The organism is Stenotrophomonas sp. Bg11-02 (assembly GCF_002836635.1).
In the GTDB taxonomy this organism is placed as follows: domain Bacteria; phylum Pseudomonadota; class Gammaproteobacteria; order Xanthomonadales; family Xanthomonadaceae; genus Stenotrophomonas; species Stenotrophomonas lacuserhaii.
Genome location: NZ_PJAY01000068.1, coordinates 54,556 through 150,740 on the forward strand (window position 1 = coordinate 54,556; position 96,185 = coordinate 150,740).

General features: G+C 66.3%; 81 protein-coding genes and 1 tRNA gene (1 of these 82 running past the window's edge). 25 read left to right on the top strand and 57 right to left on the bottom strand.

Annotation, left to right across the window (positions count from 1 at the left end):
* The 4 genes from mgtE to CXG43_RS16145 all read right to left on the bottom strand — a co-directional run.
* Positions 1-461, bottom strand: the start of a protein-coding gene (mgtE, locus tag CXG43_RS16130; RefSeq protein WP_042614633.1) for a magnesium transporter. 901 nt of this gene lie to the left of the window's left edge; the window shows 461 of its 1,362 coding nt (coding positions 1-461); its start codon is at positions 459-461; the stop codon falls past the left edge of the window.
* Positions 462-643: 182 nt separating this feature from the next.
* Positions 644-1,594 carry an aspartate carbamoyltransferase catalytic subunit gene (locus tag CXG43_RS16135; protein ID WP_101100831.1) on the bottom strand — a complete coding sequence of 317 codons (951 nt, stop codon included), beginning with the start codon at positions 1,592-1,594 and terminating at the stop codon, positions 644-646.
* An 18-nt stretch (positions 1,595-1,612) separates the two neighbouring features.
* Positions 1,613-2,080: a Holliday junction resolvase RuvX gene (ruvX, locus tag CXG43_RS16140; protein WP_042614628.1), complete on the bottom strand. Its 468-nt coding sequence runs from the start codon at positions 2,078-2,080 to the stop codon at positions 1,613-1,615.
* Positions 2,073-2,639 (bottom strand): YqgE/AlgH family protein, encoded by a 567-nt coding sequence (locus CXG43_RS16145; RefSeq protein ID WP_101100832.1) that lies wholly within the window; start codon positions 2,637-2,639, stop codon positions 2,073-2,075. Before CXG43_RS16145 ends, ruvX begins: the two co-directional genes overlap by 8 nt.
* Positions 2,640-2,715: 76 nt before the next feature.
* Between CXG43_RS16145 and CXG43_RS16150 the strand changes: the two genes are divergently transcribed.
* Together CXG43_RS16150 and CXG43_RS16155 are read left to right on the top strand one after the other, a co-directional pair.
* The gene (locus CXG43_RS16150; RefSeq protein WP_101100833.1) at positions 2,716-4,509 is read left to right on the top strand and encodes a DUF4153 domain-containing protein; all 1,794 of its coding nucleotides are present in this window, start codon (positions 2,716-2,718) and stop codon (positions 4,507-4,509) included.
* A complete protein-coding gene (locus CXG43_RS16155) occupies positions 4,506-5,039 on the top strand; it encodes a DNA-3-methyladenine glycosylase I (RefSeq protein ID WP_101100834.1) in 534 nt (177 codons plus the stop codon). The genes CXG43_RS16150 and CXG43_RS16155 overlap by 4 nt, the downstream gene beginning before the upstream one ends.
* 147 nt (positions 5,040-5,186) lie before the next feature.
* On the opposite strand, the gene CXG43_RS16160 is transcribed toward CXG43_RS16155, so the two are convergent.
* From CXG43_RS16160 to CXG43_RS16175, 4 genes are all read right to left on the bottom strand, one after another.
* Positions 5,187-5,894, bottom strand: coding sequence for a YitT family protein (locus CXG43_RS16160; RefSeq protein WP_101100835.1), 708 nt, complete (start codon positions 5,892-5,894; stop codon positions 5,187-5,189).
* A gap of 301 nt (positions 5,895-6,195) precedes the next feature.
* Positions 6,196-7,920: a type IV-A pilus assembly ATPase PilB gene (gene pilB / locus CXG43_RS16165; RefSeq protein WP_101100949.1), complete on the bottom strand. Its 1,725-nt coding sequence runs from the start codon at positions 7,918-7,920 to the stop codon at positions 6,196-6,198.
* Positions 7,921-8,099: 179 nt separating this feature from the next.
* Entirely contained in the window at positions 8,100-8,417 is a 318-nt protein-coding gene (locus CXG43_RS16170; protein WP_101100836.1) for a CcdB family protein, read from the bottom strand.
* A complete protein-coding gene (locus CXG43_RS16175) occupies positions 8,414-8,665 on the bottom strand; it encodes a type II toxin-antitoxin system CcdA family antitoxin (RefSeq protein ID WP_101100951.1) in 252 nt (83 codons plus the stop codon). The genes CXG43_RS16170 and CXG43_RS16175 overlap by 4 nt, the downstream gene beginning before the upstream one ends.
* 310 nt (positions 8,666-8,975) lie before the next feature.
* Here CXG43_RS16175 and CXG43_RS16180 point away from each other — a divergent pair, with 310 nt between their 5' ends.
* Together CXG43_RS16180 and CXG43_RS16185 are read left to right on the top strand one after the other, a co-directional pair.
* Positions 8,976-9,317 (top strand): hypothetical protein, encoded by a 342-nt coding sequence (locus tag CXG43_RS16180; RefSeq protein WP_101100837.1) that lies wholly within the window; start codon positions 8,976-8,978, stop codon positions 9,315-9,317.
* Positions 9,314-11,761 (top strand): zeta toxin family protein, encoded by a 2,448-nt coding sequence (locus tag CXG43_RS16185; RefSeq protein ID WP_101100838.1) that lies wholly within the window; start codon positions 9,314-9,316, stop codon positions 11,759-11,761. The genes CXG43_RS16180 and CXG43_RS16185 overlap by 4 nt, the downstream gene beginning before the upstream one ends.
* A 43-nt stretch (positions 11,762-11,804) precedes the next feature.
* On the opposite strand, the gene CXG43_RS16190 is transcribed toward CXG43_RS16185, so the two are convergent.
* From CXG43_RS16190 to CXG43_RS16210, 5 genes are all read right to left on the bottom strand, one after another.
* Positions 11,805-12,092: a transcriptional regulator gene (locus CXG43_RS16190; protein ID WP_101100839.1), complete on the bottom strand. Its 288-nt coding sequence runs from the start codon at positions 12,090-12,092 to the stop codon at positions 11,805-11,807.
* Positions 12,089-12,460: a hypothetical protein gene (locus CXG43_RS16195; protein WP_157825194.1), complete on the bottom strand. Its 372-nt coding sequence runs from the start codon at positions 12,458-12,460 to the stop codon at positions 12,089-12,091. The genes CXG43_RS16190 and CXG43_RS16195 overlap by 4 nt, the downstream gene beginning before the upstream one ends.
* Positions 12,461-13,018: 558 nt before the next feature.
* Positions 13,019-16,126, bottom strand: coding sequence for a fused MFS/spermidine synthase (locus CXG43_RS16200; protein ID WP_101100841.1), 3,108 nt, complete (start codon positions 16,124-16,126; stop codon positions 13,019-13,021).
* A 95-nt stretch (positions 16,127-16,221) separates the two neighbouring features.
* A protein-coding gene (locus CXG43_RS16205; RefSeq protein WP_232767841.1) for an IS3 family transposase occupies positions 16,222-17,456 on the bottom strand; the annotation gives its coding sequence in 2 pieces (ribosomal slippage) (positions 16,222-17,105 and positions 17,105-17,456; 1,236 coding nt in all).
* A 132-nt stretch (positions 17,457-17,588) separates the two neighbouring features.
* Positions 17,589-18,002, bottom strand: a complete 414-nt coding sequence (locus tag CXG43_RS16210) for a pilin (RefSeq protein ID WP_101100843.1) — start codon at positions 18,000-18,002, stop codon at positions 17,589-17,591.
* A gap of 354 nt (positions 18,003-18,356) precedes the next feature.
* Between CXG43_RS16210 and CXG43_RS16215 the strand changes: the two genes are divergently transcribed.
* The 5 genes from CXG43_RS16215 (at position 18,357) to CXG43_RS16235 (ending at position 22,146) form a co-directional block, all read left to right on the top strand.
* Positions 18,357-19,616 carry a type II secretion system F family protein gene (locus CXG43_RS16215; RefSeq protein ID WP_101100845.1) on the top strand — a complete coding sequence of 420 codons (1,260 nt, stop codon included), beginning with the start codon at positions 18,357-18,359 and terminating at the stop codon, positions 19,614-19,616.
* Between the two features lie 3 nt (positions 19,617-19,619).
* Complete coding sequence (locus tag CXG43_RS16220; RefSeq protein ID WP_057687384.1) at positions 19,620-20,483, top strand: A24 family peptidase; 864 nt, start codon at positions 19,620-19,622, stop codon at positions 20,481-20,483.
* Entirely contained in the window at positions 20,480-21,097 is a 618-nt protein-coding gene (gene coaE / locus CXG43_RS16225) for a dephospho-CoA kinase (RefSeq protein WP_101100847.1), read from the top strand. Before CXG43_RS16220 ends, coaE begins: the two co-directional genes overlap by 4 nt.
* A 379-nt stretch (positions 21,098-21,476) precedes the next feature.
* On the top strand, positions 21,477-21,848 hold the full coding sequence (locus tag CXG43_RS16230; RefSeq protein ID WP_101100849.1) for a type II toxin-antitoxin system RelE/ParE family toxin: 372 nt from the start codon (positions 21,477-21,479) through the stop codon (positions 21,846-21,848).
* A 28-nt stretch (positions 21,849-21,876) separates the two neighbouring features.
* Positions 21,877-22,146 carry a helix-turn-helix domain-containing protein gene (locus tag CXG43_RS16235; RefSeq protein WP_101100851.1) on the top strand — a complete coding sequence of 90 codons (270 nt, stop codon included), beginning with the start codon at positions 21,877-21,879 and terminating at the stop codon, positions 22,144-22,146.
* Between the two features lie 128 nt (positions 22,147-22,274).
* Here CXG43_RS16235 and CXG43_RS16240 read toward each other — a convergent pair whose 3' ends face one another.
* The 7 genes from CXG43_RS16240 to CXG43_RS16270 form a co-directional block, all read right to left on the bottom strand.
* Entirely contained in the window at positions 22,275-23,618 is a 1,344-nt protein-coding gene (locus tag CXG43_RS16240; protein WP_101100953.1) for a HAMP domain-containing sensor histidine kinase, read from the bottom strand.
* On the bottom strand, positions 23,611-24,288 hold the full coding sequence (locus CXG43_RS16245) for a response regulator transcription factor (RefSeq protein ID WP_057687381.1): 678 nt from the start codon (positions 24,286-24,288) through the stop codon (positions 23,611-23,613). The genes CXG43_RS16240 and CXG43_RS16245 overlap by 8 nt, the downstream gene beginning before the upstream one ends.
* A gap of 146 nt (positions 24,289-24,434) precedes the next feature.
* Positions 24,435-24,923, bottom strand: a complete 489-nt coding sequence (locus CXG43_RS16250; RefSeq protein ID WP_101100853.1) for a hypothetical protein — start codon at positions 24,921-24,923, stop codon at positions 24,435-24,437.
* Between the two features lie 149 nt (positions 24,924-25,072).
* A complete protein-coding gene (locus CXG43_RS16255; protein WP_101100855.1) occupies positions 25,073-25,567 on the bottom strand; it encodes a hypothetical protein in 495 nt (164 codons plus the stop codon).
* 249 nt (positions 25,568-25,816) lie between these two features.
* Complete coding sequence (gene rimK / locus CXG43_RS16260; RefSeq protein WP_101100857.1) at positions 25,817-26,695, bottom strand: 30S ribosomal protein S6--L-glutamate ligase; 879 nt, start codon at positions 26,693-26,695, stop codon at positions 25,817-25,819.
* Positions 26,696-26,822: 127 nt separating this feature from the next.
* Positions 26,823-26,896, bottom strand: a tRNA-Gly gene (locus tag CXG43_RS16265).
* Positions 26,897-27,020: 124 nt separating this feature from the next.
* Positions 27,021-28,835 carry an autotransporter domain-containing protein gene (locus tag CXG43_RS16270; RefSeq protein ID WP_101100955.1) on the bottom strand — a complete coding sequence of 605 codons (1,815 nt, stop codon included), beginning with the start codon at positions 28,833-28,835 and terminating at the stop codon, positions 27,021-27,023.
* 186 nt (positions 28,836-29,021) lie between these two features.
* Here CXG43_RS16270 and thiS point away from each other — a divergent pair, with 186 nt between their 5' ends.
* The 4 genes from thiS (at position 29,022) to CXG43_RS16290 (ending at position 32,805) form a co-directional block, all read left to right on the top strand.
* Positions 29,022-29,222, top strand: coding sequence for a sulfur carrier protein ThiS (gene thiS / locus CXG43_RS16275; RefSeq protein WP_101100859.1), 201 nt, complete (start codon positions 29,022-29,024; stop codon positions 29,220-29,222).
* Between the two features lie 176 nt (positions 29,223-29,398).
* Positions 29,399-30,193 (top strand): thiazole synthase, encoded by a 795-nt coding sequence (locus CXG43_RS16280; protein WP_101100860.1) that lies wholly within the window; start codon positions 29,399-29,401, stop codon positions 30,191-30,193.
* Complete coding sequence (gene trmB / locus CXG43_RS16285; protein ID WP_101100862.1) at positions 30,193-30,927, top strand: tRNA (guanosine(46)-N7)-methyltransferase TrmB; 735 nt, start codon at positions 30,193-30,195, stop codon at positions 30,925-30,927. Before CXG43_RS16280 ends, trmB begins: the two co-directional genes overlap by 1 nt.
* A 30-nt stretch (positions 30,928-30,957) precedes the next feature.
* On the top strand, positions 30,958-32,805 hold the full coding sequence (locus CXG43_RS16290; protein WP_101100864.1) for an SLC13 family permease: 1,848 nt from the start codon (positions 30,958-30,960) through the stop codon (positions 32,803-32,805).
* Positions 32,806-32,903: 98 nt separating this feature from the next.
* On the opposite strand, the gene CXG43_RS16295 is transcribed toward CXG43_RS16290, so the two are convergent.
* Positions 32,904-33,239, bottom strand: a complete 336-nt coding sequence (locus CXG43_RS16295) for a Rieske (2Fe-2S) protein (protein ID WP_101100866.1) — start codon at positions 33,237-33,239, stop codon at positions 32,904-32,906.
* Between the two features lie 181 nt (positions 33,240-33,420).
* Between CXG43_RS16295 and CXG43_RS16300 the strand changes: the two genes are divergently transcribed.
* The 4 genes from CXG43_RS16300 (at position 33,421) to CXG43_RS16315 (ending at position 36,597) form a co-directional block, all read left to right on the top strand.
* Positions 33,421-33,696: a hypothetical protein gene (locus CXG43_RS16300; protein WP_101100868.1), complete on the top strand. Its 276-nt coding sequence runs from the start codon at positions 33,421-33,423 to the stop codon at positions 33,694-33,696.
* A gap of 116 nt (positions 33,697-33,812) precedes the next feature.
* The gene (locus tag CXG43_RS16305; RefSeq protein WP_101100870.1) at positions 33,813-34,520 is read left to right on the top strand and encodes a fumarylacetoacetate hydrolase family protein; all 708 of its coding nucleotides are present in this window, start codon (positions 33,813-33,815) and stop codon (positions 34,518-34,520) included.
* Between the two features lie 54 nt (positions 34,521-34,574).
* A complete protein-coding gene (gene mscL / locus CXG43_RS16310; RefSeq protein ID WP_101100872.1) occupies positions 34,575-34,988 on the top strand; it encodes a large-conductance mechanosensitive channel protein MscL in 414 nt (137 codons plus the stop codon).
* A 187-nt stretch (positions 34,989-35,175) separates the two neighbouring features.
* Positions 35,176-36,597, top strand: coding sequence for a M28 family peptidase (locus CXG43_RS16315; protein ID WP_101100874.1), 1,422 nt, complete (start codon positions 35,176-35,178; stop codon positions 36,595-36,597).
* A gap of 53 nt (positions 36,598-36,650) precedes the next feature.
* Here the strand turns inward: CXG43_RS16315 and CXG43_RS16320 are convergent, their stop codons facing one another.
* The 7 genes from CXG43_RS16320 to CXG43_RS16350 all read right to left on the bottom strand — a co-directional run bounded on the left by CXG43_RS16320 (position 36,651) and on the right by CXG43_RS16350 (position 48,850).
* On the bottom strand, positions 36,651-38,120 hold the full coding sequence (locus tag CXG43_RS16320; RefSeq protein WP_101100876.1) for an alanine/glycine:cation symporter family protein: 1,470 nt from the start codon (positions 38,118-38,120) through the stop codon (positions 36,651-36,653).
* A gap of 395 nt (positions 38,121-38,515) precedes the next feature.
* Entirely contained in the window at positions 38,516-39,292 is a 777-nt protein-coding gene (locus tag CXG43_RS16325) for a TrmH family RNA methyltransferase (protein ID WP_232767843.1), read from the bottom strand.
* A 57-nt stretch (positions 39,293-39,349) separates the two neighbouring features.
* Positions 39,350-40,855 carry an alanine/glycine:cation symporter family protein gene (locus CXG43_RS16330; protein ID WP_101100880.1) on the bottom strand — a complete coding sequence of 502 codons (1,506 nt, stop codon included), beginning with the start codon at positions 40,853-40,855 and terminating at the stop codon, positions 39,350-39,352.
* A 253-nt stretch (positions 40,856-41,108) separates the two neighbouring features.
* The gene (locus CXG43_RS16335; RefSeq protein ID WP_101100881.1) at positions 41,109-44,234 is read right to left on the bottom strand and encodes an efflux RND transporter permease subunit; all 3,126 of its coding nucleotides are present in this window, start codon (positions 44,232-44,234) and stop codon (positions 41,109-41,111) included.
* Entirely contained in the window at positions 44,231-45,361 is a 1,131-nt protein-coding gene (locus CXG43_RS16340) for an efflux RND transporter periplasmic adaptor subunit (protein ID WP_101100883.1), read from the bottom strand. The genes CXG43_RS16335 and CXG43_RS16340 overlap by 4 nt, the downstream gene beginning before the upstream one ends.
* Positions 45,362-45,565: 204 nt before the next feature.
* On the bottom strand, positions 45,566-47,653 hold the full coding sequence (locus CXG43_RS16345) for a TonB-dependent copper receptor (protein ID WP_332870925.1): 2,088 nt from the start codon (positions 47,651-47,653) through the stop codon (positions 45,566-45,568).
* A gap of 213 nt (positions 47,654-47,866) precedes the next feature.
* The gene (locus CXG43_RS16350) at positions 47,867-48,850 is read right to left on the bottom strand and encodes a LysR family transcriptional regulator (RefSeq protein ID WP_057687362.1); all 984 of its coding nucleotides are present in this window, start codon (positions 48,848-48,850) and stop codon (positions 47,867-47,869) included.
* A 199-nt stretch (positions 48,851-49,049) separates the two neighbouring features.
* Between CXG43_RS16350 and cysK the strand changes: the two genes are divergently transcribed.
* Together cysK and CXG43_RS16360 are read left to right on the top strand one after the other, a co-directional pair.
* Complete coding sequence (cysK, locus tag CXG43_RS16355) at positions 49,050-50,009, top strand: cysteine synthase A (protein WP_101100885.1); 960 nt, start codon at positions 49,050-49,052, stop codon at positions 50,007-50,009.
* 147 nt (positions 50,010-50,156) lie between these two features.
* A complete protein-coding gene (locus CXG43_RS16360) occupies positions 50,157-50,762 on the top strand; it encodes an O-acetyl-ADP-ribose deacetylase (protein WP_101100887.1) in 606 nt (201 codons plus the stop codon).
* A gap of 40 nt (positions 50,763-50,802) precedes the next feature.
* On the opposite strand, the gene CXG43_RS16365 is transcribed toward CXG43_RS16360, so the two are convergent.
* The 8 genes from CXG43_RS16365 to gap all read right to left on the bottom strand — a co-directional run bounded on the left by CXG43_RS16365 (position 50,803) and on the right by gap (position 62,302).
* Positions 50,803-51,930 carry an ABC transporter substrate-binding protein gene (locus tag CXG43_RS16365; RefSeq protein ID WP_157825142.1) on the bottom strand — a complete coding sequence of 376 codons (1,128 nt, stop codon included), beginning with the start codon at positions 51,928-51,930 and terminating at the stop codon, positions 50,803-50,805.
* A 125-nt stretch (positions 51,931-52,055) separates the two neighbouring features.
* Positions 52,056-53,060: a class I fructose-bisphosphate aldolase gene (locus CXG43_RS16370; protein WP_042614593.1), complete on the bottom strand. Its 1,005-nt coding sequence runs from the start codon at positions 53,058-53,060 to the stop codon at positions 52,056-52,058.
* A gap of 138 nt (positions 53,061-53,198) precedes the next feature.
* Positions 53,199-54,665, bottom strand: a complete 1,467-nt coding sequence (gene pyk, locus CXG43_RS16375; RefSeq protein WP_101100891.1) for a pyruvate kinase — start codon at positions 54,663-54,665, stop codon at positions 53,199-53,201.
* Positions 54,666-54,914: 249 nt separating this feature from the next.
* The gene (locus CXG43_RS16380) at positions 54,915-55,601 is read right to left on the bottom strand and encodes an HAD hydrolase-like protein (RefSeq protein WP_101100893.1); all 687 of its coding nucleotides are present in this window, start codon (positions 55,599-55,601) and stop codon (positions 54,915-54,917) included.
* Positions 55,601-56,776 carry a phosphoglycerate kinase gene (locus CXG43_RS16385; RefSeq protein ID WP_101100895.1) on the bottom strand — a complete coding sequence of 392 codons (1,176 nt, stop codon included), beginning with the start codon at positions 56,774-56,776 and terminating at the stop codon, positions 55,601-55,603. Before CXG43_RS16385 ends, CXG43_RS16380 begins: the two co-directional genes overlap by 1 nt.
* A 306-nt stretch (positions 56,777-57,082) precedes the next feature.
* On the bottom strand, positions 57,083-58,450 hold the full coding sequence (locus tag CXG43_RS16390) for a DUF3999 domain-containing protein (RefSeq protein ID WP_101100897.1): 1,368 nt from the start codon (positions 58,448-58,450) through the stop codon (positions 57,083-57,085).
* The gene (locus tag CXG43_RS16395; RefSeq protein ID WP_101100899.1) at positions 58,447-61,137 is read right to left on the bottom strand and encodes a DUF2339 domain-containing protein; all 2,691 of its coding nucleotides are present in this window, start codon (positions 61,135-61,137) and stop codon (positions 58,447-58,449) included. The genes CXG43_RS16390 and CXG43_RS16395 overlap by 4 nt, the downstream gene beginning before the upstream one ends.
* A 160-nt stretch (positions 61,138-61,297) precedes the next feature.
* Entirely contained in the window at positions 61,298-62,302 is a 1,005-nt protein-coding gene (gene gap / locus CXG43_RS16400) for a type I glyceraldehyde-3-phosphate dehydrogenase (RefSeq protein WP_101100901.1), read from the bottom strand.
* Positions 62,303-62,492: 190 nt separating this feature from the next.
* Here gap and CXG43_RS16405 point away from each other — a divergent pair, with 190 nt between their 5' ends.
* The 3 genes from CXG43_RS16405 (at position 62,493) to CXG43_RS16415 (ending at position 64,879) form a co-directional block, all read left to right on the top strand.
* Positions 62,493-63,119 (top strand): OmpW family outer membrane protein, encoded by a 627-nt coding sequence (locus CXG43_RS16405; RefSeq protein ID WP_101100903.1) that lies wholly within the window; start codon positions 62,493-62,495, stop codon positions 63,117-63,119.
* A 132-nt stretch (positions 63,120-63,251) separates the two neighbouring features.
* Entirely contained in the window at positions 63,252-64,067 is an 816-nt protein-coding gene (locus CXG43_RS16410; RefSeq protein ID WP_101100959.1) for a S1/P1 nuclease, read from the top strand.
* An 11-nt stretch (positions 64,068-64,078) separates the two neighbouring features.
* The gene (locus CXG43_RS16415) at positions 64,079-64,879 is read left to right on the top strand and encodes an MBL fold metallo-hydrolase (RefSeq protein ID WP_101100905.1); all 801 of its coding nucleotides are present in this window, start codon (positions 64,079-64,081) and stop codon (positions 64,877-64,879) included.
* Positions 64,880-64,883: 4 nt separating this feature from the next.
* On the opposite strand, the gene CXG43_RS16420 is transcribed toward CXG43_RS16415, so the two are convergent.
* Positions 64,884-65,456 (bottom strand): hypothetical protein, encoded by a 573-nt coding sequence (locus tag CXG43_RS16420; RefSeq protein ID WP_101100907.1) that lies wholly within the window; start codon positions 65,454-65,456, stop codon positions 64,884-64,886.
* 310 nt (positions 65,457-65,766) lie between these two features.
* Between CXG43_RS16420 and CXG43_RS16425 the strand changes: the two genes are divergently transcribed.
* Positions 65,767-67,719 (top strand): acetyl-CoA hydrolase/transferase C-terminal domain-containing protein, encoded by a 1,953-nt coding sequence (locus CXG43_RS16425; RefSeq protein WP_101100961.1) that lies wholly within the window; start codon positions 65,767-65,769, stop codon positions 67,717-67,719.
* Positions 67,720-67,967: 248 nt separating this feature from the next.
* On the opposite strand, the gene tkt is transcribed toward CXG43_RS16425, so the two are convergent.
* The 13 genes from tkt to CXG43_RS16490 all read right to left on the bottom strand — a co-directional run bounded on the left by tkt (position 67,968) and on the right by CXG43_RS16490 (position 84,227).
* Entirely contained in the window at positions 67,968-69,968 is a 2,001-nt protein-coding gene (gene tkt / locus CXG43_RS16430) for a transketolase (protein ID WP_101100909.1), read from the bottom strand.
* 255 nt (positions 69,969-70,223) lie between these two features.
* Positions 70,224-71,561 carry a dicarboxylate/amino acid:cation symporter gene (locus CXG43_RS16435; protein WP_101100911.1) on the bottom strand — a complete coding sequence of 446 codons (1,338 nt, stop codon included), beginning with the start codon at positions 71,559-71,561 and terminating at the stop codon, positions 70,224-70,226.
* A gap of 64 nt (positions 71,562-71,625) precedes the next feature.
* Positions 71,626-73,332 (bottom strand): BatD family protein, encoded by a 1,707-nt coding sequence (locus CXG43_RS16440; RefSeq protein WP_101100913.1) that lies wholly within the window; start codon positions 73,330-73,332, stop codon positions 71,626-71,628.
* Positions 73,329-75,128: a VWA domain-containing protein gene (locus tag CXG43_RS16445; RefSeq protein ID WP_101100915.1), complete on the bottom strand. Its 1,800-nt coding sequence runs from the start codon at positions 75,126-75,128 to the stop codon at positions 73,329-73,331. Before CXG43_RS16445 ends, CXG43_RS16440 begins: the two co-directional genes overlap by 4 nt.
* Entirely contained in the window at positions 75,125-76,126 is a 1,002-nt protein-coding gene (locus CXG43_RS16450) for a VWA domain-containing protein (RefSeq protein WP_101100916.1), read from the bottom strand. Before CXG43_RS16450 ends, CXG43_RS16445 begins: the two co-directional genes overlap by 4 nt.
* Positions 76,123-76,572, bottom strand: a complete 450-nt coding sequence (locus CXG43_RS16455) for a DUF4381 domain-containing protein (protein WP_101100918.1) — start codon at positions 76,570-76,572, stop codon at positions 76,123-76,125. The genes CXG43_RS16450 and CXG43_RS16455 overlap by 4 nt, the downstream gene beginning before the upstream one ends.
* Positions 76,569-77,486, bottom strand: coding sequence for a DUF58 domain-containing protein (locus CXG43_RS16460; RefSeq protein ID WP_101100920.1), 918 nt, complete (start codon positions 77,484-77,486; stop codon positions 76,569-76,571). The genes CXG43_RS16455 and CXG43_RS16460 overlap by 4 nt, the downstream gene beginning before the upstream one ends.
* Positions 77,487-77,491: 5 nt before the next feature.
* Positions 77,492-78,511, bottom strand: a complete 1,020-nt coding sequence (locus CXG43_RS16465) for a MoxR family ATPase (protein ID WP_101100963.1) — start codon at positions 78,509-78,511, stop codon at positions 77,492-77,494.
* Positions 78,512-79,139: 628 nt separating this feature from the next.
* Positions 79,140-81,110, bottom strand: coding sequence for a type IV pilus secretin PilQ family protein (locus tag CXG43_RS16470; RefSeq protein WP_101100922.1), 1,971 nt, complete (start codon positions 81,108-81,110; stop codon positions 79,140-79,142).
* A 21-nt stretch (positions 81,111-81,131) separates the two neighbouring features.
* Entirely contained in the window at positions 81,132-81,665 is a 534-nt protein-coding gene (locus CXG43_RS16475; RefSeq protein ID WP_101100924.1) for a pilus assembly protein PilP, read from the bottom strand.
* Positions 81,662-82,348, bottom strand: a complete 687-nt coding sequence (gene pilO, locus CXG43_RS16480) for a type 4a pilus biogenesis protein PilO (RefSeq protein ID WP_042614424.1) — start codon at positions 82,346-82,348, stop codon at positions 81,662-81,664. Before pilO ends, CXG43_RS16475 begins: the two co-directional genes overlap by 4 nt.
* Positions 82,345-83,169 (bottom strand): PilN domain-containing protein, encoded by an 825-nt coding sequence (locus tag CXG43_RS16485; RefSeq protein WP_101100926.1) that lies wholly within the window; start codon positions 83,167-83,169, stop codon positions 82,345-82,347. The genes pilO and CXG43_RS16485 overlap by 4 nt, the downstream gene beginning before the upstream one ends.
* Positions 83,169-84,227: a pilus assembly protein PilM gene (locus tag CXG43_RS16490; protein ID WP_101100965.1), complete on the bottom strand. Its 1,059-nt coding sequence runs from the start codon at positions 84,225-84,227 to the stop codon at positions 83,169-83,171. The genes CXG43_RS16485 and CXG43_RS16490 overlap by 1 nt, the downstream gene beginning before the upstream one ends.
* Before the next feature lie 219 nt (positions 84,228-84,446).
* On the opposite strand from CXG43_RS16490, the gene CXG43_RS16495 reads away from it, so the two are divergent.
* Together CXG43_RS16495 and CXG43_RS16500 are read left to right on the top strand one after the other, a co-directional pair.
* Positions 84,447-86,870, top strand: coding sequence for a penicillin-binding protein 1A (locus tag CXG43_RS16495; protein ID WP_101100928.1), 2,424 nt, complete (start codon positions 84,447-84,449; stop codon positions 86,868-86,870).
* 105 nt (positions 86,871-86,975) lie between these two features.
* Positions 86,976-87,623, top strand: coding sequence for a hypothetical protein (locus tag CXG43_RS16500; protein ID WP_101100930.1), 648 nt, complete (start codon positions 86,976-86,978; stop codon positions 87,621-87,623).
* Positions 87,624-87,652: 29 nt separating this feature from the next.
* Here CXG43_RS16500 and CXG43_RS16505 read toward each other — a convergent pair whose 3' ends face one another.
* The 7 genes from CXG43_RS16505 to CXG43_RS16535 all read right to left on the bottom strand — a co-directional run bounded on the left by CXG43_RS16505 (position 87,653) and on the right by CXG43_RS16535 (position 95,931).
* Positions 87,653-88,375, bottom strand: a complete 723-nt coding sequence (locus CXG43_RS16505; protein ID WP_101100932.1) for a pilus assembly protein — start codon at positions 88,373-88,375, stop codon at positions 87,653-87,655.
* A gap of 5 nt (positions 88,376-88,380) precedes the next feature.
* Entirely contained in the window at positions 88,381-89,499 is a 1,119-nt protein-coding gene (locus CXG43_RS16510) for a CfaE/CblD family pilus tip adhesin (RefSeq protein ID WP_101100934.1), read from the bottom strand.
* The gene (locus CXG43_RS16515) at positions 89,499-92,210 is read right to left on the bottom strand and encodes a TcfC E-set like domain-containing protein (RefSeq protein ID WP_101100936.1); all 2,712 of its coding nucleotides are present in this window, start codon (positions 92,208-92,210) and stop codon (positions 89,499-89,501) included. Before CXG43_RS16515 ends, CXG43_RS16510 begins: the two co-directional genes overlap by 1 nt.
* Positions 92,211-92,256: 46 nt before the next feature.
* Positions 92,257-92,769 carry a CS1 type fimbrial major subunit gene (locus CXG43_RS16520; RefSeq protein ID WP_042614416.1) on the bottom strand — a complete coding sequence of 171 codons (513 nt, stop codon included), beginning with the start codon at positions 92,767-92,769 and terminating at the stop codon, positions 92,257-92,259.
* Positions 92,770-93,060: 291 nt separating this feature from the next.
* The gene (locus tag CXG43_RS16525) at positions 93,061-94,338 is read right to left on the bottom strand and encodes a citrate synthase (protein ID WP_101100938.1); all 1,278 of its coding nucleotides are present in this window, start codon (positions 94,336-94,338) and stop codon (positions 93,061-93,063) included.
* Between the two features lie 301 nt (positions 94,339-94,639).
* A complete protein-coding gene (locus CXG43_RS16530) occupies positions 94,640-94,882 on the bottom strand; it encodes a type B 50S ribosomal protein L31 (protein ID WP_042614414.1) in 243 nt (80 codons plus the stop codon).
* A gap of 113 nt (positions 94,883-94,995) precedes the next feature.
* Complete coding sequence (locus tag CXG43_RS16535; RefSeq protein WP_101100940.1) at positions 94,996-95,931, bottom strand: nucleoside hydrolase; 936 nt, start codon at positions 95,929-95,931, stop codon at positions 94,996-94,998.
* Positions 95,932-96,185: the final 254 nt, after the last annotated feature.

The following is a 96,185-nucleotide window of genomic DNA, read 5'->3' on the forward strand; positions in this document are numbered from 1 at the left end:
ACGTCGGCGCGCACGGTCACCACGTCCGGGTTCATCAGGCGGCCGGCGCTGTCCTCGGGATAGGACAGCACCTGTTCCAGCCGCTCGCGGTTTTCGCGGTCCATCGACTTGAGGACTTCGTCGATGACGGTGTCCGGCAGGTCTTCGACCAGGTCGGCAAGGTCATCGATGTCCAGGTCTTCGACCGCGGCGATGATCTCGTCCGGGTCCATGTCCGCCAGCAGGCTTTCGCGCACTTCATCGCCGACGTGGACCAGCACCTCGCCGTCGTCTTCCGGGTCCACCAGGCCCCAAACCACTTCGCGCTTGCCGGGCGGCAGCGATTCAAGCAGGTTGCCGATTTCGGCCGGGGCCAGCGTGTTGACCAGGCGACGCACCGGGCCCAGTCGACCACTGTCCAGCGCATCGGAAAGCAGGCGCAGCTGGCGCGCGGTCTTGTCGTGGCGTACGGCCTCGGCCATCGGAACTCCCGCAGGAAAGAAGAGGCTGCGATCCTGGAGAGGATGCGGCATGAGGGGTGGTCAGCGCGTCATTATCGCCTGCGTGTGTGAAAAGCAGAAGCTGATCGCGGGTTGGACCGAGCGGGGAGAGCGTGACGACCAACGGTCGTCACCCACCAAGGGCACCGCGGTCGTCACTACCTTCAGCCGAGCAACGTTTCCAGTACGGCCATGCGTACGGCGACGCCGTTGGCGACCTGGCGCAGCACCCAGGATTGCGGGCCGTCGGCTACTTCATCGGTGACTTCCACGCCGCGGTTGATCGGGCCCGGATGCAGCACGGCGGCGTCCTTGCCGGCGCGGGCCAAGCGGGCGGCGTGCAGGCCGTATTGCTGGTGGTACTGCTCCAGCGATGGCACCAGGCCTTCTTCCATGCGCTCGCGCTGCAGGCGCAGCATCATCAGCGCATCGACGCCCTCCAGCATTTCGTCGAAGTCCTGGCCGACCACGCAGCCTTTCAGCGTGTCATCGTCGGGCAGCAGCGACTGCGGGCCGCACACGCGGATCTCGCCCACGCCCAGCGTGCGCAGCGCGTGCAGGTCAGTGCGGGCCACGCGCGAATGCTTTACGTCGCCGACGATCACCACCTTCATCTTCGAAAAATCACTGCCCTTGGCCATGCGCAGGGTCAGCATGTCCAGCAGGCCCTGGGTGGGGTGCGAACTGCGGCCGTCGCCGGCGTTGATCAGCGCGGTGCCCTCGCCTGCCGCCGCGGCCAGCGCAGCCACCGCGCCGTCGTCCGGATGGCGCACCACGAAGCCACGTACGCCCATCGCTTCCAGGTTGCGCAGCGTGTCGGTCGCGGTTTCACCCTTGCGGGTGGACGAGGTGGACGCATCGAAGTTCAGCACGTCCGCGCCCAGCCGCTGCGCGGCCAGCTGGAACGAGCTGCGGGTGCGCGTGGACGGCTCGAAGAACAGCGTGCACACCGCCGAACCGGCCAGTACCGCGCGCTTGTTGCCGACCCGTCCGACTGCCGCATCGCGGATCTGGCCGGCGCGGTCCAGCAACTGCAGCAGGGTTTCGCGTGGCAGGCCCTGCAGGGTGAGCAGGTGGCGCAGGCGTCCGGATGAATCGAGTTGCGAGGCAGTCATGGGCAGGCGGTCGGCAGGTCAGGGAATGGGGGTGGCGTCGTCCGGTGAAGACAGCCAGCGGTCGATGATCACCGCAGCGGCCACCGCATCCAGGGCAGCGGCATCACGGCGGCGCTTGCGCCCTTCGGCGCGTTCGACGGCAAACCGGCGCGCGGCTTCGACCGAACTGGAGCGCTCGTCGATCATCGCCACCGGCAGTTTGAAACGTTCCCGCAGCTGGCGGGCAAAGCCCTGCGCGCGCTTGCGGTTGGGCTGGTCCTGGCCGTCCAGGGTGAGCGGATCGCCCACCACCAGGCCGTCCGGGCTCCACTCCTTGATCAGGCGTTCCACCGCGCCCCAGTCCGGGCCGCTGCCGTGCACGTCGATCACCGCCACCGCGCGCCCATGCGCGGCGAAGGCACTGCCGATGGCCACGCCGATCCGGCGCGAGCCCACGTCGAAGCCGAGCACGGTGCCGTCGCGGCGGATGGCCGCCGGCTCAGACATGGCCGCTGTAATCGGTGAGCCGGAACAGGTCCACGCCGATGCGCGTGGCCGCTCCCTGCCAGCGCTGCTCGTACGGGGTGCGGAACAGCAGGTCGGCGTCGGCCGGCACGGTCAGCCAGCTGTTGTCGGCCAGTTCGCCTTCCAGCTGGCCTTCGCCCCAGCCGGCGCAGCCCAGGGTGACCAGGGCATTGGCCGGACCCTCGCCGCGCGCCATCGCTTCCAGGATGTCGCGCGAGGTGGTCAGGTACACGCCTTCGCCGACCAGCAGGCTGGACTCCCACGCACGCGCATCGTCATGGATGACGAAGCCACGTTCGGGGTGCACCGGGCCGCCGTTCAGCACGGGCCGCTGGCGCAGTTCGTCGTTGTCGGTGGTGATGTCCATCTGCGCCAGGACTTCACCGATGGTGTAGTCCGAGGGCTGGTTGACCAGCACGCCCATGGAACCGTTCTGGTCGTGCTGGCAGATCAGCGCGACGCTGCGGGCGAAGGGCTCGTCGGCCAGGGAGGGCAGCGCGACCAGCAGGTGATGGGCAAGGGAAGTCGAAATCTCGGACATGGCTTCATTCTAACCGCTGGGCCGTGTGCAGGCGCGTGAGACGGTAGGATGGCGGCCACCGAGCAAGGAGCCTGCGATGTCCCCCAGCACGACGCTGCCCCCATCCACCCGAAGTGCCATCGTGTTGATCGCCCTGCTGCAGGGTCTGTTGTTGTATCTGGCACAGCAGCTCGACGGCAGCTGGCCGCTGCAGGATGTCGGATCGCGCTACCGCTGGTATGCGTGGGTGCTCAGCGTGCCCAGCGCCATCGCGCTGACCGTGGTGGACCTGCGTGACCGCCGGATGTGGCTGCACGCGCTGCTGGCGTCGGTGGTGGTACTCGGGCTGGCCAGCTGGATCGGCTGGAACCTGGAAGGAGAACCCGGCCTGCGATCAGAACCGCTGCGCATGCCGTTCTCGCTGGCGATGGCGATCGCCACCTTCATCAGCCTGCCGTGGTGGCAGCACCGCCTGCAGCACGGCCACTGGCGCGCCAGCTACGATGCGCTGTTCGAACGCGCCTGGCAGAACGGCCTGACCCTGGCGCTGGCGCTGCTGTTCACCGGCCTGACCTGGTTGCTGCTGTGGTTGTGGGCGTCCCTTTTCGGCCTGCTGAAGATCACCTTCTTCACCGAATTGTTCCGCCAGGATGCCTTCATCGCGTTGGCCACCGGCACCCTGGCCGGCTTCGGCATCCTGATCGGGCGCACCCAGCAACGCGCCATCCAGATAACGCGCCAGGTGCTGTTCGCGGTCTGCCGGGGGCTGCTGCCGCTGCTGTCCTTCATCACCGTCATCTTCACCCTGAGCCTGCCGTTCACTGGATTGCAGCCGCTGTGGGAAACCCGTTCGGCCGCCTCGCTGCTGCTGGTGCTGGCGCTGCTGCTGGTCACCTTCACCAACGCGGTGTACCAGCATGACAACGACCAGCCGCCCTACCCGCGCTGGCTGCGTCGGTTGGTGGAAGCCAGCCTGCTGGCGCTGCCGGTGCTGTCGGCGCTGGCGCTGTACGCGGTGTGGCTGCGCATCGGCCAGTACGGCTGGACCCTGGAGCGTTTCTGGGCGTTGCTGATCGCGGTGCTGGTGACCGGCTATGCGCTCGGCTATGCACTGGCCCCGTTCGGCCGCGGGCGTTGGCTGCAGCGGTTGGAGCCGGCCAACCGGATCATGTGCTGGGGGGTGCTGGGCGCGGCGCTGCTGGCCAGTTCGCCGCTGTTGGACCCGGTACGGATCACCGTCGCCAGCCAGCAGGCGCGGCTGTTGGCCAACCCTGATGGCATCACCACGGCGGACGCGATGATGCTGCGCTTCGACCTGGGCCGGCGCGGCGTGGCGACACTGCGCGACCTGCAGCAGGATCCCCGTTTCACTGCCGATGCGCGGGCGGCCAGCGTGGCCACCCAGGCCCTGGCGCGCACCGCGTACTGGGGCGGCGGGGAGCAGGTGATCGACGACGGCATCCGCGACCTGGCCGCGCTGCGCAAGCGGCTGGTGCTGGCCGAAGGCTCCGCCACGCCCCCGGACAGCTGGTGGGACGCGATGGTGGCGCGCAAGGTGGAGACTGGAAGCTGCCTGGACATCGAATCACGCTGCGTCGCCACTACCCGCGATTTCGACGGGGACGGACACCCGGACGTGCTGCTGTGCGCCTTGATGGAAGGATCCGGGGCGTACTGCCAGCTGCATGCGCAGGGTGCGCACGGCTGGTGGACAGTGGGATCGTACGGCTTCCCGCGCGGTGATTCGGCCTCTGAAACCGCACGTATCCACGACGCCGTGCGCACTGGAAGGTTGACCCTGAAACCGCCGCGCTGGCCGGAAATCTCGCTGGACGACGGCACCCCTTCCAGCATCGGCAACCTGTCCAGGGAACCCACGGAAACCCCATGAGCGGATACTGCAGCATCGCCCCGGGCCACCCGGTGCACGGGCATTACCACGACCACGAATACGGCTTCCCGCAGCGCGCAGAAGCCGAGCTGTTCGAACGCCTGTTGCTGGAAATCAACCAAGCCGGGCTGAGCTGGGAAACCATCCTGAAGAAGCGCGAAGGCTTCCGCCGCGCCTACGATGGCTTCGACGTGGACACCGTGGCCGCCTACGCACAGCCGGATATCGACCGCCTGCTGGGCGACGCCGGCATCATCCGCAACCGGCTGAAAGTGCTGGCCGCCATCCACAATGCGCAGGTCATTCAGGGCCTGCGCGCCAGCCACGGCGGCTTCGTGGAATGGCTGGACGCGCACCACCCGCTGGACAAGGCCGGCTGGGTGAAACTGTTCAAGAAGACCTTCCGGTTTACCGGCGGGGAGATCACCGGCGAATTCCTGATGAGCCTGGGCTACTTGAAAGGCGCCCACGCCGACGACTGCCCGGTGCAGCAGCGGATCCTGGAACTGAAACCGGCCTGGTCCCGGTAACGACGTTGACGGCCAGCGGCCGTCACTACCCCGGCACCGCGACCCACCCGGTAGCGCCGAGCCATGCTCGGCGGCCTTTCGCCCCGGCACCGCGACCCACCGGTAGTGACGGCCGCTGGCCGTCAGATTTGCCGCGCGATCGTTGCCTCAGACGCCCATGTACCGGCCCGGGCGGTGGTTGAACATCAGCACCAGGCTCAGCACCACCGCGCCGATGGCCGAATACATCACCTGGATCGGCGACAGCACGCTGAACGCCACCAGCATCAGCATCGCATCGAAGCTCATCTGCACCTTGCCGGCGCTCCAGCCCCGCGTGCGCTGCAGGTACACCGCCAGGATGCCGATGCCGCCCAGGCTGGCACGGTGGCGGATGAAGAACAGGATGCCCAGGCCGGCCAGCGCGCCGCCCACCAGCGCCGAATACAGCGGCGCGATATGCGCAAAATCCGCCCAGCGCGGCAGCAGGTCGGTCAGGATGCCGCAGGCGGTGACCGCGGCGAAGGTCTTCAGGGTGAACTCCCAGCCCATCCGGCGCACGCCCACCCAATAGAACGGCAGGTTGACCAGCACGAACACCAGGCCGAAGTTCCAACCGGCGGTGTAGTGGATCAGGAAGGCCAGCCCCGCCATGCCGCCGATCATCAGCCCGCCCTTGGCGAAGATGGCCAGGCCGAGCGAGGCCACCAGCGTGGCCAGCACCATGCCCTGCACGTCTTCTGCATGGGAATGGCGCAGCGCGCGGTCGTCCTGCGGGGTGCCGGCGATATCCGGGGGCGGCGTCAGCGGGCCAGCGGTGACGAGGTGGCCGTCAGCGTCGTCGCACGGCGCGGGGCCATGGGATTGGAGGGACATGAGCGTGGGGTGTCGCGGTGGGGAGTCGTATTAGACACGATCCCGATGACAGTTGCAGGTGAAATCATTCAGCTGGAGGCGGACGGCGGACGTTCGGTGCGTGGCTGCTGTGGGTTCGGTGGGTGACGACCGTTGGTCGTCACGCTTCTGAGTTCAAGCAAGAGCGTGACGACCAACGGTCGTCACCCACCGGAGCTCGACTCATCCACCCACCAGAGCCCGGCTCTTCCACCCACCAGAGCTCGGCTCTTCCACCCGCCAAGGTTTGGCGCGTCACCCACCGGCATCCTGAATCAGCCCATCAATCCTTGGTGACGCGGTTGATCTCGGCCAGGCTGGTGACGCCCTTGCTTGCCTTCACCAGCGCCGACTGGCGCAGGTCGTTCACCCCGATCGCCTGGGCGGCTTCGGCGATCTGCAGCGCATTGCCGCCGGCCAGGATGATCGTGGAGATCTCATCGGTCATCGGCATCACCTGGTAGATACCGGTACGGCCCTTGTAGCCCTCGGTGCATTCATCGCAGCCAACGGCTTCATACAGCTCGATACCCGCATCCAGCTGGGCCTGGGTGAAGCCTTCGGCCAGCAGCGCGTGCGCCGGCAGCTCGGTGCGGCGCTTGCAGTTGTTGCACAGCCGGCGCGCCAGCCGCTGGGCGATCACCAACGTCACCGAACTGGTGATGTTGTACGGCGCGATACCCATGTTCATCAGGCGCGCGATGGTCTGCGGTGCATCGTTGGTATGCAGCGTGGACAGCACCATGTGGCCGGTCTGCGCGGCCTTGATCGCGATCTCGGCGGTTTCCAGATCGCGGATTTCGCCGACCATGATGATGTCCGGATCCTGGCGCAGGAACGAACGCAGCGCCGCGGCGAAGGTCATGCCGCGCTTGTTGTTCTGCTGCACCTGGTTGACGCCGGGCAGGCGGATTTCCACCGGGTCTTCGGCGGTGGAGATATTGCGCGTTTCATCGTTGAGGATGCCCAGCGCGGTATACAGCGAAACCGTCTTGCCCGAACCGGTCGGGCCGGTCACCAGCACCATGCCGTACGGCTTGTGGATGGCGTCCTTGAACAGCTTCTCCTGGTCCGCTTCGTAGCCCAGCTTGTCGATGCCCAGCTTGGCCGCGCTGCCGTCCAGGATACGCAGCACCACCTTTTCACCGAACAGCGTCGGCAGGGTGCTGACGCGGAAGTCGATCTGCTTGGTCTTGCTCAGGTTGAGCTTGATGCGCCCATCCTGCGGCACGCGCTTTTCAGCGATATCCAGCTGCGCCATGACCTTCAGGCGCGCGGCGATGCGCTGGTTCAATTTCACCGGCGCACGCGCCACCATCTTCAACAGGCCGTCGATGCGCAGGCGCACGCGGTAGTCGTCTTCGTAGGGCTCGAAATGGATATCCGAGGCGCCCTTGCGGATCGCGTCCACCAGCACCTTGTTGACGAACTTCACCACCGGGGTGTCATCGCCCTTGGCGTCGATTCCCGAATCACCGGCGCTGTTGTCGTCGTCGGTACCGATTTCCAGGTTGGCCATGCCCTCGTCGTCGTCGCCCATCTGCGAGGACATCGAATCGTGGCTGGTCTGCCATTGCTCCAGCGTGCGGCGGATCTGGTCTTCATCCACCAGGATCGGTTCCACCACCAGGTTGGTGTGGAACTTGATTTCATCCAGCGAATGGGTGGGGTCGCTGGTGCCCACGTACAGCTTGCCGCCGCGCCTGAACAGCGGCAGCACGTGGTGCTTGCGCAGCAGCTCTTCGCTGACCAGCTTGATCGCGCTCTGGTTGGCATCGAACACGCCGACATCGAACAGCGGCATGCCGAATTCAAGCGAATTGGCGGCGGCCAGCTGGGCGGCGGTGACGACCTTGTTCTGCGCGAACCACTGCGGCAGTGGCAGCCGCGCGGCGGTCGCCTTGGCCATCGCATCGCGCGCGCCGGCTTCATCCAGCGCCCCGTCCTGGACCAGGCGACGGGCAATACCGGTGATGCCGACGAGATTTGCGGTGGCGACTGCGTTCATGCGGTTCCTCATTGTGTGCCGCCCGGCGCATCCCGCCCCGTACAGCTGCATATTGGTCCGCTGCTGGCTCCCCCTGCAGCAGGCTCCATCTTACCCTGAGACCGCCGATTTCACCGCGCCCACCGTAGTGTCGAGCTTGCTCGACATCCCATCGACAGCTCCCCCTGCGCCCTGCCGGCTCAACCGAAGGCCTGGGTAAACAACTCCTCGAGCGCATCCATCACCTGCTGCCCTTGCTTCTTGAGTGAGCCCACCCGCTGCCTTAACGCGGAAACCGGTACCCACATCGTTTCCAGTGGCTGCAATATCACCCGCCTGCCTGCCACCTCGAACTCAGGCGTCACCCGGGAAGGCGTCAGCCGGGCTGCCGTGATTGCATCCAGCGGCACCACCACCCGGCGCGGCGCCGCTTCGAAAACGCTGGACTGGACGACCACCACGAACGGAATGTTGTGATTCGAGCCCACGTTGGCATACACCTCAAACTGGCCGATCACAGGGTGGAGAACTCGTCAGCAAGCGAGCCGTGGGTTTCCACGAATGCGCCCCATTCTTCGGCTGCGCGCGCCAGCTCCCGTCTGCGGGCGCCTTGAAGCTCGTGTTCGCTGGCCACGAGCTCCGCAAGCAGGGCTTCCACCTTGCCGGAAAGATTACCGGTGAGCGCCTTGGCCTGTGCAACCAGATCGGAATTGAGGGTCAGCTTGACGGCTCTTTTCTGCCCGCTTGGATCGTACCTAGCGGTCATGTGGATCTCCGGGCAGTTTATGCGCATGGTATGCGCATGCCAGACACGGTGCAAAGTGCGTACTACCCGACTCCACGGCACCAGGTGCCAGCCCGAAGGCGCAACACATCGTGGCGTGCCAGAAACGCCGTACCGCCAGCTAACACTTGGCCGCCGCGCGTGATCTGCCTCACAGCAGCGGTCGATCAGCGCTATCTATACTCGGCCCACAGACCAGCTATCTCCGCCCAAGGCCACTACGGCCATCAAGCTCTGCCAAAAAACCGTACTTCCTCGCTTATTCACGCCATTTCGTTAAAAGGTATCGCCTATGCCTCTGCCCGCCCCCCCGGTCCCCGCCAAGCTGCGCGAGATGCTCCAGGACTATCCGGAGCATATTGAAAGGCTGCAGGAGGCTCTGAATCAGGCAGTCAAGGATTCCCAGGAAGTTCCGCTCATGCCATTCGATGATGCGATTTCAGCGCTGGAAGGACGGCTGGGAACCTTCATCAGCGAAGCACGTGCTGAACTTGTTAGCGCCCAGATTTCGGGTGATTCTGAAGCGATTGCGCGAGCTATTGAGAAAGAACGACTAATGTTCAGCGCGTCCTTCAAACGGCACTGGCTGAACGATGAGCCTCTCTACAACTACTTTATGGCGATCGGCGGATGAACGATCTCGATAGCCGGCTGGATCCTGAAGTACACGCAAAGCGATTCCTCGAAAACGTACTCCCCGCAAGCGGATTGCAGGAAGCAAGCCCCCGAGACAGTCCTAAAGCGATCCTACTAGCGGGACAACCGGGAGCGGGCAAAAGCGGATTGACAAAGTCAGCGCTGAATGAACTTAGCGGAAATGTTGTACCGATCGATCCGGACGAACTACGCAATGCGCACCCCGACGTCGAGCGCCTGCGCCAGCAGTATCCTTACACCTGGGCTGGCCATACCCACCACGATGCAAGCCAGTGGGCCAAGGAGCTGCGTGCAGCCGCAGTTGAAGGACGCAGGAACATCATCCTCGATACCACCCTGGGCAATGGTGACAGCGCCGTCACCCTGATCAAGGACCTCCAAGCCAAAGGCTATCAAGTCGAGATTCGCGGCGTCGTTGCACATGAGCTGGAAAGCGAACTCGGTGTAGACAGAAGGTTTTCCAGAAGTCTGGATGCCAATGGCTATGGTCGTTACGTCCCCGAGGAAGTACGCACTCAGGTGTATGGAGCGCTCCCTGGAAACCTCGACAAGGTCCATGCCGAGACCGGCATCCCCATCCTTCTTTACGACCGTGAGGGCGCTCAGGTCTACGATAGCCACAGCGACGCACGGCTACCAGGGGCAGCGCTGGAGCAAGAACGCCAAGAGCGCCTGAAGAATCCCCACACCACTCTCGCTTTGCGCGATGGTTGGAAGGCGCAGGGCGACTGGCACTCAAACCTATCTGAGAAGCTTCGCAACAATCGCCACATCAGCTCAGAAACAGGGGAGCTGGTGGAGGGTGAGCATACAACGCTCAGGGTAGTAGGCCCCGTTGAGCGACGCATCCGCTACACGGCGGACATCGACCACGCCGTCCGCGTGCGCCCGAACATGGTGCGCGGCGCGGTGGTCGGCGGCACAGCCGCGACGGCCTTTGAAGCCGCCTCGGAGGGCGCCAATGTGGCAGACCTCTACGCGCGCGATAACTCGACTGGCGCGGAGGCCGCATTGCTGGACTTCGGCGCACGCAGTGTCGGCGGCTGGACCGGTGCGGCGGTGGGTGCCAAGGCTGGCACGCTGGTAGGCATCGAATCCGGCCCCGGCGCGGTAGTCACCGGCATCATCGGCGCAGGATTGGGCGCCTGGGGTGCCAGCGAAGTCGTTGATTGGATCGAGAAGTACCGAATCAACAACCAGACCGACAGCGCCGGCAGGGTCTGGACGTTTGATCCGGAACATCCCGGCAAGGGCTGGACGCACAGAGAACGAGCAATCGTGGGGACGGTCGGCACGGTGGCGGATCGACCTATCTACGGCGCCACTACACAGCTCACGGCCGACCGGGCGTTGACCCAGGAATTGAATTACAAAGCATCCTGCAGGGCAGTGGAACTGCGCCTGTCAGCGCCCGATCTGCCAATCGATCCGTACCGCATCGACAGCGACGCCACCGATACGCCCAGCCTCCTTCCACGTTCGTGGGAGCGCACCCCAGACAGTGGCGAATGGCGGCGTGAGGTCGTCCATCAGGTCTATGAGCATGGTATCAAGAGCACGACCGTGGAGGTGGCCGATGCCACCAAGGCGGCCAAGCTTGATGAGACTGCCCACGGCATCATGGCCTTCAATGCAGCGCGTAGTCCGGTCGCCTTCGCCAAGCAATATGAGCAAGCGTACGTGGAGCAGGGTTGGTCCCGGCACGGACCGATTCCTGAGGCAGTGACGTGGACTCGTGATCATCCAGAACAGGTGCTTGGCTCGGATGGCCGCACTTACCAGCATAGGCAGGATGGCCAATGGCTGCATGATGGGTATATCCATGACTCATTGGCCGAGGGGAACCTTCGCGATGAATTGAACGAAACCTACCTGCAGATTCAAGCCATCCAGAAGCAGGATGCTCCCGTGCCCGGCTCCCCGGTGCCCGAGGCAGTCGATGATCCTGCCGAGCGGGAAGCACTCCAGCCGACGCCGACGACACCCGCTACGCCAACGCAGCCGGGCCATCCCGACCATTCTCTCTATCAGCAGGTGCGCGACGGAGTAGCGGGGCTGGACGCCCGACATGGGCGCAGCTTTGATGCCACCAGTGAGCGGATGACCGCCAGCCTGCTGGTGCTGGCCAAGGACAATGGCCTGGATCGGGTAGACCACGTCCTGCTGAGCAATGCCACGGCGCACGAACAAGCCGGGCACACGCTGTTCGTGGTCCAGGGCGAGCCGGGTGATCCTGTGCACCAGCGCGCCTCCATGCCAACGGTGCAGGCGGCCCAGACGCCGGTGGACGAATCAATGCAGCAGCTCGAGGTGGTGAGCCGCGAGCAAGATCAACGTGCGCAGATGCAGCAGCGAGAACAGCAGATGCACGATGAGCGCATGCAGCAGGAAAACCACGGACGCGCGCTCAGCATGGGTTGATCGCCACACTCAGTCGCCGGTCCGGGTTTGTCGCCCCTCCCCCTCAAACCACCTCCACCCGCAACTGCACACCGAGCGCCCGCATCACGCCCAGCACGCTGTCGAAGTACAGGGGACGGGTACCGTTCAACTGCCGGCGCATGGCTTCGTCGCTCAGCCCGCACTCGCGTGCCGCATGCTGGATGCCGTGCAGCTCGGCTGCCAGCAGCAGCGAGCGCGCGAACGTGGATTCCTCATAATTGGCCATGTGCAGGCGGGCATCCAGATACTCGGCCGTCTCGGCGGCGCGCGGGTTGGCCGCGCGGGCGTTGGCACGCTCGAAGGGCGTCATGGCGGGCTCCACATGGTATCGGCCGATGACCGCACCAAGTCGCGCCCGGACAGGATCAGCCCCTCCACCATCAGGTTGGTGACGCAGCCTTCCGACTGCACATCCTGCTTACCCAGATGCGCCGCGTGCAGGATTTCGAAGATCGATGCCAACGCCTGCAGGGTGCGGATGGGAACGGCGATCAGCGCTGCGCGTTGGGGCTCCTCACCGCCGTCGTCACCCGTCAGCGCGGCATCGTCTTCGATGTCTGAAACCAGGCGCAGCGGCACCACCACGTGCTTGTGCGTGCGTGATGTTTCAAACGCTTCCAACCGCCGCTCCAGGCGTTCGATGAAGTGCGGTGGGAAGTCGAGCATCTTGTCGCCCATCAGGGCGTACAGGCGCTTGGCGGCACGGGGGTAATGCGGTTCCATCGGCGTACCTCGCAGGGCTGGAGGCCACCTGCGCCGAAGCGTAAGGTGGCGGGCGATGCGGGTTGCCATACCGGAGAATCAAGCGAAAAAGCCCGGCGGATCAGGGATCCCCCACATCGCCCGCCATGAAACCGGCACGCGATGCAGTGCATTCTCCGCCGTGCCCAAAGGGCAAAACAGAGGCAAAAAGCTTGATTCTTGCAGGATGGCAATCCCGGCTGACGCTCTTCGTCGCCAGCGCGTCCATACCATCAGCCGCAAGCCCTTGCGTACATGGGCGAAACTGCAAAAGCGACGCCCGATGGGCGAAGCGCGCGACACGGCGGTCGGACGCACCTTGAGCTCACTGCGCATGCTCGCACCCAAGCAAAGCCACGCCCACCGCGACACTCGCTCTACGTAGCGACGGCCGCTGGCCGTCAGCACCTACCCGGGTGGGTGACGACCGTTGGTCGTCACGCCTTTGCCTTTGCTTTTGCCCTTCCCGCTGCCCTCGCCGAGCACGGCTCGGCGCTACCGTTCCTGCTTTCCCAACGCTGCCATATAGGTCAGCAACCTCAACCGCCCGCTGGCCCGCGCATCAGTTCCCAGCGAGTTCCAATAGCGATCCGACAATGCCCGCGCCAGCGCCGTATCACCGCTCGCCCACGCCGCATACTGCATCGCCCCGAACAGGTAATAACCCGATCGCGCATCCGCCAGCAGGCCAACACTGTGCGGACCTTCCAGCAGGCGCTGGCCGCTTTCCAGAACCTGCGCGTGATCATCCGTGGCCGCCGCAGACACCAGCGCCAGCGCATCGATGACCGTAGGATCGCGCAGCGGACATGGCCGCCACGTCGGCCGCACCCACAGGGCCTCGCGCTCGGCAGGCGCCAGGAACGGCACGGTTTCACCGGCCAGGAAAAACACCAGCCCGGCCGTTTCCAGCGGGGTGATCTCCAGTTCACAGCGCTCACCCAGAGCACGCAGCGCATCGGCCAACGCATGGTCGCCACCGCCCGGCAAGTCCGCGCCGTGCTGCAGCCGCTGCGACAACAGATAGGCAGTGCTTCGACGTTGCAGCATCTGCAGGTTCAGCTGGGCGCCTTCCGCCGGGGGTACGCGCGGCTCCGGCCCACCCCATGCGCGGGTCAGCGGCCAGGGAGCGGTCATGATCGATTCCACGTCCCCCACATACCCCTGCTGGAAACGCGCCACCGGCGCGCGCAGGGTGAGGATCGGGTGGTAATCAGAATGACGCGGCGAAGGATAAAGCGCCGGGTAAGCACGCAGCGCCGCATCACCCATCGCGTAGGTATCGCGCAGATCATCCAACCCATGCACACCCACGCGCGCCAGTTCGGCACGCAGCGCCGGATGTTCGAATATCCCGGCATTGAGTTCGGGCAGCTTTCCCTTCGGCGTGGCCACGATGATCAGGTCTGAATCATTCGCCAGATAGGCACGCACATTGCTGAAATGATCGACCAGTCCGTCCAGCACGGAGGACACCAGTTCCGGCGTGATTTCATACAACTGCAGCCACTGTACGAACAGGCCGCCGTCGTTGAGCTGGCCCGGCACGAACGCGTAGAACTCATCGCTGAACAACGACGCCGTACCGCCCACCCACGGATTGGAGGGCTCGGAAATGATCAGGTCGTAGCGGCGCCCACTGCCGGCAAAATGCGCCTTGGCGTCGTCGATGACGATGTGCGAACGCGGATCGGTATACGCGCGCGAAACGCGATCACCGAACAGCTTGGCGCCCTCCACCATGGCTGGCTCGATCTCCACCGTATCCACTTGGCCGACGCGCGGATCGCCAAGCAACGTATGCGTGGTCAGCCCGGAACCGAAGCCGATCACCCCCACCCGCTCGAAGCCATGGCCGAGCGCCAGCGGCAACGCGCCGAGCAGCACCATGGTGGATTCATCGCCGCTGGGCTCCTGGTCCACGCTGACCGCCATGCCCGCGTCCACCTTGCCGTTGGTGGCAATGGAGCGCACCGGCCCCGCCCCGCGATCGGTCTCGAACACCGACACCGTGGCGGTCTGCCCGTCCTTGAAGAACAGCATCTTCGCGCTGTCATGCAAACGCACACCGCCATGCCGGTACACCGAAGAACTGAGCACCAGCGGATCAAACCGCACCAGCGCCACCGCCGCGATCACACCGGCAATTCCCAGCGCGATCGCAACAAACGCCCCGCGCTTCCGCTCTTGGTGGGTGGCGACCTGCTCTTGCTCTTGGTGGGTGGCGACCGTTGGTCGCCACGCTTTTGATCCTGCTCCTGCCCCCACAACCCCACCAGGCCACAACAACCAAACCCCCAATCCCACATCCACCACCGCCGCCACCAACAGCGCGTACTTCAGCCCCAACATCGGCATCAGCACATGCACCGCCGCCAGCACACCCACAATCGCGCCCACCGTATTGAACGCATACACCTGCCCGATGACCTTCTCACCGCGCCCCTGCCGCAAAAGCGCCAGCGTCAACAGCGGCAGCGTCATGCCCGCAAAGAACGCAGCCGGGAACATCACCAGTACCGCAATCACCGCACTGGCCACGCTGTACAGCCCGTAGCCTTCCGCACTACGCACGATCACCCGCATCAGCCATCCGACCCATTCGAACGCCTGCGCATAGACAAACATCGACGCCAGCGCAGCCAACCCCATCAGCACCTGCACCCACCCCGCCGCCCGTAGCGGTGAGACCATGCGGTCCGCCCGATGGCGCAGCCACAGCCCGCCGAACGCAATGCCGGCGATGAATGCGGCGAGCATCAACTCAAAGGAATGCAGCGTAGTGCCCAGCGCAAGCGACAGCATGCGCACCCAGGTAATTTCATAAACGAACGAACTGGCCCCTGTAAGCAGTGCAATGCAAAGCACCGCCACCACCGTCCGATCTCGTCCCACGGCTAGCGTCGAGCGAGCTCGACACCCCCCATCCAAGTCCCCCGCCCCACCAGGTAGTGTCGAGCTCGCTCGACACCCAACACCCGACTCCCCACCCCGCGCCAACGGATAAATCAGCACCGCCACCAGGACGTTCAACGCACCCGCCACCATCACCGCGCCCGGCAACCCCAGCGCCGGCAACAACAGATACGTGGACGCCAGCGCCCCCGCTGCCGCACCAATGCTGTTGGCGAAATACAAGCCGGCCAGCACTTCCCCCTGCGCCTGTGGCTGCACACGCAGGTAACCAGCGCTCATCAGCGGGAAAGTGGCCCCGAGCAGGATGCACTGCGGCAGCACCAGCACGGTGGCGATTGTCCAGCGCAATGCGGTGGCACCCTGCCCTTCAAGGCCGGGCAGCAGGTGGGCGTAGGCCCAACCAGTGACGCCTTGGAAGATGCCGTCGAAGGCTAGGCCGAGCAGGCCGATCAGCAGTTCGATGGCCGCGTAGGCGAGCAACGGGTAGCGCCAGTCCGTGCTGCGGCGGCTGGCCCACCACGCGCCGATGGCCATGCCGCCCATGAAGAGCATCAGGACCAGGGACTGGGCATAGGACGAGTGGCCGAGGAACAGGCCGAGGTACTGGCTCCACAGGGACTGATAGATCAGGCCTGCGAAGCCGGAGAGGATGAAGATGGGGAGGATGAGCGATTGTCGAAAGATCATAGTCTAAGCCTAGTCCAGGTGAGCGGGGCTAGCTGAGAACTCATGACCCGTCCTGCCATAGGTTGACACCTATGGGGTGGATGATCCGGCCGCCGTCAGGCGGCCAAGGACGCCCGGTGCATCGCATCGGGCGTCTGCATTTTAAGGGACAGGTGGGGGCGCTCGGCGTTGTAGATCTCCACTGCCTCAGCCACCATCTGCCGAGCCTGTCCCAGGTCCCGTGGGCGACGGAGCAGAAACTCGCATTTGAGGATCCCGTTGATCCGCTCTGCCAGAGCGTTCTGATAGCAATCATAGCCGTCGGTCATGGAGCAGGTCAGGCCGTGCTTGGCATGGATCTTCTGATAGTTGTCCGAGCAGTACTGGATGCCCCGATCCGAATGGTGGATCAGTCGTTGCCTCGTTTTCCGGCTTCTCAGGGCCATCTCCAATGCCTGCGCGGTATGTTCGGTCTGCAGCGTCTCATTCACGCTCCAGCCTACGATCTTGCGTGACCACGCATCGGTAACAAGGCTCAGGTAAATGAACTTCCCATCTGTTGGTAGAAAGGTGATGTCAGCCACCCACACCTGTTCGCAGCCGCTGGGAACGATGCACTCTTCACCGAATTTGAGCAGATTAGGGTGCTTGCGGAAGCGATGATGGCTATCGGTCGTCTTGTGATACGCGCGACGCTGCCGCACCAGCAAGCGCGCTTCCCGGAGCACGTCAAATAAACGATCGCGCCCCAGAGCGATCCCCGCCGCCTGCAGCTTCGGCTCAATCAGATGGTGCAGCTTGCGCGTACCGACCCGAGGCTGGCGCGCGCGGCAGTCGCTCACCAGTGACAGTGCAGTAGCATCAGCAGCGTCTCGCCGCTGATGGCGGTGCCCGGCCTGATAGAACGCCTGCCGACTGATGCCGAAATGGCGGCAAGCCCTTGCCACGCTTACGCCTTTGAGGCGCCCTTGCGTGAGGACTTGCCGGAAGGCTTTTTTACGATTTTTACCCCGTAATCCTCTTTGAGGACGTCCACGATGGCCTCGAACAGCTGCGCCTTCTCGTTTGCCTCCCGCAACTGGACCTGCAGGGCCTTGATCTGTTGTTCCGGCGTCAGCGGCTTGGCCGCCCCGGCTTTGGGGACAGTGCTCATGGGAGGCAATGATGCCCCAGCTGACCAATCTTGCCGACCATGCCGACGAAGCCAGGAAAGCACCGTGCTGCGCGCTTGGATCCCATAACGCTCCTGGGCCCTTTTGTAGGTCAGCTCCCCGCGCTCGACCTGGTCTACCACCGACAACTTGAAGGCCAGCGAGTAATCCCGTTGGCTGCGCCTGATTGTTGCTTTCATTGAACATCCCTTTTCCAGAGGGAAAAGGTGTCAACCCAATTCAGGACGGGTCATCAGATAAAAAAAGGCCCCGCGTAGCGGGGCCTCAACAATCTAATGCTGCGCGCGGATCAGAACCGCCGCATCACTAAATTAACGGCAATCGGCCGGCACAAACTTCGGATCGATCGTGGTCGAGCAGGTCCAGGTCAGCTGACCGCCATTTCCTTCGACCGGGGTCAACACGATGTTGCCAGCGGCGTTCGGAACAGTCGAAGCCGCGGTGACAATACCGGTGCCGTCAGCAACGGTGATGCCCGAAACGTAAGCGGTCGCGCCCGGGAACTCGTATCCGCTGTTAGCAGCAGTGATCTGAGCCAAACCGCCGAGGCTCGAAGAGGTCTCGGTAACAGCCAGCTTCGCCGGCGCAGCCATGACGATCACTTCCGACACCTTGGCGCGGGTGGTGTAGTCCTGATACGCCGGCAGAGCGATCGCGGCCAGGATGGCGATGATCGCGACGACGATCATCAGTTCGATCAGGGTAAAGCCCTTCTGGTTCTTCATTTGTACATCCCCAAGGAATTAGGTGGTATGGAAAGGAACTGCTGCCGGAGCCGGTGGTCCCACCGGTTGAGCGGGCCGCAGCACCTTGCAGAGGAAAACTATGCAGGTTGCGTGCCAACTTCCCCGGCACGACCTCCTCATCTCCCCGGCGGCAATGATGCCAGCATTTCCCCGATTGGGAAGCCCGGTTAACGGGTTCTGCGATGAACCCAGCAATGTGACGCATTGCGTCACCTTTGGCCCACTTCGACCTCCAGACCGCGTCACACCGGTGCCGCACTGCCCAGAAGCACAGGAATCCGCTAGCATCTGCGGCTAGATGCCTGCTGGGGATGGCAGGCCGGGGAGCTCAAAATGTCAGCAAGTCGCAGTGCGATCAGGAAAGAGCCCGTAGTGCGCAACACTATGGAATTGGCACCGTTTGTCTGGGAGGGGACCGACAAGCGGGGCGTCAAGATGAAGGGCGAGCAGTTGGCGAAGAACGCCAACCTGCTCAAGGCAGAATTGCGCCGCCAAGGAATTACGCCAAAGGTGGTGAAGCCGAAGTCGAAGCCGCTTTTCGGTGCAGCCGGCAAACCCGTCTCACCCAAAGATATCGCGTTCTTTAGTCGCCAGATGGCGACGATGATGAAGTCAGGCGTTCCAATTGTATCGTCACTGGAAATCATCGGCGGGGGTCACAAGAATCCGCGAATGAAGAAGATGGTGGATACCATCCGGACGGACATCGAGGGTGGCTCATCTCTCCATGAGGCGATCAGTAAGCATCCCGTCCAGTTTGACGAGCTCTATCGAAATCTTGTGCGCGCGGGTGAAGGGGCAGGCGTACTTGAAACCGTACTGGACACCGTTGCCAACTACAAAGAAAACATCGAAGCACTGAAGGGCAAGATTAAAAAAGCACTGTTTTACCCGGCCATGGTCATGGCGGTCGCATTAATCGTTTCGTCAATCCTGCTACTTTTCGTTGTGCCGCAGTTTGAAGAGGTTTTTGCTGGTTTCGGAGCCGAGCTTCCAGCGTTCACGCAGATGATCGTCAATATGTCCCGCTTTATGACTTCATGGTGGTGGCTGATCTTGATCGTGCTCGCGGGCTCAATCGTTGGCTCCGTCATGGCCTATAAACGATCACCACGCATGCAGCACGCCATGGATCGCCTGATCCTGAAAGTGCCGGTGATCGGCCAGATCATGCACAACAGCTCCATCGCGCGCTTCGCCCGCACTACGGCCGTTACCTTCAAGGCCGGCGTGCCGCTGGTGGAAGCACTGGGCATCGTCGCTGGCGCCACCGGCAACAAGGTCTACGAAGAGGCCGTGCTGCGCATGCGCGATGACGTGTCGGTCGGTTACCCGGTCAACATGGCGATGAAGCAGGTCAACATCTTCCCGCACATGGTGGTGCAGATGACCGGCATCGGCGAAGAGGCTGGTGCATTGGATACCATGCTGTTCAAAGTGGCCGAGTACTTCGAGCAGGAAGTGAACAACGCCGTCGACGCGCTGAGCAGCCTGCTGGAACCGATGATCATGGTCTTCATTGGCGTGGTCGTTGGCGGTATGGTGATCGGTATGTACCTGCCTATCTTCAAACTCGGCGCGGTGGTTGGATAACAAATGGCATTTCTAGACCAGCATCCGGTCCTCGGCTACCCCGCCGCGGCCGGCCTGGGGTTGCTGCTCGGCAGCTTCCTCAATGTCGTCATTTTGCGCCTGCCCAAGCGGCTGGAATGGCAGTGGAAGCGCGACGCGCACGAGGTGCTGGAGCAGGAGGACATCTACGAGCCGCCGCCGCCGGGCATCGTGGTGGAGCCTTCGCACTGCCCGCACTGCAAGCACAAGCTGTCGTGGTACGAGAACATTCCGCTGTTCAGCTGGGTGATCCAAGGCGGAAAATGTCGCCATTGCAAGGCCCCGATTTCCATCCAGTACCCGCTGGTGGAGCTGCTGACCGCCGTGCTGGTGCTCGCCAGCGTGTGGCAGTTCGGCTTCGGCTGGCAGGGCTTCGGCGCTATCGTGCTGTCCTGTTTCCTGGTGGCGTTGTCGGGCATCGACATGCGCACCCAGCTGCTGCCGGACCAATTGACCCTGCCTTTGATGTGGCTGGGGTTGATCGGCGCGGTCGACAATCTGTACATGCCCGCCAAGCCTGCCCTGCTGGGCGCGCTGGTGGGCTATCTGTCACTGTGGTCGGTGTGGTGGATCTTCAAACAGCTGACCGGCAAGGAAGGCATGGGCCACGGCGATTTCAAGCTGCTGGCCGCCCTGGGCGCGTGGTGCGGCCTGAAAGGCGTGCTGCCGATCATCCTGCTCTCTTCGGTGGTGGGTGCCGTGGTCGGTTCCATCTGGCTGTACAGCCGGGGCCGTGACCGCGCCACGCCGATTCCCTTCGGCCCCTACCTGGCCATCGCCGGCTGGCTGGTCTTCATGTGGGGCGAGCCGTTGATTGACGGCTACCTGAGATACGCCGGCCTGCGATGAGCCGGTTCGTCGTCGGCCTGACCGGGGGCATCGCCTCCGGCAAGAGCGAGGTGAGCCGGCGCTTCGAGGCGCTGGGGGTGACCGTCGCCGACGCCGACCTGGCCGCGCGTGCGGTAGTGGCGCCGGGCAGTCCGGCGCTGGCGATGATTTCCGAACGATTCGGGCCCGGCATGCTGCTGGGCGACGGCGCGCTGGACCGCGCGCGGCTGCGTGCCCACGTGTTTGCCGATATGGCCGAACGCAAGGCGCTGGAGGCGATCACCCACCCCGCCATCCGCGAGCTGCTGCGCACGCAATGCGAGCAGGCGGAAGGCCCCTATGCCATCGCGGCGATTCCGCTGCTGACCGAGGCCGGTGGGCGTGCGGCCTATGGCTGGCTGGACAGGATCCTGGTGGTGGACGCGCCGGAGGCCCTGCAGCTTGCCCGGCTGATGCAGCGCGATGGCAATGATGCGGTGCTGGCACAGCGGATGATCGATGCGCAGGCTAGTCGGGCACAGCGGTTGGCGTTGGCCGATGACGTAGTGGCCAATGATGGGCACCCGGATGCGCTGCAGGCGCAGGTGGAGCGGTTGCACCAGACCTATCTTCAGTTGGCAGATGCGCTGGGTTGATCTTCGCTGCAGCAGCGCCGAGCCGTGCTCGGTGAGGGGTGGAGCAAAAGCGTGACGACCAGCGGTCGTCACTACCGAAGTCGGGGCGGTAGCGCCGAGCCGTGCTCGGCGAGCGCAGCGGCAGGAGCGAAGCAAGAGCTGACGACCAACGGTCGTCACCCACCAAAGGCAAGGGCGAAGCGAGCTAAGCGCCGGCGCCTTACGGCAGGCGTAACCGCAGTGCGAGCACGCTGGCTCACCGGTTACATGACCGAAACGTAAGCAGTTGCCCGATGGAGGTAAATCCTCCACCGCCGCACATTCGTCCGAACAGCAGCCACTCCACTCCTGGCGATGCGCAATGACTGTACCCGTTTCGGGTACACTTGGCGAAGCGGCAATGATTGTTCTCAAACGACGTGATTTTTCGCGGTGGCAACATAGCGAAAAGCTCCCCGACGCGGCTTTGTGCAAGGCCGTTGAGGAACTGAGGTGCGGACTGTTCGACGTTGATCTGGGCGGTCAGCTTTTCAAGAAGAGGATCGGCCGTGCCGGTTGCGGGAAGAGTGGCGGCTATCGAACCCTGATCTCAGCGCGCATCGGTCAGCGATATGTTTTCCTGCATGGTTACGCGAAGAATGAGAGGGCAAATATCACCCCTGAAGAGCGAAAGGCGATGCAGTTCGCGGGTAAGGCACTGCTGAACCTTGAGGCCTTGGATCTAGCCAAAGCACTCAGGTGCGGCATATTGTTGGAGGTGCGGTGTGACTAGCAGACTGATTGAATCGCTGCGCGGCGATATGCAGGCTTTGCAGGATATGGGCGCGATCAGCAAGCTCACGATGCGTGAGTTCGACGCGATGTGTCCGCCCCCGGTCAGGAACTTCAGTGCGGCCGACATCAAGCGGCTGCGGGAGGAACTGAGGTTCAGCCAGCCAGTCTTTGCGCTTCACCTGCACACGTCCGCGTCCACGATCCGAAAGTGGGAACAGGGCGAGACCCATCCCGCAGGCCCTGCCCTGAAGTTGCTCAACATCATTGCCGACCGGGGCCTGCAGGCCATCCTATGAAGCCGCGACGAGTGCAAGCGTGGCGGTAGGTACGTGACGACCAACGGTCGTCGCCCACCAAATGCAAAGGCAAGGGCAAGGGAAGGCAAGAGCGTGACGACCAACGGTCGTCACCCACCAGACGCGGCTCAGCCGAGCAGTTTGGGGGCGAAGGTCAGGGTGGCCACTACGCCGCGGTCGCCGCCGGGGCGCACGCTTACCTGCCAGCCGTACAGGTCGCACAGGCGGCTGACGATCGACAGACCAATGCCGCCGCCTTGCGAGTGGCCGGCATGGGTGCCGCGGTAGCCGCGCTGGAACAGTTTGGCGGCGTCTTCTTCGCTCAGGCCGGGGCCGCTGTCGGCCACCGATACGGCATTGTTGCCGACGTTGACCCGCACTTCGCCGTCCTGCGAGTACTTCACCGCATTGCCGATCAGGTTGCCCAACGCCACCGACAGCGCAGACTCCGGCGCGTCCACGATCACGTCGCGGGCGCCTTCCAGGGTCAGCGTGATCGGCTTGCCACCCAGCTGCGCACGGTGCGAATCCAGCAGCTGTTCGGCCACCCGCGCCACATTGCTGGTGCCCTGCCCGCGCTCGTTGCGCGACAGCAGCAGCAAGGCGCCAATCAGATCGCTGCACTGCTGCTCGGCACGCTGGATGCGCTGCAGGCGCTGCAGTACTTTTTCGTCCAGCCCGGGCCGGGTCAGCAGCAGTTCGGTGGCGCCACGGATCACCGCCAGCGGGGTGCGCAGCTCGTGGCTGACGTCGGCGTTGAACTCGCGGTCGCGCTGCACCACTTCGGTCAGCCGCGACGAATAATCATCCAGCGCCTGCGCCAGCTGGCCGACTTCGTCGTCCGGGAAGCGCGGGGCCAGCGGTTCGGGATCACTGGTGCCGCCACGGTAGGCGCGCAGCCGCTTGGCCAGGTCCGATACCGGCTTCATCACTTTCGATGCCGACCACCAGCCCAGCACCAGCGACAGCAGGCTGAACACCAGCACGGACAGGAACAGCGCGCGGTTGAGCTGTGTCTCCCCGCGCAGGCTCTCGGTCATGTCATACGCAAGGAAGAACCACGCCTGGGGCGTCTTACGCACCGCAAGCTTGTACGAGTACGGCTGGCCGCTATCATCGGTGCCACTGACGCTGTGGATGCCGTCGGTGAATTCGTACCAGTCGGGTTCTTCCTGGCGCAGCGCTTCGAAGCGGTCCGGCTTGACCAGCCGGGCGAACATCTGCTGCACGGGAAGATCGGGATTACGGCTGGAATCGGACGCGAAACGCCGAGCATATTCGTCGATATTGCGATTCATCACGTCTTCGACGAGCTGGTTTTCCACCCGCATGCGCGCCCAGTTGGTGGCGAACGCAAACAGCGTGGTCAGGCAGAAGCCCAACAGCACGAAGGAGACGATGATGCGGCTGCGCAGCCGGCGACGGTACGGTCCGCGCCGGCGTGCCCGCCTGGGTGCTGCGTTTTCAGGCATCCGGCGCGGCGATCCGGTAACCGATGCCATGGCGGGTCTGGATCATCGGCACTTCAAACGGCTTGTCCACCACCGCACGCAGGCCATGGATATGCACGCGCAGCGAATCCGAATCCGGCAGTTCCTCGCCCCACACGCGGGTTTCCAGCTCCTGGCGGGTCACCACGGCCGGCGAGGCTTCCATCAGTGCCTGCAGGATCTTCAGTGCGGTCGGGTTGAGCTGCAGCAGCTTGCCCTGGCGGCGCACTTCCAGCGTATCCAGGTTGTATTCCAGGTCACCGGTTTCCAGCACGCGGGTCTGCACGCCCTTGCCGCGGCGCGAAAGCGCATTCAGGCGCACTTCCACTTCCTGCAGCGCGAACGGCTTGATCAGGTAGTCGTCGGCACCGGAATCGAAACCGGCCAGCTTGTTGTCCAGCGAGTCGCGCGCGGTCAGCATCAGCACCGGGGTCTGCTTGCGCGCTTCGTTGCGCAGCTTGCGACAGACTTCGATGCCGTCCATGCCGGGCAGGTTGAGGTCCAGCACGATGGCGTCGAACTCGTGCACCACGGCCAGGTGCAGGCCGGTCACGCCGTCGGCGGCGAAGTCCACCGTGTGGCCGCGGTCCTCGAGGTAATCGCCGAGGTTGGCGGCAATATCACTGTTGTCTTCGATGACGAGAATTCGCACTGGGACCTCTGTTTCATGATGGGGTGCCGGGGTCGGCATGGCCGCAACCCGCAGGTTGCGACCCGGGGGCTGTTGCCGGCTGACGCCAACCATACAGACCCGGGCATTAACATTTCACACGAAACCGCGCGCAGGTAGCGTCAAGGTCACCGATTGGTGTGCTGGAAGCGACGCAGGCCTTCCTTGGAATCTTCCTGCATCTTGCGACGCTGGGCCACGGTCAGGCACACCCGCTCCGGCCGGTTGCTGCCGGTGGCACGCTCGCGGCGGCAGACCATGCGGCTGTCCGCATGGGCCCGGCTGAGGATGGTGTTGACCACCGCTTGGTTATTCAGGATGTCGGTCTGGGCCTGCGGGGTGGTCTGCTCGACGCTGTCGTGGTTGCCCAGCCGGGTCCGGATGCGGTTGATCGCCGCGCTGACCTTGCTCTTGTCTTCCAGGCTCACTTCGCTGTAGTGCTCGCTGTACAGCGCGCGCTCCACACCGGCCAACTGCTCCTGGGCGGACACCTTCACGTTGAGCTGGACAGGCGCCCGGGTATTGCCGGCCGCCGATTCGGACTGCACATAGGCCTGGGCTGACAGGCTGGTCAGGCCGAGGGCGATGGCAAAGGCCACGGTGTGAAGCGTTTTCATCCTGGTCTCCTCCTTGAAAGATCCCTGACTGTAAGAGTCATGTGAGGAAGGAATCAAGGGAGGAAAGTACCGCCGCCGCGCAGGCAAGGAGCCCAACACCGGCACAGGCGGATTCCCGTGCACCGGTGTCGAGCCCCGTTACGCGACGCTCAGCGATTAGCGTCGTACGGATTGACGCGGTTGTAGTTGCGTAGCGCCTCTGCGCCGTTGTTGCGGGCATCACGACGCTGGGCAACGGTCATGCACACCTGGGTCTGGCGGTTGCTGCCGGTCAGGCGCTCGCGCTGGCAGACCATCTTGCTGTCGGCATGGGCGCGCGTCAGGATGGTGTTGATCAGCTCCTGGTCGTTGTAGATCGCCGTGCGGGCCTGCGGATTGGCCTGCTCCACGGTCTCGTACTCGCCCAGGTTGTCGCGGATGCGCGCGAGGGCGGCGCTGACCTTGCTCTTGTCCTCAACGCCGATCTCACTGTATTGCTCGCTGTGCAGCGCCCCTTCCACGCGGGCCAGCTGCTGGGAGACGGACTCCTCGACATCCAGCTGCACCAGCGCGGAATCGCGGGCGGGCTTGGAGTCAATCTTGGCGTGGGCGACACCGGCCACGCCGAACGCAACGGCGAATGCTGCAATCAGAACTGACTTCATCTTTGCTTCCTCCATGAACGAAACCCAACTGTACGAGCGATGGGCGGGTCGATCAAGCGAGGCGCTGGCGGCGTGGGCGGTCGCATAAAAAAGACCCGGACGTCTCCGTCCGGGTCTGAAGTTTCATATCCCGATACCGATCCTGCTGATGAGGCAGAGCTGCGGTTTGATGGACATTACGTCAGTGCCGATTAAAGGGTCGTTAAATCGGCGTCTCACGAGAAAAGAGAAGCGCATTTACTTTTATATTCAACGACTTACGATTTTTTCGACATGCTGGATGATGCGTCCGGCGATATCGACCTTGCACGCTCCTTCAACCCCTTCCAGCCCCGGCGTGGAGTTCACTTCCAGCACCAGCGGACCGCGCGCGGAGCGGATCAGGTCCACCCCGGCCACGCTCAGCCCGAGCGCCTTGGCCGATCTCACCGCAACCTGCGCCTCGGCACGGCTGGCCTTGGCCGCCTGGGCGGTGCCACCGGCATGCAGGTTGGAGCGGAAGTCGCCCTCCGGCGCTTGCCGCTGCATGGCCGCCACCACCTGGTCGCCGACCACCAGGCAGCGCAGGTCGGCGCCTTGGGCTTCGCCGATGAACTCCTGCATCAGGAAGTTGGCATACAGGCCGCGCAGGGCATCGACGATGCCGCGCGAGGCACTGGCCTTCTCGGTCAGGATGACCCCCCTGCCCTGCGTGCCTTCGTTGAGCTTCACCACGTGCGGTGGCGGGCCCAGCATGGACAGCAGGTCGACGGTGTCATCCGGGTTGTCGCCGAACACGGTGATCGGCATGTCGATGCCCTTGGCTGCCAGCAGCTGGTGGGCGCGCAGCTTGTCGCGCGAACGCAGGATGGCATCGGAGGGATTGGGGGTACGCGCGCCCATCAGTTCGAACTGGCGCAGCACGGCGGTGCCGTAGCGGGTCACCGAGGCGCCGATGCGCGGAATCACCGCATCCACCCCGGTCATCGGCCGCCCCTTGTAATGCATGCTGAAACCGTCGGCGGCGATGCGCATGTAGCAGCGCAACGGATCGAGCACGCGCACCGTGTGGCCCCGGCTGCGCGCGGCCTCCACCAGGCGGCGGGTGGAGTACAGCTTGCTGTTGCGCGAAAGGATGGCGAGTTTCATCGGGGCCGGGCCGTGCGGAAGCGCGAAGCATAGCGCGCGGCACGTAAAAGGGGACGGAGGGGATTAAGTCGTATCTGGCAGCATGGCCATTAACGACTTAATCCCCTCCGTCCCCTTTTTCATGCGATGGAGCGGGTGAAGGGAATCGAACCCTCGTCAGTAGCTTGGGAAGCTACAGCTCTACCATTGAGCTACACCTGCAATGCAGGGCGACAGTGTAGGCGGCGGGCCATGGAAAGCGCAATCCGCCGCAGTGCGGGAGGTGACGACCAACGGTCGTCACCCACCATGGCGATGACGGCCAGCGGCCGTCACTACCCTACCGTCAGAACGCGCCGCTGAAGCTGGCGAAGATCGAGGTGTCCATCGCCTTCTTCTGCATCGTGGTCGCGCTCAGGCCGATGTTGCTCTGCAGGCCGAACAGTTCCATGCGCGCACCCACGATGGCGGTGGCGTAGTCCTTGTCGAACTTCAGGCCCGGCACGCGGTAGCTGCCCACGCCCGGCAGGCTCTGCAGGAAGGCGCTGCCTTCCTGGCGGTCTTCGAACTCATGGTCGTAGGTGACCTGCACGTACGGCTTGATGCTGCCGCCGTCCAGGCGTGCCTGCCAGCCGAGGCGGCCGACGGTGGAGTCGGCGTCCTGGTCGCTGTAGCCGAGTGCGGTGCTGCTCGGATTGCTTTCCAGATAGCCGTCCAGCTTGACCTTCTGCCAGATCACTGCGGCCACCGGACCGTGGCGGAAGCTGCCTTCCTGGCCGAACTCGTAGCCGGCGTTCAGTGCGGCGGTCAGGTTGCTGCCTTCCGGCGAGCCTTTGTGTTCGCGGGTGGCCGGGCCGAGGTGCACCTTGCGGGTGACGTCGTAGTCCAGCCAGCTGTAGCTGACCTGGCCGTTCACCCAAGCGCGTTCGCCATACCAGCCGGCGAACAGGCCTACGGTGGTGTCGGACTGGGTGAAGTCGCCCTGGCTGTTGCCGAAATCGGCATCCATGCGGCCATAGCCGGCGAAGCCGCCGACGACCATGCCATCACGCGCCCAGTCGATGCCGAACAGGCCGGCCGGGGCCAGGCCGTCGTACAGGTCGGCGTGGTCGTACCGCTGCATGTCGCCACGCACTCCACCCCACCACGACAGGCCATCGGCCGGGGCGCCGCCCAGGTGCAGGCTGACCTGGTCAGCGCGCGAGCGACCGACCGTCTGTGCCGAATGCGTCAGCACCTGCTGCAGGCGCGGGGCTTCCAGCACCGAAACGGCGTACTGGCCGAGCATCTGGTGGGTGGCCGCGGAGGGATGCACGCCATCGGCGAATACATAGGCGTTGGCGGCATCCGGGGCGACCAGGCTGGTCGGGTTGCAGGTCACCGACGAGGCCGAGGTGCAGGCCATGTCGGTGACGTTGCGGAAGCCGTAGGTGGTCGGACTGGCGACGATCTCACGCAGGATGGTGAAGGTGTCCAGCGGGATGAACTCGATGCCGGCCTGGGTCAGGCCGCCATACAACGCATTGTTGTAGGCCGTGGCCACGGCGGTGTACTGCGCCATGGCTGCCGGGCCACCGGCGCGGGCCATCGGGGTCAGGCCGATGTCCGGCAGGTTCGGCACCAGCACGTACTTGGCGCCAGCGGCCTGCAGGCTGCCGACGATGCCGATCTGGTTGGTCACCGCTGCCGCGATCACCGCCGGCGCCTGGGCCGGGTTGGTGATGCCGAACAGATCGTTGGGACCGCCCCACACGGTGTACAGGGCGTTGCCATCGGCCTTGCCGCCATTGGCCGCCAGGTAACGGGCCGCCTGGGTCTTCAGCGACGGCGTCGGGCCGAGTGCGCCGACCAGGTCGGTGGCTACGGTGGCACCACCGGCGGCATAGTTGTCACCGCTCTGGCCGTTGCCATTCGGGGTGGCATTGGTGCCGTAGTAGTCGGCTACGTGCTCGGCCCATACCCACGCCGGGTTGGTGGTGAACTTGCCGGTCACCGGCTGCACCGAAGGCGGCAGCAGCGGACGGAAGTAGCCGCTGTCGGTCAGGCTGTCGCCAAAGAACACCGTGCGGTTGAAGGCCGGATCGGCGGCCATCGCCGGCAACGCGGCAAGCGCGAGCGCCGCAGCGATAAGGGTGCGGACGGGACGTTTGCTGGACAACATGGGGAACTCCTGTGGGATCAAGCGCCGGCAATACGCCAGCGCACGGTGCAATGGTTTCATCAGCGCAGGCAAAGTCACGCTGCGCCGCGGCATGCAGTGTCGCCTGGCGTCCCTTGAACACAACACTTGAGCGCTGGATGACAGATTGAACCTGCCTGCCATGGCCGTATCAGCGACAATAACGACATGAACATCCAGCTCAACGGCCAATCCCGCACCCTGCCCCCCGGCGCCACCGTCCACGACCTGCTGCAGCACGAGCAGCTGCTCGAACGTCGCGTTGCGGTGGAAGTGAACAGCGAGATCATCACCCGCAGCCTGCATGCCACCCATGTGCTGGCCGACGGCGATGTGGTGGAGATCGTGCACGCGCTGGGCGGTGGTTGACGCTTGCCCTCGGCAGCGCCGGGCCATGCTCGGCGAGCGCAGCGGCAGGCTGAAGCATGACGACCAACGCTCGCTCCCCCGAAACAGAAGCAGACGGCCAGCGCGTGACTACCGGGCGCTTCAACGCCCGCGTGCGGCGAGCCCCGGCGCCGGTTACCCCATGCGATAATCGCGTCATGAACCATCACGCCCCCTCTGATTCGCTGGTCATCGCCGGCAAGACCTACGCCTCGCGCCTGCTCACCGGCACCGGCAAGTTCAAGGATCTGGAAGAAACCCGCGCGGCCACCGAAGCCGCCGGCGCGCAGATCGTCACCGTCGCCATCCGCCGCACCAACATCGGCCAGAACCCGGGCGAACCGAACCTGCTGGACGTGCTGCCGCCGGACCGCTTCACCATCCTGCCCAACACCGCCGGCTGCTATACCGCCGAAGACGCGGTGCGCACCTGCCGGCTGGCGCGTGAGCTGCTCGATGGCCACAACCTGACCAAGCTGGAAGTGCTCGGCGACCAGAAGTCGCTGTATCCGGACGTGGTCGCCACGCTGAAGGCGGCCGAGATGCTGGTGAAAGACGGCTTCGAGGTGATGGTCTACACCTCCGACGACCCGATCCTGGCCAAGCGCCTGGAAGAGATCGGCTGCGCGGCGGTGATGCCGCTGGCTGCGCCGATCGGATCCGGGCTGGGCATCCAGAACAAGTACAACCTGCTGCAGATCATCGAAGACGCCAAGGTGCCGATCATCGTGGACGCCGGCGTGGGTACGGCCTCCGATGCGGCCATCGCGATGGAGCTGGGCTGCGATGGCGTGCTGATGAATACCGCCATTGCCGGCGCGCGCCACCCGGTGCTGATGGCCAGCGCGATGCGCAAGGCAGTCGAAGCCGGCCGTGAAGCCTTCCTGGCCGGCCGCATCCCGCGCAAGCGCTATGCCAGCGCCTCTTCCCCCATTGATGGATTGATCGGCTGATGACCGACCCGTTTTCCAGTACCGGCTCCAAGGCTCCGGCCAAGCCGTTCACCGTCCACGAAGGACGCCGCGAGATCCGCAGCTTCGTGCTCCGCCAAGGCCGCTTCACCCCGGCGCAGCAGCGTGCATTCGATGAGCGCTGGCCGCGTTTCGGCCTGGATTTCAGCGGTGAAGTGCGTGATCTTGCCGCAACCTTCGGCCGCGATGCGCACAAGGTGATGGAGATCGGCTTCGGCAATGGCGTGGCACTGCGCTTCGCTGCCCAGCAGGATCCCAGCCGCGATTACATCGGCATCGAAGTCCACGCCCCCGGTGTGGGCAGGCTGCTGAACGCGCTGGCCGACGACGATGTCGACAACGTGCGGCTGTACCACCACGACGCGGTGGAAGTGCTGGAAAAGGAAATCGCCGACGGCGCGCTGGATGAAGTGCGCATCTATTTCCCGGATCCGTGGCACAAGAAGCGCCACAACAAGCGTCGCCTGTTGCAGCCGGCGTTCGCCGAACTGCTGGTGCGCAAGCTGCGCCCCGGTGGTCGGCTGCACTGCGCCACCGATTGGGAAGACTACGCCGAGCAGATGTGGGACGTGCTCGACGCGACCGCCGGGCTGGTCAACCGGGCCGGCCCACGCGGCCAGGTACCGCGTCCGGAATGGCGGCCGCAGACCCATTTCGAGACCCGCGGCCAGAAACTCGGCCATGGCGTCTGGGACCTGTTGTACGACCGCACCTGACCCCCTGACACCGACCGGATCGCGCCCCCCATGGAAACCGCGCTGACGCTGACCACCGATATGAAGCTCGTCCTCGGGCTGGTCGGTTTCACGATGGCGATGTTCCTGTTCGAGCGCATCCGCGCCGACGTGGTCGCGCTGGTGGTGCTGGTGGTGCTGGGCGTCACCGGCCTGATCGCGCCGGAAGAAATCTTCGGTGGTTTCTCCGGTAACGCGGTGATGAGCATCATCGCCACCACCATCCTGGGCGCGGGCCTGGACCGCACCGGCGCACTGAACCGGCTGGCCGCCTGGCTGCTGCGACGCGGCCACGGGGTGGAACAGCGGCTGCTGATCATGACCACCGCGATCGCCGGCTTGAACTCCTCGTTCATGCAGAACCCTTCGGTGATGGCGCTGTACCTGCCGGTGGCCTCGCGGCTGGCCGCGCGCACCGGACTGACCCTGCAGCGCCTGCTGCTGCCGATCGCCGCGGCCATCGTGATGGGCGGTGCGCTGACCATGGTCGGCAACTCGCCGCTGATCCTGCTCAACGATCTGCTGGCTTCGGCCAACAACAACCTGCCTTCGGGCCTGGCCACCATCGAACCGCTGCGGATGTTCGCCCCGCTGCCGATCGGCGTGGCCCTGCTGGTGGCCGCGTTGCTGTACTTCCACTTCTATGGCGACCGCAAGCTGGTGGAAGAGGAAACGCTGGCCAATGACGGGGTGACCCCGGCGCGTACGGAGAGCTACTTCGCCAAGACCTACGGCATCGAGGGCGATGTCTTCGAGCTGGTGGTCACCGCCGAAAGCCCGATGGTCGGCATGACCCTGGGCGAGGCCGAAACCCTGCACGATGCACCGCTGCTGCTGGCGCTCAAGACCGGCAACGACACCCGCCTGGCACCGCCGGCGGAGATGCGCATCTGGGTGGGCAGCGTGATCGGGGTGATGGGGTCGCGCCAGCTGGTCAGCGATTTCGCGCAGAACCAGTTCCTGCGCATGTCCTCGCGGCTCAAGCACCTGGGCGACCTGTTCAACCCCAGCCGTGCCGGTATTTCCGAAGCGGTGGTGCCGCCGACGTCGGACGTGATCGGCAAGAGTGCGGCCGAACTGCGCCTGCGCAAGGAGCGCGGCCTGAGCCTGCTGGCGATCAACCGCGACAAGCAGGTGATCCGCGAGGATGTGCGCGATGTGCAGCTGCGCGCCGGTGACATGCTGGTCTTCCACAGCATCTGGACCGACCTGGCGCAGGCAGCGCGCGGCCGCGAGTTCGTCATCGTCACCGACTACCCGAAGGGCGAACAACGCCCGCACAAGTTCAAGATCGCGATGAGCATCTTCGCGCTGACCATCCTGATCGCACTGACCTCCAAGCTGCCGGTGGCGCTGACCCTGATGACCGGCGTGGCCGGCATGCTGCTGACCGGCGTGCTGCGCATGGACGAGGCCTACGCATCGATCAACTGGAAGACCGTCTTCATGATGGCCGGGCTGATTCCGCTGGGCTGGGCGATGGATTCCAGTGGCGCGGCCGCCTGGGTGGCCGGGCACACCATCGACAGACTGCCCGAAGGCATCCCCTTGTGGGTGCTGGAAGTGGCGCTGGCGCTGCTGACCACGGCGTTTTCGCTGGTGATAAGCCACGTGGGGGCGACCATCGTGATGGTGCCGATCGCGGTCAACCTGGCGTTGGCCGCCGGCGGCAACCCCACCGCATTCGCCTTGATCGTGGCGCTGTCAGCGTCCAACAACCTGATGACCGCCTCCAATCCGGTGATTTCGATGATCACCGGCCCGGCCAATTACACCCCGCGCGAGCTGTGGCGGGTCGGCGCACCGTTGTCGCTGGTCTATACGATGGTGGTGGTAGCGATGATCAACATCATGTTCTGAGGCGGCAGTGCTGACGGCCTGCCCTGGTGGGTGACGACCGTTGGTCGTCACGCTGTCGCAAGCCGGTAGCGACGGCCGCTGGCCGTCATTCCCCGCGCTCAATCCGCCAGGAACACCTGTCCATCACGCACCTGCAGCGGCACCGCACGCAGCCGATCCCCCTTGCACGGTCCGGCTACGCATTCACCACTGTCCAGTGCAAACGAGGCGCCATGCGCGGCGCAGACCAGATGGCCTTCACGGCTTTTCAGGAACTGCCCCGGCGCCCAATCCAGCCGTCGGCCGGCGTGCGGGCAGATGTTGAGGAAGCCGCGCACGCTGTCACCGTCACGATGGATCACCAGCGATTCCGCGTCACCCTCGATCAGCACCTCAGTCTCGGCGAAGCCGCCGTCGGCAACGGTTTCGAGGGCGATCAACGGCTGGTCGGTCATTTCTGACTCTGCTTTAGAAAGAACTCCGATTGTCGCACGCCTGTGTTTGTGGCTGGATGTCACATGAACGCAAGTCCTTGATCTGCAATGAACAGCCCTGCGGATTAACGATTTTTTCACTCAGTGGAAGAGTCCCGCCCCGATACTGGTTGCTCGCTGATTTCAGCCTGGTGAGTTACCGATGATCAACCGCACCTTCCAGTTCAGCCAGTTCCGCACCCTGTTTGCGCCGCGCAAGCCGCGTCATCCGTTGGTGCGCGTAGCGGTGGGTCTGCTCGGCGTCGCCATCCTGGGCGTGATGGTGTTCGTTGGTGTGTTCTTGGGTGCGGCGATGATCATGGCCGGCCTGGCCTGGAAGCTGCTGGCACAGCGCAAGACGCCCGCACGGGCGGTTGACGCCAACGTGGTGGAAGGCGAGTACCGCGTAGTGCGCAAGCCGGCGTTGCCGACGCACTGATCCGCTGGGTGGTAGGCGGTCGGCAACGACCGTTGGTCGTCACGGCTGCTTACCGCTGCGCTCGCCGAGCATGGCGCGGCGCTACACTGCGACGACCTGATCGTTAGGACGTGCGCATGACCGATGTAATTCCTGCCCAGCCCATCCCCCGCATCCCGGTAGTGGGCGGCGGCACCTTCCCGGTGCACCGCATCTACTGCGTGGGCCGCAATTTCGCCGACCACGCCAAGGAAATGGGCGCGGCAGTGCCGGACGCAGCGGCACGCGGCAAGCCGATGTTCTTCAGCAAACCGGCCGATGCCATCGTGGTCGGCCACGACGATGTGATCCCCTACCCGCCTTCCACCACTGACCTGCACCACGAGGTGGAACTGGTGGTGGCCATCGGCGTGGATGCGCCCGAAGGCGTGCTGCCGGTCGAACAGGCGCTGTCGCTGGTGTACGGCTATGCCGTCGGCCTGGACCTGACCCGCCGCGACCTGCAGGCCGCAGCCAAGCAGAAGGGCCATCCGTGGGATACCGCGAAGGGCTTCGATGCCTCCGCACCGATCAGCGAGATCGTGCACGCCGGTGAAGTGGGTGACCTCGCCGCACTCAACCTGTCGTTGGAAATCAATGGCGAGGTGCGCCAGCAATCGCTGCTGGACCAGATGATCTGGACCGTGCCGGAGATCCTGCACGAGCTGTCCCAGCTGTGGCAGCTGCGTGCCGGCGATCTGGTGTTCATGGGCACCCCGGCCGGTGTGGCCGCTTTGCAGCCGGGCGACCGTTTCAGTGCACGCCTGGAGAACGTCGGCGAGCGCCACGGCGTCATCGCGGGCTGACGTCGGCTGCGTTAGCCTTCAACGCGAACACCCCACTTTTTTCAGGAGATCTCAATGGGATTCATCACTGAGTTCAAGGAATTCGCCACGCGTGGCAACGTCATCGACCTGGCCGTCGGTGTGGTCATCGGCGCGGCCTTCGGCAAGATCGTCACCGCGCTGGTGGAAAAAATCATCATGCCGCCGCTGGGGTGGGTGATCGGCCAGGTGGACTTTTCCGACCTGGTCTGGACACTGGCGCCGGCACGCATCACCGCCGATGGCGCGGAGATCCCGGCCGTGGTGATCGGCTACGGTGATTTCATCAATACCCTCATCCAGTTCGTGATCGTGGCCTTCGCGATCTTCCTGGTGATCAAGGGCATCAATCGCCTGTCGAAGAAGAAAGAAGCCGCGCCCAAGGGCCCGAGCGAAGAAGTGCTGCTGCTGCGCGAAATCCGCGACAAGCTGTCCGGCCCGCAGGCCTGATCGGCTACCTGCTGCGACACGGGGTCAGGTTCCTTTGCGCGACAGAGGAACCTGCCCCGTTCTGCAGGTCCCCTTTGCGCCATCTGTCCGGTTCTGCTCATTTCCGATGGACATGACCTAGGGCCCATGCACCCGGCAACGACGCTGCTAAGCTCAGACGCTTATGCCCCCTGCCGGAGTCCTCTCCATGCGCCGCCGCGTTCTCGCCATCGCCTCTTCCCTTGCCCTGCTGGCCTCACCGGCGTTCGCTGCGCCACGCATCACCACCCTGCCCCCGGCGTCGCTGGACGCCGCAGCCCAGCTGCGCGAACAGGCCTTGGCCGACGACACCGGCTGGAAGGTGGTGGAATCGCTCACGACGGAAATCGGTCCCCGCATCGCGGGCAGTGAGGCCGATGCCCGTGCCGTGGCCTGGGCCGAAGCACGCTTCAAGGCACTGGGTTTCGACAAGGTCTGGAAGGAACCGGTGACCTTCCCCAAGTGGGAACGCCGTAGCGAACACGCCGCCGTGGTCGGCGCGCATGCGCAGCCGCTGGCGATCACTGCATTGGGCGGCAGCCCCGGCGGAAAGGTGCAGGCCGAAGTGGTGCGCTTTGCCGACCTGGCCGCGCTGCAGGCCGCACCGGCCGGTTCGTTGCAGGGCAAGATCGCCTTCGTCGATTACCAGATGCTGCCGTTCCGCGATGGCCGCGACTACGGCCGCGGCGGCGCGATCCGCAGCAAGGGACCCTCCGAGGCCATCCGCAAGGGCGCCGTTGGCTTCCTGATGCGATCGGCCGGCACCGATTCTCACCGCGTCCCGCATACCGGCATCACCCGCTATGACGACGGGCTGACTCCGGTGCCGTCGGCCGCCTTGTCCGTGCCCGATGCCGACCAGCTGGCGCGCCTGGTCGCGCGCGGCACCACCACCGTGAGCCTGGCACTGGATTGCGGGTGGGATGGCACGGCGACGTCCTACAACGTGATCGGCGAGATCACCGGGCGCACATTGCCCAAGGAAGTCGTGGTGATCGGCGGCCACCTGGATTCCTGGGATCTGGGCACCGGCGCCATCGACGATGCGGCCGGCGTGGGCATCACCATGGCGGCGGGGCACCTGATCGGGCAGCTGAAGCAGGCACCCAAGCGCAGCATCCGGGTGGTCGCCTTCGCCAACGAGGAACAGGGTCTGTACGGCGGCAAGGCCTATGCCGAAGCACACGCCAAAGACATCGTGCTGCACCAGTTGGCGGCCGAAAGCGACTTCGGCGCCGGCCGTATCTACGCCTTCAATACCGGATCGCCGAACCCGGAAGGATCGCGCGAGGCGACCCGCCAGATCGCCGAGGTACTCAAGCCGCTGGGCATCGAGTACGTGCCCGACAAGGGCGGCCCGGGCCCGGACATCGGCCCGCTCGCCGCCAAGGGCGGCGCGTGGGCATGGCTGGCGCAGGATGGGACGGATTACTTCAACCTGCATCACACCGCCGACGACACGCTGGACAAGATCGACCCGAAAGCGCTGGCACAGAACGTGGCTGCCTATACCGTGTTCGCCTACCTGGCCGCCGATGCCGATGGCAGCTTCGGCAGCGAGGCCAAGGCGACCGTGCCCCCGGGCGAATAGGCGACCCGGACCACGCACCACTGCGCCCGGGCCAAACCCCGGGCGCACGATGCCTAGCGCATGCCTGCGGTGATGCGCTGCCACAAGCCGGCCCCCTTGATGCCCAACCGATCAGGATCGAATACCGGGTCTATGCCCGCCTTGCGGCTGTTTTCATAATCGCGCAATGCAGCCAGTGCCGGCTTGTGCAGCAGCAGGATGGCGATGATGTTGAGCCAGCTCATCATGCCCACGCCGATGTCGCCCAGGGTCCAGGCAAGCGTTGCGCTGTTGATGGCCGAGTAAGCGGCCAGCGCCAGGAACAGCGCGCGGAAGGCGTTGACGACCCACCCCGACGGTTTGTCGCGGCACAGGTAACTGACGTTGGTATCGCCCATGTAGTACAGCGCCAGGATCGTGGTGAAGGCGAAGGGCAGGATCGCCAGCGCTACGAACGACTTGCCGAATCCCGGCAACGCCGATTCCACCGCGTGCTGCACGAAGCGCGGCCCCGCTTCCATGCCCGGCAGGTTGTCCAGCAGCATCCGGGCCTGGTCGGGTACGCCGTTCACCGCCGGATCGTAGACGTTGTACATGCCGGTGGAAAGGATCAGGAACGCCGTGGCGCTGCACACCACCATGGTGTCGATGTAGACCGAGAATGCCTGCACCAGGCCCTGCTTGACCGGATGGGAGACCTCGGCCGCTGCCGCCGGGTGGGCGCCACTGCCCATGCCGGCTTCATTGGACAGCACGCCGCGGCGCACGCCCCACTGGATCGCCACGCCGATCATCGCGCCGAAGGTGGCATCCACGCCGAAGGCACTGCGCATGATCAGCGAAAGTACTTCCGGAACACGTTCGTAGCTGAGCAGCATCACCACCAGCGCCACCAGCAGGTAGGCGGTGGCCATCAGCGGCACGATCCACTGGGTGACCGCGGCGATGCGGCGCACCCCACCAAAGATGATCAGTGCCAGCAGCAGTACCACGGCCCCTGCGCTGGCCTGCACGGGGAGGCCCCAGGCTTCCTGCAATGCACTGCTGATCGCATTGGACTGGGTGCCGGCCAGCATCGCCGAGGCGGCGACCGTGCACAGCGCGAAGATCACCGCGTACCAACGCTGCCCCAGGCCCTTTTCCATGTAGTACGCCGGGCCGCCGCGATACTGGCCGCGTGCGTCGCGTTGCTTGTAGATCTGGGCGAGCGTGGATTCGACGAACGCGCTGGATGCGCCGAAGAATGCCACCACCCACATCCAGAAAATGGCGCCGGGCCCGCCAAAGGCGATGGCCATCGCGACACCGGCGATGTTGCCCACTCCGACCCGGCTGGACAGCGAGATGTTCAGCGCCTGGAACGGGGACAGGCCTGATTCCGACGCGCGGTGCTTGAACATCAGCCGCAGCATTTCCGGCAACGCACGCAGCTGGATGAAGCGCGTGCGAATACTGAAGTACAGGCCACCCAGCAGGCACAGCGCGACCAGGTACGGACTCCAGACGATAGCGACGACAGCGCCAACGATCGACTCAATGTTCACGACTCAACTCCATGAGGCAGAGGGGGTGGTATCCACACTGCCCAGCGCAGGAAGCGCCAACAATCAGGAAAGCTGTGAAATTCGCGCTGAAGGAGGGACGCCCCCCGTGGTGGGCATTGGCGCGGTCGAAGCGGCCTGGGGCCGCAGAGCGGCAGCGACGTGGCCTGCGTGCAGGTGCTGCTGACGCCGCGGCCAACGAAGGCTGACACGGGCAGGCGAAAAATAGCCCGGCCGTGAAGTCGGCCGGGCTGCCGCAGCGACCCATCCCACGCGACGGGCGGCATCCAGCGGATGCACCGGCCAACAACACCGCATCGGAGACGCAATGCGATGCCGCGCCTACAGCGTGCTATCCGCTTCGGCTGCCGGCCATGGGATGAAAGACAAGCGCGGGGTCAGGCAATACGGGAACGCGCCCACTGGGCCAGCAGCACGGCCGTTGCCGACGCCACATTGAGGCTTTCCACCGCCCCGCTGCCGGGAATCGAGACCTGCAGGTCACACGCCGCGGCCAGGGCCCGGTCCATGCCTTCGGCTTCGGCACCCATCACGTAGACCAGTCGCTGCGGCAGGTCGGCAGCGAACACGTTGCTGCCCCCTTCGACCAGGGTAGCTGCGAGGCTGAAGCCGGCCTGGCGCAGCTGCGCCATCGCCTCGGCGGTGGCCGGCAGCTGCACCAGCGGCACCGCTTCGGCACCGCCTTCAGCCACGCGTGCGGCAGCGCCGGAAATGCCCAGCGTGCTGCCTTCAGCCAGCAGCAGCCCACCGACGCCGAAATGCGCGGCCGAGCGCAGGATCGCGCCCAGGTTGTGCGGGTTGCCCACGCCGTCCAGCCACAGCGCCAGCACCGGGCCTTCGGGCAACTGCTGCAGCCACTGCGACAGCTCCAGCACCGGTGCGCGCTGCACATCGGCCACCACGCCTTCGTGGTGGGTGGTGCCGGACAGCTTGTTCAGGTCCCCGTCTTCCACCACGCGATAGCCGATCCGGTTGGCCACGCACCACTTCAGCAGCGGCTGCATGCGCGGGATCAGGCCTTCCAGCAGGTAGATCTTGCGGACCGCCTGCGGGCGCTGGTTGAAGGCGGCCAGCACGGCATTGACGCCGAACAGGCGCAGTTCGTCGCCATTGCCGCGCGCTGCCGGCGTCGCCGGCGCATCAGCGCGCGGCAGCGGGGTGGCGCGCGGCGGACGCGCGGACGGACGACGGTTGTTCCAGGGGTTGTTCACTTACGCTGCTTCCTGTTTCTTCTGCCAGAAATCGGCATTCTTGATGCCCAGTGCGACAGGGTCGAAGGTCGGGTCAAGGCCCAGCTTCTTCTGCCGCTCATAATCACGCAGGGCAATCATCGCAGGCTTCTGCACGATGAGGATCGCCACGATGTTCAGCCAGGCCATCAGGCCGACACCGATATCGCCCAGCGCCCAGGCCAGCTGTGCGTTGTGCACGGCACCGAAGATCACCATGCCGATGATGCCCAGCCGCAGCACCAGCACCGTCAGCGGACGCTTGGCGTTGTTGTTGAGGTAGGTCAGGTTGGTTTCGGCCATGTAGTAATAGGCCATGATCGTGGTGAAGGCGAAGAAGAAGATCGCCACCGCCACGAACGCCGCGCCAAAACCGGGGATGACGCTTTCCACGGCGGCCTGCGCGTAGCCGGCGCCTTCGGCGATGCCGGCAAGCCCCTGGAAGATGGGCGCCGCACCGGCTTCCGGCGAGTACACGTTGTAGGTGCCGGCCGCCAGGATCAGGAAGGCGGTGGACGTGCATACCATCATGGTGTCGAAGTAGACCGCGAAGGCCTGCACGTAGCCCTGCTTGGCCGGATGGGAAACCTCCGAGGCGGCTGCGGCGTGCGGTGCCGTGCCCTGGCCCGCTTCATTGGCGTAGATGCCGCGCTTGACGCCCCACTCCACCGCCAGGCCCATCATCGCGCCGAACGCGGCATGGGTTCCGAACGCGCTGTCGAAGATGATGCCGAACATTTCCGGCACGCGCTCGGCATTGAGCACCATGATGGTGATGGCCATCAGGATGAAACCGGCGGCCATGAACGGCACCACGATTTCCGCAAAGCTGGCGATGCGCTTGACGCCGCCGAAGATGACCACGCCCAGCAGCAGCGCGACCGCCACGCCGATGCCGAGTTTCATTGCCTGCACCTGCTCCATGCCGAACACCTGGCCATCCAGCGGGCCGCACAGGGCGCCACCGCGGCAGGCGTTGACGATGCTGTCGGCGATGGCGTTGGCCTGCACGCCGGGCATCAGGAAACCGGCGGCGACGATCGTGGCCAGCGCGAAGGCCATCGCATACCACTTCAGGCCCATGGCCTTTTCGATGTAGTAGGCCGGGCCGCCACGGTAGCGTCCTTCGGCGTCCTTGGTCTTGTAGATCTGCGCCAGCGTGCATTCGATGTAGGACGTGGAGGCGCCCAGGAAGCCCATCACCCACATCCAGAAGATGGCGCCGGGGCCACCGAAGGCGATGGCGGTGGCGACGCCGGCGATGTTGCCGATGCCCATGCGGCCGGCCATCGACATGGCCAGCGCCTGGAACGAGGACACACCGGCATCGGACTTCTCGCCGGACACGGTAAGCCGGCACATTTCGAAGAACCCGCGGATCTGCATGAAACGGGTCCGGGCACTGAAATACAGGCCGGCGGCAAGGCACATGAAGATCAGCGCCTTGCTCCAGATGATGCTGTTGATGAAATGTACGGCTGCTTCCACGCGCTCTCTCCAGTCGGCGGAACAAGGGACGTCCCGTCGGCTGAAGGGAACCGGGTTGATTCTAGCTGGCGAATGGAACTCTTGGTGGGTGACGACCGTTGGTCGTGGTGGGTGACGACCGTTGGTCGTCACGCCCCTGGTCCATCAGAAGCTGTGACGACCAACGGTCGTCACCACCGGAGCCGGGTCGTCACCCACCGGAGCCGGGTCGTCGCCCACCGGGGCCCGGGGCGTCACCCACGGCAGCCGCCGGTCAGGCGTGGCCGCCCACCGATGGGGTGTCCTTCTCCTGCTTTTCCAGCTCGCGCGCCACCGCTTCAGGCGAACGCGTGAATGGCGCCAGGCGGGCGTAGAACGCCGGCACCACGAACAGCGACAGGAAGGTGGACAGGGTCACACCGAAGATGATCACCACGCCGATGGTGCCACGGCTGGCCGAACCCGGCCCGCCGGCGACCACCAGCGGGATCGCACCGACCACCGTGGCGATGGAAGTCATCAGGATCGGGCGCAGGCGTACGCGCGCCGATTCGATGATCGCCTCGCGTACCGTGCGTCCCTCATCGCGCAGCTGGTTGGCGAACTCCACGATCAGGATCCCGTTCTTCGCTGCCAGGCCCACCAGCATCACGATGCCGATCTGGCTGAACAGGTTCACCGTGCCACCGCTCACCCACAACCCTACCAGCGCACCGAGCACGCCCAGCGGCACGGTCAGCATGATGGTCAGCGGATGGATGAAGCTTTCAAACTGCGCGGCCAGCACCAGATAGACCACCAGCAGGGCCATCGCGAAGGTCAGTAATACCGCCCCACCTGAACTCAGGTACTCGCGCGATTCGCCCTTCCAGCTGATCTGCGCATGCTGCGGCAGCTCCTCACGGGTGACCCCCTGGGCCCAGGCGATGGCTTCGCCGAGCGGATAGCCGGGCGCAAGGCCGGCACTGATGGTGATCGAGCGCAGGCGGTTGAACCGGTTCAGCGAACCGGCTTCAGCGACTTCGCTCAGCGTGACCAGGTTGGACAGCGGCACCAGCTCACCGGAGCTGGAGCGCACCCGGATGGCGGCCAGGTCGGCCGGCGTGGCGCGGCCGTCGCGGCCGGCCTGCACCAGCACGTCGTACTCTTCGCCGTTGTCGACGAAGGTGGTGACCCGGCGCGATCCCATCATGGTTTCCAGCGCCGAACCGATCGCCGTCACCGGTACGCCCAGGTCGGCCGCACGCTGGCGGTCGATGTTCACCCGCATCTGCGGGCGGGTTTCCTTGTAATCCGAATCCACGCCGACCAGGCCGGGGTTGTCGGCCATGCGCAGCAGGATCCGGTCGCGCCACTGGGCGATTTCTGCATATTCCGGCCCGCCCAGCACGATCTGGAACGGCTGGCCGCCGCTGCGCACCAGGCCACCGCCGACCTGCGTGCGCACGCGCACGCCGCGCACGGCATCGAGGTCCTTCTGCAGTGCATCGGCCACTTCCGGGGTGGAGGTGGAGCGTTCGCGCCATGGCTGCAGGAACACGCTGATGCGGCCGGTGTGCATTTCCTCGCTGGACCCCCAGCCGCCCGGCACGCGTGGGTTGGCGCGCACGATCGGGCGGTCTTCGCCCACATGCTTGGCAACGATCGCCTCCACTTCCTGGACCTGGCCGACCGTGTAATCAAAACCCGCGCCTTCGGGGCCGTCGATCATGATCTGGAACGAGCCGCGGTCTTCGGCGGGCGCCAATTCGGACGGCAGGTGCTTGATCAGCAACCAGCTGGCAAACAGCGTGGCCGCCATCACCAGCAGGTAGATCCAGGTGCGGTCCACGTGGCGGTCCAGCACGCGGCCGTAGCCGCCGGCGAGTTTTTCCAGGTTTCGGTTGATCACCCCGTACAGGCCACGCGGGGCCTGGCCGGTATGCGGCTTGAGCAGCTTGGAGGCCATCATCGGGGTCAGCGTCAGCGCCACGAACGCGGACAACGCCACGGCGGCCGCCAGCGCCACTGCCAGTTCGCGGAACAATCGCCCGGTGTTGCCTTCCAGGAAGCCGACCGGCAGGAATACCGCCACCAGCACGGCGGTGGTGGCGATCACCGCGAAGGCCACCTGCGCGGTGCCGCGCTTGGATGCCACCAGCGGCGGTTCGCCCAGGTCGATGCGGCGCTGCACGTTTTCCACCACCACGATCGCATCGTCCACCACCAGCCCGATGCACAGCACCAGTGCCAGCAGAGTCAGCAGGTTGATCGAGAAATCGAAGGCGTACAGCGCGATGAAGGCAGCCACCAGGCACACCGGCACGGTGACCGCCGGGATCAGCGCGGCGCGGAAACTGCCCAGGAACAGCCAGATCACCACCAGCACCAGCAGCATCGCTTCCACCAGCGTGGCGTAGACGCGGTCCACCGCCGCTTCGATGAAGGTGGTGTTGTCGAATGTCACGGCGATCTGCGTGCCCTGCGGCAGGGTTTCGGCGATGCGGTCGGCCTGCGCACGGGCCAGCCGGGTCACGTCCAGTGCGTTGGCGGTGGAGGTTTTGACGATGCCCAGGCCCACGCCGGGTTCGCCGTTACTGCGGTAATAGGCACGGCGTTCGGCAGAAGCCAGCTCGATCTTGGCCACATCGCCCATGCGCACTACGTAGCCATCGCTGCCCTTGCCCAGCGGGATGGTCGCGAAGTCTTCCGGCTTCACGTAGTTGCGCTCCACACGCAGGGTGAAATCGCGGTCGGCCGACTCGATGCGGCCGGCCGGCAGCTCCACGTTTTCGTTGCGCAGCGCGGTCTCCACATCGCCGGTGGTCAGCCCACGCGCGGCCAGTTGGTCGCGGTCCAGCCAGATCCGCATTGCATAGCGCTGGCGACCGCCGATGCGCACCTGCGATACACCGTCCAGGCTGGCAAAGCGGTCCACGACGTAGCGTTCGGCGTAATCGCTGAGGGCCAGCGTGTCCATGTTGGACGAGGACAGGTTGAACCAGATGATGGCTTCGTCATCGCTGTTGGCCTTCTCGATCTCCGGCGCGCGCGCCTCGTCAGGCATGCGATCAGCCACGCCGCTGACCGCGTCGCGCACATCGTTGGCAGCCGCTTCGATATCGCGGTTGCTGGTGAACTCCAGGCTGATCTGCGCGCGGCCGTTGGTGCTGCGCGCGTTGATCATGTCGATGCCTTCGATGCCCGACAGGGAATCTTCCAGCACCTGGGTGACCCGGCTTTCGATCACCGCCGCCGATGCACCGGGATAGTCCACCGATACCGACACCACCGGTGGATCGATGGCCGGCAGTTCGCGCAGCGTCAGCCGGGTGAACGACATGATGCCGAGCACGATCAGCAGCAGGCTCATCACCACGGCGAAGACCGGCCGCTGGATGGAGATGTTGGAGAGTTTCATCCGCCGTTACCGGCCGGTGCGACGGGCGCGTCCGAGGCCGGCGCTGCCGGCGGTGCCGGCAGTTTTTCCGGCTCCGGTGCATCCACCGGCGGTACCGGCCGCGCATCGACCTTCAGGCCGGGACGCAGCTTGCCGGTGCCGTCCACGATGATGCGCTCGCCGGCCTTGATGCCCTGCTTGAGTTCCACCACGCCGGCGCGCCGCGATCCGATCACCACGTCGGCGCGCTCCACCGTGCTGTCTGCCTTCAGCCGGTAGACATAAGAGTCCCTGCCCACCTGCACCACGGCGATCTCCGGCACCACCAGCGCCTGCCGTTCCGGGCGGTAGATACGCACGTCCAGCAGCATGCCCGGACGCAGTGCGTGGTCGCCGTTGGCGAAGTCGGCACGCACGGTGACCGCTCGGGTGGACGGGTCGACGCGGGCATCGATGGTGGTTACTTCGCCTTCGAACGTACGCCCCGGCCAGGCCACGCTGGTGGCTTCGACCTTGTTGCCGTTGGCCAGCGAAGACAGCTCCGCCTCCGGCACCTGGAAGTCCACGTGCATGCGCTGGATGTCGTCCAGCGTGGCGATCGCCGTGGTCGGGGTCACCAGCGAGCCCGGGCTCACCTGGCGGATGCCCAGCACACCGGCGAACGGTGCCCGCACGCTGCGATCACCGATGTCGGCCTGCATCTCCGCCACCCGCGCTTCGGCGGTATCGCGGATCGCCTTCTGGGTGTCCAGGGTGGAACTGGCCACCAGTTGCTGCTGGGCCAGTTCGCGCTGGCGCCTGTACAGCTGGTCGGCTTCGGCGAAGGTGGCCTGGGCCTGGGTCAGGGCCGCCTGCTGGGCCAGGCCGCGCAGGGTGACCAGCGGGGTGCCGGCAGCCACCTGCTGGCCACTTTCGAAGTGCACCTGCTCGATGATCTCGCTGACCTTGGCGGTGATGGTCACCGATTCACGCGCCTTGGCCGTGCCCAGTGCCTGCAACGTATCGCTCCACGCGGCCGATTCCACGACCTGCGCGGTGACCGGCACATCGGCGCCCTGGCGGCGCGCCGCCTGCGGTTCGCCCTTGCAGCCGGCCAGCAACACCAGGGCCAGGCCAACGGCCGTGCCCATTGCGATACGTCCCACCATGAATAGTCCCGTCCTCTGCATGACCGGCGAGTGTAGGGGCGCCATGCGAAGACCGTATGTGCCAAGCGTTTACCGCAGCCCACGCAGCCGGCGATAGCGACCGGAACCCTTTCCGTGCAAGGGCTTGCGCCAGGGTGTCATCGTGTATCGGGATGTGTCGGCCTTGCGCGGCGAGCGGCCTGCAGCTGATTCGCCGCAGCCAGCTCAGTACCGGTAATCCACCTTCATCCACGCGGTGCGACCGGGCTCGTTGATCCGTACCGGATCCGCCGGAAAGCCGAAATCGGCGCTACCGGCCAGGTTCAGGTGTTCGCCGTAGGTTCGGTTGGACAGATTGTCCACCCCGACGCTGGCCTGCAGGGTCGGGGTGAAGCGATACGTGGCGTTCACCCCCAGCGTGGCGAAGCCCGCGCTGGGCCCCAGGTCCTGCGCCACCACATTGCCCTGCCCCACTGCCACCCGGCGCTGGCGCATGGCTGCCCGCAGCAGCGTGCCGACACTCCAGCGCGCGCCCTGCCAGTCCGCGCTCAGACGCGTTTCCAGCGGCGGCATCTGTGGCAGTGCCGCCCCATCGCTGCGGTTTTCGCCCCAGGCGTAGGCCAGCGTCCAGCCCACCTTCCACTGCGCGTCCAGCTGTGCCTGCAGGCCCGCTTCGGCGCCGGCGATGCGCGCTGACACGTTCCGCGCCCGGCTTTGGTTGCCCCTCCTCGCGCCGGCCTGGTAATCAAACAGTATGTAGTCCTGCAGACGTCCGGCGTAGGCGGATACCCATGCTTCCACCCGCGCGTGGCGGTACTTCATGCCCATGTCCAGCTGGGTGGTCCGTTCGGGCTGGACGGCATCGAAGGCATTGCGCGAGTCGATGGGTCCGGCATCGGGTGAAAACAGCTCCCAATAGTCAGGCATGCGCGCGCTGTGGCCGAGGCCGGCGTATAGCTGCAGGCCATCGGACAGGTCGCGCTCCCAGCGCAGGAAGCCGCTTCCCAGCCACTCAAGGCGCTGTTCACCGAAGGTCGGATTGGGCATCGGCATCATGCCGCCACCCCGCTGCCGCTGGTCCACGGCCTGCGCGCGATCCACGCGAAAGCCTCCGATCCAGCGCTGCGCGCTGCCTGCTCCCAGGGTGAGTTCGCTGAACACGCCGTGGCGTCGGAACTGCGCGTCGGCCGTCTTCGGCAACAGCCGGTAGCGCCCCCGCCCCATCGCACTGCGACCTCGATGGCGTGAGTCCTCCGCATCCACCCCGGCCACGATCACCACGTCCTGCCAACGCCATTCACTGCTGATCCTGCCGCCACGGGTGCGGCGGTCCACGTTGGAGGCCATCGGCATCGGCATGCGGCTGTCCGGATCCGGCACGCGCAGTGTGTAGTTGTCCATCACGTGGTCAGCGTTGTTGTAGTAGACGTTGGCCAGCAGCGCGTCCCAGGCACCGGGCAGGTTGCGTTTTTCCAGGCGCGCGCCGTGGCTGCGGCGTGCAAAGGCGACTCCGTCCATGCCGCGTCCGCCATAGCGTGCAATGGCATCGCCGGTGCCGGCAGACACCTCCAGCAGCGTATCGGCATCGGGTGTCCAGCCAATGGCGAGGTCGCCACTCCACTTGCGCCATCCAGATGGCACTACCGCGCCGTTGCCATCACGGTAGTCATCCGATTCGGAACGGTTGCCGCCCGCGCGGACGTACACATCCGGCGCCCCCACGGTGAGGTCCAGCAGCTGGTCGTTGCGGTTGCGCGAACCCACTAGGGTGCTGGCATTGGCGCGCACACCGGGCGCCTCGAAGCGGGGCGTGTCGCGCTCGAAGCGCACCGTGCCGGCCGATCCACCGGCACCCCAGCGCACGCTCTGCGGTCCCTTGATGATGGTCAGCCGGTCGAAGGTTTCCGGGGCGATGTAAGACAGCGGGTTGTCCATGCGCGAAGGACAGGCGCCGACCAGGTTGCCGTCGTTGCTGAGGATGTTCAGCCGCGAGCCGGACATCCCGCGCAGTACGGGGTCGCCGTTGGTACCCCCATTGCGGATGCGGGAAAAGCCTGGAACCGTCTTCAGGTAATCGGCACCGTCGCTGGCGGGCACCGGTTGCCGCGGCAGGCGCGGATCGGTCACCCAGTGCAAGGGGGAAGACGGCGCGCTTGCAGTGACCACCATGGTATCGAGCGTATGGGTGGGTGTCTGCGAGGCAGGCGCATCGGAGCTGGACTGCAGGGCGCGCGCAGGTAGTGCGGCGAGGGAAAAGGCAAGGCAAGCCGGCAGGCACGCCAGGGCGCGCGCGGAAGGGTGGGCGATGGTCATCTGTGGAACTCCAGCAGGCGCAGGCGCGCACACCGCCGCTGCAGGCGTGGTGCGCTTGAACGGGTGGTTCAACCGATCTGCAAGCGATCCGGTCGGCCACCCACAGCATGCGCAGGCCAGCAGGTTGGAGCCAGTGGCAAGGCCGACGTCACGGGCCGGGGAACATGCCCACCCGCGATGGCCCCGCCCGCGCTCGCCACCCAGTTGAAGGGGTCAGGACGTAATGGTCTGGGTCAACGATTCCCACGTAGGCGGCAGCGGCCAGTTCGCGGCCTGGTTGCCATCCAGTACCCGGCGCAGGTCGCGCGGGTCGATCTGCGGAGCGAGCACGTGCACCAGTTCCAGCGCGTAGTCGCGCAGCACGCGGTCACGCGGCAGCACCGCCCAGGCGATGCATTCGGCGATCGGCGCCGGCGCCACCCAGGCACGCAGGTCGTGGTCGGCGGCACTGACCGCCATTTCAGCCAGCAGGCCCACGCCCACCCCGCTGCGCACGTACGTCTTGATCAGGTCGGCATCCAGCGCGGTCAGCGCGATGTCCGGCTCCAGACCGGATCCGGCGAAGGCCCGCTGCAGCGAAGACGCCGCACGCGTGGACGATTCGTAGCTGATCAGCGGATGGGCGGCCAACGCGGCCAGGTCCGGGGCGCGGCCGGCGCGGTCCAGCGGGTGGCCCTTGGGCACCAGCACCAGACGGCGCCAGCGGTACAGCGGGACCGCGATCCCGGCACTCGGTTCGCCACCGGCGGTGCTGATGATGGCGATGTCCGCATCGCCCTGGCTGAGCAGGTCCAGCGCGTCGCTTTCAGCGGCCTGCTGCAGGTGCACGCTCACCTGCGGATAGGCCTGCTTGATCCGCGCCACCGCCGGCGGCAGCACGAACCGTGCCTGCGTGTGGGTCGTGGTCAGCACCAGCTGGCCCTGGCTCTCGCGCCGCTGGTTGGCGGCGTAAGTGCGGATGTTGTTGGCTTCGGCGAGCACCGCGCGGGAGCGGCTGATCACTTCCACCCCGGCCGGAGTGACCGATTCCAGGCTGCGGCCGCGCCGCACGAACAGCAGGAAGCCCAGTTCATCCTCCAGCTGTTTGAGCTGCTTGGACAGTCCGGGTTGGGTGGCATGCACGCGCGAGGCGGCGAGCGTGATGTTCAGCTCGGCGTCGGCGATGGCGACCAGATAGCGGAGCTGGGTCAGCGTCATGGCAGGCGGCTCGGTAGGGAAAACCACTGTAGGTCAATTGCCCTCACCAACATATAACCAAACGTTGTCTATGAAAGGTATCTGGTCATTTCCTGCTGTCATATGGCAGCGCTACGGTCAGCCGGCCAAGGCGGTCACCAGCAGCGGCCGCCTTCCCTCTTGCCGCCGCGTCTGGCGCGGCCCCTCCCGGAGTGCCCTCATGGCCCTGTACGAGTCCATCCTCGATACCATCGGCAACACCCCCATCGTCAAGCTGCACCGGCTGGCACCGGCGCACGTCACCCTGTACGCCAAGGTCGAAGCGTTCAATCCGGGCGGGTCGGTCAAGGACCGGCTGGCGCTGGCGATCGTGCTGGACGCCGAGCAGCGCGGCCTGCTCAAGCCGGGCGATACGATCATCGAGGCCACCTCCGGCAACACCGGCGTGGCGCTGGCGATGGTGGCCGCCGCCCGCGGCTACAAGTTCGTCGCCACCATGGTGGAAACGTTCTCCATCGAGCGTCGCAAACTGATGCGCGCGTATGGTGCCAAGGTGATCCTGACCCCGGCCGCCGAGCGTGGCAGCGGCATGGTGCGCCGGGCCGCCGAGCTGGCCCAGGAACACGGTTGGTTCCTGGCCAGCCAGTTCGCCAACCCGGCCAACCCGGCCTATCACCGCAACACGACCGCGCCGGAGATCCTGCGTGACTTCGCCGGCCGGCGGCTGGACTATTTCGTCAGCGGCTGGGGCACCGGCGGCACCCTGACCGGCGTGGGCGAGGTACTGAAGGTAGCCCGGCCGGAGACCCGCATCATCGCCACCGAACCGGCCGGGGCGGCGCTGTTGAAGGGCGATGACTGGAAGCCGCACAAGATCCAGGGCTGGACGCCGGACTTCGTGCCGGACGTGCTCAACCGCAACGTGGTGGACGAACTGGTGACCGTGGAAGATGACCGCGCGATCAGCACCGCGCGCCGGCTGGCCGCCGAAGAAGGCCTGTTTGTCGGCATTTCCGCCGGTGCCACGCTCGCCAGCGCGCTGGATGTCGCCGAACGCGCCGAACCCGGCTCGGTGATCCTGGCGATGCTGCCGGACACCGGCGAGCGCTACTTCTCCACGCCACTGTTCGCCGATGTGAACGAAGGGTCCGACGACGACTGGCTGGCCGGCCTGCCGTAAGCCCTTCCTGGCCTGGCGGGCGGGCTGTTGTTTTCCCGTTCGCAGCGTGTGAGACGGTCATGACGCAGCCTGCATGTCGCCCCGGTTACGGTGGCACACGCAACGCGGGACGTTGCGCCGTTTCAACGACAGCCAGGAGAAGGAAGCATGAAGATCGAAGTTTGGCAGGGTGACATCACGACCCTGGCGGTGGATGCGATCGTCAATGCGGCCAACGAATCCCTGCTCGGTGGCGGCGGCGTGGACGGTGCCATCCACCGGGCAGCAGGTCCTGGATTGCTGCAGTCGTGCGAGCAGTTGCCGCAGCTGCGCCCCGGCGTGCGCTGCCCCACCGGCGAAGTGGTGGCCACCGACGCGCATGAACTGCCCGCGCGCTTCGTGCTGCACACGGTGGGCCCGGTCTGGCATGACGGCCAGCGCGATGAAAGCGCACTGCTGGCCAATTGCTACTGGAAATCGTTGCAGCTGGCCGAGAAACTCGGCGCGCGCTCGATCGCCTTCCCGGCGATCAGCTGTGGCGTCTACGGTTATCCGCTGTACCGTGCGGCGGAGATCGCGGCCACCGAGACGCTGGCCTGGCAGCGCAGCCATCGTGAGCCGCGGCGGATCATCCTGGTGGCCTATAACACCGCCACGTTCAAGGCCTACCAGCAGGCGCTTTCGGCCGCCGGGCAGACCCTGGAAGATGAGAGCGAGGCACCACGCAGCAGTGATCGCGCCATTGCGGCGCAGTCGTTGATACCGGCTTTCTGAAGGTGGTGACGACCCGAGGGTCGTCACCGTTGAAGCGTTATCAGTTGGCGTCCACCTCACTCGGTGCCGCAACCGCTACGTCGCTGTCCGCCGATGCGGCATCACGCACCGAAAGCGATTCGCCGCTCCCCGCGCTCACCCGCACCTGCACCACGGCCTGGCTTTCTTCCAGGCTGGCGACCAGCAGCTGGTAACGACCCGCCGGCAGGTTCGCCTGCAGGCGTGCATTGGTGCCATTGCCGCCGTCGTCGTCTTCCAGGTTGATGGTGCCGCCCGTCAGCCGCAGGGTGGTATCGACCTGGTCGGACAGCGCATCGATGCGCACCGAGCCGGCCTGCGGCACGTTCAGCACGAAACGGCGCTCGCCGTCCTCGCGTGACAGCAGCGCCTGCACGTTGGCGCCGACAGCCAGGGTGGTGCCATCGGCGGCCACCACGTCCGCGGCCAGCGCGGTGTTCTTGACGTCCAGGCGGAACTGGCCACTGCCTTCGTCATCCAGCGCGCGCACGCCCAGCTTGTAGGTGCCGCTGTCCAGCATCAGGCTCAGGCGTGAGTTGGTGGAGCTGCCGCCGTCATCGTCTTCCTCTTCCACGTTGGCGCCCTTCAGGTCGAGCACGGTGTCGAACGCATTGGAGGTCAGGTTGATCTGATACAGGCCGGGCTTGTCGACCTGCAGGGTGTATTCCTGGCGCTGGCCGGCCAGCAGGTCCACGATCTGCCCACCATTGGCGAGCGGCTTGCCGTCATACGGCACCACCTCGGTGGCCTGCAGGCGATACGGACCGTAGGCATCGGCGTCGTCGCCATTGACGGCGATACGGTAACGGCCGGCGCCGTCGGCACGGAAAGTCACTTCCAGGCCGCTGTCTTCGGAGCGCTCGCCACGGGTCACCAGGGTGCCGTCGTCGCGGAACACCGATATCGCGCCGGACAGCGAACCGACCAGCTTCAGCGACACCGCCTGCTTGTCCTTCAGTTGCATCGAATAAAGCTGGTAGCGGCTGCCGTCGCTGAAGCTCAGCGGGCTGGACGTGGTGATCTCACCGGCCACCGCCTTGTCGAAGTCCAGCGAAGCGGCCTTGCCACCGTCGGCGGCGCCCGCCTTCTGGCCACAGCCGCTGATAGCCAGCGCCAGGGCGGCGGCCAATAGTGTCGTTGCAGTACGCATGGTGTTTCTCCTTGGCCCATCATTCAGAGGCCGCGAAGTGGCCATGCCCCGGGCAGGCGACACGATAGCCGAAAAAAAAAACGCCGGCACGTGGCCGGCGTTCTTTCATCGGCGGGACAGCCGAATCAGCCGTTCCACTTGCCCAGTGCAGCCTGGCCGTTTTCCTTGGCGCGCTCGTACACGGTCTTCTGCGCGGCGGCGTAGTTGCCCTTGGTGTCCTTGCCCCACAGCGCCAGTGCGGCCTGCTGCATGGCACGTCCGTAGGAGAACGTCAGCGGCCACGGCAGGTTGCCCATCTGGTTCATCGCGTTGAGGTGCTCGGTGGACTGCTCGTCGCTCTGGCCACCGGACAGGAACACCACGCCCGGCAGGATCGCCGGCACGGTGCTCTTCAGGCACATCACGGTCGATTCGGCCACTTCCTCGGCATCGGCCTGCTCTTCGCAGTCCTTGCCGGAGATGACCATCGAGGCCTTCAGGATGGTGCCTTCCAGCAGCACGTTCTGCTGGTACAGCGCGTCGAACAGCGAGCGCAGGGTGGCTTCGGTGACTTCGTAGCAGGTTTCGATGTCATGGTCGCCGTCCATGATCACTTCCGGCTCGACCATCGGCACCAGGCCGCATTCCTGGCACAGGGCGGCATAACGGGCCAGCGCATGCGCGTTGGACTCGATGCAGGTACCCGACGGGATGCTTTCACCGATGTTGATGACCGCACGCCACTTGGCGAAGCGCGCACCCAGCTTGTAGTACTCCTGCAGGCGCTCACGCAGGCCGTCCAGGCCTTCGGTGACCAGCTCGCCCGGGCAGCCGGCCAGCGGGTGGGCACCCTTGTCGACCTTGATGCCGGGGATCATGCCGTTGTCGGTCATGTACTTGGCGAACGGCACGCCGTCCTTGGTCGACTGACGGATGGTCTCGTCGAACAGGATCGCGCCGGAGATGTGCTCGTTGAGCTTCGGCGTGGTCAGCAGCAGTTCGCGGTAGGCGCGACGGTTTTCTTCGGTGTTCTCAACGCCGACGCTGGCAAAGCGCTTGGCGATGGTGCCGGTGGATTCGTCGATCGCGATGATGCCCTTGCCCGGGGCGACCATGGCCTGGGCGGTTTCAGCCAGCTGTTCGATGCTCATGTACTTCCTGTGGCGGGTGCGGGAAAAACCCGATTATAGCCCCCGCCTCCCGTGAACTGTCCGTCCACGGGATCTGGAATCGCTTTCATGCGGTGAACCGTGACGGCGCTGCGATTGCGCCGCGCCGTCCGGGCTCGCTTACAGCTCGCCCAGTCCGCTGGCGCTGCCGTTGGCACCCACTTCCAGCAGGCGCAGGGTGTTGGTGGCGCCATGGGTTTCCATGTGCTCGCCACTGGTGAAGACCACGCGGTCGCCGGCGGCCAGCAGCCCGGCTTCGGCCAGCAGGCGGATGCTGCCACGCGCGGCTTCACGCGGGGTCAGGCCACGGCTGTCGAAGTTGATCGGGAACACGTCGCGCATCAACGCCATCTGGCGGCGGGCGCCGTCGTGGCGGGTCACCGCGAAGACCGGCGCGGAGGCACGGAAACGCGACAGGTAGCGGGCGGTGCCGCCGGATTCGGTCATCGCCACGATCGCGCGCACGCCGACGTGCTGGGACAGGAACATGGTGGCCATGGCGATGGCCTGGTCGGCACGTTCCAGATTGCGCGGCGAGGCGCCGAAGTCGGTTTCGGTCTGGAACTGGCGCTCGGCGCCCAGACAGATGCGCGCCATCGCTTCCACCGCCTTGACCGGGTAGGCGCCAGCGGCGGTTTCCGCCGACAGCATCACCGCATCGGTACCGTCGATGACCGAGTTGGCCACGTCCAGCACCTCGGCGCGGGTCGGGATAGGGCTTTCGACCATCGACTGCAGCATCTGCGTGGCGGTGATCACCACCTTGTTCTGCGCCAGCGAGGCCTTGATGATCTTCTTCTGCAGGCCCGGCAGCTCGGCATCGCCGATTTCCACGCCCAGGTCGCCGCGCGCCACCATCACCACATCGCTGGCGTCGACGATCTCTTCCAGGTTCTCGATGGCTTCGGTGCGCTCGATCTTGGACACCAGCGCGGCATAGCAGCCGTGCGATTCGGCGATCTCGCGGGCGTCATTCATGTCCTGCGCGTTGCGGCAGAACGACACGGCGATGAAGTCCACGCCGATCTTGGCAACGATGCCGATCAGCTCTTTGTCACGCTCGGTCAGCGCACCCAGCGACAGCCCACCGCCCTGCTTGTTCAGGCCCTTGCGGTCGGACAGCACGCCGTCGTTGAGCACGGTGTTGATGATGCGCTCGCCCTGCACTTCCACCACCTGCAGCTGCATCAGGCCGTCATCCAGCAACAGCACATCGCCCGGGCCGACGTCCTGCGGCAGGCCGAGGTAGCTCACGCCGACCTGGGTGGTGTCACCCGGCGGCACGTTGGTGGCGGCCACCAGGTCGAAGCGGTCGCCGGCCTTGAGCTGGATCTTGCCGTCGGCGAAGCGCTCGATGCGGATCTTCGGGCCCGGCAGGTCGGCCAGGATGCCTACTTCCACGCCCACGCGGGCAGCGGCGGCACGCACGTCGGCGGCACGCTTTGCCTGGCCGGACGGATCACCATGGCTGAAGTTCAGGCGCACCACGTTGACGCCAGCGCGGAACAGCTCCTCGAGGATGCCAGGCGGATCGGTGGCCGGGCCGAGGGTGGCTAGGATCTTGGTGCGACGCTGACGCTCGAACATGGTTTAGGGGCTCCCGTTAAAGCAGGGAAATTAGCACATCCTTCACGACCCATGTATGCGGTTACACCCTTGCGGGGTCTGGTTCTGCGCGATGTCTGCAAGACAATACGGGGCAGCATGGATGACCGACAGCGCCACTGGTAGCGCCGAGCCATGCTCGGCGAGCGCGCAGCGCGGCCTGCTTCAGGACCCGCCATGCCGGGCACATCACGCCGAGCATGGCTCGGCGCTACCCCGCATACCCCGGCATCAGCCGATCAGCGTCAGCAACTCCGCCGGCGAGGCCGCCAGCGCATCGGCGCCGGCCTCGCGCAGCTCTTCGGCACCGCCGAAACCCCACAGCACGCCGATGTTGCGCAGGCCGTGGTGGCGCGCGCCTTCGATGTCCATGCGGCGGTCACCGATCATCCAGCACTGGCCTGGTTGCAGCGACAGCCGGGACAGCGCTTCGGCCACCAGCTGCGGTTTGCTGCTGCGGCTGCCATCGGCGGTGGCCCCGATGACCTCGTCGAAACACGCACCGAACGGCAGGTGCTCGATGATGCGACGCGCGTGGGCTTCATTCTTCGCGGTGACCACGGCCAGGCGATGGCCGCGCGCGTGCAGCGCACGCACCACCTGTTCGATATCGTCGAACACCGCGTGCTCCTGCCAGCCTTCGGCCTCGAAGCGTTCGCAGTAGTACGCCACCGCCTGCTCCACCTTGGCCGCATCGTTGAACAGCGGACCGAAGCTGGTGCGCAGCGAGGGACCGATCCAGCCGCGCAGCGCCTCCACCGGAGGCGCCGGATGCTGCATCCGCTCGAACGCGTGGGTGATGCAGCGGGTAATCCCGACCTGCGAATCGATCAGGGTGCCGTCCAGATCGAAGAACAGCGTGTCAGGCACCTCGACAGCGTCATGGCCGACGGCCGTCACCCACTGATCCTGCTCCATTACGCGCCCCGCGCTTCGAGGGCCTCCACGGCCGGCAGGGGCTTGCCTTCCAGGAACTCCAGGAACGCACCACCACCGGTGGAGATGTAGCTGACCTCGCCGGCGATATCGAACTTGTCGACCGCCGCCAGCGTGTCGCCGCCACCGGCAATGGAGAACGCCTTGGAGCCGGCGATGGCACGCGCCAGCGCTTCGGTGCCCTTGCTGAAGGCCTCGAATTCGAACACGCCGACCGGGCCGTTCCAGACCACGGTACCGGCCTGGTTGATCAGCCCGGCGTACTGCTGGGCGGTCTGCGGGCCGATATCCAGGATCAGGTCATCCTCTGCCACCGCATCAACCGCCTTCACCGTGGCTTCTGCATCGGGCAGGAACTGCTTGGCCACGACCACGTCGGTGGGCAGTGGAATGTCCGCACCGCGCGCCTTGGCATCGGCGACGATCTTCTTCGCCGTTTCCAGCAGGTCCGGTTCGTACAGCGACTTGCCGACCGGGTACCCGGCGGCGGCGATGAAGGTGTTGGCGATGCCTCCGCCGACGATCAGCTGGTCGACCTTGCCGACCAGGCTGGCCAGCAGTTCCAGTTTGGTGCTGACCTTGCTGCCGGCCACGATCGCCAGCAACGGCTTGGCCGGTTCCTTCAGGGCCTTGGCCAGCGCATCCAGTTCGGCCATCAGCAGCGGGCCACCGGCCGCGACCGGGGCGAAACGGATCACGCCGTGGGTCGATGCCTGGGCGCGGTGCGCGGTACCGAAGGCATCCATCACGAACACATCGCACAGCGCCGCATACTGGCGGGCCAGCGCTTCATCGTCCTTGCCCTCGCCTACGTTCATGCGGCAGTTTTCCAGCAGCACGATCTGGCCCGGCTGCACGTCCACGCCGCCGACCCAGTCGCGCAGCAGCGGCACGTCACGGCCCAGCAGTTCGGACAGGCGGCGGGCAACGGGCTGCAGCGAATTTTCCTCGCTCCACTCGCCCTCTTTCGGACGCCCCAGGTGCGAAGTCACCATTACCGCCGCGCCCTGCTCCAACGCCTGCTTCAGCGTGGGCAGCGAGGCGGTGATGCGCTGTTCGGAGCTGATCTGGCCGTTCTCGATCGGCACGTTCAGGTCCTGCCGGATCAACACGCGCTTGCCGGAGAGGTCGAGGTCGGTCATGCGGACGATGGACATGGGCATTCCTGTTCTGGGGAAGAAACGCGCCGCGCGGCGCAGCCCACTATTGTCCCGGCTGCGCAGGCGCATCGCAAACCCCGCTGGGGTAGTGACGGTCGCTGGGTGACCACCGTCCGTTGCCGTGGTGGGTGTGCGTTGCCGTGGTGGGTCTCCGTCGCCGTGGTGGGTCTCCGTCGCCGTGGTGGGTGACGACCGTTGGTCGTCACGCTCTTCTCCAGCCAACTGCGTGACGACCAACGGTCGTCACCCACCAAAGAATCAGGACGACCAACGGTCCTCACCCACCAGAGCATCAGGCGGCCGTCACTGCCTGTCAGCAGCCGGCTTCTGCCGCAGTACGCTCAGCGCCAGCCACCCCACCACCAGCACGCCCAGCACCAGCAGCGACCACAGCAGCCAGCGCTTCCAGTCACGCGGCACCTGCAGCGCAGCATCGCCGGCCAGCGGCTCTGCCGGGCCTTCGAAACGTGCCAGCGTCGGCTGCCACGCCGGTCCATTGCGCTGCCGCAGATCCTCGATCAGCACCCCCACCGGCGCCTCCTGGCGCACCGCCGTCGCGCTGCCCACGGCCAGCGCATAAGGCGCCGCACCCTGGCTCAGGAACACCAGCACTTCGGGCTGGTAACCCACGCGCAGGGTGGGCACGGCGGGGGTCGTGGCCGGATCGGCCACCAGTTTCCAATACCGATCGCGGGTCACCCCGGACAACAATTGCGGCGCGGACTGCTGGCGACTGCCGCCGCCGGCCTCCAGTTGGTAGGCCACCCATGGCGCGGTACGGCGCTGCCAGTCGGCCGCCGGATCATCGCGACTGAAGGCCGTCCACTGCACCAGGCTGTTGTCGGGGGTGGCTACATCCAGGCGGCTCACCGGGTAGCGGCCATCCAGAGTGAACTCGAAGCTGCCGCTGCCCTGCTTCACCGGCTGCAGCGCGACCCACTCCCACGGAATCGTCGCCGCGGCCGGCGGCAGTTCTGCCAGCACGCCACGCAGCACAGGCAGCTGCTGGCCCTGGTTGGGCAGCACGCGGAGGTAGCGCACGCTGCGGTCCACGCCGATCCGGCGCTGCAGCAGGCGTTTGCCGGCGCGCTGCAGGTCCACCAGCGGCACCTGTGCATCGATCTGCTGCCAGTTGCGCAGGTCATCGCTGGCATCGACCTGCACGGTGGCCTGCAGCGGTTGAGCCTGCGCTTCCCAGTCCAGCATCACGGCGGCAAGCGGTTGCTGTCCCAGCACGCTGGCATCGATCAACCAGCCCGCAGACTGCGCCGCCCCCGCCGATGCGCCAAGCCGTGCTTCAACCCGGCGCACGCGGCCGTCACTGTCGCGCTCGGTCAGCAACTGCAGGTCGTTGCGGCTGCCTGCATCCAGCGGCGGCAGCACGAACCAGGGCAGTTCACGCTGCACCGGCGGTTGCGCCAGCGGCTGGTCCGGCGCCAGCAGGGCCGAGGGCAGCGCCTGCCCGGCGGCGTTGTAGACCTGCACGTCGGCCAGTTGCGGTGACCACGCACGGCGGTAGATCTGCGGCTCCAGGGTGATCCGGTAGGCACCGGACTGCGCGCTGGAAAGACTCAGCGGCCACTGCTCGACATACTGCTGCCGATGTTCCTGCGCGTGCGCGGCAGTGGGGACCACCAGCAGGGCCAACAACAGCCCCGTCCACGTCTTCATGCTTGGTTCTCCACGGTCTGCGGCTGGCGCGGCGGCGCCGGCGCGAAGTATCCCACCACGGTACACAACAGCCCGTAGGCGATGAACGAGGCGATGCCGAGCAGGTTGCCCAGATGCTGGCGGTCGACCAGGATCAGCTTGGCCAGCACCACCGCCATCAGCACCGCGCCGACCGTCCACAACACACGCTGGCCGCGCCGCGAGCCCCATACCCAGGCGACCACGCCGAGCACGCTCCAGACCACGGTAAGGCTGGTCTGGGCCAGGCTGGAGCCCAGCAGCGCCTCGTTCCAGCGCACCCCGCCCCAATGATGGACGGCGTGCAGGGTCAGGCTGGTCACCGCGATGAAAGCAGCGATCGACAGCAGCGGCACGCGGATCCGCTCCAGCGCGGCAGGCGCCTGGCCGATGTAAAGCCAGCGCGCGGCCAGCAGCAGGATCGCCCACTGCACCAGTTCGGCAGGGTTGACCAGCGGCAGCCACGGTAGTGGATCGGAGTGGCCCGGCGTGCTGTGCAGGTACAGCCAGACACAGCCCAGCAGGCCGAACAGCACACTCTGCAGTACCGGGCGGGCGGGATCGAAGGCCGTGCCGAGCGGCAGGCTGATCCAGCGCCAGCGATGCAGCGTGGCCACCACCAGCGCGATCCACGGCAGCAGCACCACCACCACCTGCCAACCGCCGGCCATGCCGAAGCGGCTGGCCACCTGCTGCAGTGCAAGCGACAGCACGCAGGGCCACAGCAGCCACCACAGGAACTGCGCGACCACGGCCACGCGGCCAGCACCCTGGCGCAGCGCATGCAGCGAACGCGTACCGAGCACGGCCATCAGCGCCCACGCCAGGCCGCCATAGCCGGCCAACGGCTGCTCGTGCGTGCCCACCTGGGCGATCAGCAGCGGGAAAGCGAAGGCGAGCATGGCCAGCGTGGTCAGCCCCAGCACGCGTGCGGATTGGCGACGATAGGCCTCGGCCGCCAGCCAACCGGTCACCGCGGCGATGATCAACAACGCATCGGGCTGGTGACGGTCGGGCACGAAACGGAAGCACTCGGCGACCAGCCCGGTCAGCCACCACATCAGGCCCCACAGGTAGTACACCAGCGCGATGCTGCCGCGGGCGTGCTGGCGGCAGCTCCATGCCGATGCGAAGCCGGCCAGCGCCAGCAGCAGCACGCCGATCGCAGTGGGATTGAGGAACATGCGCGCATCGCTGTCCCAGTGGTCGGCACCGGCGACGAAGGCGAATGCCGCCGCGATCTGCAGCAGCGCGCCACTGATCTGCGGCAGGCGGCGCTGCTGGCGCAGGCCCAGCCACACCAGGCCTGCGCCTTCCAGCGCGAACACCGCGCCGGTGACCCGTGCCGACAGCGCCAGCGGCACCGCCAGCGTGGCAAAGCCCACCGCCAGCACCGCGTGCGACTGGGCCAGCACGCGATAGGACGCACGCGTGATCAGCGCGCGGGCGAGCACTGCATATACCGCTGCCACGCCCACTGCGATGCCGGCCAGCAGCATCGGCTGCTCATGCAGCAGCGCGGCCTGCAACGAGAAGGCCACCAGCGGCGTGCCGAATACAAGGCTGCCATCGACCAGGTCGCGTTTTTCCGCCGGCTGGCGCCGTGCGTACAGCAGCGGGATCAACAGGTAGAAGGCGAAGAAAAGGGCCAGGAACGGCTGGGTGGTGGGCAGGTCCTCCGGGCGGTACTGCAGCACGCCCCAGGCCGTTCCGATGCCGAAGGTGAACACGAAACCCAGCAGGTTCAGCGCGCGCCACGGACGGAACCAGGCAATGGCGAAGATGCCGGCGTTGAGCACCGCGTAGTAGCTGAAAAGCCCAACGTGGTTGCCACTGCCGGTGGAGAGCCACAGCGGCGCCATGAAGCCGGCCAGGATGCCCAGCACCGCCAACGTGCGTGATTCCTGCACCACGGCCAGCACGCACAGGCCGGCGACCAGCAGGATGCTGGCGATGAACGCCGGCGCAGGATCGACCAGTCCGTAGATCTTGAAGGCTGCGAAGGTGGTGAGCAGCAGCACACCGATGGCACCGCCCTGCAGCGCCAGCGCAAACAGGCGGCGCTGGCCGCGCTGCTTCCAGCCGAACACCAGCAGGCCGAGCGCGCCGAGCGTGATGCCAGCCAGGCGCAGCTCGATGGGCACGTCCAGCAGGCCCTGGTCGCTGACGTACTTCAGCAGCGCGGCGACACCGGCCAGCAGTACCAGCATGCCGATCTTGACCGGTACGTTGCCTTCGGTGAACCAGCGCTTGGCGCCTGCCAGCAGGCGTTCGACCGGGTTCGGGCCGGACGGCGGCGGCGGTGCCTGATGGGCCGGCGCAGGCTGCGGTTCCGGGGTGTCCTGGTGTTCACGCGGCAGCGGTGGCGGCGCCGCGGCAGACACGTCGGCGAAGACCTCCGGCGCCTCTTCGCGCTCGATCGCCTCCGCGTGCGGGGCATGCAGTGGCCAGGGGGCGATTGCGGGAACCGGATCCCATGCATCATCGGCAACCGGCGCGCTTGCGCCGACCGCCGTGGAGTGTTCTGCCACGCGCTCATCGCGTACCAGCAGGGCCTGCTCCAGCGCGCCCACGCGGCGGCGCAGTCCGGAAATCATCACCAGCGCGATCACCAACAACAGCGGGATGGCCAGCGCCACCAGTACCAGCAGTGCAATCAACGCTTCCATTCAGTCGCTTCCTGGTGCTGCCCGCGCCCCGATGGCGCCGTTGGACCGTGCCATGCTACGGCAAGTCAGGCACCGCAGGAATCGACCGCCAAGCGGGCAACCCGCGAAACGACGAACCCCGGCTGGGGCCGGGGTTCGCAGGATCACACGCGGGATGGAATCACTTCGCCGCGACGACGCGCACCATTTCCAGGCACTTGTTGGAGTAGCCCCATTCGTTGTCGTACCACGACACCAGCTTGACGAAGGTGCTGTCCAGGGCGATGCCGGCCTCGGCATCGAACACCGAGGTGTGGGTTTCACCGCGGAAATCGGTCGCCACGACCTTGTCTTCGGTGTAGCCGAGGATGCCCTTCAGCGCGCCTTCGCTCTGCGCCTTCACTTCGGCGCAGATCTCGGCGTAGGTGGCTTCCTTTTCCAGCTCGACGGTCAGATCGACCACCGACACGTCCGAGGTCGGCACGCGGAAGCTCATGCCGGTCAGCTTCTTGTTCAATTCCGGGATCACCACGCCGACGGCCTTGGCCGCACCGGTGGAGGAGGGAATGATGTTTTCCAGGATGCCACGGCCGCCGCGCCAGTCCTTGTTGGACGGGCCATCAACGGTCTTCTGGGTGGCGGTGGCGGCGTGCACGGTGGTCATCAGGCCACGCTTGATGCCCCACTTGTCATTGATCACCTTGGCCAGCGGGGCCAGGCAGTTGGTGGTGCACGAGGCGTTGGAGACGATCGCCTGGCCGGCGTAGGTCTTGTCGTTCACGCCGAACACGAACATCGGCGTGTCGTCCTTCGACGGCGCCGACAGGATCACCTTTTTGGCACCTGCGTCGATGTGCTTCTGTGCGGTTTCCTTGGTCAGGAACAGGCCGGTGGATTCGATCACCACGTCCACGCCCGCTTCGTCCCACTTCAGGTTGGCCGGGTCGCGTTCCTGGGTCAGGCGGATCTTCCTGCCGTTGACCAGCAGGTCGCCACCTTCCACGGCCACGTCGGCCTTGAAGCGGCCGTGCACCGAATCGTACTTCAGCATGTAGGCCAGGTAATCCGGCTCCAGCAGATCGTTGATGGCCACGATTTCGATGTCGTCGCCGAAGTTCAGCACCGCCGAACGCAGGACGTTGCGACCGATGCGACCGAAACCGTTGATGCCAACCTTGATTGCCATGTTGATGAGCTCCTGCGGCCGCGCGCGACGCGGCGGGATGGATAAGGCCCACTAGTCTAGCAAACCGTCCTGACCACCGGCGGCCAAGCCGCCTGCGGCCGGGCTGCCAGGTCGATTTGATCCGGATCAAGGCGTCGCAGGCGGGCCCGGCCGAGACTGGCCCCATCACCCCCGCAACGAGACCCGCACCATGCGCATCACCGCTCCCCTGCTGGCCGGCCTGGCCGCCGCCCTGTCCCTCGCCGCCGCCCCGGCCATGGCCCAATCCAAGGGCGACTGGACGCTCTCCGCCGGCGTCCACCAGGTGGCACCGAAGTCCAACAACGGGGCGCTGGCCGGTGGCACGCTGAAGGTGGACGTGGACAGCGACATCAAGCCGACCATCACCGGCGAGTACTTCATCGCCGACAACCTGGGCATCGAGGTGCTGGCCGCACTGCCGTTCAAGCACGACATCAACATCGACGGGCTCGGCCGGGTCGGCAGCACCAAGCACCTGCCGCCGGTGGTGACCCTGCAGTACCACTTCAACAGCCAGGGCAAGGTATCGCCGTTCCTGGGCGCAGGCATCAACTACACCACGTTCTTCAGCGAAGAGACCGGCGGCGCGCTGGCAGGCAGCAGGCTGAAGATGGACGACTCCTGGGGATTGGCCGCGCATGCCGGCCTGGACTTCGCGATCAACGAAAAAGCCGCGCTGCGCGTGGACCTGCGTTGGATGGACATCGACAGCAAGGTAAAGCTTGATGGGCAGAAGCTGGGCACCGTGGAGATCGATCCGCTCGCTTATGGGGTGTCTTACGTAGTCAAGTTCTGATCCGTCGTTTGGCCGACAGCGTGACGACCCACGGTCGTCACCCACCAACGAGACGCTGAAGCGGCCGTTCGCGGCCGTTCCCGGCCAGATCCAGGCAAGCCGAGGCCCGGGGCGCCCGCTAGAATGCGCAGGATGAAATTCTCCTCCCTGATCCCGGCTGCTGCCCTGCTGGCAGCACTCACCCTCGTTTCCACCGATGCCCTGGCCTGGGGCGCCCAGGGCCACCGGCTGGTGGGCCGCGTTGCGGAAACCCGCCTTACTCCAGCGGCGCGCGCCGAAGTGGATCGCCTGCTGGCCGGCGAGACCGATCCCACCCTGTCCGGCATCGCCCCGTGGCCCGACCAGCTGCGCGCCACCGATCGTGATCTGGGACGTCGTTCGGCAAAGTGGCATTACATCAACATGGCCGAAGACGGCTGCATCTACGATGCACCAAAGCACTGCCCGGCTGGCAACTGCGTGATCGAGGCGCTGAAGCAGCAGACACTGATCCTGTCCGATCGCAACCGCAGCGACGCCGAACGCACGCAGGCGCTGAAGTTCGTGGTGCACCTGGTCGGTGACATCCACCAGCCGATGCACGCCGGCTACGGCCACGACAAGGGTGGCAACGATTTCCAGCTGCAGTTCAACGGGCGCGGCACCAACCTTCACTCGCTGTGGGACAGCGGCCTGCTCAACACGCGCAAGCTGGATGACGACGGCTACCTGAAGGTACTGCAGTCGTTGCCGCGACCGTCGCTGGCGCGCCGCGTGGACCTGCGCCGGGATGCGGCGGCATGGGCCGAATCCAGCTGCCGGGTAGCGGTTGAACGCGGCGTTTACCCGGCCTCGCGCAAGCTGGACAACACCTACACCGAACACTATCGCCCCGTGGCCGAGGGCGAACTGCGCATCGCCGGCGAACGCTTGGCGCAGGTACTCAACAGCGCCCTCGGCCGCCGCTGAGGAGTTGCCGCATGCCTGCCCCCGTCCAGTCGTTCTTCCACCCCGACAGCCATACCTTCAGCTACGTGGTGCACGACCCGGCCACCCGCCACGCGGCGCTGATCGATGCCGCGCTGGACTACGACGCCGATTCAGGCACGCTGTCCGATGCGGCGCTGCAGCCTTTGCTGGACCACGTGCGCGACAATGAGCTGGACGTGCGCTGGCTGCTGGAAACCCATGCCCATGCGGACCATGTGTCGGCCGGACGCATGTTGAAGGCACGCTTCCCGCAGGCCACGCTGGCCATCGGCGAAGGCATCCGCGCGGTGCAGGCCACCTTCGCGCCGCGTCTGGCGCTGGACCTGTCGGCGATGCCGGAAGCCTTCGACCATCTGTTCGCCGACGGTGAACGCTTCGCGCTGGGCACGCTGGACGCACGCGTGATCGCCGCGCCCGGCCACACCAGCGACAGCATCGCCTACCTGATCGACGACGCGCTGTTCCCGGGCGATTCGCTGTTCATGCCCGACAGCGGTACCGCGCGCTGCGATTTCCCCGGCGGCGATGCGGCGCAGTTGTACCGCTCGATCCAGCGCCTGCTTTCACTGCCAGGACAGACGCGCGTCTTCGTCTGCCACGACTACGGCGCCGGCGGCCGCGACGTCGCCAACCAGACCACCATCAGCGAACAGCGCGCGCACAACATCCACGTCCGCGAAGGCGTGACCGAAGCCGAGTTCGTGACCATGCGCCAGGCCCGCGATGCGACCCTGGCCGAACCGCGCCTGATGCAGCCCGCGGTAAAAGCCAACCTGCTCGGGGGCGGCTGAGCGCTCAGCCGCCGGTTTCGCTACGGACGTAGTGCCGGCCCTTCACTATTTCGAAGGTGAAGGCGTAGAGCAGGCTGACCGGCACCGCTTCGATCCGCTCGGCGCCGTCGCAGTCGGTGGCATCGCGCGGTGCGCTTCCCGCAGGAAAATGACAGAGCGCGGCAGGCGAGAACCGCCACATCGCCACCGCCTGCTGCGCTGCCTGCAGCAACGGCAGGTTGATCGCCGCAGTCCCCGCTTCGCACTCCGGCCGATCCGCCAGCGGCAGGCTGCGCTCTACCCTGCCTTCCGCATCCACCACCAACTGCAGGCAGACTTTCGTCGGCGGCAGTTCCTGGCGAGGATCCGCGCTGCCCAGCACCGGCGGCGGGGCGGTATGCAGCTGGGGCATGCGATAGCCCTCCGTTGGCCGCAGTGCATACGCTTCCACGGCGCCCGTACCGCCGCCGTCCCTGCGCACCTGCAGCCGCTGGTGATCCACGTTTTCCGAGCGCGTGTCCTGCGCGGTCAGGCGCTCATGGGTGGCGCAGCCGGCCAGCGACAAGGTGCCGGCCACCAGCATCGACAGCTGCTTCATGGCAACGGCCCGTTGTCGCCCGGCGGGAAGGTCGCGCGGCGAAGTTGACACAGCATCCAGCATCGGGAATCGCTCGTTGAGAGGCGTCGTAGCGTAAAGATAACACCAGCCAGCTCGGCCTCATCAAACCGGCAAGGGCGGCGCCTGGCGTTGATCTCACCCGCCGGTGCAACGCCCTTCTCATTCTCCTGGCCGGCAACCCTCGAAGTCCAACCGCTCTTCAGGGGCGAGGCGGTCTTCTTACGCCTTCTTATGACGTTCAAGCCGGACATGCTGTAATGCCTGCATGACGTACAAGGAATCCGCACGCATGACCGACCACCTGACCGATCTCGATGGTGCCGTCGATTGGCTGCTGGCGCGCGTTGAGGGGTCCATCCGCATCGGGGCGCCACTGGCGCTGGGCAAGCCGCACCGGCTGCTCAACGCGCTGTACGCGCGGGTGGAAAAGGACCCGGCGCGGCCGCTGCAGATCTACACCGCGCTGTCGCTGAATCCGCCGGTGGCGCATGGCGATGGGCTGGAAGCGCGCTTCATGCGACCGTTCGCCGAACGTCATTTCGGCAAGGACGTCGTGCGCCTGGCCTATGCCGATGCGATGGCAGCGGACACCCTGCCGGACCACGTGCAGGTGGAAGAGTTCTACATGCAGTCCGGCGCGTTGCTGCGTTCGCGGCAGGCGCAGGCCAGCTACACCAGCCTGAACTACACCCACGCCGCCGATGCGGTGGCCCAGCGCGCGCCGCACGCGATCATGCAGAAAGTGGCCCGCCGCGAAGGCAGCAGCCGGCTGTCGCTTTCGTGCAACAACGACATCACCCAGGACACCCTGGATGCGATGGCCGCACGCGGGCTGCCGCGCCCGCTGCTGATCGCCGAAGTGGATCCGCAGCTGCCCTGGCTGGGTGGCAGTGCGGCGGTGGAGGAGACCTTCTTCGACCTGGTGATCACCCCGCCCGGCCCCTATCCGGCACTGTTCGGCCTGCCGCGGCAGCCGGTCAGCGATGCCGACCATGCCATCGGCCTGTATGCCAGCACGCTGGTGCGCGACGGCGGCACCCTGCAGATCGGCATCGGGGCGCTGGCCGATGCGCTCAGCCACGCATTGGTGCTGCGCCATACCGACAACGCGCTGTACCGGCGCGTGTTGCATGCACTGGATCCGCAACTGGCGGCGCATCCGCTGGTGGCCGAAATCGGTGGATTGGGGCCGTTCGAAGAGGGCCTTTACGGCTGCAGCGAAATGCTCAACGAAGGCTTCCGCAAGCTGGTGCAGTGTGGGGTGATCAAGCGCAAGGTGCACGATGACCTGGTGCTGATGAAGCGGCTGGACAACGGCAGCGCCTACACCGCCGACCACGCCACGCTGGCCGCCGAAGGCGAGTACCTGCACGGCGCGTTCTACCTCGGCTCGCCCGAATTCTACGAATGGCTGCGCACCCTGCCGGACGACGAATGCCGCGCCATCGGCATGCGCCGGATCAGTGAGATCAACCAACTGTACGGCGGCAATGAAGAACTGGAGCGGCTGCAGCGCCGCCATGCACGCTTCTTCAATTCCTGCATGATGGCCACCGCGCTCGGCGCGGCCGTCTCCGATGCGCTGGAAGACGGCCGCGTGGTCTCCGGCGTGGGCGGCCAGTACAACTTCGTGGCGATGGCGCATGCGCTCCCCGAAGCACGCAGCGTGCTGATGTTCCGTGCCGCGCGCGAAGATGCGGGCACGCGCGAAAGCAACGTGCGCTGGAATTATGGGCACACCACCATTGCGCGCCACCTGCGCGATGTGTACCTCAACGAATATGGCATCGCCGATCTGCGCGGACTGACCGACGCCGACTGCGTGCAGGCGATGGCCGCCATCACCGAACAGCCGTTCCAGGACGCATTGCTGCAGCAGGCGAAGGCCGCACGCAAGCTGGCGACGGCGGCGCAGGTCGATCCGCGCGCGCAGCGCAATACGCCGCAGGCATTGTCCGCCGCACTGGCTGCGTTCCGCAGCGACGGCACCTTGCCCGATTATCCGCTGGGCAGTGATTTCACCGAGGTGGAGCAGGTACTGGTGAAGGCGCTGGGCTGGCTGAAATCCAACACGCAGACACGCAGTGCGAAGCTGCGCACGGTGTGGGCGGCGTTGAAGCAACGCGCCGGCGACGGTGATGCGGTGTACCTGCAGCGAATGGGGCTTGAAGCGCCGGCGAATTTCGGCGAGCGCTTGAACGCGCGCCTGTTGCGATTGGCATTGGCCCGTACGGCCCGGTAGCCCCGGTAGCGCCGAGCCGTGCTCGGCGAGCGCAGCGGTAACGGCGCAACAGCGTGACGACCAACGGTCGTCACCCACCGAAGCAGAGCAGGTCGTCACCCACTGAAGCAGAGCAGGCAGTCACCCACCAAGGCCAGGGCAGGAGCTGACGGCCAGCGGCGGTCACTACCGCGGGCGCGCCGCGTTCTTCGACGGCTCCGATGGCACAAAAAAAACGCCCCTTGCGGGGCGTTTTCGGTTCGTGCGGTTTACAGCGCCCTGGCAGCTTCCACCACGTGCTCGGTGGTGATGCCGAAGTGCTTGTACAGCGCGTCCGCCGGTGCCGAGGCGCCGAAGGTATCGATACCCACCACCGCACCATCCAGGCCGACGAACTGGCGCCAGAAACCGTTCACACCGGCTTCGATCGCCACGCGCTTGCGCACCGCGTTCGGCAGCACCGATTCGCGGTAGGCCGCATCCTGGCGCAGGAACACATCGGTGGACGGCATGGAGACCACGCGGGTCTTCAGGCCGGCCGCGTCCAGCTGCGCCTTGGCTTCGGTGGCCAGCGACACTTCCGAACCGGTGGCGATCAGGATCACGTCCGGGCTACCGCCTTCGGCATCGGCCAGCACGTAGCCGCCCTGCTCGATCTGCGCGATCTGGCCGGCATCACGCGGCTGGTGCGGCAGGTTCTGGCGGCTGAACACCAGGCAGCTTGGACCGTCCTGGCGGGTGATCGCGGCCTTCCAGCTGACGGCCGATTCCACCGCATCGCAGGGACGCCACACATCGTTGTTCGGGATGTAGCGCAGCGAGGCCAGGTGCTCCACCGGCTGGTGGGTCGGGCCGTCTTCGCCCAGGCCGATCGAGTCGTGGGTATAGACGTGGATGGCATGGGCCGGGATCAGCGCGCTCATGCGCACGCCGTTGCGGGCGTAGTCGCTGAACACCAGGAAGGTGGCGTCGAACGGCAGGAAACCGCCGTGCAGGGCCAGGCCGTTGGCAATGGCGGTCATGCCGAACTCGCGTACGCCGTAATACACGTAGTTGGCGTTGGCGTCATCGGTGGCGACCGACTTGCTGGCCTTCCACAGGGTCAGGTTGGAGTGGGCCAGATCGGCCGAACCACCCACCAGCTCCGGCAGCAGCGGTGCGTAGGCTTCGATGGCCAGCTGCGATGCCTTGCGCGAGGCGATGGTCGGGCCTTCCGCCGCCACCTGGGCGATGTAGGCATCGGCCTTGGCGATGAAATCTTCCGGCAGCTCGCCGTGCGAACGACGGGTCAGTTCTTCAGCCTGCTGCGGGTACTGGGCGGCGTACTTGTCGAACTGCTGCTCCCATTCGGCCTGGCGCAGGGTACCGGTACCGCCGGCACGCCAGCCGCCATAGATGGCTTCCGGGATCTCGAACGGGCCGTATTCCCAGCCCAGCGCCTTGCGGGTGGCTTCCAGCTCGTCCTTGCCCAGCGGCGCGCCATGGCTGGATTCCTTGCCGGCCTTGGCCGGGGAACCGAAGCCGATGGTGGTGCGGCAGCAGATCAGGGTCGGCTTGTCGGACTGCGCCAGCGCGGCGTCGATGCCGGCCTTGATGCTTTCCGGATCATGACCATCGACGTCACGCACCACGTTCCAGCCATACGCCTCGAAACGCTCCGGGGTGTTGTCGGTGAACCAGCCATCGGTATTGCCGTCGATGGAGATGTGGTTGTTGTCCCAGAAGCAGACCAGCTTGTGCAGGCCCCAGGTACCGGCGAGCGAAGCGGCCTCGTGCGATACGCCTTCCATCAGGCAGCCGTCACCCATGAACACATAGGTGCGGTGATCGACGATTTCCAGCTCCGGGCGGTTGAAGCGCTGGGCCAGCAGCTTTTCGGCCAGGGCGAAACCGACGGCATTGGCGAAGCCCTGGCCAAGCGGACCGGTGGTGGTCTCAACGCCCGGGGTTTCGTGGTGCTCCGGATGGCCGGCGGTCTTGCTGCCAAGCTGGCGGAACGCCTTCAGCTGTTCGATCGGCAGATCGTAGCCGCTCAGGTGCAGCAGGGCGTACTGCAGCATCGAGCCATGGCCGTTGGACAGCACGAAACGGTCACGGTTGAACCACTTCGGGTTGTTCGGGTTGTGGCGGAGATAGTCGTTCCAGAGCACTTCGGCGATGTCGGCCATGCCCATGGGCATGCCGGGGTGGCCGGACTTGGCGGTCTCGACCGCATCGGCGGCAAGGAAGCGGATGGCGTTGGCCAACTGGCGGCGGGTAGGCTGCGTCATGGTTCTATCGGAATCAGGGAGGCGGCCGCGGACGTGCGGGCGAATCATTGTAACGCCGTGCCACGCCGGGCGGACTCACGCGGTAACCGCCGGGTCAGCCAACGGTAGCGCCGACCCACGGTCGGCGAGCGCAGCGGCGCAGGGGGCATCCCGCCGAGCACGGCTCGGCGCTACCAGAGCAGCCGATGCCCCGAGGGGCGGCGAGCGCAGCGGCGCACCAGGGCAGCAACGCCCCGGCAACACCGATGAACCGATTCAGACGACGCGGTCGGTCGGGACGGCCGCTGTCGCGGCCATGGCCGGCTCGTCCTTCTCGCCCTTGGCCACCAGGGTGGTCAGGGCCAGGTCGCCGGTGACGTTCAGCGCGGTCCGGCACATGTCCAGGAAGTGGTTCACGCCCAGGATCAGGCCGATGCCAAGCGGGTTCACCCCGACCATCGCGCAGATCATCGCCACCACCGGCAGCGAGCCCGACGGCACGCCGGCCGTGCCGATCCCGCCAAGGATGCAGACGGCCATGACCATGATCTGCTGGCCGATGCTCAGGTCCACACCGAAGAACTGCGCCAGGAAGATCACCGTCACGCCCTCGAACAGCGCGGTGCCGTTCTGGTTGGCGGTTGCGCCGACGGTCAGCACGAAGCGCGACACCTTCTGCGGCAGGCCCATCTCATCGGCCACGCGCAGCGCGGTCGGCAGGGTCGCGTTGCTGGAGGCGGTGGAGAACGCCATCACCGTCGCTTCCTGGGTATCGCGGAAGAATGCCAGCGGCGAGCGTCCGGACAACCACACCGCCACGCCGTAGCTGACCACCATGTGCAGCCCCAGCGCCAGTACCACCACCCCGACGTAGGCGCCCAGCCGGATCAGCAGTTCGAAGCCGAACAGCGCGGCCAGGTTGAACATGAAGCAGGCCACCGCATACGGCGCCAGGCGGATGACCAGGTTGATCAGGGTCATCGAGACTTCGAACACGCCTTCGATGGCACGCCGCAGCGGGGCGACCTTTTCATCGTCGGTCAGCACCATGCCGATGCCGAACATCAGCGCGAAGAACATCAGCGAGAGGATCGCCCCATTGCTGGAAGCGGCCGCCACGATGTTGCTCGGCACGATCGACAGCAGCATGTCCATGCCCTTGGGCTGGCTGCCGGCACCGGCCACGATTTCCTTTGAACGCTCCAGGTTCTCGGCCAGGATCTGGTTGGCCATGGCCGGGTCCACGCCCACGCCGGGCTTGAGCACGTTCACCAGCACCAGCCCGATCGCCACCGCGATGCTGGACAGCACGATGGTATAGGCCAGGGTCTTCCAGCCGATCCGGCCGAGCGCGCGGATGTCGCCCATCTCCGATACGCCCATCACCAGCGCGGAGAAGATCAGCGGCACGATCAGCATGAAGATCAGGTTGAGGAACAGGCCGGAAGCGGGCGTGGTGATGTAGTGCATCAGCCACTTCGCCGCGTCCATCAGTGCCGGCATCTGCGCACCCAGCGCATGCACCACCAGACCCAGCACCAGGCCGATGGCGAAGCCGATGCCCATCTTCCAGTGCAGAGGCATCTTTTTCTTCGCGGGGCTGGCTGCTGTCATCGGCTCGGTATCCTGGGAAATGAGGGTCACTGTAGCAAAGCGCCCCGCGGCTCCGTCTTGCCGATCACGGCGGCGGCGGGTACAGCGGCGGCAGTCCAGTCTGCGTCGAGGTTACCGGGGCCGACCAGTGCGGTCCGTCATGGAACGCTTGTTTCAGTTCCCGGCGCACGCCAGGCAGGTCACCCTCGCCGGCCCAGCGCGCTTTCTGCAAGGCCTGCAGGGCCACGCGCTGGCGCTCGTCGCCCAACTTCGCCAGCACCAGTTCCAGACGCGACACACCCGCCATCGCGCACAACACCGCTGCCACGTCCGCAAAGCTTTCGGCGTCAAGGGCGCGACGCAGGTCGGCGACGCGTGGCGTTCCCTGCAACGGGCTGCCCGGCGGCGCCGGCGCCTGCCCGTTCGACGACACGCGGTGGGCGCGCCCCCGCTGCCAGCCCCACCACAGGGTCAGCAGCCACAACACCAGCAAGCCTGCCGCCAGCGCCATCCAGCCCAGCGGCTGGCCGGTGCTGGTGCCTGCGGCGGGCGAAGCAGCAGCCCCCTCGCCACCGGGCAGCGCGGCATCGGTATCCAGCGCCTGCACCGGCGGCGTTGGCTGGGCTGCCCCGCCGCTGCCGGCGGCGACCGTCAAGGTCAGCGCGGGGACGCCACTGCTGCGCGCCTGCCCGGCTTTCACGTCCCACCAGCGCATCTGGATGCCGGGCACTTCCAGCGTCCCGGCCGCGCGCGGCACGATGGAATAGCGCCGGGTGATCTTCAGCTGGGGCGAGCCGCCGCTGAAGGTTTCGTCGTACTGCGCCGGTTCGGCGAACACCTGGGCATCGCTGCCGACATCGGGCACCGGCAGGTCGGTGAACTGGGCCCGGGTCGCTCCCACCGCGATCCCTTCGATCTCCAGCGTGGCCGCTTCACCGGCGCGCGCCCGGTCCGGGGCCAGCGTGTAACGCAGGCGCAGGTCGTGCAGCGGCAGCCACGGCTGCGGCGCATCGACCGGCTGCGCCTGCACCTGCAGGGTCTGGTCGGCCGCTGCCGCGCGCAGCCGCCCATCACCGCGCCCGCCGAAGAAATCATCGAAGAAACTGCCCGCGGTACGCCCATCGAAGCGCGCCCCCGCCACCCGCAGCGGCCCGCTGCGTTCGGGAATCAACAGATAGCGCCGCTCGGCTACGTTGTAGCGCCGTCCGTTGACCTCGCGCACGTCGGTGCGGTCCTGGCCGATCACCTGCAGCGATGCACCTTCGGGGGTATCCAGCACCAGTGAACCAGACGCCAGCTGCGCGGCGTAGAACAACCGCACCACCACGCCCACGCTCTGCTGCACGTAAGGGCTGCTGTCATCCACCTCGGTTTCGATGAAGGCCAGCGCGCTGCCATCGTTGCGCGCCGGTGCCGCCGCAGCAACCTGCAGCTGCAGGGGCTCGGTGAACACCTGGCCAACCTGCAGCGGCGGCACCACCAGCGTGCCGCTGCGCCGGGGCGACAGTGCCACGCCATGCAGCGTGCGCGTCTGCATGCGCCCGTTGATCCACTCGACCTGGCGGCTGCGGGTCTGGTTGCTGAGTTCAAAATCGGCGCCCAGCGGGGTCAGCACCGGCGAGGCGGCCGAATCGGACTGGATGTTCAGGGTGACCGTGTCGCCAAGGGAAACCTGCGCGCGATCCAGCCACGCACGGGTCTGTGCCGATGCCACGTGCGGCACGCAGAGCACCACGGCAAGCAACCACGGCAGCAGGCGCGCGATAACCGATTTGGAGACGGTGCGTGTCATGGTCCTTCCTGTTTCCTGCGTTCGTTTTCCAGCTGGAACTTGGCGCGCAGCAGGTCGCCCGGCCGGTCCGGCACGCGCCGCATCCAGGCTTCGACCGCCTGCTGCTGCTCGCGCTGCTGTGGCGTGCGGCCGTCACTGCGCTGCGCGGGCTGCTTTGCCTGCTTGCCCTGTTGACCCTGCTGCACCGCCTGCTGCATGCGCTGGCGCTGTTCTGCGTCGGCGCGCGCCTGCGCCTGCGGATCGACAGGCGGCGGCTGCGGCGCCTCGCCCGATCCCGGCTTGTCTGATGGCGCGCCCGCTGGCGGCGGTGGCTGGGCAGGATCACCCGGCTTCGGGGACCCCTTGCCCGCCGAAGACGGCTGGCCGGACGATGGCGGCTGCGCCTGGCCCTGGCCTTGCGGTGGCGGCCTGCTCTTTCCCGATTGCGATGGCGGGGACTTTCCGTCCTTCGGCGAAGGCGGCGGCTTGCGCTTGCGCGCGGCATCGACCACCGCCCGGTTGGCCACGGCATCGGGCATCCCCGGGCGCTGGCTCAAGGCATGGTCGTAAGCCTGCACTGCGCCATCGAGGTCGCCCTGGCGCGCACGCGCATTGCCGAGGTTGTACCAGCCTTCGGCCGTCTGGACGCTTTCAAACTTGCGCACGGCAGTTTCGAAATCGCCGGCGTGGTAAGCCTGCACGCCCTGCTCCAGTTGCTGCTGGCGGCGCTGGTCATCGCGCAGCCAGAGGCTGGAACGGGCACCGGCCTGCGGGGCGGGCGCCGCTGTGGCCTGCGCCAGCACGGGCGCTGGCTGCAGCCCAACGGCCCCGATAAGCAGCAGCACCGACAACACCGCGCTGCGCCGCCGGAAGGCCAGCAAGGCAAGCAGCATCAGCGGTGGCAGCAGCCAATAGCCCTGGTCCAGCCACTGGCGCACGGCACCATGCTCGCTTTCGCCCGCCGAACGGTCGGCGCGCAGCAGATCCAGTGCGCGCAGGTCGGTCGTGTCGCTGGCCAGCCGCTGGTAGCGCCCGCCACCGGCATCGGCCAGGCGGCGCAGGCTGGCTTCGTCCAGCGCGGCGTTGGCAATCTGGCCGCGGCTGTCCCGGTAGGCCGCTCCGGTCGTTGTACCCAGCCCGATCACCGATACCTGCACGCCCTGGCTGCGTGCCTGGCGCGCCGCTTCGATGGCGGCCGCGTCGGCGCTGTCGGTCAGCAGCAGCACCTGGCCGGCACGCAGGCCACTGCGTTGCAGCAACTGGGTAGCCCAGTCCAGCGCGCGGTCGGTGCGCTGGCCATCGGCCGGCATCACCTGTGGAGACAGCGCATCCAGGTACAGCCCGATGTTGGCCACGTCATCAGTGAGTGGCGCCACGGTGTAGGCATCGTCGGCATACACCACCAGCGCCAGTTGGCCGCCTTCGCGTTGCTGCAGCAGGCTGGCGAGCTTGGCGCGCGCCTGCAGCAGCCGCGACGGCGGCAGATCGGCAGCGGTGATGCGGGTGGACAGATCCAGCACCACCACCAAGGGTGACTGCGGTTGCAACAGTGGCTGGGCCTGCTGCTTCCACCCCGGGCCCGCCAGCGCCAGTACGGCCAGTGTCCAACCCAGCAGCACCGTCCACGGCCAGCGCCGTGCGCCCTTGCCGCTGGCCTGCAGCAGGTGCGGCAACAGGTGGGGATCCACGGCCTGCTGCCAGCGTCCGGCATCGCGCCCGCGGCGCCATGCCCACAGCGCGATGAAAGGCAGCACGCACAGCGCCCACAGCAGCTGCGGACGGGCCCAGTGGAGCGCAGCAAGCAGGTCCAGGTTCATGAGCGACGTCCCGGCCACAGCCAGGCCGATGCGCCCAGCAGCATCGCCAATCCAAGCGCCCAGAAATACACCTCGTTACGCGGCCGCAGCGCCGGTCCCTTGGCGGTCACCGGCTCCAGCCGGTCCAGTTCGGCATAGATGCCGGCCAGCTCGGCGGTGTCGCGCGCGCGGAAGAAGCGCCCGCCGGTGCGCTCGGCGATCTGCCGCAGGGTAGCCTCGTCCACGGGATCCTGGCCCTGGCCGAGGTCCATGCCGAACAGCTTCATGCCGCCGTCCCCACCAAACGCCACCGGGTAGACCCGCACCTGCTCGGTGGCCGCCAGGTCCGCCGCGCGCAGCGGTGAGAGGACGCCGGCATTGCTGACGCCATCGGTGAGCAGGATCAGGACGCGCTGGCCCTCGGGCTGGTCACGCAGGCGTTTCACGGCCAGCGCGATCGCATCGCCAATGGCGGTCTCGCGGCCGGCCAGTCCAACCACCGCATCACCCAGTTGCTCGCGCACGCTGGCCAGGTCGGCGGTGATCGGGGTCAGGGCATAGGCGCGATCGCCGAATACCAGCAGGCCGACACGATCGCCGGCACGACGATCCAGGAAATCGGCCAGCACCGCCTTGGCCGCGACCAGCCGCTCCACTACCTGCCGGCCCAGCACCATGTCCGGCTCGCCCATGCTGCCGGACACGTCCATGGCCAGCATCAATTGCCGCGCCTGGGTAGGCGGACTGACCGCTTCGCCGAGCAGCTGCGGACGCGCCAGCGCAACGCACAGACAGCACCAGCCCAGCCACAGCAACAGGCGATGGATGCGCGCGCCGTCGCGGCCATTGCCACCGGCGATCTCCTGCAGCTGCCGTGCCGACCACGGCACGCGCAGCGCGGCGCCTTCGGACGCCACGCGGCGTGGCCACCAGCGCATCAGCCACGGCAACGGCAAGGCAAGCAGCGCCCATGGCCACGCCAGCAGCAGGTCCGGCCACGGCCAGCCGGGAAGGGTCATCGGGAACGCTCCCGCAGCAGCGCGACATACCGCGCGCGCGCCCAGCGTTCGAACGTGGCCAGCTGCGCTGCATCGATCACGGGCTGGTAAGCGCCCTGCAGCAGCAGGTCGCGTTGCGCCGGCGCAAGCGCACTGGCGGGATCAAGCACCTGCAACCACGCCTCACCCTGCAGCAGTTCGCTGCCGGGGCGGCTTTCGCGGGCGGCACGCCGCAGCAGCTCCACCAGCGCGGCAAGCCGCAGTGGGCCTTCGCCCGCCGCCTGCAGCCCTGCATCGAACTGCCGCTGCCACGCCCGTTCGCGGCGAAGCCGGCGGGCGCGCAGCAGTACGGGTATCGCCACCAGCAGCAGCACCGCGGCGGCGATCAGCCACCAGCCGGGCGCAGGCGGCCACAGACTGGGCGCCGGTGGCAGGTGCACATCACGCAGGGGCAGGTTCGCACTCATGCCACGACCTCGCGCACCGCAGGTGCCAACCAGCCACTGCTCGGGGCATCGGTTGAGATCACATGGGTCGTCACCCGGCGCGTGGCCAGGCTGTCCTGCAGCTGCTGCAGCGGCGCGGCGAAATGGCCCTGCCAGTGCGCGCGCACCTGCGCGCTGCGCAGGTCCACGCGCACACGGCTGCGCTCTGCGATGAAATCCAGTGCGTCGGTGGGCGGCTGCATTTCCAGCGGATCCACCAGCAGCAGCACGTCCGCCTGGTGATGCAGGGCCAGCGCGGACCAGCGCGCGAGCGGAACCGCGGCGGCGCGCAGCGGGTCGGCCAGCACCAGCAGGCGCGCGCCCGGCCGCAGCACGCGCGTGGCCTGCTGCAGCGCGTGCTCCAGCCCGGCATCTTCAGCCTGTGGCGCCGCATACCAGCGGCTCAATGCATCGAGCACGCGCAGCACGCCACGCGTTCCGCCGGCTGGCGGAATCGGAGCTTCGTGCAGGCTGCCGCGCAGCGCCGCGACGCGGTCACCGCGACGCTGCGCCGACCACGCCGCCACCGCGCCCACGCGTGCGGCCTGGACCGACTTGAAGCGGGTGCGCGTGCCGAAGTACAGCGCCGGATCGGTATCGGCGACGATCAGCGTGACCCGCTCGCGTTCGGCCTGGAACAACTTGGTATGGGTGCGGCCACTGCGTGCGGTCACCCGCCAGTCGATATGCCGCGCGTCATCGCCGGCGACATACTCGCGTGATTCGGCGTACTCCATGCCACGCCCGCGCAGCGGCGATGGCGCCTGTCCGGCCTGGCCGATGCGCCCACGCTTCGGCGCCGGCGGGCGGACCGCCGTGCCGCGCAGGGCTACCAGTTCGGCGAGGGTGGGCACCAGCCCATCACCGTGCAGCAGATCGGGGGAATCAACGGCCATCGTGGTCAGGGGGCCGGTACCTTGGCCAACAGCTCCTGCACCAGCCGTTCGCCATCCCAGCCTTCTGCAAGCGCCTCGTAGCTGGGCAGCACGCGGTGGCGCAGCACGTCGGCGGCGATCGCGCGCACATCGTCTGGGGTGACGAAGTCACGCCCGGCCAACCAGGCACGCGCCCGCGCGCAGCGCTCCAAGGCGATGGAACCACGCGGGCTGGCGCCCCAGGCGATGCGCCGCGCCAGTGCAGCGTCGTAGCGGGCAGGCTGCCGCGAGGCCAGCACCAGCTCGACCAGATAGCGTTCCAGCGGCGGCGCCATGTGCAGATCCAGCACTTCGCGACGCGCCTGGTGCACATCTTCCAGCGGCATCCGCCGCGGCGGTTCCGGGGCTGCATCCAGCGCACCGCGCGCGCGTTCACGGGCCAGCCGCAGGATCTCGGTCTCGGCGCCTTCGTCCGGATAGCCGATGCGGACATACATGAGGAAACGATCAAGCTGCGCTTCCGGCAGCGGGAACGTGCCTTCCTGTTCGATCGGGTTCTGCGTGGCCATCACCAGGAACAGCGGCGGCAGCGCATAGGTGTGGCGGCCGACGGTGACCTGGCGCTCGCCCATCGCTTCCAGCAGCGCGGACTGCACCTTGGCCGGGGCGCGGTTGATCTCGTCGGCCAGCAGGATGGGATGGAAGATCGGACCGGGCACGAACTCGAAGCGGCCCTCCTGCGGGCGCCAGATTTCGGTGCCGGTGAGGTCGGCCGGCAACAGGTCGGGGGTGAACTGCACGCGGGAAAACTCAGCGTCCAGCCGGCTGGCCAGCGCACGGATGGCAGTGGTCTTGGCCAGCCCGGGCGCGCCTTCCACCAGCAGGTGGCCATCGGCCAGCAACGCGATCAGCAGGCGTTCGACCAGCTCGGCCTGGCCGACGATTTCACTGGACAGCGCAGTGCGCAGGGCCTGGAAGTCAGCGTGCAGGCGCGAGGCATTGCTGCCTGCGGTGAGGGTGGGGGGAACGACGGGGATCTGATTCATCGTGCTTGGACCAGCACCGGTGGATTCCGGTTCCCCATCATCGCAGGGGTCGGTCATGAATGTGATCAAGATTGGATGAATGGTGGATCGAGCGGTGGGACCCCTCGCGGATGCCTGGGGTCGAGCTGCAGTTGGGGTAGGCCGGGCGATGGGGCTGTGCGGGGGACGGCAAAGGCCGCCCCTCCGGGGTCCGGCCCAGCCGCTGGGCGGCTGTGCGTTCGGGCGCTTGCGAAGCCGTGCTTCGCAAGCAAAGCACCCTCACCCATGCGGGCCTCGTTTCGCGCCATCCATGGCGCTCAACGCCCCCGCACAGCCCCACCGCCCGACCCATGACAGGTTCCGGTGGCCGCCACCCGCGTAATGAAAAAGAAGAAAAGCGGTAGCGCCGACCCATGGTCGGCGAGCGCAGCGGGCCGTTGGCGGGAACATTCCGCCGACCATGGGTCGGCGCTACCAGGGCCTGATGGACCTGTCTGGTGGAGGGAGCCCCTGAGTCAGGGGCGGCCGCGAAGCGGCGGGGTGTGGGTGCTGATGAGAAGGGGCCCACGGTTTGCGGAGCAAACCGTGGGCGCGGCAGCGCGAATGCGATGACGCGGACCCCCGGGCCGCAGGCCCGGCACCCCACCCACTACTTGCCCTTGGCGACGCGCAGGACCTTCGGGGTCACGAACACCAGCAGTTCGGCCTTGTCCTTGTTGCGGCTGCGCTTCTTGAACAGGTTGCCCAGGAACGGCACGTCACCCAGGAACGGCACCTTGCTGATGCTGTTGCGGTCGGTGAACTCGTACACACCACCGATCACCACCGTCTGCCCGTCTTCCACCAGCACCGCGGTGTTGACTTCGCGACGATTGATCGACGGCACCGTGCCGTAGCCTTCCAGCTCGATCCACTGGTCGACTTCATCCTTCTTGACCGCCATGTTCAGGAACACGCGGTTGTCGTTGGTGATCGTCGGGGTGACCTTCAGCTCCAGCACCACTTCCTTGAACTGGACGTTGGCCTGGTTGCCACCACCGGCGCCGCCGGCGGAGATGGTCACGTAGCCGATTTCCTTACCCTGCTTGATCAGGGCTTCGCGCTGGTTGGTGGTCACCACGCGCGGGTTGGAGATCACTTCGCCGCGCGACTCGGTCTGCATGGCCGACAGTTCGACATCCAGCAGGTAGCCCGCGTTGAGGATCGACAGCGCCAGCGAGGCCGGGTTGCTGGTCGCCGCCACCGGCAGGTTGGACATCAGGCCGCGGGTGATGGTGTACGGATCACGCACCGGCGCCGCGCCGGTGCCGCCACCCGCCGCCCACTCGTTGACCGCACGCTGGTACGCGGTGTCCACGGTCGCACGGTCGCGGATGTTGGCGTCGTTGTTGCCAACGGTGTTGTTGAAGAACACGTTGTCACGGCTGCCGCTGACGCCGAACTTCGCGCCCAGTTCGCGGGCGAAGGTATCGGTGGCGATGACGATGCGGCTTTCGATCAGCACCTGGTCGACCGGACGGTCGATCACCCCGATCAGCTCACGCATGCGCGCGACCTTCTTCGGGATGTCGCTGATCATCAGCATGTTGGTGCGTTCATCGGCCACGATGCGGCCGCGCGAGGTCAGGAAGCCACTTTCTTCCTGCGCCGAGTTGCCACTGCCACCGCCGCCCTGGCCACCGCTGCCGTTGCCGATGCCGCGGGCTTCGGTGAGGGCTTTGAAGATCGCCGAGGCGCTGTGGTAGTTGATCTGCACGTAATCGGTGATCAGGTCCTCGCGGTTCTCGATCGCGATGCGTGCGTCTTCTTTCTCCTGCTCGAACTTGGCCAGTTCGGCCTGCGGGCCGACCCAGATCACGCTGCCGTCGCGGCGCTTGTCCAGGCCCTTGGCACGCAGCACGATATCCAGTGCCTGGTCCCACGGCACGTTGACCAGGCGCAGGGTGACGTTGCCGGCAACGCTGTCCGATGCCACTACGTTGAGGTTGGATTCTTCTGCGATCAACTGCAGCACGGTGCGCACCGGCACGTCCTGGAAGTTGAACGTGACCGGGCGTCCGCTGTAACCGCGCTGGGCCACCGCGCTGGCGGCCTGGGCGATGGTGCTGGTGGTGATCGCACCGGTAGCGGCGATGCCTTCCTTCGGGGTGATTTCCACCACGTATTCGTTACCGCTCTGGTACGCCAGCGACTCGAAGGCCGTATTGGTGCTCAGCACCAGCTGGGTACCACCGCCGTACGGCTTGGCGTCGATGCGCTGCACCGGGGTGGCGAAATCGGTCACGTTGAGCGGCTTCTGCAGCTGCTCGGGCAGGCGTGCGTTGCCGACGTCGATGACCACGCTGTCGCCCTGGTTGCGCAGGTCAGGGTTCGCCCCCTGGCCGTCGAACTGCAGCACCAGGCGCCCGGCGCCGTCGTCGCCCCGCTTGAAGTCGATCTTGGACACCGACAGTGACGCCGGTGCGCTGACCGGCGTGGCTGCGGCGGCGGCGGGCGCGCCGGTGGGCGCAGCCGCGGTCGCGTGGCCGCACGCCAGCATCAACGCGACTCCCAGCGCGCCGATCCGGTTCAAGGTTGGGCGCCGGATCGGACGCAGCCCCTTGGCATTGTGAAAGGTCATCGTGCTATCCCCAGTAAACGATCATTGATCTTCAAGCGAGAGCGCGGCCGGCCGTTCCAGCCACCCGCCCGCGCCATCCGGCACCAGCTCTATCAGTTCGATGCGGTCCTCGAAGACCCCGGTCACCCGGCCATCGCTCTGCCCCATGTACACGCCCGGCCGCACGCGGTAACTCACCTTGTCAGGTGCCATCACCACCGCCACCGTGCTGCCCCCGGTCCCGATCGTGCCGACCATGTCCAGGCTGTCCAGCGGGAAGGCTTCCAGCGGCTCCTTGCGACGGTTCGGATCGGGACGCAGGCCGCTGCCGCCCTGCGGATTGGACCAGGCATCGGTGAACGGATCGCGCATGCCCTGCGCCGAATATTCAAACGTTTCGAACTGCTGCATCACCGGCAGCGGTTCGAGCGCGGGGGCTGGACGTGCGCGCACGTCTTCCACCCATTTCTGCAGGTTGGGCGCATCGCCGGGCGTGCTGGTCACGCCGCGGCCGCAACCGGCCAGCAGCACCAGCGCGACCAGGCCAACGCTGCGCAGCAGGGAAGAGCGGATCATGGCTTGCCTCCCTTCTCCGCAGCAGCCTTGTCGGCGGCAGCCTTTTCCTGCTGCTCCATCTCGGCCTCATCCAGGTAGCGATAGGTCTTGACGGTGCCGGACAGTTCCAGCGCGCCGGCGCGGATCGAAGCCGGATTGATGCCGGTCTTGGGATCCTTCGGCTTCAGGTTGATGTCGTGCATGGTCAGGATGACCACGCGCGGCAGCGAAGCGACGCCGCTGACGAAGGCACCGAACTGGTGGTAACTGCCCACCATGCGCAGCTTGATCGGCTTTTCAGCGTAGAACTCGCGCACCTGCTCGGCTTCGGGTTCGAACAGTTCGTTGACCAGCCCGCTGGACAGCGCCGTCTGCGAAACGTCGATGATCAGGTCCGGCATTTCGGTCTTGCTGGGCAGCTGGCGCAGCATCTGCTGCAGCACCTGTTCCATCTGCGCCAGCTGCTGCTTGAGCGGCTCCAGGTTGACCGCGCGCCCCTGTTCTTTTTCGAACTCGGTGCGCAGCTCGGTCTCACGGCGTTCCAGGGTGGCGAGCTCTTCACGCTTGCCGCTGGTCAGCACGAACCACGACACCGCCATGATGACCAGCGCGATCAGCACGCAGAACACCACCTTGGCCTGCTGCGGCCAGTTGCCGATGTCGTTGAAGTCCAACTCGTTGATATTGAATTTCTTCTGGCTCACGGCGAGCCCTCCTGACCGCTGGCCGGTGTCGGCGGCGGCGTCTGCTGCGGGGCGGCCGGGGTCAGCCGGCTGCCAGCGGGCGGTGCGGGAGCCGCCGGAGCGGCGTTGCCTGCGGGCGCCTGGACGGCAGCAGGCGTGGCACCGTCGGCCGGGGCCAGCGGGGCCAGCACGGCCGGATCAGCGGCAACCGGCGCATTCGGGTCAGCCACCGAGCCATCCGGGTTGAGCGTGGATTCCTCGCTCTGCGCCGGCAGCTTGACCTTCACCACGAACACATACGGCAGCGCGCTGACGTCTGCCAGCGGCAGCGTCTTGGCTTCCTTTTCCTTTTCCGGATCACGCGCTTCGATGATCGACAGTTCCGGGTTGGTCATCCAGCCGGAGGTCTCCAGGTTGCGCATGTAGGCCGACACGCGGGCATTGGACTGGGTGCGCCCTTCCAGGGTCAGTACGTCGCCTTCCTGCTTCAGTGCGGTCAGTACCACGCCATCGGGAATGGTGCGGACCAGCGCATCGAACAGGTGCACCATCTGGGAACGCTTGGACTGCAGTTCCTCGATGACGGCCTTGCGTGCCAGCAGCCGGTCCTTCTGCGCGTCGAGGCGGTCGATTTCCTTGTTCTGCAACTTGACCTTGTCGATCTCGGCCTGCAGGAAGGTGTTGCGCTCGCCCTGGCCGCTGACCTGACGGTCGTAGTAGAACCACACCATCAACGACAACAGCAGGCCACCGACGGCGGCCAGGCCCAACATTGCGTAGAACTCGCGCTGGCGTTGCTTGCGACGTTCGGCACGCCACGGCAGCAGGTTGATCCGTGCCATCAGTCGAAACTCCTCATCGCCAGGCCGGTGGCGATCATCAGCGCCGGGGCATCCTGTGCCAGCGCGTGCGCCTGCACCTTCGGGCCCAGCGTCATCTGCGCCAGCGGGTTGGCCACCACGGTCGGCACGCCAAGCTGCTCTTCCACCAGCTCCGGCAGGCCGGTCAGCGCGGCGCAGCCGCCTGCCAGCACGATGTAGTCGACACGGTTGAATTCACTGCCTGCATAGAAGAACTGCAGCAGGCGGCTGATCTGCTGGACCGTGGCTTCCTTGAACGGCTCCAGCACCTCCATTTCATAGCTTTCCGGAAGCCCGCCCTGGCGCTTGGCCAGGCCGGCTTCTTCGTAGCTCAGGCCGAAACGGCGCATGATCTCGTCGGTCAGCTGCTTGCCGCCGAACACCTGCTCACGGCTGTACAGGCTGCGCCCCCCGCGCAACACGTTCAGCGTGGTCATGGTGGCGCCGATGTCGACCAGCGCGACCACGCCGTCGCTGGACACCGGCAGTTCGCTGGCGACCAGGGCAAAGGCGTTCTCGACCGCGAAGGCCTCCACGTCCATCACCTTGGCCGTCAGTCCGCCCAGTTCCAGCGCCGACTGGCGCAGCTCGACGTTTTCAGAACGCGAGGCAGCCAGCAGCACCTGGACCATTTCCGGGTTGTTCGGGATGGTCCCGAGCACCTCGAAATCCAGGTTCACTTCTTCGATCGGGTACGGGATGTAGTTGACGGCTTCCAGTTCGACCTGGGCCTCCATCTCGTTCTCGTCCAGATCGGCCGGCATCGGGATCACCTTGGTGATCACCGCCGAGCCCGCCACGGCCGCCGCAGCGAACTTGACCTTGCTTCCCGACCGGTTGACGGCGCGACGGATGGCTTCCCCTACCGCCTCCACTTCAACGATGTTCTTTTCTACGACGGCGTTCGGCGGCAGCGGTTCCACGGCGTAATGTTCCACGCGGAAACGGTTACCACTGCGTGAAAGCTGCAAAAGCTTTACCGCAGTCGAACTGATGTCGACGCCAATGAGCGACGACTGGCCTTTTGGGATGAGCCCCACGGTTTCTCCCCTGCCGATGGGCACTTGGACGCAATAGCTGCGCCCGCGCATTAATAACGTTTTTTTTGCAAATGGCAACCGTCCCGCCGTGAAGGTTTCTTCACAGAACGACACACGGTGACGCGGCTTCCCCTTGCACTCCCCAGAGCCGACCCCAGCCAGCCCCTTGCGTAATCTATACTCTGCGGCCATGAATTCTGCAATCGGAATCTGTCACCGATGACACGCCTTCGCCGCTGGCTGCGCTGGATCCTGGTCGTTTTCCTGATCCTGGCGTTGATTGGCGCAGCCGCTGCGGGCGGCCTCCACTACGCCATTTCCTCCAAGCTTCCCGACGTGCAGACCCTGCGCGACGTGGAAATGCAGGAGCCCATGTATGTCTACGCCGCCGACGGCAAGCTGATGGCGGTGTTCGGCGAGACGCGGCGCACGCCGATCACCATGAAGGACGTCCCCGAGCGCCTCAAGCAGGCCTTCCTGGCCACCGAAGACGCCCGCTTCTACGAACATGGCGGGGTCGATTACAAGGGCATCGCGCGTGCGGTATGGCTGCTGGCCACCACCAGCGACCGCCGCGTGCCCGGCGGTTCGACGATCACCCAGCAGGTGGCGCGGCAGTTCTTCCTGAGTTCGGAATACAGCTATACGCGCAAGCTGGCCGAGATCCTGCTGGCCCGCAAGATCGAGTCGGAGTTGAGCAAGGACGAGATCTTCGAGCTGTACCTGAACAAGAGTTTCTTCGGCAATCGCGCCTACGGCGTGGCCGCGGCGGCGCAGTTGTACTACGGCAAGTCGCTGGACCAGCTGGACCTGGATGAAATGGCATCGCTGGCCGGCATCCCCAAGTTCCCGTCTTCGGGCAACCCCATCTCCAACCCGGAGCGCGCGCAGCAGCGCCGCGACAACTACGTCCTGCAGCGCATGGCCGACCTGCGCTTCATCAGCCAGGCCGAGGCCGATGCGGCCAAGGCCGTGCCGATGCACGCCACCGTGCACGAGCCACCGGTGCAGGTCGAGGCGCCCTACGTGGCCGAACTGGTGCGCCAGGAGATGATCGCCCGCTTCGGCGGCGACGTGGTCAACAAGGGCTACCACGTGACCACCACCATCAACGCCGAGCTGCAGACCGCGGCCAACCTGGCCGTGCGTGACGGGCTGCTGCTGTACGACCACCGGCATGGCTGGCACGGCGTGGAGAAGCAGGTCGCGCTGGGTGCCGGCGATGATGTGGCGACGCTGGCCGGGCACCTGTCCGGGATCAGTGCGCAGTCCGGTCTGCTGCCGGCGATCATCGCCGCCACCGCCGCCGATGGCAGCGCCACCGCCGTGCTGGCCAACCGCACCGAAGTCACCCTGCCCGCCGCTGCGGCGCGCTGGACCAACAAGACCCCTGCCAAGCTGGTGCAGCGCGGCGACATCGTGCGCGTGCGCGTGGGCGAGAAGGAAGGCCAGTGGCTGCTCGACCAGATCCCGCGCGGTCAGTCCGCGCTGGTCTCGGTGGATGCCAACAGCGGTGCCCTGAAGGCGCTGGTGGGTGGCTTCAGCTACTCCGGCAACAAGTTCAACCGCGCCACCCAGGCGCGTCGCCAGCCGGGCTCGAGCTTCAAGCCGTTCATCTATGCAGCGGCCTTCGACAAGGGCTACAACCCGGCTTCGATCGTGCTCGATGCCCCGGTGGTGTTCCGCGACCGCCGTGGCAAGACCTGGTCGCCGCAGAACGATGGCGGCGGCTTCCGTGGCCCGATGCGCCTGCGCGAGGCACTGGTGCAGTCGCGCAACCTGGTGTCGGTGCGGCTGCTGGACGGCATGGGCGTGGACTATGCGCGCAAGTACATCAGCGAGTTCGGTTTCGCCGAAGCCGAGCTGCCGCCCAACCTGTCGATGTCGCTGGGCACCGCCTCGCTGACTCCGCTTTCGGTGGCACGTGGCTATGCCGTGTTCGCCAATGGCGGCTCGCGCGTGGATACCTGGCTGATCGACCGGGTTTCCGACCGCGACGGTGTGGAAGTGTTCAAGGAAAACCCCGCGCTGGCCTGCCGTGACTGCGCTGGCACCAGCCATGGCCAGCCGGCCAATGCGGTGGTGGATGGCTTCAACTTCGGCGCTGCCGCCGCCCCGGCCCCGGCCGGCACCGCGGCGACGCCGCAGCCAGCGGTGGAAGCCCCGGCCCCGGTCAACCCCGATGCGCGCACGGCGCCGCGTGCGATCGATGCGCGCACCGCCTACCAGCTGGTGTCGATGATGCGCGACGTGGTCCAGCGCGGTACCGGCACGGCGGCCAAGGTGCTTGGCCGCGAGGACGTGGGCGGCAAGACCGGTTCGACCAACGACCATCGCGATGCCTGGTTCTCCGGCTTTGGCGGTCCTTACGCCACCACGGTGTGGGTCGGTCGCGATGACTTCCGCTCGCTGGGCTACCGCGAATATGGCGGCAAGGCCGCGCTGCCGATCTGGATCGACTACATGCGCACCGCGCTGAAGGACACGCCGATCGCGCAGAACGATCCGCCCTCGGGCATGGTGCAGGCCAGCCTCAACGGCGCCACCGAGTGGGTCAAGGTCGAGGACATGGACCGCTTGCAGGACTACGACCTGAACCTGCAGACGCCGCAGGCCGATGCGGCGGCGTTCGATATCTTCTGACCGACCACGGCACTGAGCGGTGGCGCGGCACGCTCCATGCCGCGCCACCTGGCCTTCACCGCGCGGGTGTAGGCTGGTTCCAGGCCATGCAGAGGGGAGCAACCCATGCACCGTGCGCGCGAACACACCGCCACCCAGACCCGTGAACGCCGCCATCGGCTGGCGCATGAAGCCGCCAGGCTGATGGTCGAAGGCGGCATCCAGGATTTCCACCAGGCCAAGCGCAAGGCCGCCATCCGGCTGGGCATCCATGACGATGCTTCGCTGCCGCGCAACGCGGAAATCGAGCAGGCCCTGCGCGAGCACCAACGCTTGTTCGCCGGCAGTGCCCAGAGCGATGCGCTGCGGCAGCGGCGGGAAGCGGCGGTGCACGCATTGGAGTTCCTGCAGGCGTTCGCTCCACGGCTGGCTGGGCCGGTGCTGGAGGGCACCGCAGATGCGCATAGTCCGGTCCAGCTGCACCTGCACGAGGACGACCCGGACGCCGTACAGCGTTTCCTCGACGAGCACGGCATCCCGGCCGAGGCACGCAGCCGACGCCTCCGATGGGACCGCGAACGGGTACTCGATGCGCCGTTGTGGGTGTTCAGCGCCGATGGCGTGGTCTTCGAGCTGCTGGTACTGCCCTGCCACGCCCTGCGCCAGGCGCCGCTGTCAGCGGTAGACGAAAAGCCGATGCGGCGCGCCTCGCTGGCCCGGCTGCGCGAGCTGCTGCAGGACACCGCACCGGCGCCAGGCGATACGCAGGGCTGAGCAAGCCCGGGCCGACGGACCCGGCAAGCTCAGCCGATCACAGGAGGCAGCGTCAGCAGGTGCTCACGGTAGCCGTCGCCGGTAAGGCGATAGCGCAGTTGCAGCGTGCTGCCGACCTCCAGCCCAGCCGGCAACTGCAGCGAGGCGCCCGGGTACAGGCTGCGCGATACCTCATGGGTCGCACATGCACCGGCCGCGCTGCAGCCGACGACGCTGGTGATGCCCATGCGCAGCGTGCCGATGTTGTGCAGCGTGCGGCCGCGCAGCTCCACCTGCACACGGCCATCGGCCGGCAGCACGTTGACCAGCGCCCCCCAGACCAGGCTGACGCCGATGCTGGCTTGTGCGCCGTCCGTGGGGGCGTCCACGGCCTCCTCATCCGGTGCGCGCACACCTTCGAAATAGACCCGATAGGCGGTCTCCTGCTGGACCGGCTGCAGCGGAATGATCCGGATCAAGCGGTTGCCCCCGCCCGCCAGTGCAAATCTGTACGGGGTCAGCGCAATGGCTGCCTGGCTGGGTGCAACGTCCGCTTCGTGTTCCGCGTCGCCTGCCGGATCGACGATGTGGCGCAGGGATGCCTGCACGAACTGCGCTTGCGTGGATTGCGAATACACGCGGAAAACCGTTGCTTTGCCAGGCTCTACCGATGCACGCATGGGATGGATGGTCAGGTTGGCGTGCGCCGCCGGCGTGGACAGAAACAGCGCCAAGGCAAGGCCGGAAAATCGAGTTCTCACGAAAGGCTCCATTGGTATCAGGGACGGGACGGCGGCAGGCGCAGCTCGACCCGCAGCCCGCCGTGGTAGTGGCCCGGCCGCTTGCTCGAGATGGGAACGCGGGGCGTGTCCAGGCTGAGCGGGGTCGGCACGCAGAACACAGGCTGGGTCATGCCGGGCAGCGCCACCAGCCGCAACCGGACGCGGTCGATGCCGGTCAACATCTGCTCGATTCCATTGGCCATCGGCAGCCGTGCACCGCCATGGTCCAGCGTCACGGTGTAGTCCACGCGTTGGGTCGCGTCGCCGCCACCGTCCGCGTGCCATACCGAGTAACCGCTGGCCGACGACGTCGGACCTGCGCTGTCACTGACAGTCACGCCCAGGTAGTCGCTCTGCGAACCTGCTCCGTCATACAGGCACATCTCCACCGCGGCCTGTCCGCCGACCGTCTGCGAGATCGGGTCGTAGTGCAGGTTGAGGCCGACCTGGGGCGTTGCCAGGTCGAAGGCGGGGAAGTAGATCGACGCCGCATCGCGGTCGCTGATGTCCAGGTCCAGACGGAACGTGTAAGTCGCCAGTGCCGGCCCGTCGGCTTCAGTGCGCAGGTCCAGTACCAGTTCGGCCTCCCAGCGTCCTGCCACCAGCCTGGACAATTCGTTACCGGAAATGGACAGGGCCGCACCGGTTCCAGTGGGCGGTTGGCCGGCGCATTCCGGCCCGTAGCGGCTACTGAGCGGCTGATCGGTCCCGTGCCAGAGGTCGTTCTGGCAGGCACGGTCTGCAAAGGCGCGTTGCAGCGAACCGCTCACGGTGATCTCCGTGCGCATGCCGCTCCTGCGTTCGGTGAAGCGCAACGCGATGCCGTTGCGTCCGCCACCCTGGGCACCGGTATCGGCGGTTGGGCAGCGGCCATGTTGTGCATCCGTCGCCGACCGGCAGGTGAGATGGATGCTTCCGTAGCCACGCGCAGGGTCGGCGCTGTAACCGAGCAGCGTGCGTGGCGCCAGCAGCTCAATGGAGGCGGGGACCCCCGACCGGTCATAGGCCAGCGCGTGCTCCTGCACGATGCCCACCGGATCGGTAAGCGGTAGCGCCTGTGCCCGGGCGGCAGGCGCCAGCAGCACGGCAGGGAGCACGGCAAGCCAGCGCATCATCACCGTTCCTGCCCTCGCTGGGCGGCCCGGCCCGGCCGGACCAGGGCCCGCTCCCGCAGCAGTTGCGCCACCCGTGCCTGCTGACGGATGTCGGCCGGCAACTGCGCCACGTCCAACGGCTGGCACTGCACGGTACCGACCATCAACACGGCCAGGCGCTGCTCGCGCACCTGCAGTGGACAATGCAGCAGCCGGCTTCCCTGCAACAGGTACAGCACCTGCTCGCGTCGCGTGAAATCCAGCACGAAGCCGCCATTGCCTTCGGTGGCAGGTACCGGCGCATTGAGGATGCGTGCCGCCGAAACCGGCAGGCCCGCAGGATCCTGCGCGTGACCGATGAAGGTGTAGGTCACCTCGATGGGAACGGCCATCGACAGCAACCGGCCCGGCGCCAGGAACACCTCACGCCCGGAACCGCCAGCGCCTAGGCCTACGCGCACCGCCCCGCTGCTGTCCCCGCTGCTGGCGTCCTGCAGTTCGGCACGGTGCAACTGGTAGGCCGGCAAGGCCACCAGCCTGCGTTCGCCAAGCCGCAGCCGCTGCCTGCGCCGTCCTGCCACCTGGAGCTCGGCCGCTACCCCGGACAGTTCACTGTCCTGTGCAGGGTCGACCTTGACCGCCAGGCCCGCATCGGCGCCGTTGCCTTCGCCCCAGTAGAAGCCGCTTGGCCCCAAGGCGAAGGCAGCGCTGTGCGTCGCGCTGTAGCCCGTTTCCCGACGCCCGGGTTGCCGATGGAAGGCCACGGTGGCGCTGCCATGACCGAAGTGGCTCTGCAACTGCGCGCCCACACCGACGCTGTATCGCTCGCTGTTGTCGCCGCGCAGATCGGCAGACACCTCAGCGGACTGGTCCTCGTACTGGCGGCGCAGCGTCTGGCTGGTGCTGTAGCTCATCTGCGGCCGTTGATGGGCCGGCTGCCGCAGGTCCATCGCATGGCGTCGTTGCGAAGTGGCCCGATCGCCGCGCTGCAACCGGGTAAGGCTGAGGTTGAAGAAAAAACCGCGGTCATGCCGTGGGCCACCGGTTGCGTCGCTGCGCTGGTGCCAAAGTCCGAAGCGACGGGCAACGCTGTACTCTTTCCAACGCTCGATCCGGCTGAAGCTGCCCTGCCAGTTGCGGCTGCGCTGTGCATCGACGTTGCCGGCACGCAGCCCGGGCAATGCCAGCGAGGGGGGCATGAACACCGCCTCGGGGTGGTCCGGCGCGGAATCTGCGCGCCACGCCTGGCGGCGCGTGTAGCCCAGGTAGAGGCTCCCGCCGCGTAGCGGCAACGCCATCGAAGCACTCAGCGCATCCACGCACCCCGCTCCGTCGTATCGCGCAAACGACCGGCAGCGGATGTCGCGCGAGCGTTGATGATGGACATTCCATGATGCCCGTCGCCGGTAGGATATCTGGCTCCGGGTGCCACGGCTTCCCTCGCTGCCGCGCATGGCGCTCAGCCCAGCGCGCAGCTCCTGGGTGGCGGACCGCTGCCGCAGGTCCAGCCGCAGCTCCGCATGGCGGCCGCTTTCCATGTCCACCGCACCTGCGGTCACGGCCATGGCGTGCCCGACCGGCAAACGCAGGCCCGCCATGACCGTGGCTTCGCCGGGCAGGTATCGGCCGCCGCGTTCTGCACGCCGCCCCGCCTGCAGGAACCATTGCAGGGTGTCATCGGCGCCGTCGCCACGCTTGTCGAAAGGCGCTTCTTCGCCGCGTACCAGCACGCCCGCTTCGTAGATGCGCAGGGTGACGCTGTAACTGCCGAAGGGATAGCTGCGGGTATCCAGTTCGTTGATCCCGGCTGGCAGGTAATAGGTCTGCAGGAGGCGCTCGCCATCGAACGCCTCCACGCGCGCATCGCGTGCCAGCAGCACGGTGAGCGGGGTGGCCTGCATTGCCGCCTCGACATCGACGTAGGCTTGGCTGCTTCCCACGCGCAGGCCGTCGAAGCGGTCCAGCGGAAGCATGCCGAAGCCGAAGGTGCCGCCAAGTGGACTGGCGAGGTTGCGCCGGTCCATGCGCCCGGCCTGCAGGTAGTGACGACGGTCCAGGTCATGCCGGTAATACGCATTGTCCATGTCGAATCCACCGCCACTGCGGTGTCCGTGTTGCTGGCTGAAGTTCCAGCTCGCCGCCAGATGCCCGTGGGCGGACATCCCCACTGCGCCCGCGCCCTGTACCGCCAGCGCGCGCTGGTCGCGACCACCGCTTGCGTTGATCACGTGCTGGTGGAGGAACGCTTTTTCGGCTGCGGCGCTGGCCTGGTGGAAGCGCTCGGTGCTGCGTGGAGCCGGCAGCCACTGCCGCGCCACGAACAGGCGCAGTGCCCCCTCGCCTTCGTCATGGATCGCGGCCACGGCCGTGTCCTCTTCAGGGGGATCCAGATAGCCGCAGCCAGCCTGGGCATTGCCGTGCCGGCATGCCAGATGGCTGTTGCGCGGCAGCGGCGCAGACAGCGCTGGCAACAGGCTGGACCGTGCCGCAGGGTCCAGATCGAGCGCCTGAAGTACGGTGGCGGGATCCTGCAGTTGCACGGTATCCAGGTCGACCAGCACCGGCACCACGCCCGCAGAGCGCTCGAACAGCCGGACCTCAAGCTGCTCCACCTGGCCTTCCACCAGGTCTTCGAAGCCGTCCGGGACGCGACTGGCGGTGACGCCCCCCATTGCCACGGGCAGTGCGAGCGCGATCGCCAGCCCGGTCACGACGGGGGCGGTAGTCATCATGTGAGAGTGGCCGAAAGGGCCGGCCCCGTGGGGCCGGCGCAGGAAGTTACGGGCTGACGGTCTTCTGGGCCAGGACAATGCTGACCAGTCCCTCGTACAGGCCCGCCGCGGTGATCGGCGCCTGCGTGGTCTGCGCGATCTGAAGCGGCATGGCAATCGAGGCGCCCGGCAACGCGCCGTCGAACAGTTCGGCCGCGGTGAAGTCGGTACCCGCCACCGATACGGTTCGGCCGTTGAGGCTGACCGTCATCGGCACCCCTACCGCACCGGGAGCAGCAATGACCGGACGCAGCTCGGCGGCGTGACCCAGGCGCACGGCGATGTCCTTGCGCGGATCGTTGGAAATGATCCGCACCTGCTCCGACCAGGGCATCAGGCCATTGATCGGGTTGTGGGTCAGCGCCACGCCATCGGGCAACGCGCTGCCATCGGCACGCAGCAGGGCCAGCGTGGGATCGACATCTGCCCAGACCTTGATGTCGGCCTGGATGGCATGTGCGGAGGTGGATGCAGCGGCTAGCGCGATGGCGACCAGCGCGTTCCGGCAATGCGTTTTCATATGACTACTCTCCTTGATATCGATATATGGCGTCATTCAAACGACGCGATACCATCAGCGAAAGCTGGTGGCGGCAGGAGAATAGGCATCGCGTTCTGTTTTGAACGTAAGGCAATCTTCAAAAACGCGATGTCGTGAGCGGTTTTGTGCGCCTGGTTGCGGAACAAAACATTGCTTCGTGCTTTGCCACGATCTGACGCTTTTTCGATAGCGACTCGTGCAGAGCTGGCAGACGCGCAAAAAAAACGCCCCGCGAGGCGGGGCGTTCGAGGCAACAGGCAAAGACCGGAATCAGTCCTGGTAGTCGCGCACGTCGCTACCGGTGTAGACCTGGCGCGGGCGGCCGATCTTCATTTCCGGATCCACCTGCTGTTCCAGCCAGTGCGCGACCCAGCCGGAAGTACGGCCCAGGGCGAACATGACGGTGAACATTTCGGTCGGGATCTGCAGCGCCTTGTAGATGATGCCGCTGTAGAAATCGACGTTCGGGTACAGCTTGCGGGCAACGAAGTACTCGTCCTGCAGCGCGGCCTGCTCCAGCTTCACGGCCACGTCCAGCAGCGGATCCTGCACGCCCAGCTGCTTGAGCACCTTGCCGGTCATTTCGCCGATGACCTTGGCGCGCGGGTCGAAGTTCTTGTACACGCGGTGGCCGAAGCCCATCAGGCGGAAGCCGGAGGTCTTGTCCTTGGCCTTGACCACGGCCGATTCGACGTTGTCGGCCGAACCGATTTCTTCCAGCATCTTCAGCACGGCTTCGTTGGCACCGCCATGGGCGGGGCCCCACAGCGCGGTGACGCCTGCGGCCACCGACGCGTAGGGGTTGGCACCGGTCGAACCGACCAGGCGCACGGTGGAAGTCGACGCGTTCTGCTCGTGGTCGGCATGCAGGATGAACAGCAGATCCAGTGCCTTGACCACGTCCTGGTTGAGTTCGTAGCTGCCGTCGGCGGCTTCGAAGGTCTGCTTCAGGAAGCGGCTGACATAGTCCAGCGAGGTATCCGGCGTGTTGGCCGGCAGGCCCTTGCCATGGCGATAGATCAGCGCCGACAGGGTCGGCACCTTGGCGATCAGGCGCACGGCGGCCTTGCGGCGCTGTTCGGCGTCGGCCAGGTCGAGCGAGGCGTGGTAGATACCCGACAGCTGCGCGATCGCGGCGGTCAGGATCGCCATCGGATGGGCATCCTTGGCGAAGCTGCCGATCAACGTGTTGATCGATGCATCGACGGTGGCTTCGGCAGCCAGCTCTTCATTGAATGCCTTCAACTGGGCCGCGTCGGGACGCTCGCCGTTGATCAGCAGGTAGACGACTTCGACATAGCTCGACTTTTCCGAGAGCTGCTCGATCGGATAGCCGCGATACAACAGAACGCCCTTGTCGCCATCGATGTACGTGATGGCCGACTTGCAGCTTGCGGTGGCAGTGAAGCCGGAATCGTAGGTGAAATACCCCGTTTCCTTGGTCAGCTTCGAAATGTCGACGCAGTCGTTGCCGAGAGTGGGTTTGATGACCGGCAGAACGACCGACTTTTCGCCGGCGTTGAGCGTGACCTGATCAAGATCGGACACTGTGTGCGCTCCTTCAAGGGGAAGGCGCCTGCCCAAGCGCATTGGTCAGGCACGTGAATGACGTCCACGACCTGTGCCGCGGATCCCGCCATTATCGCACAGCAGCATTTTCCGGGGGTTAGACGGAAGTCGTAGATGTCGTATAAGGACCCGCCCGAGGCCTCGCCGAGGGGGCGCCCTGCGGTGCGCCGATGCCGGCAACCGGACGCTGCGTTCCACCACCATACGCCACGGCACCGCATCCCGGAAAAGCAAACGGCCGCGCAATGCGCGGCCGCTCACCCAAGCGTGGATCGACGGATCAGCGCGCGTAGCGCTTCTGGAACTTGTCGATACGGCCGGAGGTGTCGATCACCTTGTGCTTGCCCGTGTAGAACGGGTGCGACGAGGAGGAGATTTCGACCTTCACGAGCGGATACTCGTTACCGTCTTCCCACTTGGTGGTTTCCTTCGACGCCATGGTCGAGCGGGTCAGGATCTTGAAATCAGAGGTGACGTCTTCGAAGACGACGTCACGGTACTCGGGATGGATATCGTCCTTCATGGGCGTACACCGTAAATAGGTAAGGGAAACACAAGAGCGGCATTATAAGCCCCACTTCGCGCCGGAGCAACCCGCCTTGAGGCGGGCGCCCCGGGCCTGCCCCGTGCCTGTCTTCAGGCACCCAGCGCCTGCCGCACCTGTGCCTCGAAACGGGACTGATCGTAGGCCATCAGAAGCGCGCAGTTGTCCGGCTGGCCGGTCTGGCGATTCCAGTCGACGAGGGTGGCGCCACGGCTGAACGTGCCGTTCAGCTCGATGTTCACCGGCCGCGATTCCACCTGCAGCTGCCCTTCCGGGTTCAGCGCCCAGGCCATCGCCAGGGCATCGGCGGTGAACCAGCGTCCGCCCTTGCTGTCTTCGGACAGCGCACGGGTCTTGCGCGAGATCAGTTCATAGAAGCGCGCACGGTCTGAATCGGCGGCCAGCCACTGTTCGGCCTGCTGCAGCGGCAATCCGTGGGCCACGGTCGCTTCCCAGTCCGATACCAGCAGGTGCGGGAAGGCGGCGAACACCACGTGCGCGGCTTCCGGATCGAAGGCGATGTTGAACTCGGCAGCAGGGGTGATGTTGCCGTGGCAGGTGACCGCCCCGCCCATCACCACGATGCGCTTGATGCGGGTGGGCAGGGTGGGATCCAGCTTCAGCGCCAGCGCCAGGTTGGTCAGCGGGCCAAGCATGACCAGCATCAGCTCGCCACGGTACTGGTGCGACAGGCGCAGGATCGCCAGCGCGGCATGTTCAGCTTCGGCGCCGCGGGCGGGGGGCGGCAGGTCGACATCGCCATAGCCGTCGCGCCCGTGCACGTGGGCGGCATCCAGCGAGGGATGCAGCAGCGGATCGGGGCTGCCGGCGAACACGGGGACGTCGTCACGGCCGACCACTTCACACAGCTTGAGTGCGTTGCGGACGGTGTAATCCAGGCCGACGTTGCCGGCGGCGATGGTCAGCGCGACCACCTCATGGCGGGTATCGGCGAAGGCCATCAGCAGGGCCAGTGCGTCGTCCACACCGGGGTCGGTGTCGATCAACAGCGGGATCTTGTGGGTCATCGTTGCCGTCTTCTGAGCGGCAACGGAGTGTCGCACCGCGGTGGCTGAAAATACAACCGGGCGCACCAGCGATGCGCGTTTTCTGGGGGCGGGGCCGGGCGGGAGGGACGGTAGCGCCGATCCATCGTCGGCGGATGCTGCTGTCCCCGGCTCTTATACACATCTGACGCTGCCGACTTCCGTTCTCCTGCATTTTCCCCTCGCTCTTCTCTACTTCTTCACATCCTGACGCAGCGAATCATGTTACCTACTAT

Excerpts from the sequence above, each read along its gene's own strand:
- CXG43_RS16135 (WP_101100831.1), bottom strand. The coding sequence starts at position 1,594 with ATGACTGCCTCGCAACTCGATTCATCCGGACGCCTGCGCCACCTGCTC.
- ruvX (WP_042614628.1), bottom strand. The coding sequence starts at position 2,080 with ATGTCTGAGCCGGCGGCCATCCGCCGCGACGGCACCGTGCTCGGCTTC.
- CXG43_RS16145 (WP_101100832.1), bottom strand. The coding sequence starts at position 2,639 with ATGTCCGAGATTTCGACTTCCCTTGCCCATCACCTGCTGGTCGCGCTG.
- CXG43_RS16150 (WP_101100833.1), top strand. The coding sequence starts at position 2,716 with ATGTCCCCCAGCACGACGCTGCCCCCATCCACCCGAAGTGCCATCGTG.
- CXG43_RS16155 (WP_101100834.1), top strand. The coding sequence starts at position 4,506 with ATGAGCGGATACTGCAGCATCGCCCCGGGCCACCCGGTGCACGGGCAT.
- CXG43_RS16160 (WP_101100835.1), bottom strand. The coding sequence starts at position 5,894 with ATGTCCCTCCAATCCCATGGCCCCGCGCCGTGCGACGACGCTGACGGC.
- pilB (WP_101100949.1), bottom strand. The coding sequence starts at position 7,920 with ATGAACGCAGTCGCCACCGCAAATCTCGTCGGCATCACCGGTATTGCC.
- CXG43_RS16175 (WP_101100951.1), bottom strand. The coding sequence starts at position 8,665 with ATGACCGCTAGGTACGATCCAAGCGGGCAGAAAAGAGCCGTCAAGCTG.
- CXG43_RS16180 (WP_101100837.1), top strand. The coding sequence starts at position 8,976 with ATGCCTCTGCCCGCCCCCCCGGTCCCCGCCAAGCTGCGCGAGATGCTC.
- CXG43_RS16185 (WP_101100838.1), top strand. The coding sequence starts at position 9,314 with ATGAACGATCTCGATAGCCGGCTGGATCCTGAAGTACACGCAAAGCGA.
- CXG43_RS16190 (WP_101100839.1), bottom strand. The coding sequence starts at position 12,092 with ATGACGCCCTTCGAGCGTGCCAACGCCCGCGCGGCCAACCCGCGCGCC.
- CXG43_RS16195 (WP_157825194.1), bottom strand. The coding sequence starts at position 12,460 with ATGGGCGACAAGATGCTCGACTTCCCACCGCACTTCATCGAACGCCTG.
- CXG43_RS16200 (WP_101100841.1), bottom strand. The coding sequence starts at position 16,126 with ATGATCTTTCGACAATCGCTCATCCTCCCCATCTTCATCCTCTCCGGC.
- CXG43_RS16210 (WP_101100843.1), bottom strand. The coding sequence starts at position 18,002 with ATGAAGAACCAGAAGGGCTTTACCCTGATCGAACTGATGATCGTCGTC.
- CXG43_RS16215 (WP_101100845.1), top strand. The coding sequence starts at position 18,357 with ATGTCAGCAAGTCGCAGTGCGATCAGGAAAGAGCCCGTAGTGCGCAAC.
- CXG43_RS16220 (WP_057687384.1), top strand. The coding sequence starts at position 19,620 with ATGGCATTTCTAGACCAGCATCCGGTCCTCGGCTACCCCGCCGCGGCC.
- coaE (WP_101100847.1), top strand. The coding sequence starts at position 20,480 with ATGAGCCGGTTCGTCGTCGGCCTGACCGGGGGCATCGCCTCCGGCAAG.
- CXG43_RS16230 (WP_101100849.1), top strand. The coding sequence starts at position 21,477 with ATGATTGTTCTCAAACGACGTGATTTTTCGCGGTGGCAACATAGCGAA.
- CXG43_RS16235 (WP_101100851.1), top strand. The coding sequence starts at position 21,877 with ATGCAGGCTTTGCAGGATATGGGCGCGATCAGCAAGCTCACGATGCGT.
- CXG43_RS16240 (WP_101100953.1), bottom strand. The coding sequence starts at position 23,618 with ATGCCTGAAAACGCAGCACCCAGGCGGGCACGCCGGCGCGGACCGTAC.
- CXG43_RS16250 (WP_101100853.1), bottom strand. The coding sequence starts at position 24,923 with ATGAAAACGCTTCACACCGTGGCCTTTGCCATCGCCCTCGGCCTGACC.
- CXG43_RS16255 (WP_101100855.1), bottom strand. The coding sequence starts at position 25,567 with ATGAAGTCAGTTCTGATTGCAGCATTCGCCGTTGCGTTCGGCGTGGCC.
- rimK (WP_101100857.1), bottom strand. The coding sequence starts at position 26,695 with ATGAAACTCGCCATCCTTTCGCGCAACAGCAAGCTGTACTCCACCCGC.
- CXG43_RS16270 (WP_101100955.1), bottom strand. The coding sequence starts at position 28,835 with ATGTTGTCCAGCAAACGTCCCGTCCGCACCCTTATCGCTGCGGCGCTC.
- thiS (WP_101100859.1), top strand. The coding sequence starts at position 29,022 with ATGAACATCCAGCTCAACGGCCAATCCCGCACCCTGCCCCCCGGCGCC.
- CXG43_RS16280 (WP_101100860.1), top strand. The coding sequence starts at position 29,399 with ATGAACCATCACGCCCCCTCTGATTCGCTGGTCATCGCCGGCAAGACC.
- trmB (WP_101100862.1), top strand. The coding sequence starts at position 30,193 with ATGACCGACCCGTTTTCCAGTACCGGCTCCAAGGCTCCGGCCAAGCCG.
- CXG43_RS16290 (WP_101100864.1), top strand. The coding sequence starts at position 30,958 with ATGGAAACCGCGCTGACGCTGACCACCGATATGAAGCTCGTCCTCGGG.
- CXG43_RS16295 (WP_101100866.1), bottom strand. The coding sequence starts at position 33,239 with ATGACCGACCAGCCGTTGATCGCCCTCGAAACCGTTGCCGACGGCGGC.
- CXG43_RS16300 (WP_101100868.1), top strand. The coding sequence starts at position 33,421 with ATGATCAACCGCACCTTCCAGTTCAGCCAGTTCCGCACCCTGTTTGCG.
- CXG43_RS16305 (WP_101100870.1), top strand. The coding sequence starts at position 33,813 with ATGACCGATGTAATTCCTGCCCAGCCCATCCCCCGCATCCCGGTAGTG.
- mscL (WP_101100872.1), top strand. The coding sequence starts at position 34,575 with ATGGGATTCATCACTGAGTTCAAGGAATTCGCCACGCGTGGCAACGTC.
- CXG43_RS16315 (WP_101100874.1), top strand. The coding sequence starts at position 35,176 with ATGCGCCGCCGCGTTCTCGCCATCGCCTCTTCCCTTGCCCTGCTGGCC.
- CXG43_RS16335 (WP_101100881.1), bottom strand. The coding sequence starts at position 44,234 with ATGAAACTCTCCAACATCTCCATCCAGCGGCCGGTCTTCGCCGTGGTG.
- CXG43_RS16340 (WP_101100883.1), bottom strand. The coding sequence starts at position 45,361 with ATGGTGGGACGTATCGCAATGGGCACGGCCGTTGGCCTGGCCCTGGTG.
- CXG43_RS16345 (WP_332870925.1), bottom strand. The coding sequence starts at position 47,653 with ATGACCATCGCCCACCCTTCCGCGCGCGCCCTGGCGTGCCTGCCGGCT.
- CXG43_RS16350 (WP_057687362.1), bottom strand. The coding sequence starts at position 48,850 with ATGACGCTGACCCAGCTCCGCTATCTGGTCGCCATCGCCGACGCCGAG.
- cysK (WP_101100885.1), top strand. The coding sequence starts at position 49,050 with ATGGCCCTGTACGAGTCCATCCTCGATACCATCGGCAACACCCCCATC.
- CXG43_RS16360 (WP_101100887.1), top strand. The coding sequence starts at position 50,157 with ATGAAGATCGAAGTTTGGCAGGGTGACATCACGACCCTGGCGGTGGAT.
- CXG43_RS16365 (WP_157825142.1), bottom strand. The coding sequence starts at position 51,930 with ATGCGTACTGCAACGACACTATTGGCCGCCGCCCTGGCGCTGGCTATC.
- CXG43_RS16370 (WP_042614593.1), bottom strand. The coding sequence starts at position 53,060 with ATGAGCATCGAACAGCTGGCTGAAACCGCCCAGGCCATGGTCGCCCCG.
- pyk (WP_101100891.1), bottom strand. The coding sequence starts at position 54,665 with ATGTTCGAGCGTCAGCGTCGCACCAAGATCCTAGCCACCCTCGGCCCG.
- CXG43_RS16380 (WP_101100893.1), bottom strand. The coding sequence starts at position 55,601 with ATGGAGCAGGATCAGTGGGTGACGGCCGTCGGCCATGACGCTGTCGAG.
- CXG43_RS16385 (WP_101100895.1), bottom strand. The coding sequence starts at position 56,776 with ATGTCCATCGTCCGCATGACCGACCTCGACCTCTCCGGCAAGCGCGTG.
- CXG43_RS16390 (WP_101100897.1), bottom strand. The coding sequence starts at position 58,450 with ATGAAGACGTGGACGGGGCTGTTGTTGGCCCTGCTGGTGGTCCCCACT.
- CXG43_RS16395 (WP_101100899.1), bottom strand. The coding sequence starts at position 61,137 with ATGGAAGCGTTGATTGCACTGCTGGTACTGGTGGCGCTGGCCATCCCG.
- gap (WP_101100901.1), bottom strand. The coding sequence starts at position 62,302 with ATGGCAATCAAGGTTGGCATCAACGGTTTCGGTCGCATCGGTCGCAAC.
- CXG43_RS16405 (WP_101100903.1), top strand. The coding sequence starts at position 62,493 with ATGCGCATCACCGCTCCCCTGCTGGCCGGCCTGGCCGCCGCCCTGTCC.
- CXG43_RS16410 (WP_101100959.1), top strand. The coding sequence starts at position 63,252 with ATGAAATTCTCCTCCCTGATCCCGGCTGCTGCCCTGCTGGCAGCACTC.
- CXG43_RS16415 (WP_101100905.1), top strand. The coding sequence starts at position 64,079 with ATGCCTGCCCCCGTCCAGTCGTTCTTCCACCCCGACAGCCATACCTTC.
- CXG43_RS16420 (WP_101100907.1), bottom strand. The coding sequence starts at position 65,456 with ATGAAGCAGCTGTCGATGCTGGTGGCCGGCACCTTGTCGCTGGCCGGC.
- CXG43_RS16425 (WP_101100961.1), top strand. The coding sequence starts at position 65,767 with ATGACCGACCACCTGACCGATCTCGATGGTGCCGTCGATTGGCTGCTG.
- tkt (WP_101100909.1), bottom strand. The coding sequence starts at position 69,968 with ATGACGCAGCCTACCCGCCGCCAGTTGGCCAACGCCATCCGCTTCCTT.
- CXG43_RS16435 (WP_101100911.1), bottom strand. The coding sequence starts at position 71,561 with ATGACAGCAGCCAGCCCCGCGAAGAAAAAGATGCCTCTGCACTGGAAG.
- CXG43_RS16440 (WP_101100913.1), bottom strand. The coding sequence starts at position 73,332 with ATGACACGCACCGTCTCCAAATCGGTTATCGCGCGCCTGCTGCCGTGG.
- CXG43_RS16445 (WP_101100915.1), bottom strand. The coding sequence starts at position 75,128 with ATGAACCTGGACCTGCTTGCTGCGCTCCACTGGGCCCGTCCGCAGCTG.
- CXG43_RS16450 (WP_101100916.1), bottom strand. The coding sequence starts at position 76,126 with ATGACCCTTCCCGGCTGGCCGTGGCCGGACCTGCTGCTGGCGTGGCCA.
- CXG43_RS16455 (WP_101100918.1), bottom strand. The coding sequence starts at position 76,572 with ATGAGTGCGAACCTGCCCCTGCGTGATGTGCACCTGCCACCGGCGCCC.
- CXG43_RS16460 (WP_101100920.1), bottom strand. The coding sequence starts at position 77,486 with ATGGCCGTTGATTCCCCCGATCTGCTGCACGGTGATGGGCTGGTGCCC.
- CXG43_RS16465 (WP_101100963.1), bottom strand. The coding sequence starts at position 78,511 with ATGAATCAGATCCCCGTCGTTCCCCCCACCCTCACCGCAGGCAGCAAT.
- CXG43_RS16470 (WP_101100922.1), bottom strand. The coding sequence starts at position 81,110 with ATGACCTTTCACAATGCCAAGGGGCTGCGTCCGATCCGGCGCCCAACC.
- CXG43_RS16475 (WP_101100924.1), bottom strand. The coding sequence starts at position 81,665 with ATGATCCGCTCTTCCCTGCTGCGCAGCGTTGGCCTGGTCGCGCTGGTG.
- CXG43_RS16485 (WP_101100926.1), bottom strand. The coding sequence starts at position 83,169 with ATGGCACGGATCAACCTGCTGCCGTGGCGTGCCGAACGTCGCAAGCAA.
- CXG43_RS16495 (WP_101100928.1), top strand. The coding sequence starts at position 84,447 with ATGACACGCCTTCGCCGCTGGCTGCGCTGGATCCTGGTCGTTTTCCTG.
- CXG43_RS16500 (WP_101100930.1), top strand. The coding sequence starts at position 86,976 with ATGCACCGTGCGCGCGAACACACCGCCACCCAGACCCGTGAACGCCGC.
- CXG43_RS16505 (WP_101100932.1), bottom strand. The coding sequence starts at position 88,375 with ATGGAGCCTTTCGTGAGAACTCGATTTTCCGGCCTTGCCTTGGCGCTG.
- CXG43_RS16510 (WP_101100934.1), bottom strand. The coding sequence starts at position 89,499 with ATGATGCGCTGGCTTGCCGTGCTCCCTGCCGTGCTGCTGGCGCCTGCC.
- CXG43_RS16515 (WP_101100936.1), bottom strand. The coding sequence starts at position 92,210 with ATGATGACTACCGCCCCCGTCGTGACCGGGCTGGCGATCGCGCTCGCA.
- CXG43_RS16520 (WP_042614416.1), bottom strand. The coding sequence starts at position 92,769 with ATGAAAACGCATTGCCGGAACGCGCTGGTCGCCATCGCGCTAGCCGCT.
- CXG43_RS16530 (WP_042614414.1), bottom strand. The coding sequence starts at position 94,882 with ATGAAGGACGATATCCATCCCGAGTACCGTGACGTCGTCTTCGAAGAC.
- CXG43_RS16535 (WP_101100940.1), bottom strand. The coding sequence starts at position 95,931 with ATGACCCACAAGATCCCGCTGTTGATCGACACCGACCCCGGTGTGGAC.